Source organism: Pseudomonas segetis (assembly GCF_900188155.1).
Taxonomy (GTDB): domain Bacteria; phylum Pseudomonadota; class Gammaproteobacteria; order Pseudomonadales; family Pseudomonadaceae; genus Aquipseudomonas; species Aquipseudomonas segetis.
This window is the reverse complement of record NZ_FZOG01000002.1, coordinates 201845-312411: the sequence shown is the minus strand read 5'-3', so window position 1 is coordinate 312411 and position 110567 is coordinate 201845. Positions and strand designations below refer to the sequence as shown.

The following is a 110567-nucleotide window of genomic DNA, read 5'->3' as shown; positions in this document are numbered from 1 at the left end:
ATTTATCTGGACCATCAGCCTTGGGCTCCAAGGGGTGATCGGTTATTTGGTGATAGTCGCTTATGACGCGGTAACCGGTTCCGATACCAGTGCATGGCTTGGGGCGATTGTGACCCACGGCTTCACCCAGGGCCCGGGCCAGGCTCTGACTTATGGCGGAATCTGGGAAAGCCAGTATGGCGTTGAGAACGCTGCCCAGGTCGGCATGATCTACGCATCGCTGGGCTTTCTGGTGGCCTTTGTCATTGGTGTTCCGGTTGCGAAAAAATTTATTCGCGGTGGCCTCAATGCCAATAAAGCCTCGAATATCGATGGTGCGTTCAAGTCTGGGTTCTATCGCCCTGAGCAGGCGCCCAGTGGCGGCAAGATGGTTTCGCACCCGGCCAATCTCGACTCATTGGGCTATCACCTTGGTTTGCTGGGCATTGCCTACCTGGTCACTTATCTGTGGCTGAACTTTATACAGGCGCAAGTTGCAGGCCTGACGCTGGGCGGTATCAATCTTTCGGTGCTGTTCAGCTTCAATATGTTCTTCGTCCATGGCCTGGCGGTTTGCGTGCTGATGCGTTTTTGCATTGATCGCCTTGGCTTGTCTCATCGGGTGGATGATGAAAGCCTCAAGCGCATCACCGGTTCCTCGGTAGACTTCATGGTGGTCGGCACCTTGATGAGCATCCAGTTCACTGTGCTGTATGAGCTATTGACTCCCATCATGCTGGTGACCCTGGCGGTGACTATCGCCACCTTGATAGGTTGCCTGCTGCTCGGCCGGTTGAGCGGAACCCTGGGCAGGGAGCGGGCACTCACGGCGTTTGGCTGCTGTTGTGGTTCAACCGGCACCGGCCTGTTGCTCCTGAGGATGATGGATGCTGATTTCAGCACTTCCGTGCCCAAGGAGCTGGCCTTCTTCAACCTGGCCATTATCGTCACCAACTTTCATATCCTGTTCTTCTTTGCGCCGCTGGTGCCCTCGCTGGGCGGCTGGACCTACTTTCTGGTCTTTGGCGGTACTGCGCTCATCTTTCTCGCAGGTATTCCCTTGCTGATGATGCGCCCCTCAACCATCCCCCATCTTCAGGCCAAGGAGTCCTGCTCATGAGCATTACCGTCTATGCCGCCAAGCGTATTCTGACGATGAATCCATCGCAGCCCGAGGCCACTCATATCGCGGTGCGCGATGGTCGCGTATTGAGTGTCGGGCCATTGGCAATCATGGCTGAGCTGGGCGAGTACAGGCTTGACCAGCGCTTTGGCGAGAACATTATCTTGCCGGGCTTTGTCGAGGGGCACAGCCATGCCCTGGAAGGCGCGATGTGGCGTTACCTGTATCTGGGCTACTTCGACCGGGTTGATCCGGATGCCGTGAACTGGCCCGGTGCCAATAGCATTGCAGCCATGCAGCAGCGCTTGCGAGAGGGCGCCGCGCTGCTTCCTGCTGGCGAGCCACTGGTTGCATGGGGCTTTGATCCGGTTTATTTCGAGGGCGAGCGACTTGATCGACTGACCCTGGATGCGGCGGTGAGCGATCGTCCGGTAATCGTCATGCATGCGAGCTTGCATGTGATGACGGTCAACACCCAGATGCTTGAACTGTCCAACCTTGATCAATACGCGGGCATTGAAGGCATCATGCTCGACGCCGACGGCCAGCCCAACGGCGAGTTGCAGGAAATGGCAGCCATGCACGCGGTTTTTGAAACCCTCGGGCTCAACCTCTTTGAGGCGGTATCTGCACCCAGCACCTTGCAGCGCTACGGCAAGGTTGCGCGCAATGCCGGGGTTACCACCATCACCGATCTCTACAACCCACTGACCGATGAAGGCATAGCGGCCCTGCAGGAAGTGACGGCAGCAGAGGATTTTCCGGTTCGCCTGGTGCCGGCAATGAGTGCACTGGCCTGGACGCCCGAGCAAGGCGTTGAGCGATTACAGCGCTGCATGGAGTTGAACAGCGACAAGTTGCATTTTGGCCTGGTCAAGATGATGACCGACGGCTCGATCCAGGGCTATACGGCGCGAATGAAGTGGCCCTATTACCATGATGGTCATGCAAATGGCATTTGGAATGCGCCGCCCGAAGCACTGCGCAAGATGGTGCAGGTATACCATCAAGCGGGCTTGCAATTGCACATTCACACCAACGGCGATGAAGCGGTTGAGCTGATGCTGGATGCGGTCGAGGAGGCCCTGGATATCTGGCCCCGCTCGGATCACCGGCATACATTGCAACACTGCCAGGTCATCGACCACGCCCAGTTGCGCCGCACCGCCAAGCTTGGCCTGTGCCTGAACATGTTTGCCAATCACATTTATTACTGGGGGGACATACACCGTCGCCGCACTCTGGGCTTCGAACGCAGTCGCCGGCTCGAGCCGCTGGCATCGGCGCGGCGCTTGGGGATTCCAACAGCGGTGCACAGCGATGCGCCCGTGACGCCATTGGGGCCGTTGTTTACCGCGTGGTGCGCGGTGATGCGTGAAAGCGCGTCCGGTGATGTGCTCGGTGAGCACGAGCGCGTCACTGTTGCCGAGGCGCTTGAAATGATCACCCTTGGCGCGGCCTATACCCTGCGGCTTGATCATCAGGTCGGCAGTCTTGAGGTGGGCAAGTTCGCCGACATGGTGGTGCTGGACCAGGACCCGCTGGAAGTCGAGCCTGCGCAGCTGCGTCATATCGCAGTATTGGCAACCGTACTTGGAGGAAAGGTCAATGCCGACACCTGAGCCTGTTCCCTTTACCCTGATCACCGGTTTCCTGGGGGCGGGCAAGACAAGTTACCTGAATCAACTGATCCGCCAGGGCCTGCCCCGCGACAGCCTGATCGTGGTGAATGACTTTGGTGATATCAATATTGATGCCGAGCTTATTGAATACCGTGATGAGCAAATCCTGAGCCTGGGCAATGGCTGCATCTGCTGCACGCTTGGCGGAACCCTGGCTGAGCAACTGGCCCAGGCGATGCGCATGGAGCCGCGGCCTGCAGCCATTTATATCGAGGCCAGCGGAGTGGCCGAACCGGCACGTATTGCTGATATCGCCCGCACCTCGCGCCAGTTGCAACTGGCCTCGGTGATTTGCCTGGTTGATGGCAGCCAGATCGACAAGCATGCGACCGATCGCTACACCGCAGAGGTCTGGCGTTCGCAAATTGCCGGGGCCAGCCAGGTGGTAGTCAATCGCCTGCCAGCAGCACCCGCCCATGCGCTGGGGATACTTGAGTCGATCAACCCTGAAGCATTGCTCAATACTTCAGGCAACGCCGGTGCGCGGCAAGCACCAGCACTCAGGCCGGTATCGCGCCATGCCGATGCGGCCTGGAGGGCCGTCAGCCTGAGCTATGGCTCGGCAATAGATGCCGGGCGCTTGGAGCAGCTATTGCGCGCGTATGACGATGTCGTGCTACGCGCCAAGGGTATATTGGCGCGGACTGACCATCAGGCACCTCAGGTATTCCAGTTGAGTGGTGGTGTCTCTCGCTGGCTCCCTGTACGACGTCAACCGGTCGCTAACCAGTTGGTGTGCATTGGCATCAGGGGCGCGCGCTTTGATGCCCTGGCAAGCGAGTTGGCTCAGCTTGAATCCGCGTCGCCCGCCAATGCGTCAGTGGCGCGTGCAATCTAGTCCGTCTGCTTGATTCAATTGCCGGGGCGAGGGTACTGCCTGAGAAACTCGATAAACTTCTGTTGGACCGGCGTTATGCCGGTCTTTAACCAAGCTGCCAGTGTACATAGGCGGGTATCAACGTCCTTGAGCGGCACCACCACCACGCCTTTGCGGCTGTAGTTGGCTGAACTCTCAAGGTGAATGGTTACGCCGATATTGGCTGCGACAAAGCCAAAGATGCCTTCGCTGTTGAATGCTTCTTGAGCCACTTCAGGCAAAAAGTTAGCGCTCAGGCACAGCGCATCGAGATGACGGCGGAAGTAGGCCCAATGGCTCATGCTGCCCAGTACAAATGGCTCTTTGGCCAACTCGGCAAGTGTGAGTTCCGAGCGACTGGCAAGCGGGTGAAGATGGGACAGGGCCGCGACAAAGCGGTCACGCTGGATCTCAATGCTGTCCATGTTCGGCTCCAGCAATGGGCCGGTCACAAAAGCAAATTCGATTGAACCTTCGTTAAGCATTTCCAGTTGCTGCTGGGTCGATCCAAATATCAGTTCGGCCCTGATCTCGGGGTAGCAGCGATGAAAACCTTCGAGTATGGAAGGCAATTGGCCTGACACTGCAAAGTCGGTATAGCCGATGCGCAGTTGGCCAATTTGCCCTGCACCGGCCTTGCGCGCCTGTTGTACGGCGTTGTCCAGTTGTTCGAATATTGTTCGACTGCCCGCAAGAAACACCCGTCCGGCTTCGGTCAGCTCAACCCGTCGGTTGCTCCGTAACAACAGCTCCTCGCCTACGCTTTCCTCCAGTTGCTGGATAGTCCTGCTCAGTGCGGGTTGCGCCAAGCTCAGGCGCTCGGCCGCCCGGCGGAAATGAAGCTCTTCGGCAACTGCCTCGAAGGCGCGTAGATGACGTAGATCAATCCGCATGGCAATACTCTTGACGCATTAATACCTATTGTCTTGATCTTATATGGGTATTGCTGCTCGCTCTAGCGGGTTCTGCATCTTTGCATTAGCACAAGGAAGTGAGGGCCGATTGCACATCAAGGGCCTGGCTTGGCCCTTGATGACTGTGGCGTATCAGCGCTGTTGCAGCGGTGGCGTGCGCGGTGGGATCAAGCGTTTCGAGCCGGTGGCTTCATAGGCCGAGGCCAGGCTCAGCAGCGCAGAATCATCATAGGCGCGACCGGCAAAGGTCAGTCCGGCAGGCATGCCGATGTCGGCCAGCACGCCCATTGGCACAGTGACGGTTGGCACGCCCAGGTGGCGGATGGCGAGGTTGCCATTGGCAACCCAGACGCCGTTGCTCCAGGCGATGTCCGCGGACTTGATATTCACATCCGCATCCGCCGGGCCAATATCGGCCACTGTTGGGAAGATCACTGCATCAAGGCCCAGTCGATCCATCCATTGCTCAAGGTCGGTTCTGCGAATCTGCTCGAGTGCACGCAGGCCGTCTGGCAGGGTGGTGATCTGGTCCCAGGGGATGATGCCGTTCTTGGCCATGCGCACGTATTCATCCATGCCGGCGGCCAAGTCATCTTCCCGGTTTGGCAAGGTGCCGGGGTCGTGGGGAAAGATCTGTGCCCCGTCGACATCGGCCAGGCGGTTCAGCTTGGGATCGCCGTTGGCCTGCAGGAAGTCGTCAAAAGCCCAGGCCGAGAGCTCCCACAATTCATGATGCATGTAGTTCTTGGGTATCAGGTCGCGGGTGAATACCGTTGGCGCGCCAGGGCGGTCTCCTTCGCAGTTGGAAATCATCGGGAAATCGACCTCGATCACTTCGGCACCAGCGGCCTCGAGGGTTTTACGGGCCTGTTGCCAGAGCGCGATCATCGAGTCGCGGGTGATGATTTTCTGGCCGGTAGGCCCGCCGATTCCCGGTTTTTCCGAGGTGCCGGCGTCGGGGTCGGCGTTGATATACATGCGTGGTACGCCGAAACGCTTACCCGCCAATGCATCGGGCTTGGAGGCGAGGCTTGGGTAGGCGACAGGACGCACCGAGGAGGCGCTGGGGATAGGTACCCAAGGCTGCATCCGCCATAGATCTCCACGGGTATCGGGATCATCGGCGACGATGATATCCAGCACTTCGAACAAATCGGCCATGGTTCGGGCGTAGGGCACGACCACATCCATGGTTGGCGTTAATGGCCAGTTGCCGCGTACGGAAATGACCCCGCGCGAAGGCGTGTAGGCGCACAAGCCATTATTGGATGCAGGGCCACGACCGCTGGACCAGGTTTCCTCGGCAAGGCCGAAGGCTGCAAAGCTGGCTGCCGTTGCCGTGCCAGCGCCATTGGATGAGCCTGAGGCGAAGGGTGCTGTCAGGTAGGCGCCGTTATAGGGGCTTTCTGCGCGGCCATATACACCGCGTTGCATACCCCCGTTGGCCATGGGCGGCATATTGGTCTTGCCCAGGCAAATCGCCCCGGCGGCGCGCAGGCGCTCCACGGTGAAGGCGTCGCGATAGGCAATCAGGTCCTTGAACGCCGGGCTGCCAGAGGCGGCGGTCAGGCCCTTTACCAGGTAGCTGTCCTTGGCTGTGTAAGGAATGCCGTCGAGCGGGCCAAGGGTTTCGCCATGGGCACGGCGCTCATCCGAGGCCTGGGCTTCCTTCAGCGCATCTGGGTTGCGCACCACCACCGCATTAAGCGCGGTGGATGTGTTTGCGCCGTCGTAGGCTTCAATGCGCTCAAGGTAGGCTTGAACAAGCTCAACAGCAGTGGTTTGGCCGGATTCGAGCGCGGCTCGCAACTCGGCAATGGATGCTTCGGTTACTTCAATCATGCTGGCTCCACTGGCGACGGGTGGGTTGTGCATTGAGTATTGCACTCTGTCATCTGGGTATCTTAACGCTAGCCCTGGCATCGGGTCTTGTTTGGCAGATTGGCTTGCCAAGGCAGTTTACCGACCGGCAAGCAACTCGCCGAGTGGCGGATCAATTTAATAGCTTTGAGCCCTAGGTCTGGCAGTCAAGCAGGCGCTCTTTGCTAATGCCGTGTTGGCGGGCAGCAGCACCTAGGCCGGCAAAGCGCGGCTTCTGGTCGAGATGATTTTCCTGTGTTCGTTCTGATCTGTGAAGACAGGCTGTCGGCTCTGGCGAAACGCTCGCCTGGTAATTGGGATGCTTTGCTGGCCCTAACTTTAGGATGGGGTATTGGTACTTACAGAGGAATGCATAAAAGGCGCGACTGTAATATGGGCGATAGCTGTACTCGCAGCGGCTAGAAACAAGGAAGCAAGCGGGGGATTTGATCGATTTGTCGCTTTCAACATCAGCAGGGACTGGAGTCCGCCAAAGAGGCATGGCGACTTCGCAACCGCCTTTAAAGGAGCAATGCCATGGGCATGGAAATGGATATGTACGGTCGGCTTATTACTATTTTCCTCGGTTTTTTTGCGATCACTAACCCGATTCCCAATACGGCGGTCTTTGCTGGCTTGACCCGTAAAGTAGATAAAGCAGAGCGTTACCGGATTGCGGTCAAGTCAACGCTGATTGCTTTTGGTGTCGTGGTGTTTTTTTCATTGCTGGGTAAGACGCTGTTTCACCTGCTGGGTATCACGTTGCCAGCCTTGCGTATTACTGGCGGTATCTTGGTTTTTATCATCGGTTATCAAATGCTGCAGGGGTACAACTCCACCTCTCACTCAGAAGATGACGGAGATACGGATATTGCAGTCAGCCCTATTGCTGTTCCTATTCTGGTGGGGCCGGGCACTATTGCAACCGCGATGAATTATTCGGCTTCCGAAGGTTCCATGGGGGCGATCATGACTATCTCAATGTATGCACTGCTGGGGCTGATTACGTTTTTTTGCTTTATTTTTAGTGCGCGTGTGGTGGCGATCATCGGCGGCAACGGTCTAAAAATAATCACTCAACTCATGGGGTTGATACTGGCGGTGATAGGCATCCAGTTGCTGATTGCCGGTATTTATGAGGTGGTCACCATGACCGGTGACCTGTAGTTTGATACAACTTCGCTAAAGCACGCATTTAACATTGCAGCGCTAAACCTGGCTGGTTGTCAGCCGGGACTACATGCTCCGCACACACAACAGGGGTTTTATGCTGCGAATGGACTGGCTGGAAAATCAGATGCATCACTGTGACACCATGGCCGAGCGTTTGTATCGACAGTTCAGCTATGAGTACGTCGGGCAAAGTCTTGCCCAGTGGCAGCAGGAATTTGCAGCGGGGCAGGCCGATGGCACTTGGAAGTCCTTGATTGTCACCGAGGGCGACCAATTGCTCGGTGGCGCGGCGCTTGCTCGGGACGACTTATCAAGCCGTCCCGATCTTGGCCCCTGGCTTGCGTGCGTATTGGTTGCGCCCGAGGCTCGTGGTCAAGGCTTGGCCGAGCGGTTGATCGAAGGCATTTGCAACCATGCACGAGCCATGGGCAACACAAGCCTGTACCTGCATACCCACGACAAAAGCGATTACTACGCCAAACGCGGCTGGAGTGTGCTGGAGCCTTTCGAAGCCTGGGGCAAAGAACAGTGGTTGATGTCGCGAGAGCTGTAGCCACTGTTAAAGCCTCGCCTCGGCCCTCAGTGCCAGCGGCTTTTGACCCAGTGCGCTCGAGCCTGCTTGTCCAGGAATGACCAGGCGACAAACCGGCTTTGCTTCTGGCCCTGAGCCATTTCCACGGTGCGCACCTCTTGCGCGCCAACCTTGTTGAGTGCGCTATAGACCCCGCCAAGATTGCCCGCCTTGGATATCAGGGTGCTGAACCACAGCACTTGCTGGCCATGGTTGGCGCTTTCGTTGATCAGGCGCGCGACAAAGGCCGCTTCACCCCCTTTGCACCACAACTCTGCAGCCTGGCCGCCAAAATTCAGCACCGGTAATTTGCGCTTGGGATCGAGTTTGCCCAGGTTGCGCCATTTGCGGGTGCTGCCGCGTGTTGCTTCATCGGCCGAGGCATGGAAGGGTGGATTGCACAGGGTGATGTCGAAACGATCATCGTCGCGGATCAAACCGTCCAGAACATGGCTGCTGTCTGTTTGCAGGCGCAGCTCAATGGCTCCATCCAGGCCAGGGTTGGCGTTGATGATGGCCTGGGCAGAGTCGATCGCACTGCTGGCGATATCCGAACCAACAAACTGCCAGTTGTATTCATGGTGGCCAAGTAACGGATAAATGCAGTTGGCGCCTACGCCGATATCCAGCGCTTTGATGTGGCGACCCCGGGGAATCACTCCGGCGTTGTTTTTTGCCAGCAAATCAGCGAGGTAGTGCAGGTAATCGGCACGTCCGGGAATGGGCGGGCACAGGTAATCGGCTGGAATATCCCAGTGCTCAATGCCGTAGAACTGCTTGAGCAGGGCACGGTTGAACACTTTCACTGCCTCGGGATTGGCGAAGTCGATACTTTCCTTGCCGTACGGGTTAATGATTACGAAGGCGGCAAGTTCCGGGCTGGCCTGGATCAGTGCCGGGAAGTCGTAGCGGCCTTGATGACGGTTACGTGGATGCAGTTGCCCCTTGGCTTGATCGGCTTTGGCGGTCGTCGGTGTTCTAGTGACCGGTTTCTTCGCAGGGGAATGTGCAGGTGGGCGGGGCATGGTAATCCGTAAACAAGGTGGTCAGCGGGGCATTATTCACACTGCGCCGCTAATGGCCAGCAGTCTTGTGATTCAACTGATGTGCAGCACCTTGGCCAGGTAGTCGAAAAAAATGCAGTAGAGCGCAATCGGCAACGGTAAGCCAAGAAGGGTGCCGAGTACGTAGTGGCGCATACGTACACCGGAAAGTGCCAATGTGTAGTTTAGCGCTGGCAGTGTTTGCATCAACATGCGCAAGCCGATAATGCTGCTGAGCGGGTGCTTATCCAGGCCAGCCAGCAGGCGCTTGGCCAGGCGGTTGTCGATTTCGCGCAGGGCATCGCCACCAATAAAACGAACGCTCAGGTAAGTCAGCATGCAGGAGAAGCAGGCCGCTACGTAGGTCGCCACGCCGCCCCACAGCCGGCCAAGTGTCAAGACCGCAGCGGCTAGAAATATCCAGCCGGGAATCTGGATCAAGTTACCCAGGGCGAACAGCAGGGAGAAGAGCAACAGCCCGGCAAACTGGTGCATGACAATGACCGACTTGAGCCCTTCAAGGCTGAACTGCTGGCGAATGCCCAGGGCTTCGCACAAGGCAAACAGAGCAATTAGAACCAGTACAACCAGGAGTATGCGTTTGCGTGCGCTCATTTTCAGGCTCCGGTGACTAGGGATAATCGAGGGCCTGCTTGATAGCCTTGAGGTTAGCGCCAATCCAGTGTTTGTCGATGGCGCCCCAGTCGCGGATGAGATAATGCCCGGCATTGTTGCGGGTGCCTGGCTGTTGCTCGAACTCACAGAGAATATCCAGCTCGGCCAGGGCATTAACCGTGTCTTGTGCCGTGCGCCGGGGCATGCCTGTGGCGTCCATCAGTGCCGGGATACTCGTCGCGCTGCCAGTGTCGATCAGCCAGGCGACATACAGGCGCCGGTAAAAACTGCTTTTGGTTTTACTGATCGCCTGGGGCATGCATGGCTCCTTCAAGTTTGTCGGTGTCAGCTTAGCGCGGCGATGGCGATATAGGTCGCAGCACCGGCAATGTAGCCCAGAAATGCCAGCAGACTGATGGTTTTCAGGTACCAGATAAAATTGATGCGCTCCATGCCCATCGCCGCAACGCCGGCGGCAGAGCCGATGATCAAGCAACTGCCGCCGGTGCCTGCGCAGTAGGCCAGCAACTCCCAGAAATCGCCATTGATGACAAAACTCTGCAGCCAGTTAATGTCGCTGCCTGCACTGGCAATCGCTACAGGGCTCACCAGCGGATACATTTTCATCGCGCCGGCAACCAGTGGCACGTTGTCGACCACGGATGACAGCAGGCCGATGGCAATGTTGATAGCGTAGATGTTGCCCAGGCTTTCTTTCAATGCAACAGCGACCTGGGCCAGGTGACCGGCAGTGGCCAGGCTTGAGACTGCCAGCAAGATCCCGAGGAAGAACAATACGCTGGTGGTGTCGATGCGGCGCAGTACACCAATCACTGACAAGGGGTGTTTTTCTTCCGAGTTCTTGCCACGGTGAATGATTTCGGTCACCACCCACATGACGCCCAGGCCGAACATGATGCCCATGTAGGGTGGCAGGTGGGTCACGGATTTGAAGACCGGCACGAACAGCAGCGAGCCCAGGCCGATGCCCAGTACCAGGTTACGTTCGAAAGGGGTGGTTGGGTCGCGATGGCTTTCCAGCGATTCATATTCAGGCGGGCGCTCGACTTCGCCTTTGAGGCGCAAGCTCAGATAGATCAGCGGCACCATCAAGCACACCAGGCTTGGGATAAACAGGTTGACGATGATGCTGCTGGCGCTGATCTGGCCGCCAATCCAGAGCATGGTGGTGGTTACGTCGCCGATCGGCGACCAGGCGCCACCGGCGTTTGCGGCAATGACCACTATCCCGGCGAAGAACCAACGATCTTTCTGGTCATCGATCAACTTGCGCAGCAGTGAAACCATGACGATGGTGGTGGTCAGGTTATCCAGTGCCGCCGAAAGGAAGAAGGTCAGCAAGCCAACCAGCCACAGCAGGTTGACCCGCTTGTTGGTCTTGATCCGGTCGGTAACGGCTTTAAAGCCTTCGTGGGCGTCGATAAGTTCGACTATGACCATGGCGCCGAGCAGGAAGAACAATATCTCGGAAATCTCGCCGAGATGCTCACGCAGTTGATGAACGACATAGCCCGAGTTGTCGCCGTGCGTCACGTTGATATTGGTAATGGCAGGCAGAATGCTGTCTGCGCCCAGTACCAGCACTGTCCAGCAGATCACTGCGGTCAAAAGCGCCGATGCAGCTTTATCGATTTTCAGTGGATGCTCAAAAGCAATACACAGATAGCCAAATATAAAAACACACGCCATCAACACATACATGATCAGAATTCCAGAGTTCGGTCCGGTACGGTCGGGCCTCGACAGCTGACAAGCAAGTGGCTGGCGTTGAATACACAAGGCGGCTTGCAGCGTCACGGCCCATCAAGCAGCGTGGCATGTTGGGTGGGCACCACGACTTGAGCTTCATGGGGCAAACACGTACTGGACCTGGGCTTTTTACTGGCGTTAAAACGCCAAGGGCTCTTGATGCGGGGGAGAAGATGCCTGATTTACAACCAGTATGGGAAGGGTTTTATTGGTAAAAAGTGCGCTCGGCTGATGAAAAATTTGCCTGTGCTTGCGCTAAGGCGTCCCTGAAAAACTGCTGCGCTCAATATTGCTGGGTTTAAAACTGCTCAGAATGATCATTTACAGCAGGTAAACACAGCGTCTACTCATTTTTTACTCGCTGGTGCTCGCCGTTCAGATGATCCCTGAACGGCGCCGGTCCGCATTGCGCGTGACCAGCGCCGTGCAGCGGTTTATCAGTTGACTTGAGCTTGCGCTGGCGAAGCATCTGCATGCGGAGGGGCGATAAACGCCAGGCTGATGGCGAGCAGCGGCATCAACAAGTTGAAAAAACAATAGGGTAGATAGGTCAGTGTCGAGACACCAAGCGTTGCAGCCATGTAGGCGCCGCAGGTGTTCCATGGCACCAGTACCGAGGTCAACGTACCGCCATCTTCCAGCGCGCGGGACAGATACACCGGCTTGATGCCGCGCTTTTCATACTCGGCGCGATACATGCGGCCGGGCAGGACCAGCGCGATGTATTGGTCGGCAGTAATGATATTGGTGCCAATGGTGGTGACAACGGTGCTGGCGATCAGGCTGCTGGTGCTCTTGGCCAGATGGATAGTGCTTTCCAGCAGGCGCTGCAACAGGCCGAGTTTTTCCAGCACGCCACCAAAGCACATGGCGCAGATAATCAACCAGACCGTGGTCAACATGCTGCCCATGCCACCCTTGGAGAGCAGGCCGTCGAGCGCCTCATTGCCGCTGTGTGACTCATAACCGGCAAACAGTGCCGTCCAAACTGTCTTCAGGCTGGCCAGGTTGCCTGCGCCCGGGTCTGCCAGGCGGTTCATGACCTCGGGCTGGAAGATCAGCGCAAACACTGCGCCAAGCAATGCACCAAGAAAGATCGCCGGGAAGGCTGCCCATTGCCGTACGGCCAGAAACAGCAGGAAGGTGACCGGTAACAGTAAATGCCAGCCGAGGCTGAACTGGCTTTCAAGTGCGTCCAGCACCTGGGCGATGCGCCCGGTGTCATGGCTGGCCGAGGCCTGTTGGCCCAGCACCCAAAAGACCACCAGGGCGATGCTCAGTGCAGGCACAGTGGTGCGCAGCATCAGGCGAATATGGGCGAACAGATCGGAACCAGCTGCAGCGGGCGCCAGGTTGGTAGTGTCAGACAGCGGCGAGAGCTTGTCGCCAAAGTAGGCACCGGAAATGATTGCCCCGGCGGTTATGGCCGGGTCGAGTCCCAAACCCGAGGCCACGCCCATCAAGCCAATGCCGAGGGTGCCGGCGACCGTCCATGAGCTGCCGATCGACAGGGCGGTGAGGGCGCATATGATGCAACTGGTCAGATAAAAGTATTCAGCCGAGATCAGCTTCAGGCCCAGCCATATCATGGTTGGCACTGTGCCTGCGAGAATCCAGGTGCCGATCAGCGCGCCGACGGCGAGCAGGATCAGGTTGGCTTTCATGGCCAGATGGATGCCGGCGAGTATGCCTTCTTCGATATCTGCCCAGCGGAATCCGTTTTTCATGCCGACCAGGCCTGCGACAAAGGCCGCGCTCATCAGGGCGATCTGGTTGGGGCCGCTGGAGGAACTGTCTCCGAACAGGTAGACCGACAGGCCAAGCAGTATGACCAGTACAGTGATGGGGAGCAGCGCATCGAGCAGCGAAGGGGAGCGGGTGTTGGACATTTGAGTACCGGTTAAAAACAATGAGGCCCGCGCCTTATGGGTCGCGGGCCTCATTGGCTGTTGCAGTTGGGTTATAGCGAGGCGATGCGCGCGCGTTGCTCAGCCAGCTTGCCGAGTGCCTGTTCGGCTTCGGCCAGTTTGGCGCGTTCCTTTTCGATCACTTCAGCCGGGGCCTTGTCGACGAAACCTGCGTTGCCTAGCTTGCCGCCGACACGCTTGACCTCGCCTTCAAGGCGCTGGATTTCCTTGTCCAAACGACCCAGCTCGGCGGCCTTGTCGATCAGGCCCGCCATCGGCACCAACACCTCCATGTCGCCGACCAGTGCGGTGGCAGACAGTGGCGGCTCTTCACCAGCAGCGAGAATGCTTACCGACTCAAGTTTGGCCAGCTTGTTGAGCAGCGGCGCATTGTCGTTCAGGCGACGTTGATCCTCACCGCTGGCGTTCTTGAGGATGATGTTGATGCGCTTGGCCATTGAGATGTTCATCTCGCCACGAATCTGGCGCAGCCCGAGCATCAGGGCCTTGACCCATTCGATATCACCTTCAGCGGCTGCATCGATACGCGCTTCATTGGCCACGGGCCAGGCTTGCAGCATGATGGTGTCGCCGGTTGCCCCGGCTTGGGCCTTGATCCGCTGCCAGATTTCCTCGGTGATAAAGGGCATGAACGGATGGGCCAGGCGCAGCGCCACTTCAAGCACGCGAATCAGGGTGCGCCGGGTGCCGCGCTGACGCTCGATCGGCGCGTTCTCGTCCCACAGGACCGGCTTAACCAGTTCCAGGTACCAGGCGCAGTATTCGTCCCAGATGAATTCGTAAAGCGCCGATGCCGCGAGGTCGAAGCGGAAGGCGTCGAGGTGACGGGTTACATCGGCTTCGGTGCGTTGCAGCTGCGAGATGATCCAGCGGTCAACCGAGGACAACTCCACGGCTTCGCCATTGATGCCGGTGTCATGGCCGTCGGTGTTCTCTATTACGAAGTTGGCGGCGTTCCAGATTTTGTTGCAGAAGTTGCGATAGCCCTCGACCCGACCCATGTCGAACTTGATATCACGGCCAGTGGAAGCCAGTGACAAGTTGGTGAAACGCAGTGCGTCGGTGCCATAGGCGGCGATGCCTTCAGGGAATTCGGCACGGGTCTGCTTGGCGATTTTCTCGGCAAGCTTAGGTTGCATCATGCCGCTGGTGCGCTTGGCCACCAGGCTTTCGAGGTCGATGCCGTCAACGATATCCAGGGGGTCAAGGACGTTGCCCTTGGACTTGGACATCTTCTGGCCCTGGCCGTCGCGCACCAGGCCATGTACGTAAACGGTCTTGAACGGGATTTGCGGGGTGCCATCTTCGTTCTTCACCAAATGCATGGTCAGCATGATCATCCGGGCAACCCAGAAGAAAATGATGTCGAAGCCAGTGACCAGCACATCAGTGGGGTGGAAGGTCTTGAGGAACTCGGTCTGCTGCGGCCAGCCAAGCGTGGAGAAGGTCCACAGGCCGGAGCTGAACCAGGTATCGAGTACGTCTTCGTCCTGGCGCAGGGCTACATCGGCGCCCAGGTTATTCTCGCTGCGCACTTCGGCTTCGTTACGGCCAACGTAGACATTGCCCGCGTCGTCATACCAGGCCGGAATACGGTGGCCCCACCACAACTGGCGGCTGATGCACCAGTCCTGGATATCGCGCATCCAGCTGAAATACATGTTCTCGTATTGCTTGGGCACGAACTGGATGCGGCCGTCTTCAACCGCGGCAATTGCAGGTTCAGCCAGGGATTTGGTCGATACGTACCACTGGTCCGTCAGCCACGGCTCGATGATGGTGCCGGAACGGTCGCCTTTTGGCACCTTCAGGGCGTGGTCATCCACGCTGACCAGCAAGCCTGCGGCATCAAAGGCGGCAACGATTTGTTTACGCGCCTCGAAACGATCAAGGCCGGCGTATTCGGCAGGTAGGCTGGTGTCGACATCAGCATTGACGCTACCATCGATATTGAATGCCTGGGCGTTGGCCAGGACCACTGCGTTCTTGTCGAAGATGTTGAGCAGGGTCAGGTTGTGGCGCTTGCCGACTTCATAGTCGTTGAAATCGTGTGCCGGGGTGATTTTTACGCAGCCGGTGCCGAATTCGGGGTCGCAGTAATCGTCGGCAATAATCGGGATGCGGCGGCCAACCAGCGGCAGCTCAACGAAACTGCCGATCAGCGATTTGTAGCGCTCATCTTCTGGATGCACCGCTACGGCGGCGTCGCCAAGCATGGTTTCCGGGCGGGTGGTGGCGACGATCAGGAAGGCATTGCCTTCAGCTGTGGTCTTGCCGTCTGCCAGCGGGTAGCGCAGGTTCCACAGGTGGCCCTTCTCATCGTGGTTTTCCACTTCGAGGTCGGAAATTGCCGTGTGGAACTTGGTGTCCCAGTTGACCAGGCGCTTGCCGCGATAGATCAAGCCATCGGCATGCAGCCGTACGAAGGCTTCTTTAACCGCATCAGACAGGCCGTCGTCCATGGTGAAGCGCTCGCGCGACCAGTCGACCGATGAGCCGAGGCGACGGATTTGGCGGGTGATGGTGCCGCCGGATTGTTCTTTCCATTCCCAGACCTTATCCAGGAACTTGTCGCGCCCCAGGTCGTGACGGCTCACGCCGTCGGCGGCCAGTTGGCGTTCGACGACCATCTGCGTGGCGATGCCCGCGTGGTCGGTGCCCGGCTGCCACAGGGTGTTGCGGCCTTGCATGCGACGGAAACGAATCAGCGCATCCATGATCGAGTTGTTGAAACCATGGCCCATGTGCAGGCTGCCGGTGACATTTGGCGGCGGAATCATGATGGTGTACGGCTGACCGGAACCTTGTGGGGCGAAGTAATTGTTCGCTTCCCAGCTCTGGTACAGGCTGGTTTCAATGGCGTGCGGCTGGTAGGTCTTGTCCATGCGCGGCGGGACCCTTTTGACGGCTGATCGGAAAAGCCGACAAGTATAGCGGGGAAGGGGCCTGTGGCGTAAGTCCAAGCTGAGGCTTGCAGATACGCGGCTTTATCAACGGTGGATGGTCAAGGACGGCGCGGCGGCAATAGACGGCTCAAGCGCGCTTCAAGACGCGATTTCAACTCGGCTTCTATCTGTGGCACGAAGTCGTCGATCACATCCTGCAGGATCAGCTGTGCGGCATTGCGTAGTTCGGTGTCGAGGCGATTGATCTCGCTGTCACGGCCAATCGACTGGCGTACGGTCGCACGCAGTGCGTGCTCGGCTGCTTGGTCTTGCTCAGCCAAGTTTGTCGGCTGGGCAGGCGCCGCATTGGCTTGCGGTGCGTGTTCGACGATATCCGAGAGCAGTGGAATGGAGTCCGGGTCCAGTGAGTCCAGGTCGAGGGGGGGCGAAGCCTCGCTGTTTTCATCGCCCAGCAGCTCGCGGATCGATTCCAGGTCGTCGAGCAGATGTCCTGATTTGTGTGGCGGTTTAGGCGTGTCCATTAATCTAGCTACAGTTCAACTCGTTTTGGATCATAGCCACGCTGGCGGTAGCTACGGAAATTTTCCCGGCAAACGGTTAGTAAGTCAGGCTGTTGGTTGACGATTTCGATGATCCGGCTGAAGCGCTCAACATGCGGGGAAATCGTGGTGTTGAGGTTGATCAGAACGCCTTGTTGGGCGCTTGGTTCCTCATCGACGCCGATTACCACGGGGGCAAGCGGATCGTCACTGTGTTGGTTGTGGGGGATGAAACAGTCTTTCTTGAACAGCCACATCTGTTCATCCAGTTCGGCGCATTGGTCAGTATCTGCCGCGCGCACAAATACCGGCAAACCATGACGCCATGCCTTCATCGCCAACTGGCACGCAGCGCGCAAGCGGTCTGCGGGGCGGTCGGTTGCGAGTACGTAGAATTCGATTCGGCTCATGGGGGCATCAGTAGAGTGTTCGGTGGATTAAAGCCTGGGCCGCATGACGCGCCCCAGGCCTTGTGCGCCTAGTCTACGCCTTAGCGCGGTCCAAGAGGTACTGGGTCAGCAAGGGAACAGGACGGCCGGAGGCGCCTTTGTCCTTACCGCCACTCACCCAGGCAGTGCCAGCCACGTCCAGGTGAGCCCAGTTGTATTTCTTGGTGAAGCGCGACAGGAAGCAGGCCGCAGTGATGGTGCCCGCCTTGGGGCCGCCAATGTTGGCAATATCGGCAAATGGGCTATCCAGTTGTTCCTGATATTCATCAAACAGCGGCATTTGCCAGGCGCGGTCATCGGCTTGCTGGCCGGCGCTCAGAATCTGCTGGACCAGTTCGTCGCTGTTGCCGAGCAGGCCCGAGGTGTGTGCGCCCAGGGCAACAATGCAGGCGCCGGTCAGGGTGGCGATATCGATAACCGCTTGCGGCTTGAAGCGTTCCGCGTAGGTCAGGGTGTCGCACAGGACCAGGCGGCCTTCTGCGTCGGTATTGAGGATCTCGACCGTTTGCCCGCTCATGGTGGTGACAATGTCGCCTGGGCGCGCGGCGCCACCGCTGGGCATGTTCTCAGCGCAGGCGAGCAGGCAGACCAGGTTGATCGGCAGTTGCAATTCAAGCACTGCCTTGAGGGTGCCGAACACGCTGGCGGCACCGCCCATGTCGTATTTCATTTCATCCATGCCGGCTGCTGGCTTGATGCTGATACCGCCGGTGTCGAAGGTGATGCCTTTGCCGACCAGTACGAACGGCTTGTCGGTTTTTTTCCCGCCCTGGTAGTTCATTACGATCATGCGTGGCGGCTGGTCGCTGCCTTGACCCACAGCCAGGAATGCACCTGCACCCAGGGTCTTGAGCTTTTTCTCGTCCAGGATTTCGACCTTCAAGCCTTTATAGGCCTTGCCCAGCTCCTTGGCCTGCTCAGCCAGATAAGTCGGGTGGCAGATGTTTGGCGGCATATTGCCAAGGTCTTTGGTGAACGCCATGCCTGTGGTGATGGCTTTCGCATGCAGGCATGCGCGCTCGGTGTCGGCCTGGTCAGCCTTTTCAGTGATCAGGGTGATTTTCTTCAGGGCGCTGGCCGGGGCTTTCTGGCTCTTGAACTGGTCGAAGCTGTACTCGCCATCAGCCAGGGTTTCGGCTACCAAGCGTGCCTTGGCGTAAGTATTGCGTCCCTTGACGTTGAGCTCGCCGAGGGCAAAGGCTGCATCGCTACCACCAAGATTTTTCAAAACGGCCTGGGCAGAACCGATCAATTTGCGCAATTGACGGTCTGAGAGTTCGGCTTCTTTGCCGCAACCGACCAGCAAGACACGTTCTGCTTTAATATTTGCAAGGTTGCGTGCCAGCAGCGTCTGACCGACTTTACCGGTAATATCACCGCTCTTGAGCAACGCGCTGATCGCGCCAGAACTAGCGGTATCAATGGACTTGGCGATTTCGCCGAGCTTGCGGCCTTCGCCGACAGCGATAACCAATGTGGCAGTTTTGAGTGTTTCCGCACGAGCGCTTTTGACAATAAATTCCATGGAATGGTGTCCTCAAGACAACGGGTCGGTATTACTGGATAATGGTGGCAATTAATTTAGTGATTCGCCTGTTGGGCGAATTGGCAAACAGTGTGGCTAGTTTGAGCGTAGCTGCCTGAGCCTGACAACCCTGGAGTGTCTGGTTTGATCGTCTTCCGTTATTTATCCCGTGAAGTGTTGACTACATTGAGCGCTGTAAGTGCTGTGCTCCTGGTTATCATCATGAGCGGTCGCTTCATCAAATACCTGGCCCAAGCGGCCCAGGGTGCGCTTGATCCAAGTGTTTTGTTTTTAATCATGGGCTTTCGCTTGCCCGGATTTCTCCAGCTGATCCTTCCGCTGGGTTTGTTTTTGGGTTTCCTGCTGGCTTATGGCCGCCTGTACCTCGACAGTGAAATGACGGTGCTCTCGGCGACCGGCATGAGCCAGCAACGGCTGATGATGTATTCCTTGGCCCCGGCAACGCTGGTCGCGCTGCTGGTTGCATGGTTGAGCCTGGGTTTGGCGCCACAGGGCGTATCCCAGGTGGCGCGCATCCTCAACCAGCAGGATGCCTTGACCGAGTTCGATACCCTGGTGCCCGGGCGCTTCCAGTCCATGGGGGAGGGCTCTCGGGTCACCTACACCGAGACCTTGTCGAATGACCGCAGTGAGCTGGGCGGTATCTTTATTACAGAAAAACGCCTGTCCTCCGATGGCCAGAAAGACCGCGGCATTACTGTGCTGGTCGCCGAAACGGGTCGCCAGGAAATCCAGGAAGACGGTAGTCGCTACCTGATTCTGGAAAATGGCTACCGCTACGATGGCAACCCTGGGCAGGCCGATTATCGGGCGATCAAATACGATGAGTACGGTGTACTGCTGCCCAAGCCTGAGGTCAGTGTTGATGTGAGCGAGCGTGAGGCAGTGCCGACCCGCGAGTTGATCGGCAGTGATGACCAGCGCTACAAGTCAGAGCTGCAATGGCGTATTTCGCTGCCTATTCTGGTGTTCGTGGTGACCTTGATGGCTGTGCCGCTGTCGCGGGTGAATCCGCGCCAGGGCCGGTTTCTCAAGTTGCTTCCGGCCATTTTGCTGTACATGGGGTATCTGTCGATCCTGATTGCCGCGCGTGGCGCGATGGACAAGGGCCGGATTCCTTACGGTCTTGGTTTGTGGTGGGTGCACGGGGTGTTTATCGCGATCGGCCTGTTGTTGCTGTATTGGGAACCGATACGCCTGAAGTGGGCCTCTCGTCGTAGTTCGCAGGAGATTGCCCGTGGTTAAGTTGGATCGCTACATCGGCAAGCAGGTATTTCTCGCCATCCTCAGTGTGTTGGGGATTATTGTCGCGCTGGCCTTGCTGTTCGCATTCATCGATGAACTGGGTGATGTCGATGAAAAATACGGCCTGGCCGATGCGGCCTGGTATGTGTTTTTAACGGCGCCACGGCGCACCTACGAAATGTTGCCGATGGCGGCCCTGATTGGCTGCCTTATTGGCCTTGGCAGCCTGGCCAGCAACAGTGAGTTGACCATCATGCGCGCGGCGGGTGTTTCTATCCGGCGTATTGTCTGGGCGGTGATGAAGCCGATGTTGGTGCTGATGTTCGCTGGTATCCTGATCGGTGAGTATCTGGCGCCCTGGAGCGAGAACATGGCCCAGGCCGACCGCTCCATGGCGCAGGGGGCGGGTGATGCGCAAAGCTCCAAGCGAGGCCTGTGGCACCGTCAAGGTGAAGAATATGTGCATATCAACGCCGTGCAACCCAATGGCCTGCTGTACGGCATCACGCGTTATCAGTTTGATAAAGAGCGTCACCTTGTATCTTCGAGCTTTTCCCGCAAGGCGCAGTTCCAGGGCGACCATTGGTCGCTTGAAGGGGTTACTACCACCCACTTCAAGGAGCGCAGTACCGAGGTGACCAAGGCACCGACCGAGCGCTGGGATGTCGAGCTTAACCCGCAGTTGCTCAGCACCGTCGTGCTTGAGCCTGGCGCCCTGTCGATCACCGGACTTTGGCAATATGCCGGATACCTGGCTGATCAGGGGTTGAACAACAGCCAATATTGGCTGGCGTTCTGGACCAAGGTTTTACAACCTATAGTTACTGCGGCCCTGGTTCTGATGGCGATTTCATTTATCTTCGGCCCTTTGCGCTCGGTCACCCTGGGGCAGCGGGTGTTTACCGGTGTGCTGGTCGGCTTTGTGTTCCAGATCGCACAAGACCTGCTCGGACCTTCAAGCCTCGTGTTCGGCTTCTCGCCGCTTTTGGCGGTACTGGTGCCAGCGGGTATTTGCGCCATCGCTGGGGTATGGTTGTTGCGCCGAGCCGGTTAGCAGGTGCAAAAAAGCCGGCGCTTGTTGAACTGGGCGCCGGCTTTTTTCTGTCTGGTTACTTCTTGTGGATGTTTTTCGGCAACTGAACGGTTTGGCTTTCAGAGTAGATCTCGTGCCAGGTCCGGTGCTGTTTATCGATCAGTACCCAGAAGAAGCCAAGGCCAAGGCACAGCCAGGATGCGATCGAGACCATAAAGCGCAGCAGGGCTTGCCATAGGCTAATGGCCGTGCCGTCGGCGTTCTGTGCACGGACGCCCCAAACCTGCATGCCCAGGGTCTGACCATTGTAGGTCCAGAACTTGCTGAAGAAGCCAAACAGGCAGATAAACAGCAGGGTCGAGAGTATTGGATCGCCGTCCAATGCACCCGAATCAGACATCTGCTTGAGTTGTTCGGCTCCATAGAAGCCCATCAGGATCAGCTTGTAGATGAATGTCACGACGATAAGCAGCGCAACACAGAGTAAAAAGTCGTAGAACATTGCGGCAAAGCGGCGAGGCAGCCCTGCTGATGGAAAATCGCCCTGAGGGCTGAGTTGACGTTTTCGCATGGTAATCCGCAAGTATGTAGCGCCTTAGGAAGCCTCAGAAAAACTACTGCGGCAAGTATTGCGGCGTTAAAAACCGCTCAAAGTGCTCATTTAGAACAACTAAAGCGAAGCGCGACCCTGGTCGCTTTTTCGCACTTTTTGACTCGCTGGCACTCGCCCTTCGGGCCAGCCTTTGGCTGCTACTCCCGTTGCGCCTAGCTTTTCAGAGGTTCCTGCCATAAAAAAACCCCTGATGTTGCCATCAGGGGTTCTTCAAAGCGGCAAGATTATTCCTGGACTTGAACCTGGTCAGCTTGCATGCCTTTTTGACCTTGTACAGCTACGAAGCTGACTTTCTGGCCTTCTTTCAGGCTCTTGAAGCCGTTACCTTCGATAGCGCGGAAATGTACGAACAGATCCGGACCGCTTTCTGGAGTGATAAAACCAAAACCTTTCTCGTCGTTAAACCACTTGACGGTACCGTTCTGACGATTCGACATTTTTTATTCCTTGAAACTTAAAGTTGATGACAGCCTCCTCATAATAGAAGGACTGAGACTGGTTGCAAGGAGAAATAGCTTTCGGGAGGGATGTAGCGGATCGTAAAGGATCTACTGCATCAGGCCACGATTAACTGCGACCCATGCAAACACAGTCAAATAACTCTACGCTAACTACATGACAAATGCCAACCCCTTGCGCACCTTAGGTTTGTGCGGGGTTTGGCCTGCTCCAAGTACGGGTTCACATGCCATTGCAGGCGACCCTCATGGGACTGATTGTCGCAGCCTTCATGGGCGTCAAGCGCGGCTGGGCCAGGTCGCAATTGCGTCCAGCAGCCAGCGCGCAGATTCGCGGGCCTGGGCCTTGTGTTGCAGCTCCAGTTCACTGAAGTTTTTTTCATGCTGGCGACGGCTGGTTTTATCCAGCGCTTTCCAATCGGCATGGGTCGGTACGTGCGCGGTGGCTTCATACAACTGATGAAAGACCTGGCAGTGGGAGTCCTGACTAAGACCAATGTCGAAGTTATCGAGCAGCACCTTGATCCGAATGGCGCCCTCGATAAGTGGCAACTGTCCTTCAAGCAGGCTGCTGGCGAGGATCTTCAAATCTTCGCCAAGCCGTTGCTGCTGCTCTCGGGTTGCATTGCGTTGCTGGCGTTGTATCGACCAGACCTTGCGCCATAGCGACAGGGCATAGAAGCCAAGCGCCATGACTACAACTGCTGCGACGCAGATCAGAACCAATGAGAGCATATTCATTGACTGATCAGGCGCCGTGGCATTTTTTGAATTTCTTCTGGCTGCCGCACGGGCAAGGATCATTGCGCCCGATATCTTTGAGCTGGTTACGCACTGGCTCCTGGTGGTTGCAATGAGGGCCGTGCACGTGGCCATGGTGATGGTCGTGATCGTGGTCGTGATTGCAGTCAGGGCCATGGACGTGAGGTTGTTGGGTCATGCGAAACTACTCCGGGATGAAATCTCCGGGGATTATCTCGCCATTTCGCATCATGTGCACGCTGCGACCGAACAACATTCCGGTTTTAACTTCACCTTCGAGCCGATAGCGGATGGGTTCGTCGGGATGTTCGAGCATTTTTACGATCTGGCGGACATGTCGCCACAGGTTGGTGCGCACCGGAATTTCAAAAGAATGCTGGCCATTTGCTGGAACGGTAAACCAGACATCAGACTCGCCTTCAGCGAGTTTCATGTCATTGAGGAATACTACGTAATCAATGCCGCGAACGGGCAAGCTGACGTCATTCGGGTTCTTGATATGGAAGCGCAGCCGGAATTGCTGCTCAAGCAATTTTGCCTTGATGACTTCAACCTTGACCAGACGAACATCGGGGTCTTTAAAGTTGCCAGTCAGCCATGTCGAACAACCGTTCAGACTGCTGATGAGGCCAAAAATTAAAACTAGGCTGAACGTTCTTATAATGGATGCCTGATAAGCCATTTTGTACTCCGTAAGACGCCCAGTGTAACAAGCAACCGCTTGGGTGCAAGCTGCCTAAGCTTAAAAACCTGCGCCATTGTGAGTCAAAATCGGGTCAGAAATGTTACTGCTTAACTTCCGGCATCATTAACTGGTGCGCCACAGGTTTTTAGTATTGTGCCCCTACGGCCTATTCCGTTATTGGCTTTTCATCGGCGCTGTCAGCTTTGAACAATGTTTCGAGTTCTGCCCGCGCTTCACGCGCTGTCTGCATCACGGCCTCCTTGTTGCCGCGCACTCGGTACTGGGCTTCAAGTACTTGTTCGTCGTGGTGTTGGAAGCGGGTGATGAGCTTGTCTGCCAGTGTGTCCTCAATGCCCAGGCCAAGCAGCGTCAGGCGGCTCATTTCAAGGCTGGAGTAGAAGGTTTCACGAACCGGTGTGGCCCCAGCGTCGATCAGCCGGTATACATGGCTTCGGCTACGCGCCCTGGCAATTACCTTTATCTTGGGGTAAAGCCGGTGTACCAGTTCGACTGCCTTGAAGTTTGTGTCAGGGTCATCCATCGCGGCGATGAAGTACTCGGCATGCTCGGTTTGTGCCGCGCGCAAAATCTCGGGGCGCAATGGATCGCCGTAGAAAATCGGCATGTCCCCGCTCAGGCTGCGCGACAGCTCGATGGTTTCGACCGAGGTATCCAGGGCGATAAATGAAATGTGCTGGGCTCGCAGGATTCGCGCAACGATCTGGCCCATGCGGCCGCAACCGGCGATCACTACGCGCGGCTGATCGATGCCGATGCCCATGTCGCTGTATTCTTCAGGGACTTCTTTTACAACTGGTTTTTCCCTCAGCAGGCGCGCCACCAGAAGGATCATCAGCGGTGTCAGGGCCATCGACAAGGTGATGGTTAAAATCAGCAAGTCGTACAGCTCTGGCTCAAATAGCCCTTGTTGACGGGCCATTCTGAATACCACAAAGGCGAATTCGCCGCCGGCTGCCAAAACAATGGCCAGGCGCACGGCGCTTTGTTTGTTGAGTCCGCCAATCAGCTTGCCGACCAGCAGCAAGACCGGCATTTTCAGCGCAATCAACAGCAGGGTCAGGCCAATAACGGTAACGGGCTGGGTGAGCAGCAGGCTGATGTCCGCGGACATGCCCACGCTGATAAAGAACAAACCGAGCAACAAGCCCTTGAATGGCTCGATCTGGGATTCGAGTTCATGGCGGTATTCGGAGTCCGCAAGCAGCAGCCCCGCCAGAAAGGCACCCAATGCCATCGAAATGCCGACGAGTTCCATTAGCCAGGCGGTGCCGAACACAACCAATAGCGCGGTTGCAGTCGATACTTCCTGCAAGCCGGTTTTGGCCACTGTGCGAAAAACCGGCCGTAGCAGGTAGCGGCCTCCGACAACGACCAGGCCAATGCTGGCGACCACCTTGAGCAACTGCATCAGATCGATACCGCTGGCGGCATCGGCCCCGCTGAGTATCGGGACCATGGCGATCAAGGGGATCGCCGCGATATCCTGGAACAGCAAAATAGCAAAGGCCAGGCGCCCATGGGGGCTGGTGAGCTCCTTGCGTTCGGCCAGAATCTGCAGGCCAAATGCTGTTGATGACAGGGCCAGGCCCAGGCCGAGTACCACTGAAGTGTTGAGGGGTTGAGCGAAAAGCTGCCAGGCGACCAGGCCGATGATCATGCCGGTCAGCAGCACCTGCGCCATGCCCGCGCCGAATACGGCCTTGCGCATCACCCAGAGCCGGCGCGGAGAGAGTTCGAGACCAATAATGAACAACAGCAGCACGACGCCAAGTTCGGAAATATGGCTGACCTGTTCCGGGTTGGTAATCAGTCCCAATACGGGCGGGCCAATCAATACCCCCGCTGCCAGGTAACCCAGTACGGCCCCGAGTTGCGAGCGTTTAGCCAGTGGTACCACAAGCACGGCTGCTAGCAGGAAGACTACGATGACCTGCAATGCGCTGCCTTCATGAGGCATTTTCTATTCCTTGAATAAATTAAGATTAACGTCCGCAATAATCAGGGGCGAGCTGGCGCGGGGCAGATAGCAGGACCGCAGATATTCGGCACTGCATGCAGCGACGCCGACGAATTGCGCGACCCAGCGCACAGCTTCAAGCGCCTGTCGGCAAATTTGCAATCAGTCGCGGCACCATTGCTACTTATCCGCAGTTTAAGCAACTAGGATAAAGCTATGTGCCAGCAAAGAGCCGTGGCCAAGTATAAAGGTCTAAGCCATGGCTTGAGTATCCTGGCCTGCCTCAAGTGCAGTGGTTTTTGCAGCCGCGCAAGGCAGGCGACATACAATGGCAAGTCAATAGCAAGTCGCTTGCCATCCAATCGAGCAAGCACGGATTAGGAACGTGACATGAGCCGTTATGAAGTTGTTTTCTCAGGGCAATTGGTTCCGGGGGCAGACCTGGCGCTGGTTCAGGCCAATCTTGGGCGTTTGTTTCAGGCGAATCCGCAACGTATTGCCATGATGTTTTCAGGGCGTCGCCTGGTGATCAAGAATAATCTCGACCAGGCCAATGCCGAGAAATATCGGACCACGCTTGAGCGCGCGGGCGCTGTGGTTGATATCGTCGTCATGCCTGACGAAATCGAGGAGATTGAGTTGGCACCTGCACCGGCTGCAACCGAACCGGCTCCCGCAGCCCCAGCAACCGTGAGTGCCCAGTCATCTAAAAAACTCTTGCCGCGCGATGAATACATGGCTGCATTCAGTGAGGTTCAAGCGCCCGACTTTGGTATTGCTCCGCTAGGTGACGACTTGCAGGACGGCAAACCCGAGCCGCAAGCGCCGAACCTTGACCTGTCGCAGTTCTCCCTGGCGCCTGTTGGCAGTGATATGGGCCAGGCCAAGGATGCCCCGCCCGGGCCGGCGCCAGATGTATCACATCTCAAATTGCAAGATTGAACCGCCCAGGCTGTGGCGTGCTGCAGCCTGGGTCGATAAGTGTACCGCTGAGCCGACTAGAAGAAGACTGCGCAACATTTCTTGAATTTCTGTCCGCTGGAGCAGGGGCAGGGGTCATTGCGTCCAAGCTTGAGCTGGACCGTCGGGTCAATAAAGTACCAGCGGCCATTGTTCTGCACGAATGCCGAGCGCTCGCGGTGGCTGTGCTCACCGCTTGCGTCATGCCAGCGTGCAGTGAAGGTTACAAAGGCATGCTCGGGCTTGCCGCCAAGCACCTCGGCGCTTTCTACTTCCAGTCCGAGCCAGGTGCTTTGCAGGCTCCATGCCCTGATCGCCTCGCGGTCGAGCAAGGCTTGCTGGGCCGGCAGGGTTGTCTCCACCAGATAGTCAACCAGACCCAAGGCATAGGCGCTGTAGCGTGAACGCATCAGCGTCTCGGCGCTGGGGGCCGGAGTGCCGGTGTGATAGCGACCGCAGCATTCAGCCAGCAAGTCAGCGCTGCCGCACGGACAGCTGGAGTCAATTGATGCAGTGTTCATTGCGCCAGTTACCACCAGTATTTGCCGAAGTTTTCCGGATTGGCCCAGAACTTGGCGTTGAGCCAGTCGGGGACTTGCTTGTAGTCAAGTAAATCATAGGTAAACAGGCTGAGGGTCTGTTCACCTCGTGCAAAGCGTTCGCTGGTTTGCAAGGCCAGTGAAAACATGTCGGTTTCTTGCCATTGGCTGGCCGCCAGATCGACCAACACAACCATTCGATTGGTATTGAGGTTACGAATGCCACCGAGTAGTTGCAGGCCAGCATTTTTCGGTAAATGCTCGAGGCAATCTGCAATCAAGGCCAGGTCATAGCGCTGTGCGGCTAAAGTATTAGGCAGTAATCCGGCGTCGGCGTGGTCGATCTGGCAGTCTGGATGGGCCAGTTTGAAGGCGGCTAAAGCCGGCAATTCACTGGCGCCAACCAACAGTAGTCTTTTAGGCGCAAAGCGCTCTAGAAGCGCAGCTACAGCTTGCTGTGGCGTACGCGAAGAAATGCATTCACTCATCAATATTCCTCATGCAGGTGGATAAAGACTAACCCGCATGACTAAGATGGCCTATAACTGTTCGTTCTTCACATCGTTGTAAATCAACTCTGGCGGAATTTAGAAGTGCCGTCTTTAATCCATAAGTATCGGTTTGGAGCCGATTATTAACCGGAGACGTATATATGAGCATCACTAGCAAAGCGGTACCCTTGGTTTTGGCATCCACCTTTCTGACTGGCTGTGCTGGCATTCAGAAAAGTGACTGGCCTACTTGTGCAGTAGTTGGCGGCATCGGCGGTGCTGGTTTGGGCGCAATCGAAAGCTCGGCCTGGGCTGGCGGTGGTGCAGCGATTGGTGCTGGTCTGGCAGCAGCTTATTGCTGGGTTCACGGCGCATCGCCTGAGCCAGTGGTTGAAGAGGTTGTGGTTGTTGAGCCTGAACCTGTTGCCGAGGCTGTTCGTGTCGAGCTGGACGTCAAGTTTGACTTCGACAAGGACAACGTCAAGCAAGACAGCTACGCCGACATCCAAAACCTGGCTGACTTCATGAAGCAGTTCCCGCAAACCACCACAGTGGTTGAAGGTCACACTGACTCCGTGGGTACAGACGCCTACAACCAGTCGCTGTCTGAGCGTCGTGCCAATTCGGTACGTAACGTTCTGGTCGATCAATACGGCGTTGAAAGTGGCCGTGTCAGCTCGGTGGGTTATGGTGAAAGCCGTCCAGTTGCGGACAACGCCACCGCAGAAGGTCGTGCGATCAACCGTCGCGTAGAAGCTGCAGTGGAAGCACAGCCTTAACCTGCTGTCGCGATATTCAAGTTTCCCCCGGCAGGCCTCGCGGTTTGCCGGGGGCAGGCTTGACGAGTTTACCTTGGGTTACCGGTACGTTCCGGTAACACAAGCGCTTTAACAGTTTCACCGCTGCGGACATTCGTCCAAGCGTTCCTCTGCGGATCAAGGCCGGTTTGTTTGCCATTGGCGGTTTGCCAATTGCTGTGCCGTGCCCGGATTTATTTGCGCCGAGCATTTCATCGCAAGGTGAAAGCCGTTAATGTGCGGCAAAACAAAACTGCTGGGGGCGGGGATGAAAGTGATTTTGGCTGTGGGGGCGGCGCTCACGCTGCTGTTTTGGGCTGCTGTGGTTGGTAATTTGCTTGAACCCTATGCGCAACCTTTCTCGCTGTTGCTGAATGTCGCCGGCGCGCTGGTCGCCGCGGCACATATCGTCGAGCTGTGGCATTTCAGGTCTCAGTTGCAACAGTCATCAAGTCCCTGGTTGAGCCGGGCCAAGGTACTGGTTCTTGGGATATTTCACATCCTTGCGCTTAAGCGCGACGACAGCGTCAGCCAGGCCTGCGTGCAAACTACTCCGGACGCAACAGCAGTCGCCGAGCAAACCCAGGATGCGGCGAAGGTTGAGCCAGAAGGCGACAGCCACCTACAGCTACAAATGCAATTTGAGTCAATGGCGGAGACCAAACATGAACATGCGTAATGTGCTTATGGCTGCAGCGATGGGCGTTGCCTTGATCAGCCCCCTGGCGTTGGCGCAAACGCTGATCAAAGTCGAGCCGAACAGCATGATGCGCTTGCCCGCGGTTACCAGCGTATTGATGCTTGAGCGTCTGGAGGTTGCGGATCACGGCACGCTGCTGGTGCCAGCCGGGGTGAGTGAAATCCGCGTGGCCCATATCAATCTTGGTCCGGCCGCGCGAATTGCAATCGCGCCGAGCGAGGGTTCATTCCGTCTTGAAGCTGCCACGGGGGATATTGCCAGTGGTGCGCAAATTACCGCGCGGGGCGCTCCAGGGACCTTCGAGCGTCCCGCCGTTGCCGGGCGTACATTGGCTATTCGCCTGGAAGATGTAACCACCGAGTCGTTGATCATTGATGTGCGTGGCGGCAAGGGTACGCCAGGTTATGCGGGCCTGGCGGGTGCCAATGGCAAGGCCGGCGGTTGCACTTGGGGCCAGGCGAGCCAGGGGTTTGATGGCTACGATGGCGGCGACGGTCAAGCCGGTGCGCCAGGCGGCCACTTGCGTGTCGAGGTGCCGCAAGCATTTCCCACCGAGCGCCTGACTATCCGCGTTGAAGGTGGTGAAGGTGGCCAGGCCGGGAGTGCTGGCGCCGGTGGAACCGGTGGGGCGAGTAAAGATTGTTGGATCTACGCCACCAACAGCGCACGCAATGGACGCCCGGGGCAGGCTGGTCAGACCGGCGCCATGGGCGCACCAGGCTCGGCGGATATCATCACTTTTTGAACCCTCCGGCCTTGCTTGGCCATGATGGCCGCTCAAAGAGAGCCCTGCAGGGCTTGTCTGCGAGCGGCATTGGCAATGCCTGTCGTCTCAAAAGGTTGGGCGAAGCGCTGCCAGGGCCACGACGACCAGGCCGATGATCAGGTTGATACCGACCAGGCGGCGAATCTTGCCCAGAACCGCGCCGCCTGCAGGCCATTGCTGCGCTTCAATCGCACGGCGTAGCTCTGGCAGTTGCAGCGCCTGTATGCGCAAGAACAGTGCGAGCATGACGATATAGAGCCCCATCATCACATGCACATACTTGGGGGCGGTCTCAAAACCCGAGAAGCGCATGTGCAGCATGCCCATGCCGCTAACCGGCAGTATCAGCACCGCCAGCCACACCCAGCGAAAGAACCGTTGAAAGACTTCGGCCCAGAGTTGCAGGCGGGTGGGGGCTTCAAGCGTTTTGACTGCGGCCGGGCGCAGGATCATCCAGGCGAAGAACATGCCACCCACCCAAATCAGGGCAGCCAGCACGTGTAAGGCATAAGACAGGGCGTAAGGTGTCATCTGAGGCTCCCAAGGGTGTAGGTCGAGAATCGGCTGATTGGTATGCAGAGGTTTCTGCGCAAGATTGATTAGCGCGTTATGATAGCGGCCGTTTGCAAACACTGAAAATTTATCCAGCCTTTTGCGCCCTTATTCTCATGCTCAGTAACGAACTCAAGACTCAAATCCAGGGCGCCTACACGCGTTTCCTTGAAGCCAAAAGCCTCAAGCCACGTTATGGCCAGCGCTTGATGATCGCAGAGATCGCCAAAGTCCTCGGTGTCATACAAACCGATGGCGAAGGTAAACGTAGCAGCGATGCTGCGGTGGTCGCGGTGGAAGCGGGCACCGGTACCGGTAAAACCGTGGCGTATTGCCTGGCGGCGATCCCGACTGCCAAGGCCGCAGGTAAACGCTTGGTGATTGCCACTGCGACGGTCGCCCTGCAGGAGCAGATTGTCTACAAGGACCTGCCCGACCTGATGCGTAACAGTGGCTTGAACTTCAGCTTTGCCCTGGCCAAGGGCCGTGGCCGCTACCTGTGCCTGTCCAAGCTCGACCTGCTGCTGCAAGAGGGCCATGCGCAGACCGCCACCGCGCAGCTGTTCGAGGAAGAGGGCTTCAAGATTGATGTCGATGAGCAAAGCCAGAAACTCTTTACTTCAATGATCGAGAAGCTCGCCGGCAACAAGTGGGACGGCGACCGTGACAGTTGGCCGCAAGAGCTCGAAGATGCTGACTGGGCGCGCTTGACGACTGATCACAGCCAGTGCACCAGCCGTCACTGTCCCAACTTCCAGCAGTGTGCTTTCTACAAGGCACGTGAAGGCATGGGCAAGGTCGATGTCATTGTCACCAACCACGATATGGTGTTGGCCGATTTGGCCCTTGGCGGCGGCGCTGTACTGCCTGATCCGCGTGAAACCCTGTATGTGTTCGATGAAGGTCACCACTTGCCAGATAAAGCAATTGGCCACTTCGCACACTTCACCCGCTTGCGCTCAACTGCTGACTGGCTGGAACAGGTCGCCAAGAACCTGACCAAGTTGCTCGCCCAGAACCCTCTGCCAGGCGATCTCGGACGTTTGATCGAACAGGTGCCCGAGCTTGCCCGTGAGATCAAGACCCAGCAGCAGTTCATGTTCAATGCCTGCGAGCAGGTGGCTGACTTCAAGCCAGGCGAAGACATGGAAGGCCGTGAGCGTCCGCGGCACCGTTTTGTCGGTGGAGTGGTACCCGAGCACCTGACCGAGCTTGGTCTTGAGTTGAAAAAAGGGTTTTCGAAACTGACCGATTTGTTTACCGGCGTCACCGAACACCTTAAAGAAGCCATGGACGGTGAAGCGACCATTGGTATCGCCAGCCACCAGGCCGAGGAATGGTACCCACTGTTTGGCAGCCTGCTTGCCCGTGCGCAAGGTAACTGGGAGCTCTGGTTGGCCTTTACCACCGAGGACCCGGAAGACAATCCGCCAATGGCGCGCTGGCTGACCCTGGCTGAAAGCGGCGCCATGTTTGACATTGAAGTCAACGCCAGTCCAATCCTGGCGGCGGAGATGCTGCGACGGAACCTGTGGAATGTGGCCTATGGCGCGCTGGTGACATCTGCGACCCTGACCGCGCTGGGTACTTTCGATCGTTATCGCATGCGCGCCGGGCTGCCCAAGGTTGCGGTCACTGCGGTGGTGCCCAGCCCGTTCCATCATGCCGACGCCGGTGTGCTCAAGGTCCCGGACCTAAAAGCCGATCCCCGTGATGCAACAGTGCATACGGCGGCCATAATCCGGGAACTGCCGGGGTTGGTTGAAGGCTCAAAAGGAACGCTGGTACTGTTCTCATCGCGCAAGCAGATGCAGGCTGTGTTCGATGGGCTTGAACGCGACTGGCGTAAACGGGTATTTATCCAGGGCAATCTGTCCAAGCAGGAAACCCTGAATAAGCACAAGGCCCGTGTCGATAGTGGGGAAGAAAGTGTCTTGTTTGGCCTGGCCAGCTTCGCAGAGGGTGTCGATTTGCCCGGCGCCTATTGCGAGCATGTGGTGATCGCCAAAATACCCTTTGCTGTACCGGACGATCCTGTGGAAGCTGCATTGGCCGAATGGATCGAGGCGCGAGGCGGCAACCCCTTTATGGAAATTGCCGTGCCCGATGCCTCGCTCAGGCTGGTCCAGGCCTGTGGTCGTTTGCTTCGTACTGAAGCGGATCGGGGCATTATCACCTTGCTCGATCGTCGGGTAGTCACGCAGCGCTACGGCAAAGCCATTCTCAATGCGCTGCCGCCGTTTCGCCGCGAAATTAGTTAAGTTGAAAAAAACAGGGTGAATATTTGCCTGCCAGGTTGTCCATTGGTGGGTTGTTCTAGAGAGGCTGTAAATGAAGCACTGTCAATTGCTATTACTGGTTGCCTTATTCACCTGCTCAAAAGCCTTTGCTGCGCTTGAAGGGCAAGAAACATTGCTTAACTTTGTAAGCCCGACCGATGTCGTCAAGGTCGCAACCAAAGACTCGAATTTTCCAGAGGTGACCGCTGAAGAAACGCCAACTGGCGAGATTCTTCGGCGCTTCGTGTTCAATCAGGCACAACAACCGCGCCTTGAACTGACTCCGAACAAGGGTGTTTGGGATTGGTCGGATGATTCGCAGATAACCCTTTACCTGCAAAACGCCATGGACTGGGCGCTGACCCTGAATGTGCAGGTTGAAAGTGCCGATGGTAAGGTCTTGCACACCAGCGTTGCACTGCCAGCCGGGCCTGGGCAAACGCTGATCGTGCCGCTCAACGCGACTTCGCCCAATGCACATGGCATGCGTGCGGGACCGCCGATGCCGTGGAAGTTTGAGGGGCAGCGGGTGTTGCTGGCGACGAATGTCAGCGGGGAGCTGGACCAGAGCAAGGTCAGTCGCGTGACCCTGTCGTTGAACAACCCGGATTCCGCTCAAAGCGTATTGCTCGGGCGTTTTGGCGTCTACAAGGGCGCATCCATAGAAGCTGCCGCCTATGATTCGATTGTCGACCAGTTCGGCCAGTTCACGCGCGGCCAGTGGCCAGAAAAAGTTAATAGCGCAGAACAGTTGAGAGATGCCGCGCAAAAGGAACAAGAGCAGTTGGCCAAATGGCTGAGTGAACGACCGAAGTTCGATCAGTATGGCGGTTTGCTGGGTGGGCCAACTCTTGAGGCAACCGGCTTCTTCCGCACGCAAAAACTGGGTGAGCGCTGGATCATGGTCACCCCGGATGGCAATCCGTTTTTCTCCCTTGGGGTGAACGCGGTCAATACCGACCAGAGCCAGACCTACATCGAAGGCCGGGAGTCGATGTTCAAGGGCTTGCCTGCTGCATCCGACCCCCTGGCCGTGCATTACGGCCAGGGTGACAACCAAAGCAATAACGGCTCTGGTAAGGGCCGGGGGTTTGCCAAGGGCAAGTGGTTCGACTTCTACAAGGCCAACCTGCAGCGCACCTATGCCGATGATGCCTGTTTGCAGCCTGGGCATGACATCCAGGCGGACCAATCCCCGAAGGCTCCGGCGTCTGAACCTGTGGCAGGCGCCGAGCCGGTATCCGGAAAGCCCGCTGACCAGCCCGCAGCCACCGCGCCGGCAACGGCTGTGGATTGCAGCAATAGCTCGTTCGATGCCAAGCGCTGGACCGAGCTTGCACTGACCCGTCTGCAGGCCTGGGGCTTCAATACCATTGGCAACTGGAGCGCGGATTCACTGGGCAAGGCGCAGCGCATGCCCTATACATTGCCGCTTTCGATCAGTGGCGATTACCAAACCATCAGCACCGGGCTGGACTGGTGGGGTGGGATGCCCGATCCATTCGATCCGCGCTTTGCCATGGCCACCGAGCGAGCTGTAGCCATCGCTGCGCGCGACCATCGCAATGATCCGTGGCTGATTGGCTATTATGCCGATAACGAGCTGGCCTGGGCCCATCCCGACCCGGGGCCACGCGGGCGTTATGCTCTGAGTTTCGGCACCCTGCGCTCGACTACCGATGTACCTGCCAAGCGTGCATTCCTGAAAATGCTGCGCGACAAATATCGCAACCAGCAAGGACTGTCGAAAGCCTGGGGCATTGACTTGCCTGCCTGGGAGCTACTGGAAGACCCGGGCTTCGAGGCGCCGCTGCCGAACGAGAAGTACCCGGCGATCGAGCAGGACTACCGGGCCTTCCAGCGTTTGTTTGCCGATACCTACTTCAAGACCATTGATGATGCGCTGCAATGGCATGCGCCGAACCAGATGTTGCTGGGTGGTCGTTTTGCGATCAGCACTCCGGAGGCGGTTGCCTCGTGCGCCCAGTATTGCGATGTCCTGAGCTTCAACTTCTACACCCTTGAGCCGCAACATGGCTATGACTTCGCTGCATTGCGCGCCCTCGACAAGCCGATCCTGGTCACCGAGTTTCACTTTGGCTCGCGTGACCGTGGGCCGTTCTGGGGCGGCGTGACCGAGGTCCATGCCGAGAAAGACCGTGGCCCGGCGTACAGCCATTTTATCGAGCAGGCCCTGGCTGAGCCTTCGATTGTTGGGGCGCACTGGTTCCAGTATCTTGACCAGCCTGTCACAGGGCGCTTGCTCGATGGGGAAAATGGCCACTTGGGGCTTTTGGGCATAACCGACCGGCCATTCGCAGGTTTTGTCGAGGCGGTGCGCAAGACCAACCTCAAGGTCGGTAGCCGTTTGCTCGAAACGCTTAAAGATGTACCGGCTCCCCAAACACCGATAGCTGCGCCACAAGCACAGGCCCAAAGCCAGCCATAACCAAAGATACCGACCGGCAATTAAGGACAACACATGCAGATTCAGGGGTATTTCGACCTCAAGTTTGAAGGCGTCAAGGATGCCTTTGCCGAGCTGTTTGATAACCCCCAGGAGCGTGGCGCTGCGCTTTGCGTGCAAGTCGCTGGCGAGACCGTTATCGATATCTGGGCCGGCGTTGCAGACAAGGAAGGCGAGCAGGCCTGGCACAGCGACACGATTGTTAATTTGTTTTCCTGCACCAAGCCCTTTGCAGCGGTGACGATCATGCAGCTCGTCGGTGAGGGCAAGCTGGACCTGGATGCGCCAGTGACGCGCTACTGGCCAGAGTTTGCAGCCGCCGGGAAGAGCAATATCACGCTTCGCCACCTGCTGTGCCATCAAGCGGGGTTGCCTGCGCTGCACGCGATGCTGCCGGCTGAAGCGCTCTATGATTGGGATGCAATGACCACCGCCCTGGCTGCCGAGCAGCCTTGGTGGTCGCTTGGCGAAGGGCATGGCTATGCCCCGATCACCTATGGTTGGCTGGTGGGGGAGGTTATTCGCCGAGTCGAAGGGCGTGGTCCTGGAGAGTCCATCGCCGCACGGATCTGTGAGCCGCTGGGCCTGGATTTCCATGTGGGGCTGGCTGATACGGAGTTCCACCGCGTCGCCCATGTGTCGCGTGGCAAGGGCAATATGGGCGATGCTGCTGCGCAGCGCCTGCTAAAAGTCATGATGACCGATGCCAGCGCAATGTCGACGCGCTCCTTTACCAATCCACCTTCAATCATGACCAGTACCAACAAGCCCGAGTGGCGGCGCATGCAGCAGCCTGCAGCAAACGGTCACGGCAATGCCCGCAGCCTTGCCGGGTTTTACAACGCTTTGCTCGACGGCCGTTTGCTTGAAAGCGAACTGCTTGGCGAGTTAACCCGTGAGCACAGCAAGGGTGAGGATAAAACCTTGCTGACTCAAACCCGCTTTGGACTCGGTTGCATGCTCGATCAGCCAGATGTTGCCAATGCAACCTACGGCATGGGCCGTGGGGCATTCGGTCATCCGGGCGCTGGCGGTTCCATTGGCTTTGCCGACCCTGAACATGAGGTCGCATTCGGTTTTGTGGTCAATAATCTAGGGCCATTCGTCTTAATGGACCCCAGAGCGCAAAAACTTGCAGTGAAGTTGGCTGAATCTTTGTAGCAAGCTCAGCTAAACTGTGTCGCAATCAAAGCTTTAGGGGGACTCTGAAAAAAAACGAGCGAAGACAGGACAAGGCACAAATCAAGGGTGTGGGTGAATCAGCCCTTCATGCCTTTTGCCCCGGTGCATTGTCTGGCTCAGTAGTTTTTCAGAGTATTCCTGGGACTTATTTTGGCTGTTCTATTAGGTGTGGATAATAAATGCGCTCACATAAGTACTTAGTAATTGGCTTGGCGGTACTGATCTCAGGCTGTTCAAGCTTCAAGCTCCCGGAACAACTCAGTTTCCTGTCCCCAGGCCCCAGCAAGGCTACGCCGCAATTACCTAGCCCAGCCGTTACCAAGGCCTGGCTGGATGAGTACGAGCCGCGTGTTCGTGAAGCGGTCAAGGGCAGCAATTTCGAGGTTGAGCGTCGTGAAAACGTGTTGGTGGTAACCGCGCCAGTCAAATCGAACTTCAACCCTGATCGTCCGAGCATGCTGATGCCGATCACCTTGTCGCCTATCACCAAGGTCGCCAAGCTGCTGGAAAATGACAAGAGCATGGGTATTTTGATTCTGGGCCACACCGACACTTCCGGTACCCTGGAACTGAATCGTGAACTGAGCCAGAAGCGTGCACGGGCATTTGTCGCGATTTTCCAACTCAGTGGTCTCAAGCGCGACCGCCTGCTGGTCAAGGGCATGGGGCCGGATGCTCCACGCGCCGCTAATGACAGTGCCGCGGGACGTGAACTCAACCGTCGCGTTGAGATGATCCTCACTTCGCAGAAAACCCTCAACGCGCTGCTTGCCCAGTACGAGAAACCATTGCCGGTTGTCGCCAAGACCGAATCCAAGTAAGCGCCTCCCATTAAACCCGCTGCAGTGCGGCGGGTTTATCGCCGGTTGTTGCAGATCAAGCCAGCAACGCGGCGCTCGGGTAAGCTAAGCAATATCCTTCAGGAGGGCTTAGCCAATGACCCAGACTCTGGCCGATATGCGCCGTGAATACATCCGTGATGGCTTGACCGAGGCGCAGGCGCCGCAAGAGCCGTTTGCACTGTTCGAGCAATGGTTCGCGCAAGCGCTGAACACCGAACAGCTTCCGGTGGAACCCAACGCCATGACCCTGGCAACGGTGGATGCCGAAGGTCGTCCCCACTGTCGCGTATTGCTGCTCAAGGGGCTGGATGCCAGCGGTTTTACCTTTTTCAGTAATTACGACAGTGCCAAAGGCGAGCAATTGGCTGCACGACCCTTTGCCGCCATGACGTTCTTTTGGCCGACGCTTGAGCGCCAGGTGCGCATCGAAGGGCGCGTCGAGCGGGTCACGCCTGCGGAGTCCGACGCCTACTTTCAAGTAAGGCCAATGGGTAGTCGCTTGGGGGCTTGGGCCTCACCGCAAAGTCAGGTTATTGCTGATCGCGCCGAGCTTGAAGCTTTACTGGAACAGGCTCAGCAGCGATTTTCCGACCAAGCTCCCCAGTGCCCGCCGCATTGGGGCGGCTACCGCTTGTTGCCCGAACGCATCGAGTTCTGGCAGGGCCGTGCCAGCCGTCTGCATGATCGTCTGAACTACCGCCTGGTTGAAGGGCAATGGCAACGCGAACGCCTGGCACCCTGACGCGCAGTTGCAAATGCCTTGAATTTTAATGTCTTTGCCGGCTCATGGGGCGGCTTGAACAGGGCCATACAGTGATACTCGACACCGCGCTGGCACAGCACATCGTTGATCGCGCAATGGCGATCCTGCCGCACAATATCAATGTCATGGACGCTCAAGGCATGATCATCGGCAGCGGTGACCCGGAGCGCCTGCACACCCGTCACGAAGGCGCGCAGTTGGTGCTTGCCAATCGACGGGTGGTGGAAATCGATCAGCAGGCCGCTGCCTGCTTGCGCGGAGTCAGGCCTGGGGTCAACCTGCCGCTGATGTATGCCCAGCAATTGATTGGCGTGCTGGGCATTACCGGTTCTCCTGAGATCGTCAGGCCCTACGCAGAACTGGTGCGGATGGCGGCTGAAATGCTGGTCGAGCAGCGCCAGTTGCAGGCTGAGCGCAATTGGCAGCGTCATCAACTGGAATCCTGGCTACGCCTGCTGCTTGATCCTCAACAATCGCTGGCCAGTCTTGAAGCTGAAGCCCAGCGCCTGGACTTGCAGTTGCATTGGCCGCTGCAGGCCTGCTTGCTGGAGTTGGAGGAGGGCAGTGAGTCATCTCTGAGGCAAGCCCGTGTTCTGGATGCGCTAAATAGCAGGAGCGAGCATCTGTGCACCTTATCCAGTGCGCGCGAGCTGTTTTATTGTCGTCCAGCCAGTGCCGGGCGTGGTGACAGTGCCTGGCTGGGTGCTGCCGATGAGCGTGATTGGGGCGTGCGTCGCTTGTTGGTTAGCGATTCGGCCCGCTCCTTGGATGAGTTGCGCCAGGCCAGCCTGGCTTTACGGGATCTTCAGGTGTACGCGCAGGCTCGAAATCCCCAGGAGCGGCTGTTGCGCCTGGATCAATACCGGCTGGCAACGCTGCTGTATGCCCAGCGCCACAGCTGGCTGCTGCAGGGCTGGCTGGCGCCGCTGAAACAGCTGGTCAAGCAAGATACCAATGGGGCGTTACTGGAGACGTTGCACGCATGGTGCGAGCACGAGGGGCAGGCCCAAGTCTGCGCGGATGCGCTCGGTATTCACCGCAATACCCTGCGTTATCGGCTTGAGCGAATTGCACAATTGAGCGGTATTGAGCTGACGCGGCTCGATCAGCGTCTACAGTTGACACTGGGCCTTGAATTACTGGGGCCGGAATAAGGCGGGCAAACATCATTCCGGTGCTGTGCGCGTGCACAGTAAGGCTGTGTTTATGATGTGGGTTTGTGGTGCGCGGGCACAGGGCATTGAAGCCTGCAGCTAGGTGACAATACGCCGCCAATCGGCAGGTTGCCGGGCATTCCTATAAAAAAAACTGGAGAGTGACATGGTTTTAGTCCTGATACTCATCGCACTAATTGCATTTATCGTTCTGTCCACTACACGTCTGAAGCTTCATCCATTCCTGTCACTGCTCGCAGCCGCCTTGATTGCAGGCTTTGCCTATCAAGTGCCTGCAGGTGAGATCATCAAGACCATCACCACAGGTTTCGGTGGAATCCTGGGCTATATCGGGATCGTGATCGTGCTCGGCACCATCATCGGTGTGATTCTTGAGCGCAGCGGCGCGGCCATCACCATGGCTGAATCCGTTATCAAGCTGCTCGGTGAACGCTTTCCGACCCTGACCATGTCAATTATTGGTTACCTGGTTTCGATCCCGGTGTTCTGCGACTCAGGCTATGTCATTCTCAACTCGTTGAAGAATGCCCTGGCTGCGCGCATGAAGATCTCGGTCGTGGCAATGAGCGTCGCGCTGGCGACCGGCCTGTACGCAACCCATACCTTTGTGCCGCCAACACCAGGCCCGATTGCCGCTGCCGGTAACCTGGGCTTGGAGTCGTCGCTCGGGCTGGTTATTGCCGTGGGCCTGTTCGTGGCGATGGTGACTGCGCTGGCGGGCATGCTTTGGGCCAATCGTTTCATCAAGCAAGATGATGCCGAGTTGCTGGAAGAAGCGCCAAGCGAGCTACTGGCCGAAGATGTGGATTTTGAAGCGCTCAAGGCTCGTTACGGCAAACTGCCTTCGGCCATGCAGGCATTCGCGCCGATCTTTTTACCTATTGCGTTGATCTGCCTGGGTTCGGTTGCAGCCTTTCCAAGCAAGCCTTTGGGCGAAGGCGCACTGTTCAGCGTACTCAGTTTCCTCGGTCAGCCGGTGGCGGCATTGCTGGTTGGCTTGGCGCTGGCCTGTACCCTGCTCAAGGGCGAGAACAAACGCCAGCAGTTCCATGACCAGGTTGCCGAAGGTCTGGTCGCCGCTGCACCTATCCTGTTGATTACCGGTGCGGGTGGCGCATTTGGTGCCATGCTCAAGGCTACTGAGCTGGGTAATTATCTGGGGACCAGCCTTTCGGCACTGGGCGTAGGTCTGTTCATGCCGTTTCTGGTGGCGGCTGCGCTAAAGACTGCGCAAGGCTCTTCGACCGTTGCCCTGGTGACGACCTCAGCCATGGTTGCGCCTTTGTTGGGCAGCCTGGGTCTGGACAGTGAAATGGGACGAGTGCTGACCGTAATGGCGATTGGTGCAGGGGCTATGACTGTTTCCCACGCCAATGACAGCTTCTTCTGGGTGGTTAGCCAGTTTAGCCGCATGAAAGTTTCCACGGCCTATCGCGCCCAGACCATGGCAACCCTGGTGCAGGGTGTGGTGGGCATGCTTACCGTCTGGCTGCTGAGCCTGGTGCTGCTGTAATCGCTATCCAGTGCCTGGACTTTACTGGTACGGGCACTGGAACATCAGTTTATAAGCGCAATGATGTTGCGCTGTAATGCGAGATTTCTCTTTTAGCGAGCTGTTTATGAAAGTCGTGATTGCGCCGGACTCCTTTAAAGAAAGCCTTACCGCGGCAGAGGTTGCACAAGCCATTTCGCGGGGCTGGTTGGCTGTGTACCCACAGGCGGAAATAGCCCTCAAGCCCATGGCGGATGGCGGCGAAGGGACGGTCGATGCCGTGCTTGCCGCTGCTGGCGGCAACCGTCACGAATTGCAGGTTCAGGGGCCTATGGGGCATCCGGTAAAGGCCCACTGGGGCATGCTGGACGACCACACGGCCGTGATTGAAATGGCGGCGGCCAGTGGCTTGCATTGGGTGGCGCGCGAGGAGCGTGACGCCACCATCACCAGCAGTTTCGGTACTGGCCAATTGATTCGAGCCGCTCTGGATGCCGGAGCCGAGCGCATTATTCTCGGCCTTGGCGGCAGTGCCACCAATGATTGCGGTGCAGGCTTGATGCAGGCGTTGGGTGTACGTTTTCTCGATGAAGATGATCACGAGTTGGCGCCGGGTGGTGCAGCCTTGATCAATTTGAAGCAGATAGATTTGTCCAACCTTGACCCTCGCGTACTTGAGGTGCAGTTCGACATAGCTGCCGATGTCGATAACCCCTTGGTGGGCCCGCGAGGGGCATCGGCTGTCTTTGGTCCGCAAAAGGGCGCCAGTCCCGAGCAGGTGCAATCGCTCGATGCAGCCCTACAACGCATGTCGCGTGTAGTGGCTTCAACTCTGGGCGAGGATTTCAGTGAGATTCCAGGCGTGGGTGCTGCAGGCGGCTTGGGGTTTGCCGCCAAGGCTTTCCTGAAAGCTCGCTTTCGTCCGGGGGTGGAGTTGGTCGCAGAGCTTTCCGGGCTGGCGGCGGCGTTGCAGGGCGCTGACCTGGCGATCACCGGCGAAGGGCGACTGGACGCCCAGACCTTGCACGGCAAGACGCCAATAGGCGTCGCTCGCCTGGCCAAGGCGGCTGGGGTGCCGGTGATAGTCCTGGCCGGTAGCTTGGGTGAAGGCTACCAACGCACCTACGCTGGGGGGATTGATGCCGCCTTCAGCCTGACCTCCGGTCCAATGAGCCTGGAGCAGGCCTGCGCAGGTGCAGATGCCGAATTGCAGGCGAGGGCAACCGACATAGCCCGGCTCTGGCAGGTTGCCCAAACTGCACGCTAACTCGGGCAGATCCAGCGTCGTGACCTTGGTGCATAGCCGCTCATGTAGATCATGGGTGGCTTGGGTTTTACGTATCCTGATGTATTAGATTGCCCAAGAGCACTACCTTTTACCGGGCCAGCTAGGCTATTGTTGATTAAGGTCGTGACCGCGCCCGGCAAGTCGCGGTCTAATACAGTGATATTCACTGGAGGAATTTTTATGCGTAAACCCAATCTGCTGGTTGCTTCATTTGCTGCTTTGGCCCTGATGCTGGGTGGTTGCCAGTCAAGCTTGACCGGTGACACCTACAGCCGCGATGAAGCCCGGCAAGTGCAAACCGTTCGCCTGGGCACCATTGAGTCGCTGCGTCCCGTGAAAATCGAAGGCACCAAGACCCCAGTCGGCGCAGGCGCTGGCGCAGTTGTTGGTGGTGTAGCGGGCAGCACTATCGGTGGCGGTCGCGGTAGCGCGGTTGCGGCAGTGATAGGTGCAGTCGCTGGTGGTTTGTTGGGGGCCGCGACCGAAGAAGGCCTGACCCGCACCCAAGGCGTCGAAATCACCGTGCGTGAAGACGACGGCAGCATGCGTGCCTATGTCCAGGAAGTTGAAGAAAACCAGGTGTTCCGTGTTGGCCAGCGTGTTCGCATCATGACAGTCAACGGCACCAGCCGGGTTTCACCATAAGCATCCGAGCAAGCATGGGGTTTTGCCGGTTTCGTAGATTCCCAGACGGTGACAGCCTGGCTGGCACCGCTGCTCAACCTGTATTGGCCCGTTCGCTCGCCAACGCCCATACCTGATACTGCAGGCAACCGATAGCCAAACTGGTCTGGCTATCGGTTGCATCGCACCGTTCGATCCAGCTCAAATCAGCCTTGCTAGAGCAAATGCGCGCAGCTTTTGCTGATGGGACTTGCGTGCGTAGTCAGCGCTGCAGGTCGTGTTGTCCGGTCGGCTGTAATCATGGGTATAAAATGCTGGGCTACAAAGATGTGCGGCAGGCAATTAACCATGCTCTAGAGTTTTAGTAATAATTCTATTCATGACGCTGGCTCGATAGGTATGGATAATCGTTAAATAGTCGTGGTTCTACAGGGACTTATGATTTGCGCTTGGCATATTGTCAGCAGTTGCAAGTGTGTATTCGATGGGCGTGGCTATTGAATCACTCAATGGATGCTAACAAGTCGCGGTAACTTCAATCGCGTGCTTGCAGAAGGGGTTTGTATATGGTGCTTGCGTTAATTATCGCCTTGCCTTTTTTCGGGGTGATCTTACCGCTTATGGCTGAGCGTCTTGGGCGTTCGGCATGTGCCGTCGCGGCAGGCCTTGCGCCACTTGCGGCGCTTGTCTTGCTGTTGTCGCAGCAGGGCACAGTGTTTGCCGGCGATATGATTCGTGCGCGTGTGCAATGGTTGCCTGAAATAGGCCTCAATCTGAGCCTGCGGCTCGATGGCCTGGGCTTTCTGTTTGCCTTGCTGATCCTGGGCATCGGCCTGCTGGTCATACTCTACGCCCGCTACTACCTCGCAAAACAAGAGCCAATGGGGCGTTTCTTTGCCTTCCTCTTGCTGTTCATGGGCGCCATGCTCGGTGTGGTGTTGTCTGAAAACCTGTTGTTGATGGTGATGTTCTGGGAGCTCACCAGCCTGTCGTCATTTTTGTTGATCGGTTTCTGGAGCTCGCGTACCGATGCGCGCAAAGGCTCGCGCATGGCCTTGGCGATTACCGGTGGTGGTGGTCTGTCGTTGCTTGCTGGGGTACTGCTACTGGGACATATCGCGGGCAGCTATGAACTGTCGCAGGTACTGGCTGCCGGTTATGCCATACGTGCCCATGCGTTGTATCCGGTGGTCCTGATCCTGGTCCTGCTGGGGGTCTTTACCAAGTCGGCGCAGTTTCCCTTTCATTTCTGGTTGCCCCACGCGATGGCGGCGCCAACCCCTGTTTCGGCCTATCTGCATTCGGCCACCATGGTCAAGGCAGGGGTATTCCTGCTTGCGCGGTTGTATCCGGCGCTGGCCGGTACCGACCTGTGGTTCTACATCGTTAGCCTGACCGGCCTTGCGACCATGTTGATTGGTGCGTGCATGGCGTTGTTCCAGCATGACCTCAAAGGATTGCTGGCGTATTCGACCATCAGCCACCTGGGCTTGATCACCCTGCTGTTTGGCTTGAATACCGAGTTGGGCGCGGTCGCCGCGATCTTCCATATCATTAACCACGCCACTTTCAAGGCGTCATTGTTCATGGCCGCCGGGATTATCGACCACGAAACCGGTAGCCGCGATATGCGGCGTATCAACGGTATGTGGAAGTACATGCCGCACACCGCGATGCTGGCGATGGTTGCCGCGCTGGCAATGGCTGGTGTACCGCTGCTCAATGGCTTCCTCAGTAAAGAGATGTTCTTCAGCGAGACCCTCAACCAGCACATGCTTGGCAGTTTCGACTGGGCGATTCCGGCCATCGCGACCCTGGCGGGTGGATTCTCGGTCGCGTACTCGCTGCGCTTTATCCACGATGTGTTCTTTAACGGCGAGCCGATCAACCTGCCGAAGTACCCGCCCCATGAGCCGCCGCGCTACATGAAGGTGCCAGTGGAAATCCTGGTGTTCCTGTGCCTGCTCGTGGGTATCGTGCCTGCGTATACCGTTGCGCCTTTATTGGCTGCCGCGGCCTCTGCAAGCCTGGGGGGCGAATTGCCACAGTACAGCCTGGCCATCTGGCATGGCCTGAATCTGCCCTTGCTGATGAGCTTTGCCGCCACAGCGGGCGGCGTATTGGTCTATGCCTTCCGCCAACCCCTGTTCCGTTGGTACGCAGGTTTACCGGCGATGGATGCCAAGCTGGCGTTTGACCAGTGCATGGTGACCCTGGTTGATTTTTGCCGACTGATTACCCGTCGTCTGGAAACCGGCTCCTTGCAGCACTACCTGGCGCTGTTGCTGGCATCGGCCCTGGTGGTGGTCACGCTGGCACTTGGGCCCTTGCCGCAAATGCGCGGCTCGGTGGAGCTCTCGCCGATTGATGGCATCACTGCGCTGGGGCTTGGCATCATGGCGCTGGCAGGGCTGATCACGGTGATATTCCACCGCCAGCGCCTGGTTTCATTGTTGATGCTCAGCGTAGTTGGGTTGATGGTCGCGCTGGCATTTGCCCGTTACTCTGCCCCCGACCTTGCGCTGACCCAGCTCTCGGTTGAAGTGGTGACCATCGTGCTGTTGATGCTGGCGCTGTTCTTCTTGCCGGCGCAGACGCGCATGGAGTCGAGCAGCATGCGGACCTTGCGCGACTTTATCCTGGCCATTGGTTGCGGGGTGATGGTCGCCATGCTGGCGTTTGCCGTGTTGACCCGCCCATACGAAACCATTTCCGGATTCTTCCTGGCCAACAGCGTCAGTGGTGGCGGTGGTCATAACGTGGTCAATGTGATTCTGGTTGACTTCCGTGGCTTTGACACCATGGGCGAAATTACCGTGCTTGCAATTGCCGGTGTAGGTATCTACGCGATGCTTGATGGCCTGCGTTTGATCCAACCGCACGCGGATGCCGAAGGGCGTAGCTGGGCCCGTGATCGCCATCCGCTGATCCTGGCAACGCTGTCGCGTGTGCTATTGCCCATGGCCCTGTTGATCTCGGTGTTCATCTTCCTGCGCGGGCACAACTTGCCCGGTGGCGGCTTTATCGCCGGCCTGGTTACTTCTGTCGCGCTGATCCTGCAGTACGTCGCCAGCGGTGTGCAGTGGACGCAATCGCGCTTGCCGCTCAACTACCATCGCATGGCGGGTGCCGGCGTCTTGATCGCGGGGCTCACCGGGGTTGGCAGTTGGTTGTTTGAACGACCCTTCCTGACATCGGCATTTGGCCACTTTGAAATCCCCTTTATTGGCGAAATCGAACTGGCAACGGCAATGATATTTGATCTGGGCGTGTACCTGACCGTAGTGGGTGCGACGCTGCTGATCCTCGCTAACCTGGGCAAATTGACCCAGGAAAAGCCCGGACAAGAGGTTCTCTGACATGGAAGCTTTATTCGCCGCGGTACTGGGCATCCTGACCGCCAGCGGGGTCTACCTGCTGCTGCGTGCCCGTACCTTTCCCGTCGTCATGGGGCTGACCCTGATTTCCTATGCGGTCAACCTGTTCCTGTTTGCCATGGGGCGCTTGCAAACCGGCGTTGCTTCGGTGATCAGCGAGAACGGCAAGTATGGTGATCCACTGCCACAGGCCCTAGTACTGACCGCCATTGTGATTGGCTTCGCGATGACTGCTTTCGTTGTGGTACTGGCTCTGCGCAGCGTTGGCGAGACGGACACTGACCACGTTGATGGCCAGGAGACCAAGCCATGAATCACGCGTTGATCCTGCCTATAGTGTTGCCCATGTTTGTCGGCAGCCTGTTGCTGTTTGGCGCGCGCTTGAGCATGCCAGTCAAACGCATCATGTCGTTTTCCGTGGTGCTGGTCATGCTGCCTCTTAGCTTCTGGTTGATGGCGCAAGCCAGCCAGGGCGACCTGCAAGTCTATGCCCTGGGCAACTGGCAGCCACCGTTCGGCATTATCCTGATGCTTGATCGTCTCAGTGCGCTGATGCTGGTTGCGACCGCTGTCTTGAGTTTCTTCGCGTTGCTCTACGCAACCCGGGGCGACGACGAGCGGGGGCGCAACTTCCACGCGCTGTTTCAGTTCCAGTTGATGGGCATTTACGGCGCATTCTTGACTGCCGACCTGTTCAACCTCTTTGTCTTCTTCGAGATTTTGCTGATCGCATCCTATTCACTGTTGCTGCACGGTGGCGGCCCGGACCGGGTTCGTGCAGGCTTGCACTATGTGGTGATGAACCTGGTGGGTTCTGCATTTTTCCTGATAGCCGTCGGTGTGCTTTATGGCATCACCGGTACCTTGAACATGGCCGACATGGCGCAAAGGATCGCCGCTACCTCGGCGGACCAAGCGCCGCTGATTGGCGCTGCCGGCTTTCTGTTGCTGGTGGTGTTTGGCCTCAAGGCTGCATTCCTGCCGCTGTACTTCTGGTTGCCAAGGGCCTATGCCTCGGCCACTGCGCCAGTTGCCGCCTTGTTTGCGATCATGACCAAGGTGGGGCTGTATTCGATTCTGCGGGTCTTCACACTGATCTTTGGTGATGACGCGGGCACGCTGGCCAACATGGCCGATGATTGGCTCTGGCCTCTGGCACTGCTGACGATCGGCCTGGGAGCAATAGGCGCGCTGGCTGCAAAAAGCCTGCACGGATTGATTGCCTACTTGGTCGTGGTTTCAGTCGGTACCTTGCTCGCCGGCCTGGCGATCGGCACGCCAGAGTCGGTGTCGGCCGCGCTTTACTACCTGCTGCACAGTACATGGGTGTCTGGTGGCCTGTTTCTCCTGGCGGACCTGGTGTCCCGCCAGCGAGGAGTCAAGACTACCGAGCTGGTGCAGGGGCCAGAGCTGCAAAATCCCTACATACTCGGTTCATTATTTTTTATCGGCGCAATCTCTATTGCAGGCCTGCCGCCACTGTCAGGCTTTATTGGCAAGTTGCTGTTGCTGCGTTCGGTAGAGCCTGGGTTGCAGATGGCGTTCATGTGGCCGGTGGTATTGATTGGTGGCTTGATCACCGTTATTGCATTCAGCCGTGCAGGCAGCACGCTGTTTTGGCGCGTAGGCCTAAGCCAGCTCGACAGTGCCGAGCTTGATTATGGGCGGCTATGGGCCTGCGTTGGCTTGCTGGTCTTGAGTCCGGCATTGGTTGGCTTGGCTGCGCCTTTGCTCGAATACGTCCACGCCACCGTTAGTCAGTTGCATGACCTGCCGCTTTACTACCAGATCATCCAGGCCGGAGGTGGTGCATGAAGCCCCGTCATTTCTTACCGCATCCACTGTTAAGCCTGTGTCTGATGGTGGTCTGGGTACTGCTGGCCAATGACATGAGCCTGGGTAACTGGGTAATGGGCGCCATACTCGGCTGGCTGATCCCGCTGCTTACGCAAGTGTTCTGGATCACTCCGCCACGTATCTACAAACCCTTCAAGCTGTGCTGGTTTTTTCTGCGCATCATTGGCGACATCATCCTGGCTAACCTGGAGGTGGCGAAGTTGATTCTCGGGCCGCAAAGCAAGCTGCGCCCGGCATTCGTCGAGATCCCGATGCTGCTGGAGGATGACTTGGCGCTGACCATGCTCGCCAGCATCATCTCGCTGACGCCGGGCACCGTGTCCGCCGACCTCAGTGACGACCGCAAGATGCTGTTGGTCCATACCCTGGATGTGAAGGATGAAGCGCACTTGATCACTGAGATCAAAACCCGTTACGAAGCCCCTCTGTTGGAGGTATTCACATGCTCGACTACGTGATTCCGGTGTGCCTGGTCTTTATGGGAATGGCGCTGTCGCTCACCGTTGCCCGGCTGATCAAGGGCCCGGATATGCCCGACCGGATTCTGGCCCTGGATACCCTGTATATCAATGCGATTGCCTTGCTGGTGCTCTTTGGTATCTGGCTGAGTTCGGATCTGTATTTCGAGGCGGCGTTGCTCATTGCTGTAATGGGCTTTATTGGCACTGTGGCGGTGACCAAGTACCTGCTGCGTGGCGATATCATTGAATAGGAAAGCCCATGAACATCTGGATTGAAGGCCTGGTTTCGTTTTTTTTGCTGGCAGGTAGCCTGTTCGCCTTTGTGGGGGCGCTGGGCCTATACCGCTTGCCGGACTTTTTTATGCGCCTGCACGGCCCGACCAAATCCACCACCCTGGGTGTTGGTGGCATGGTCATCGCCTCGTTGATTTACTTTGGTGCGCGGGGTGAGGGCATCAGCTTTCACGAGCTGTTGATCACCTTGTTCCTGTTTATCACCGCACCTGTCAGCGCGCACATGCTGGCCAAGGCGGCCATGCAGCAAAAGCTGCGGATCAACGAGAACACCAGCGGCAAGCCCTGGGATCAGTAAACCCTTGCCGAGCAGCTAGGCGAGGCTACCTGCACACTTTCCGCCGCTGACTGTACCTGTCGTCCCAGGCGCGGGGGCTCTACACTGTGGCACTCTTCGGATGAGGTTATCTATGAGTGCTAAGCAGGGCAGAGGATTGGCAGTCGTCTGCCTTATAAGTGCAATGGCGATCTGGGGCAGTTCATTTATTGCCCTGAAACTGGCTTTTGCCGAGTTGCCACCCTTGTGGGTGATCTTTGGTCGCATGCTGCTGGGCAGCCTGGTGTTCCTATTGGCCTGGCGCTGGCGTGGTCGGTTTGACTATCGCCGCGGCGATTGGAAATACCTGGTCGGGCTGGCCGCGTGCGAGCCTTGCCTGTACTTCATCTTCGAAGCATTGGCCCTACAAAATACCAGTGCTTCGCAAGCCGGAATGATTACGGCCCTGTTGCCATTGTTGGTTGCGGTTGGTGCATTCGTATTTCTGCGTGAGCGCACCACGGGCACGACCCTTGCCGGATTTGCCCTTGCGGTGGTTGGTGCGGTCTGGTTGAGCCTGGCTGGTAGTGCCGACGAGCATGCAATTAATCCACTACTGGGCAACTTCTACGAATTTCTGGCGATGATCTGCGCCACAGGTTACACCTTGTTGCTCAAGCACCTGTCCTCACGCTATTCGGCATTTATGCTCACGGCCATGCAGGCCTTTATTGGCGCGTTGTTCTTCCTGCCAGTTGCCGCATCGCAGGCGCCATTTCCGCAAGCGATCAGCCTGCAAGGCATTGCCGTGTTGTGTTATCTGGGCATCGTGGTGACGGTGGGCGGCTACGGCCTGTACAACTTCGGTGTGAGCCGGTTGCCGGCTGGCCAGGCCTCCGGGTTTATCAACCTGATCCCGGTATTTACCCTCATCATGGCCATCATCGTCTTGGGTGAAAGCCTCAACCTGATGCAAGCCTGCGCAGCCGGGTTGGTGTTCGTCGGCGTGGGCTTGAGCCAGTACCGCAATACCCCGGCACTTCCTGCCGGGGTGCTCGACTAAGATAACAACATAAAAAACAACCTGGGAGGCCAATGTGAGTGACATCAGAGATTGGAGTCGGGAAGCGATCCGTATTATCGAAGCTGACTTCCAGCGCAGCGCCGATACGCATTTGATTCCACTCGATCTGCCTGGCCTGCCGGGAATCGACCTGTATTTCAAGGATGAGTCGAGTCATCCAACGGGCAGCCTGAAACATCGCCTGGCGCGCTCGCTGTTCCTGTATGCACTGTGTAATGGCTGGCTCAAGCCGGGAGCACCGGTCATCGAGGCGTCGAGCGGTTCCACGGCGGTTTCCGAGGCCTATTTTGCGCGATTGCTGGGTATTCCGTTTATAGCGGTCATGCCAGCTAGCACCTCGAAAGAGAAGATCGCACAGATTGCCTTCTACGGTGGCCAGAGCCATTTGGTGGATGATCCCGCGCAAATATCGGCGGAGTCCGAACGGCTGGCGCGTGAGACGGGTGGGCACTTTATGGATCAGTTCACCTATGCCGAGCGCGCAACGGATTGGCGTGCCAATAACAATATTGCCGAGTCGATTTTCCAGCAATTGCGTTTCGAGCATTACCCGGAGCCGAGCTGGCTGGTTTCCAGTGCCGGTACCGGCGGTACTATGGCGACGCTGGGGCGGTATGTACGTTATCGCCAGCATTGCACCAAGGTGTTCTGTGCCGACACCGAGTGCTCAGTATTCTACGATTACTACTGCAACGGTGACGCCAGCCAGACCTGGCATTGTGGCTCGCGCATCGAAGGGATTGGCAGGCCACGGGTCGAGCCTTCATTCTTGCCTTCGGTGATTGATGCCATGGCCAAGGTGCCGGATGCGCTATCCCTTGCGGCCATGCATTACCTGGCGGCTAAACTCGGGCGTCGCGTGGGCGGTTCCAGTGGCACCAATCTGGTCGGCGCCTTGCTGGTTGGGCAGGACATGCTCGCCCAGCAGCAACGCGGTTCTATCGTGGCCATTTTATGTGATGGTGGTGAGCGCTACAGCGCCACTTATTACGACGACGCCTGGCTAAAGGCTCAAGGTTACGAGCTTGAACCTTTGATAGAGATCATTCGCGCCTGCGCCGAAGAGGGTGCGGCGCTGCCATCTATGCCCGTGAGCGGCTTATGAACCCGCAAATCAGGCTGCGGCAGGCAACCACGACTGATATCGAGGCCCTTTGCGCATTGATTTTCGAGCATGGGCCCAACCCTTGGAATCACTTGCCGACCGATGAGGTAACAGCACACTTGCAAGCCATCGCCAGTGGCGAGGTGCATGCGGTGTTGGCCAAGGCTGACAACGAGTTGCTGGGGTTTGTCAGCTATCGCCTGGCGAGTGATTTTGCCCACTACCAGCCATCCGGGCGGCGCAGTAATCAGCAGGCCTATATCTGCGAGGCCGTCACAGCCCGTCATGCTGCGGGGCAGGGCCTGGGGTCGCGGTTATTGCTGGCGGCAGTCCAAGCGCTTGCAGAGCACGGAGTCAAAGATATCTATATCGAGCGGCACGAAGAGAATGCCGCCAGCGCGGGAATGATGCGCAAGGCCGGGTTTGTCGAGGTCGATTGTTTTGCCGATCACAGCAGGCGCCCGGAGGGTTCCGGGCGCACCACTGTCTGCTGCCTGCGCTTGTGAAGTGGCGGTTTTATTCGGCCGGTAAGCCAAGCAGGTCGCGGGCAACGGCCTCGCCAACACGCACGCCATCCACACCTGCAGAGAGAATCCCGCCCGCATAGCCTGCACCTTCTCCCGCTGGAAACAGTCCTTTGACATTAAGGCTCTGCAGCTGGGCGTTACGGGTAATGCGCAGTGGCGATGAGGTGCGGGTTTCAATTCCGGTCAGTACGGCGTCGTGCATGGAGAAGCCGCGAATCTGCTTCTCGAATGCTGGCAAGGCCTCGCGAATCGCCTCAATCGCAAAGTCAGGCAGTGATGGCGCCAAGTCACCCAGCTTGACGCCCGGTTTGTACGAGGGCTCGACGGTGCCCAGGGCGGTGGAGGCTTTACCGGCAATGAAGTCGCCAACCAGTTGGCCTGGTGCTTCGTAGGTGCTGCCGCCGAGGACATAGGCGTGCGACTCCAGGCGCTCCTGCAGCTCAATGCCCGCCAGCGGGCCGCCCGGATAATCTTGCTCGGGGGTAATACCCACGACAATGCCTGCATTGGCATTGCGCTCGTTGCGCGAGTATTGGCTCATGCCATTGGTGACGACCCGATTTGGCTCGGATGTAGCCGCGACAACGGTGCCGCCGGGGCACATGCAGAAGCTGTACACCGAACGACCATTGCTGGCGTGATGCACCAGCTTGTAGTCGGCCGCGCCGAGTTTTTCATGGCCTGCGTATTTGCCCAGCCGCGAGCGGTCAATCAAGGATTGCGGATGCTCGATGCGAAAACCAATGGAGAATGGCTTGGCCTCCATGAATACATCACGGCTGTGCAGCATGCGAAAGGTATCGCGCGAGCTGTGGCCAAGGGCCAGGATGACATGCTGGCTGAGCAACTGTTCACCGCTTTCGAGCACAACGCCTTGCATCTGGCCGTCTTCAATCAGCACATCGCTCACGCGTTGTTCAAAGCGTACTTCGCCACCCAGCGCCTTGATCTCCTCGCGCATGGTGGCCACCACGCCAGTCAGGCGGAAAGTACCGATATGCGGCTTGCTGACATACATGATCTCCTCGGGGGCGCCGGCTTTGACAAACTCTTCAAGTACCTTGCGGCCGATAAACTTTGGGTCCTTGATCTGGCTGTAGAGCTTGCCGTCGGAAAAGGTACCGGCGCCGCCCTCGCCAAACTGTACATTGGACTCGGGATTGAGCACATTTTTGCGCCATAGCCCCCAGGTGTCCTTGGTGCGCTGGCGTACTTCCTTGCCACGTTCGAGCACGATCGGGCGCAGACCTGCCTGGGCCAGGATCAGCGCGGCAAAGATCCCGCAGGGGCCAAAGCCGACGACTATCGGGCGCTGCTCCAGCGGTTGCTCAGTGCGGCCAACGGGCTTGTATCGGGTATCGGGTGCGACGTCGATGTGGCGGTCATCACTGAACTTGGCCAGCACAGCCGCTTCATCGCGCAGGCTGCAGTCAATGCTGTAGATGAAGTGGATCTCGCTGGATTTCTTGCGCGCATCGTAGCTGCGCTTGAACAGGGTGAAATCCAGCAGCTCGTCATCAGCAATCTGCAGACGCTCGACAATGGCGGGGCGCAACGCTTCATCAGGGTGATCAAGCGCGAGTTTAAGTTCAGTGATTCGTAACATCAGGCAACCCGTTATCAGGGCCGGAGGTAACCCGGCAGCTAGTTTGAACGGGTAATTATACGCGCCTAATCCGGTTGCGCGTTAGGCGCGGTCCGAATGGCGCGGATGTCTTGGCTGTGGTTATTGCTGGGCGCCGCCAAAGTAACCGCAGCCGCGCATGACCTGGCCGTTTACCCGTAGCTCTGCACTGAGGTGGCTGACCGCGCCGCTCATGCTGTCTACACAGTGCTGTGGCGTGACCCAGAGTTCGACGCGATCACCATTGGCTTCGCTGGAGATGCTCATGCGTCCTTCTGGCAGTTGCTCCTCGAGATAAGGTAATACCAAGGCTTTTTGACCGATCCGCTCCAGGATCATACCTTCTGGGCTGACGCCTATGTTCCAGTCGGGCTCATGGCCGCTGGCGCGGACCTTGGTCAGGCGATAGGCCAGGTCGTCGCACAGCTTGCCCTCCGACTGCAGGCGATACAGGGTATCCAGCTTGAATGAGCCGTCATTGCTGTCGCCGGAGCCAAGCAAGCCGCGCATGTCGACCTGCAGCGTCGATGCACCATCGGCACGCAGTCTCTTGGCATCGCTCAGTAGAGTGCTGGCGCCAGCATTGCTGATGACAAACTGGCGTTTCTCGCCACATGGGGTAAAAATCAACTGCTCGCCGTTGAAGTTCAGTTGGCCCTGCATGCGGGTCATTGCGGCCTGTTCATCGACGGGTTTTCCGGTGTACACCTGGCAACTGGCGAACAAAGGGAGCAGGGTGAACAATAGGGTTCGGCGTAAGCGCATCAGTAGTCTCCGGGCAAGTCGCAACACGTTACCGATGCCAGCGGTCGACCACAAGGGTGGCTTGATGATTCAGTGTAAGCGGGTGTACGACGAGGTAGAGGTCAGCGACGGCCAGCGGGTTCTGGTTGATCGGATATGGCCGCGCGGCATGCGCAAGGATGCCCTGGCACTTGACCAGTGGTTGCAGGCGCTTGCACCAAGTCTCGGGTTGCGCAGGGATTTTGCCCATGACCCGGAGCGTTTTAGCGCGTTTCGACAAGGCTATAGGCAAGAGCTCAATAATCATCCCGAGCACTGGATGGCGCTGCTCGACATTGCCGAGCGCGGCACTCTGACCTTGCTTTACGCCGCCAAAGACACCCGCTACAACAATGCCCAGGTGCTTGCTGAGTTCCTGGAGCAGGAGCTGGATCGACGTGAGCATCCCAGCTCAGCCGTCTGTTATGGCAACGCGCTATGAAGCTGGCTTGAACCAGAGTTCGATCTCATCGGTTTCAACCTCAAAGCTTGCCGAATGCTCGGTCTGTGCTGGTACGTGATACCAGTCACCGATCCCAAAGCGTTGGGTTTTGCCGTTCATATGCAGAATCAATTCGCCGCGAATGATCACTCCGTAGTTGTCGGTGTCGTGCACATGGGCCGGTATTGCAGTATTGGCCGGGTAGGACGCAAACAGGACATCCGCTCCAGTGGCGGCAAGCTTGTAGGCATCAAAGCGGCCATCAAACAGCGGCAGGGACCTGATCTTCTCTGGGTAGTTGCCAGGCATTCAAACCTCCATGTTCATGTTGTGAGCCGGTCAGTGAAGCGTGCCACAGAGCCGCTTGACTGGTTTTATTTGGACAGTGCCAGCTTGACGCCCAAGGCGACAAACAACGCGCCAATCGTACGGTTTAGCAGGCGTGCAATACGCTGGCTGGCTTGAATGTGACGACTGGCAAATGCTGTCGAGGCCGCCAGCAAGTGACACCAGAGCATGCCGTTGAAGTTGAAAATACAGCCCAGCACCACAAAGGCGAGGGCTTTGTGTTCAGCATCTGGCGCAATGAATTGCGGCACAAAGGCCAGAAAAAATAGCGCAACCTTGGGGTTGAGTACGTTGGTCAAAAAACCTTGTAGATACAGCCGGCCATAACTGCGCGGCATCAACACAGGCGTCGCGTGGGTTGCGCTTTCATGGCCTTTGCCCAGCAGCATGCTGATGCCGATATACAACAAGTAGGCGGCGCCCAGGTATTTGATCAGCATAAATGCGGTGGCCGAAGCGGCGAGCAGTGCCGACAAACCCAATGCAGCGGCGAATACATGGATAAATGTGCCGCTGCCAATGCCCAGTGCCGCGGCCGAACCCGCTTTCCAGCCCTGGCCCGCGCTGCGTGACATCACCAATAAGGAGTCTGGCCCTGGCGCCATGTTGAGCAGCAGGCCGGTGATGATAAACAGCTCTAGATTCTGTATGCCGAGCATGTGGGTGCGTCTCTGGGGCAGGATGCGTAAGTGCGCTTTATAGCGCATTTGATTGACTTATACCGTTAATTGCATCGGTGGCCAAAGATGATGTGGTTTTAAACGCGAAGCTCTCAGGTGCCAACGATTTTTTCACCTCGGCCTGACATCGCGCTGACAGTCTGCTGTTTAACGTACGAGCCACCAAGGTTCATACGCAGGATCAGCAATGAAAAGCACGGCTGGAAAAACACCCGGGAGCACGCGTATCTCTACTTGGACCGTCAGCATGAGCCGTCCGCTGTTGACGCTGGTGGTTGCCGTTTGGTTGATATTGTTCGCCAACCTGCCTTTTTGGCGAACCATCTGGAGCGGTATTAATGGCTGGAGCAATGGCAATCCTGGCTTTATCGCCAGCCTGCCGCTATTCGCGCTGATGTGGACCTTTATTCTGCTCAGTGTTCTGGCGTGGGGGCGATTAACCAAGCTGGTGCTGGCAATTGCTTTGCTGGTTTCGGCGGCAGTGAGCTACTTCATGAGCAGCTTTGGTATCGTCATCGATTCCGACATGCTGACCAATGTATTGCAGACAGACCCTGCAGAAGTGCGCGAGTTGATCACCGCTCGGATGCTCGGCTGGATCTTCGTGGTAGGCGTACTTCCAGCCTTGTTGCTGACCCGGGTGCGTATCACAAGGCGCAGTATGGGCCGGGAGCTTGCGATGAAGCTGGCCAGTGTTGTAATCGCTGCGGCCTGCATTGGTGGTATCGCCATGACTGAATATCAGTCCTATGCCTCATTGTTTCGCAACCACCGGGAAATTCGCTTGATGCTGACTCCGTCAAACCTGGTGTCAGCCGTGCACAGTTATGTGCGCAGTGAGTTTAAAACGCCTGTCAAACTTGAGGTTGTTGGGGCTGATGCCCATCGCATCCGCGAGGTGGGTGTGAATCGCAGGCCGCGACTAACCGTGGTGATGGTGGGCGAGACTGCGCGCGCAGCCAACTTCGGCCTTGATGGCTACAAGCGCAACACCAGCCCGGAACTCGCCCGGGAAGGGGTGCTCAACTTCACCGAGGTAAGCTCCTGCGGTACAGCCACGGCGGTTTCAGTGCCGTGCATGTTCCAGGATGTTGGGCGCGATGAGTACAAGCCTGAGTATGCTAAAAACCGCGAGGGATTGCTGGATGTGCTGCAGCGTGCCGGTGTCGGTGTGTTGTGGCGTGACAACAATTCAGGCTGCAAGGGCGCCTGTGATCGTGTGCCTACAGATGATGTTTCGCACCTCAACCTGGCAGACTTCTGTGCCAACGGTGAATGCCATGACGATGCGTTGTTGAGTGGCTTGCAGGATTACATCAATAGCATCAAGGATGACACCCTTGTAGTGCTGCACATGAAAGGTAGCCACGGCCCTTTCTACTCCAAGCGTTATCCAGCGACATACGGCAAGTTCACTCCCGTCTGTGACAGCAGCCAGCTGGATCAATGTTCACGCCAAAGCATCGTCAATGCCTATGACAACTCGCTGTTGTATACCGATCATGTGGTGGCTGAGACCCTGCGCTTGCTCAAGCACAACCAAGCCAGCTTTGATACCGCACTGATTTACCTGTCGGATCATGGCGAGTCGCTTGGTGAGGGTGGCGTGTACCTGCATGGTTTGCCTTATGCAATGGCACCAAAGGAACAGACCCATATCCCAATGGTGATCTGGTTGTCCGAAGGCATCAAGGATCATGATGGTATTCAAGGCCAGTGCATGGCTGCACTGGAGAACCAACCCTGGTCGCAGGACAACCTGTTCCACTCGGTACTTGACTTGATGGCGGTGCAAACCTCGGTGTATCGCCCTGAGCTGGATATGTTCCACACATGCAAGGCGGTCAACCAGGCTTCGGTCATGTCAGTTGATTCAGCGGCGAGAATCAACTGAGCCGCCGGTAAAAGGTCGCGGTGATGCGACCTTTTACCGACCTGGTTGTGGCCAGGATCAACCCTAGGTCAAGTCGCTGGTTTCTTCACTCTGATCCATGGTCACCTGGCGAATCGACAGGCGCAGCTCTGCAGGCAATACGCGCTTTGCCGCACCTTCCGCCAACTCGCTGAGCAATGGATGGTGGCTCAGCTTGCCTGCTTCATCCTGGCGCAGAACGCCTTGGTCGAGCAGGGTCTGGATGAAGTGACGGAACAGGCTCTTGTCGAAAAACTCCGGTGCGTTAAGCCCGTGAAGAATCGACAAGCGCTGGGCCATGACGGTGCACAGGTCCTCGAGTTGTTCGGCACTGATGGTGTTTTGCCCGGCATTGAGCAGTAGCGCAATGGCCATGTAAAAGCGCTGCAGGGTTTGTGCGATTGCTCGCGACAACAAGGTCAGCAGAACAAATTGGCGTGAGCTTGGGGCAGGGCGCAGGTAGACATCGTTCTCGACCTTGAGCAAGCCCTGTTCAACAAAGGCGTTGAGCCACTGGTCAATGACTTCGTCGAGTTCGTCGAGGCTCCAGCGGATAAACAGCTCGGACTGCAGGTACGGATACAGCGCGCGGGTAAAACGCAGAATCTGTTCACGGCTGATGCGTGCGCTGCTCTGGAAAAAACTGGCGAGCAGTGCAGGTAGGGCAAAGATATGCAGCACATTATTGCGGTAATAGGTCATCAGCACCGCATTGTGCTCGTTGAGGTAGAGAATCTTGCCCAGCGCATCTTTCTGCTCGGCCAACAGGTCCATGCCTTTTACGTATTCAATCAGCGCCTGGCCATCGCCTTCGGGCAAGGTTGTGTGTGGCGAGTAGGGTACGCTGCGCAGCAGTTCCAGGTATAAATCCAGGACCCGGGTCAGGGCGCGATCATCCAGCGCCAGCTTGCTGGTGGACAGCAAGGCCAAAGCCACCAGGTTCACCGGGTTGATGGCGGCGGCTTCGTTGAGGTGCTGCGCGACCCGGTCGCCGAGGCGATTGGTGGTTGCGCTCAGCCAGTCCGGGCGGAACTGCGGCGCATGGGTTTGTTCACGCCAATCAGGTTGTTCGCTGTCGAGGAACTCGGCCAGCTTGATGGGTTCACCGAAGTTGACCCAGACCTGCCCGAAGCGTTGCCTGAGTGCGCCAATGACTTTGAAAATATCGAAGATCGACTCTTTCTTCTTACTGGCGCCGCGCAGTTCACCCAGGTAAGTACGGCCTTCCAGGACCCGTTCGTAACCTATGTAAACCGGTACGAAAACCACTGGCATGCGGTTGTCACGCAAGAAGCTGCGCAGGGTAATTGCCAGCATTCCGGTCTTCGGCTGGAGCATGCGGCCAGTACGTGAGCGACCGCCTTCGACGAAGTACTCGACCGGAAATCCCTTGCTGAACAAGGTGTGCAGGTATTCATTGAACACGGCGGTATACAGCGGGTTGCCCTTGAAGGTACGGCGCATGAAAAACGCACCGCCACGGCGCAGCAGGCCGCCAATCACCGGCATATTGAGGTTGATGCCAGCTGCAATGTGCGGTGGGGTCAAGCCGTTGCGGAACAACAAATAAGACAGCAGCAGGTAGTCAATATGGCTGCGGTGGCAAGGTACATAGATTACCTCGTGGCCCTGGGCGACATCCTGCACGCCTTCGATGTGATTGACCTTGATGCCATCGTAGATCTTGTTCCAGAACCAGCTCAGTACCAGCTCCAGAAAGCGGATCACCGTGTAGGTGTAGTCCGAGGCAATTTCGTTGCCGTAGCGCAATGCCTGGGCTTCGGCTTTATCGACTGAAATCCCTTCGCGCTGAGCTTCCTCGGTGATTGCCTGGCGCACTTGCGGGCCGTGAACCAGGCCTTTGACCAGGTTGCGCCGGTGCGATACATCGGGGCCAATGGCTGCGGTTTTCTGGTTGCGGAAATGCACCCGCAAAATACGGTGCACCATGCGCAGCGTGCGCTCGTGACCTTTGTTTTGTTCGACCAGTTCGCGCAGGTGGATTGGCGGTGAAAACTGCACGCGGGTTTTACGTCCCAGAATCAGAATACTGACCAGGCGACGCAAGCGTCCGGTGACAGCCCAGCTGTCGGCGAACAGCAGCTTCCAGGGGCTGGTCTCGCGGTCAGGCGACTGGCCCCAGAACACGCTAACCGGGATCACCTGGGCATCATCAACAGCGTTTTCACTGAGGGCACTGACAACCCGGTCAAGAGTGGGCGAGATGCCGCGTTTGTCCGAGCGTCCAAACCAGCCTGCAGGCGGGTTCAGGTAGAAATAGGCGGCGGGCTCCATCAGGTCGCCAACGGCAACAGGCAGCACCGGGCGTGGCAGGCCGGCTTTGCGACATTCGGTGTCCAGCACGGCAAGGTCGCTGATGGACGGCTTTTGCAGGACGAACAACACTGGCTTGCTGCGATCGAGCTTCAGGGTAAAGGCGGATTGATTGATGGTTTCCGAGCGTACCCAGAGGTACAGCAGGCGGCGTACTGTGCCGAATACAAGGCGGCGAAAGGGGGAGCGGGTCATACGAAGTCTGCGGGCTGTAAAAACGAGCATCTGCTCGGGGACGCTAGTGTGCCGGATCGGCCGCCGCTGGGCAAAATTCTTCGCAGCACAGGCTGCAAAAATCCCGGTTTTGCCGCCGTTCGTCGTTTTTAGCCTGTTTTCCACCCGTCTCGCCATTGGAAAACGTGTGGAGCTCTCCCCGGAAAGTTGTATTTTTGTGCGGTCTGTCACGCTGCGCAACGGGGCGGATATGAACCCCTGATATGCCGCCAGGGCCCATGAGGTAACGCGGCAGAGCTTGTCGGGTATGGCCTTGAATTCATCGGAAAAAGTGCTTTTCAGTCACAAACCTTGTTCTATACTCGAGAAGCGGTTGCAGGGTGGGATTTGCAGCAAACGAGCCCTTGGCTGGCGGTCGACCTTGCCCTTTTGCAAGGTGCTGTTGGCCAGAGCCGCATGTTAATCAGTGCGCCGCGTAATTCCCTTCGGGACAATAAAAAACTGTAGTTGGAGAGTGTGGGTAATGGCTGATCGTGAAGTAGGAACCGTTAAGTGGTTCAATGACGCCAAGGGTTATGGCTTTATTCAGCGCGAAGACGGCGCCGATGTGTTTGTTCACTACCGGGCTATTCGGGGTGAGGGACACCGCTCTTTGGCAGAAGGCCAGAAGGTCGAGTACGCGGTAATTGAAGGTCAGAAAGGCTTGCAGGCAGAGGATGTAGCTGGCCTGTAGTTGTTGCCAGCCCGCCGCCCAAAGCGGCGGGCTGTTTGATAGTCGCGGCCACAGGCTACTTGTGCAAAAGCTAGCCGTTGGTGCGCCAGGTTATTTCCTCGACGCCGTCGGCACTGATACGCATCCAGCGATCTGCCTGCTCTTCGCTTTCTTCCTCTTCCCAGCCGCCCGGTGCACAACGTACCTCGACATTAAGCGCGGCAAATGCAGCTTGCGCGCAACTCAGGTCGTCCTGCCAGGGCGTGCTGTCGCTTTCGAGATAGAGACTGTTCCACTTGCCGACGGCCTTTGGCAGCCAGGTAACAGGTACATCGCCTGCGCGGCATTTGTAGGTCTGGCCTTTTTGCTGCCAGGGCGTGCAAGGACCGAGCGCTGCGCCCAACCACTCGGCGATCGCATTGTGGTCGACATCTTTGAGGTAAATCTCGATATCCGGTTGGCGCATGGCAATTGATCCTTGTCGAGCATGGTTAATGTACGGGCCAGCGAAACGCCGGGGCACTTAGGTTCGCACTATCCAATCGTAGCGAATGGCGACCGTCACTTCTAATGGTTGTGCAATGACTGCTGCCCGTCGCTCGGCACTGGCGCGCCAACCGTGTGGTGTCATGGCCAGCAGGTCGGCGCGGGCTTGTTCGGTTTCGACCTTGAGGCTGAAGCTCAGGGTTTCACTGTGGTCCAATCGCATGCCGTCGGGGATCAGTTCCAGATGCTTTTGGTCGTCGTAATCACGGACTTCATCATAAAGCTTGCGGCGCAGTTCCATCAGGTGGGCACGGGTCGGGCCCATTCTCAGCAAGCCACCATTGGATGCAAGCACGCGCTTGGCTTCTTGCCAGTCCAGCGGGCTGAAAACACTGGCCAGGAGCTGGCAACTGGCGTCGGCCAGCGGTAGCCGGGCCATGCTTGCAACAAGCCACTCAACTTGTGGCGCACGCTTGCAGGCGCGTTTGACGGCCTCGCGCGAGATGTCCAATGCATAGCCCCGGGCATCGGGTAGCATCTGGGCGATCTGCTCGGTGTAATAACCTTCGCCACAACCGATGTCCAGCCAGCGGGCAGGCGCATAAGCTGCTGCAAGCTGTGCCAGGCGATGGGCCAGTGGTGCGTAATGGCCGCCATCGAGAAACCGGCGCCGAGCTTCGACCATGGCCTGGTTGTCGCCCGGATCACGGCTGTTCTTGTGTTGCACCGCCAGCAGATTCAGGTAGCCCTGGCGAGCCCGGTCGAAGCGGTGGCCAGCAGGGCAAACCACGCCTTTATCGACCAGGCTGAGCGGGCCCTGGCAAATCGGGCAGATAAGCCCCGGCTGTTGGGGCTCGGAGCTTTGCTGGGGGGCGGCGCGCTCGGTCATGTCAGCAGGTTGACCATGGTCTGGTAGTAAATATCGGTCAGTACATCAAGGTCGCTGGCCAGTACGCGCTCGTTAACCTGGTGAATGGTCGCGTTGACCGGACCGAGTTCGACGACCTGGGCGCCCATGGTTGCAATAAAGCGACCATCGGAGGTGCCGCCGCTGGTGCTTGGCTTGGTTTCGCGACCGGTAACGCTGCGGATACTGTCGGAGATGGCATCGAGCAGCACGCCTGGCTCGGTGAGGAACGGCAAGCCGGACAATGCCCACTCCAGATGATAGTCGAGGCCGTGCTTGTCAAGAATTTCACAAACGCGCTGCTGCAGCTGTTCAACCGTGGATTCGGTTGAGAAGCGGAAATTGAAAATGCTGGTCAACTCGCCCGGCACCACGTTGGTCGCGCCCGTACCGGAATTGAGGTTGGAGATTTGAAAGCTGGTCGGAGGAAAGAAATCGTTGCCGTCGTCCCAGTGGGTGTCGGCCAGTTCGGCCAGGGCTGGAGTGGCCAGGTGGATCGGGTTCTTGGCCAGGTGCGGGTAGGCGACATGGCCTTGTACGCCGCGCACGGTCAGGGTGCAGCCGAGTGAGCCACGACGACCATTCTTGACTACGTCGCCGACCAGGCTGGTGCTTGATGGCTCGCCGACTATGCACCAGTCCATGCGTTCGCCGCGTTTGGACAGTCGTTCAACCACGGCCTTGGTTCCATGGTGGGCCGGGCCTTCTTCGTCGCTGGTGATCAGGAACGCAATGGCGCCTTTATGCTGCGGGTGGTCGGCGACAAAGCGCTCGACTGCAATAATCATTGAAGCCAGGCTGCCCTTCATATCCGCCGCACCGCGACCGCAGAGCATGCCCTGTTCATCGACCAAGGCATCGAATGGCTTGTGTTGCCAGGCTTGCAGCGGGCCGGTTGGCACTACGTCGGTGTGTCCGGCGAAGCACAGCACGGGGCCTGTGCTATGACCGCGCAATGCCCAGAAGTTATCGACTTCCTCGATACGCATAGACTCTACCTTGAAACCAATATCGCTCAGCCGGCGGGTCATTAATTCCTGGCAGCCTTCGTCAGCAGGGGTGACGGAGGGGCGACTAATCAGATCGCAGGCGAGTGCGAGAGTCGGGGAGAGGGCAGTCATTGCGGCTCCTGAGCGGCATAAAGCGGAAAGGCCGCCATCTTAAAGCAAAACGACGGCCATTGGCCGCCGTCAGGCTGTAAATCTTGCTGAAACAGCCCCGTGAGTCTAGCTCACTGTCTCAGCATCGATTTCGACTTGGGGTTCTGCCGGCTTTGGCAGCGACGACAGCATGGCCATGATCACCGCAGCCAAATAGGGCAGCGATTGCACCAGCAGCGTTGCGATCCAGAACTTCACATCGGCGCTCGGCAAGCCCTGGGCGATGGATATACCGACCACGGCGCCCCACAACAGCAGCATGATGAATACCTCTTCGCGTGCCTCGGCCAGCGCCACCAGGAAACCATGGCTGCTGCGCATCTTCGGTGTGCGGAAGAACGGGATCGTGGTGGTAAACAAGCCGTACAGCACGGCCTTGGCGATGGTGTGCGACAAGGCCAGGCCAGCAACCGCGGCACAGAATGCATCCTTGAGGTTAACCCCGACTGCACGCTGATACAGGAACACGATCTTGCCCAGCTTGAACACAAACAGAGCCAGGGGCGGGATCGCAAATATCAGCAGCGGCGGGTCGACACGCTGGGGCACGATAATCATCGCCGCCGACCACAACAGTGCGCCCACGGTGAAGAAGATGTTCAAGCCGTCTGCGACCCAGGGCAACCACCCGGCGATAAAGTGATAACGCTGGCCGCGCTTGAGGCTTGAGTCCTTGCCGAGGAACAAGCTGCGCGCGTGGCCCTTCATGATCTGGATGGCGCCATACGCCCAGCGGAAGCGTTGCTTCTTGTAGTCGATAAAGGTGTCGGGCATCAGTCCTTTGCCGAAGCTGTTATGGGCATAGGCCGCGCTGTAGCCTTTCTTGAAGACGCGCAGGCCCAGCTCGGCATCCTCGCAGATGGTCCAGTCGGCCCACTTCAATTCATCCATCACGGTACGGCGGATCATGGTCATGGTGCCGTGCTGGATGATTGCATTGCGATCGTTACGGGTCACCATGCCAATGTGGAAGAAGCCCTTGTACTCGGCATAGCACAGTTTCTTGAAGGTGCTGGTATTGCCGTCGCGGTAGTCCTGTGGCGATTGCACCACCGCGATTTGCGGGTCGGCGAAATGCGGCACCATGTGCTTGAGCCAGTTGGGGTCGACGCAGTAGTCGGAGTCAATCACCGCGATGACTTCAACATCCGGCGCGGTGAAGGGCAGGATGTAATTGAGCGCGCCACCCTTGAAACCGGCAATCGGTGCCTTGTGGAAGAAGCGGAAGCGTGGCCCCAACTGCTCGCAATAGGCCTGCACCGGTTCCCACACCGCCGGGTCCTTGGTGTTGTTGTCGATGATGATGACTTCGTAATCCGGGTAGTCGAGATTGGCCAGGGCATCGAGGGTCTGCTTCACCATCTCTGGTGGCTCGTTGTAGCAGGGCACATGGATCGACACCTTGGGCCTGTACTCCGAATCGCCCATTACCGGCTGGAAGGGTCTGCGCCGGGCACGAACCCAGGCGGCTTCAGCCAGTTCGTGGGCCTCGGTAAGCAATACGATAAACACACCGATGGCGCCAATGCCGAGCAAGATACCAACGGTCAGGCTGAACCAGGTGCTGTATTGCTGGCTGTAGTCGTAGCCGATCCACACCAGCGCCGAGCCGCCAGCGAAGGCGACGAATGTCAGGAAGGTGCGGCCGCGTTGGCGAAGCGAACTGCCGTCAATCAACAACAAGGCAAGTGAAAGCAGGGCCATGACCACCGAACCGATAGCCAGCAGGCGCCACTGCGGGATCGCCACGACCGGGCCTGTGAAGTTGAATTTCGGCTGGCGGTCGAGGTTGTAAACGCCCCAATAGGCACCTACCGAGCCTTCATCACTGATTTTCCAGGTCTGGTCAAAGGCTTCAATCACGAAGTAGTTGTAGCCTTTGGCATTGAGCGTGTTGACCAGGGTACGCAGGTAGATCGCCTGGTCCGCTTGGGAGGCATCGGCACCGCCACGCATGCGGCCATTACTTGGCCAGCCAACTTCGGAGAGCAGCAGCGGCTTTTTCGGAAACAGTTTTTTCAGGTCGCGCGCGCGATCGAGTACGAACTGGGTCGAGTCCTCCATCGGCACGAACTCCCAGTAGGGCAGGACGTGCGCAGCGATAAGGTCAACGTGCTCGGCCAGTTCCGGGTGGTCTTCCCAGATGTGCCATTGCTCGGATGTCGACACCGGAACCTTGACGCCGGCGCGAACCCTGTCCAGGTATTCGATCAGCTTCTTGGTGGTGGTTTCGCGGCGGAACAAAGCCTCGTTACCTACCAGCACTCGCACTACGCTGCGCGAGGTATTGGCCAGTTCGATGGCCTTGGCGATTTCACGCTCATTGCGTTCTTCATCATTGCTGATCCAGACGCCGAGGGTCACGCGCAGGCCAAACTCTTCGGCCAGGCGTGGAATATGCGACAGTGCCCCGTCAACCGAATAGGTGCGGATGTTGTCGGTTTGCTTGGAGAGCAATTCCAGATCCTGGGTGATCTCTTCATCGCTAGGGTAAATATTGTTCTGCGGGGTTTGCCCCTGGCGGAACGGCGAAAACGAATAGCCTGCAACCTGATCTGGCCAGTCAGGCGCGGCAACCGGCAAGTTATAGAGCGCCCAGAAACCCGAGAACAAGGCGGCTATCGCCAGCACAACGACCAGGTTGATTCCAAATATTCTTGATGACATGTCTGTTTCGGGTTCCGCTGCGTGGAACGAGGGGGAGCCGGTGAGCACCGGATGGCGCGCATGCTACTCCGCCGTCGATAAGCTGTATAGCGCCTGATACATCCTTTTGCCAGGCGCAGGAAAGTCATTCGACTTAGAGCAGTCAATGGTTATAGAAGTTCGCCATTTAATGCATTTACAGTCAGGCTTGGGGCCACCGGGCTGTTTTAAAAGACTCGCAAGGCTGGCGCCCGAGCACCTTGGGTTGTGGGCTTGGTCAGCAAAGGCTTGGGCGTTGCCCGCCAGCTTCTTATAATGGGCGATTGCAGATTTTGTGGTATTGGGGTTTGGCATGCAGATTGATGAACAACGCTTTTCAGGCATCGCCCGGTTATACGGACATGAGGGTGCGCAGCGCCTGTGTGCGGCGCACGTCGCAGTGGTCGGCATCGGCGGTGTTGGCTCATGGGCTGCCGAGGCGCTGGTTCGAACCGGGGTCGGCGAAATCTCGCTGTTTGACCTGGATGATGTATGCATCACCAACACCAACCGGCAGATTCATGCATTGAATACGGCTGTTGGCAAGCCCAAGGTCGAGGTCATGGCTGAACGACTGCGGGCGATCAACCCCGCGTGTGCGGTTCATGCTGTTGCCGACTTTGTAACCCGCGACACCATGGCCGAGTACATCACCGAAGAAATGGATGCGGTGATTGACTGTATCGACAGTGTCAACGCCAAGGCAGCGCTGATTTCCTGGTGCAAGCGGCGCAAGATCCAGATTGTTACCACCGGCGGCGCTGGCGGGCAGATCGATCCGACGCAAATCCGCGTGGGCGACCTGAACAAGACCTTTAACGATCCATTGGCCTCGAAGGTGCGGTCGACCCTGCGCCGCGATTATGGCTTTTCACGCACCATGGGCCGTAACTACAGCGTGCCTTGTGTGTTCTCGACCGAGCAGTTGCGCTATCCGCTGCCCGATGGCACCACCTGCCAGAGCAAGAGCTTTGTCGGCGAGGGCGTGGCCTTGGATTGCGCCGGTGGTTTTGGTTCGGCAATGATGGTCACCTCGACCTTCGCCATGGTCGCGGTGAGCAAGATTGTCGATAAGTTGATCGAAGGTGCTCGTCGTCCGTCCGAGCGGGTCAGGCTGCGCTAGCCAGTTCACGCATACGCTTGAGCACGGCATTCAGGCCATTGCTGCGAGACGGCGACAGTTGCCGCGCCAGGCCCAGTTGATTGAACCAGTCGTTCAAGTCCAGCTGCGCCAGGGCTTGGCTGTCGAGCCCGTTGACCCGAACCAGTAGCAACGCGAGCAGGCCACGAATCAACCGTGCCTCCCCAGCGGCGCGAAATTGCCACTGCTGATCGACCTGCTCGGCCACCAGCCACACCTGGCTTTCGCAGCCATGGACGCGGTTTTCCTCCACGCGCTGAGAGTCGCTCAACGGCTCCAGTTTTTCGCCCCACTGCATTAGCAGGCGGGCACGTTGCTCCCAACTGCCCGCCTGCTGGAATGCATCGAGTGCTTGTGCGGCGCCTGGTGACAGTGGGTGGGGCGAGGTCATCTGAGAATATCCAGGGCGTTATCCAGTGCACCGAAGAAGCGCTCAAGGTCGCTGCCATTGTTGTACAAACCGAGGGAAACACGGATCGCGCCACCAAGGCCGAGTTGCTTCATCAATGGCATCGCGCAGTGTTGCCCGGCGCGTACGGCAATTCCCTGTTCGGTCAGCAATTGGGCAAGGTCGGCATTATGCACGCCATCGACCACAAAGCTGGCCAGGGCGATATTCGGTTGGCCCAGCAGGGTGATGCCGTCACGCGCTGCAAGTCCGGCCATCAGTTGTTGGTGCAATGCCTGCTCGAACGCTGTCACGGCTTGATGATCAAGCTGATTGAGGTAGTCAAGCGTGGCGCCGAGGGCGATCACACTGCTGATTGGTGGCGTACCGGCCTCGAAGCCCAGCGGGGCAGGGTTGAAGGCGGCATCGAGATAGTCGGCGTCTCGGACCATCTCGCCGCCAAACTGCCAATGCCGCAGTTGCGCCAATGCCTCGGGCTTGCCGTAGAGCACGCCAACCCCATCCGGGCCGTAGATCTTGTGGCTGGAAAACACATAAAAGTCGCAGTCGAGTTGCTGCATGTCATGCCGGCCATGCACCGCGCCTTGCGCACCATCAACCACAGTCAATGCGTCATGGGCCCTGGCCAGAGCCAGCAGTTGTGCGACGGGTTGCCAGCAACCAATCACATTCGACAGTTGGCTGACGGCCAGCAGGCGGGTGCGCGGGCCAACCAGCTTGCTTGCAGCTTCAAGGTCGATGCGCCTGGCTGTATCCAGGGGCAACACAACCAGCTTCAGATTCTGGCGCAAGGCCAATTGTTGCCAGGGGAGCAGGTTGGCATGGTGCTCAAGCGCGCTGATCACCAGTTCATCACCGGGTTGAAACAGGTGCTCCAAGCCGTAGGCCAGCAGATTGAAAGCTGATGTTGCGCCCTGGGTGAAGATTACGTGTGCGCTGGATTGCGCGTTCAACCATTTGCCCAGTTGTTCGCGACAGGCTTCAAAGGCGCGGGTGGCGCGCTCGCCGGGTAGGTGCTGGGCGCGGTGTACGTTAGCGCTGCCGCTGCTGTAGTAGGCGAGCAAGGCATCGAGCATCGCTTGTGGCTTTTGCGCGGTGGCAGCGCTGTCCAGATAGGTTTGACCCTCGGCCTCTAGGGCCAGAATGCCGGGAAAGTCTGCGCGCCAGGGCGAGAGCAGTGACATAGGGAATCTCTGAAAGGGGAGGCGAGCACCAATGCTGTGCTGCGCGTTGTACATCCTACAAACTAATCGAAGCCTGCCAAGAGCAGGCCCCGATTAGGCAGACACGGGCTTAGTTGTGCGCGTGCAGTGCTTCGTTCAGCTCGATGGCCGATTTGTGCGTCTTGCACTCGACTGCGCCAGTGATCGAGTTGCGGCGGAACAGCAAGTCGGGTTGACCAGCCAGTTCACGGGCCTTGACCACCTTGACCTGATTGCCTTGCTCGTCGAGCAGGTTGACCTTGGTGCCAGCGGTGACGTACAGGCCCGATTCAACGGTGTTGCGGTCGCCCAGGGGAATACCGATACCGGCATTGGCGCCGATCAGGCAGCCTTCACCCACGGAAATAACGATGTTGCCGCCGCCGGACAATGTGCCCATGGTCGAGCAGCCGCCGCCCAGGTCAGAGCCTTTGCCGACGAATACGCCCGCCGAAACGCGGCCTTCGATCATGCCTGGGCCCGCAGTGCCGGCGTTGAAGTTGACGAAACCTTCGTGCATGACGGTGGTGCCTTCGCCAATGAAGGCGCCAAGACGAATGCGCGAGCTGTCAGCGATACGCACGCCCGCAGGTACCACGTAGTCGGTCATTTTCGGGAACTTGTCGACCGAGAACACTTCGAGCAGTTCGCCGCGCAGGCGGGCTTCGAGCTGACGCTCGGCCAATTCACTGAGGTCAATCGCACCCTGGCTGGTCCACGCCACGTTGGGCAGCAGTGGGAAAATGCCGCTCAGGTTCAGGCCGTGTGGTTGTACCAGTCTGTGTGAAAGCAGGTGCAGCTTCAAATAGGCTTCCGGGGTGCTGGTTGGCGCAGCGTCTTCAGCGAGGAAGGTTGCAACCAGTGGCTTGTGGCTTTCGGCCAGGCGAGTCAGCAGGGCTGCTTGAGCAGCGTCAACGCCCTTGAGCATTTCGGCGAGGTCGCTGGCTTGCTGGGTGCTGAACTGAATAGCTTGGTTGCCGCCGTCATAGCCGAGTTTTTCTGCGGCCTTGGCAACCAGTTCGGCTGCCGGGTTGAGCAATGGTTGGGCGTAGAACACTTCCAGCCAGTTGCTTTGACGGTTCTGTGTACCTACGCCGAAGGCCAGGCTGTAGAGGTTGTTGCTCATCTTGAGTTCCTTGCAGCAAATTCAATAGTAAAGGATGTGTTAGGCCAGCTCGGCTGCATAACGCTCAGGTTTGAAACCCACCAGGGTTCTGTCGCCCAGATCAAGAACCGGGCGTTTGATCATCGACGGTTGGGCCAGCATCAGTTCGATGGCCTTGCTCTGGTCAAGGTCGCTTTTCTGCGCCTCGTCGAGCTTGCGGAAGGTGGTGCCTGCACGGTTGAGTATGGTTTCCCAGCCATGTTCGTTGCACCACTTTTCCAGGTTGCCGCGATCAATGCCCACGGCTTTGTAATCATGAAACTGGTAGCTTACAGCGTGCTCGTCGAGCCAGGTGCGCGCTTTTTTCATGGTGTCACAGGCTTTTATGCCGAATAGGGTATAAGTCATTGATTTTATTGGGGGCAAATGACTTCCCCAATACCTCCCCAATATTTTGACAAAACTAATTGTGCAATTATGCCACGTCAATCCACTCGGCGCCCCGGCTGTCTCGGTACATGTCTGTCATTTTTGCGGACTTATGCCCGAGAAGTGCTTGCGGGTTTCGACCTTCTGCAGCATGTAGGCGAGCTGCCAGTGAGCGCATTTCGTGGAATGTGGGCGGCGTGTCGCCAAGGTCGATGCCCAGGGCTTCTGCTCCCCTGTCGCGTGCGGCGGCAAATTCTTTGCTTATTGTGTCGAGAACAATCTTCTGGCCAGCTTTGGCCCGGCTGATTGTTCTGTGGTGGTGGACCAGGTGCGGGGACAGTACGCGATCACGGCAGGACTTGATCACGCTATCCAGACTCATATCGATCACCTCAAGCCGCAGATCTGTGTTTATCCGTAATCTAGCGCCAGTCTTGGACTGAACTACATGCAGGTGGTCGTCGTAAACATCCTTGAATAGCATGGATGCAATGTCTTCACGACGCTGGCCAGTAATCAAGGCAAGCTCCATCGCACGCTTGAGCCATGGCTGTTTGGCTTCGGCGTGCGCTGCCTTCCATAGATCGAGCGTTAGCCGCCCTCGCTTGATCGTTACGGCAGCGGCCTTGGTCTTGTCGACTGGATTGTCAGTGCACCAACCTTCTGCCATGGCCTCTAGAAACACATCCCGCAGAAGTGACCGCATGGCCCTGGCCATCGGCGCCTTCCCCTCCTTGGTCAACCCTTTCAGGTACTTGGCCACGTCCATCGTGCTGATCTCACGAATGCCAATTCCGCCAAACACCTTATCAAGCCGATTTATCCGCATGCCTACATTGCGCTGGCTGGACGCTGACAATCCCCGCGCCGCATATAATTCGCGGTATTCCACCAGCCAGGCGCTAAACAGCTTGCTCTCTTCTGGTGCCTTTACTCTGTCAACAAGGGCAGGTTGATGGCGGACGGTTGCATGTATCGCTGCAACCGCCTCCTTGATTGCCTCTTCCTTGTTGGTACCAAGGCCAAAGGACTTGCCTGACACCGGGTCGCGGTAGGTGTAATAGGTTTTACCATTGCGCTTGTCGGTCTTGCGGTACAGGTTCAGCCCTGCAAGGTCTTTGTTCCCGTCTTTACGCGGCCTTGGCGCCATGGCGTGCACTCTCTATTCGGCTTATTAGGCTTGAGCCTGCCGGTGCTGGTGCGCGGCGTTCCGGCTCGATGTATTCAGCTTCAGGGTCAACATAATAGCTGCGACCGCACTTAACGGGGGCGGGGCTTATTCGCCCCTCTCGCGCCCACTTGCGAAGTGTATTGAGTGTTGGGGCTGGCTCCATGCTTGATTCAGCCCATTTTTCAAGCGTTACTTTCTTGCTCATAGATCACCCCCAGTCAATTCAGCCGGCACCATCACCTTGTCGCCTAGCTTGGCTGTGACGATGGCGCGGCAGGCGGCGATTAAGATTGTTGGCCCACCGGCGAGGCGCATGGTTTTAATGCTGTCGCAAGCATCGCTATTCCCGTAGGCTAACGACCTCCAGTTGCTGCCAGTGCTGTCCTGCACACAGCCAAAGCTCTTGCAGTGCTTGTCCAGGAGTGGCCCGCCTTGGCTCCATTCGGTAGACGGGCGATACCGAAATATTCCGTGTTCCAATATCAGGAAAACGCGCGGCCCTGTGCCGTACTCGCCCCGATCCGCCACCAGGTTTAATCCTTCGGTTGAGCCGGTGAGCCAATCAAGCGCCGCACCAGTAGCCTCAGCCACGTTTACTTCGGTCATCTGGGTCATGCTTTATCACTCCGGTATTCAGTGCAGCGCACGGCCTTAACCCCGTCACCGTAAACCTTGATGACTTTCATCTTGTCGAAGGGAAGGGCGCTGCAATCTTTGTGTTTGCGGGCACAGCTTGCGCACATGCTGCCTTTGGGCTGGGTCATGCCTTCACCTTCGTCGGGATACCGGCTGCGTGGATGGCTTCGCGGCATTCTGAAAGGCATGCGTTATAAGAGTGATCCAATCTAGCTTTGGAAGGCAGCTCAACAACAACGCTGTCTAGGGCTTTCTGCCAGTGATACCAAGCGCTGCTCTTAAGATCCGCATATGGCTGATACTTGATAAATTTGCAGCCGTAGCAATTTAGACCTGGGATAAAATAAACGCCTTCGGTCTCGCCGTATTCGCGCTCAAACGCCTTACGCCGAACTTCGATTAATTCTTCCACGGTTATTCCTCTCTACCCGTTAGCGGGGAGTTGGTGGGCGTCAATCTGCTTGAACTCGATGACCCATACCCATGGGTTGGCGCCCCAGTCGCCGCCGGTTGAGTTCCATAGATGAACAAATGAGTCAACCGCATCGGGAGAAGGGCACTCGCAGCCACATGGCTCATGATTGCCACAGCTGGTGCATCCACCGTCGGTGATACCTTCGGCCCTGGCTTGCTCTTCGGTGATGTCCTGCAGTCGCTCGACTCGAACCTCAGTGACCTCCAGCAGGATGCGGCAGGCCCAGCGCGGCATGTGGATGCTTGGCCGGTGACGCCAGATTTTGTTTGGTTCGGCTGCCGAGTAAGAGCCGTTGCGCAGAGCATTCGGGTAGAGACGGTTGGGCTCGTTTGGGGGCGTGCCGTCAGCCGAGTAGATGACTCGATTGCTGCCGAACCAAGCACCCGTGTCGTCCTCGGGGTAGGTAGCCTGCCAATCGCCTGCTTGCCACCAGCTCTCGCGCACCCATAGCCGTTCGCCGGGCTTTCCGTATGGGCACCCCATGGGGATCGGCACCAAGCCTCCCGAGACGGAGGATTCCCAAAAGTCATGCGGAAGTTTTAGCGGCCTACGCGTCACCGTCTTGCGACCATCCAGAATGGCGCGAACCATTTCACCGTTGAACAGTATCGGGCGCTCTTTTACCGGAAAGACAGACATAACAAATCCTTACCGCCATCAGGCAGTGTTAAATAGATGGTTTGAGGTATGCGGGTAGGGTGGGGCGGTTACTTAATCAGGCGCATTGCCCTGAGCGCTTTGCGGCGCGAGGTGTAAAGCTTGAAGCCCCTTGCCTGTGCGTGGCGTGCGTGCGTTACCGGGCACTTTTCGACAATCACGCCCGGTGGCGGCATTGGTTGTTTCTGGCTGTACAGAAAGATCGACCTAAGCTCAGGCTCTGCGTCTTTCATCCAGAACTTACGGTCAATGTAATAAACCGTCTGGCCTTGGCGTAGCTTCTTCATCCATCACCCCCTATTAATCCGCCGAGCTTTGCGCTGGGCTTTTCAAAACCGACCTATCAGGCGCTGAAGCATTAGGCCGAACGGCTTGCTTGGTGATACGCCCATAGATCCAGTAAGTACAAATCTTATTGGTGCGGTGACAAGCATAATCGGCCACACCCAAAATAGATTGATACGCTGTATTACTGTCGTTTCGATATATGGGTCATTGATATAGGTTACTGAATACTCTGTTTGATAATCGTTGTTGTACTCGCCAAACAAAACATTCAGAACAGAATCAGCGGTTGCGTCGCGTCCACCGCTCTCTGCTTTCACTTTGGCCCGTATTGCTTGCGCGCCCCGTCTGCGTAAGAAACTCATGATTCACCCTCCTGCGCTGCTGCGAGCATGTGTTTGCGTATACCGGCAAGCGCTGCCGCCAGCTTTTCATCGGTGTCGTATTTGTGCGGCATGATCGCCACTGACTGGTGACAGGCAAGGCACAGGCACCCACGGGTTTCTGATTTCAGATAACGCCGTGAAGCGTGGCCGCTATCGCAGCCGTACACTGGATGCGGCTCGTACCAGGCGTCTGGAATATCAAGAAAGAACTCTTCACCAGCGGCTCGCGCTGCTTCTAGCTCTCGGTCTTGCAGGATTTTTATGGCGCTCATACATCACCTTTGCTTGAGAGGATGGCGCGGAGTTTTTTGCACTTGCTCTCCGTGTATCCATCGATTTTCATTCCACAGAGCGCATGAACCGCTGAATAACAGAGAGCAAGCAACTCCCGCTCTACAAGCACCTGTGTGGCGGGGATGGCTGGCGGGGCGGTGTAGAGCAGTGTTCCGTCAACCAGTGTTTTGTCACGATCTCCTAGGAACTTGATTCCGATGTTTCTGCCGGATTGACTCGGATCTCTTGCGTACCACTGGTCTACGTGCCAAACGCTTACAGTCGCCACCGCCTCGCCAGCGCGTCCAGCGGATGAATTGAGGCGGGCGACTTCATCAAGGCAGGCGTCTGTTATTTCGTAAAGCCTGTCCTCTTGCTCAACCACTGGCACAAAATCATCCTCCGACATTGTGCCTACACCCCATGCACTCCAGACCCTTGTGCAGTCGTATGCATCCCAGCCGATGGCTTGAGCCACGATATCTCTCAGCGCGTCCCGCTCAGGCAGCACAACGCCCGACTGCCGGGATTTCAGTTGCGCGAGCTCGGCCATTGCCGTAATACAAACTCGCTGCTGACTGTCGCGATCTTCGCGCAAGCTTGAAATAACGGCTGCAATTTCGACCGGCAAGTGAGCCATGAAATCAAGACTGCACTCGACAGATACCGCCGCACCGCATGACTTGGCGCAATCGCTTATGATTGAACGCAGCCGCTCGATTTCCTGCGCCTGCTTGTCGTATTCACCTTGAAGCCTCTTGACTTCATCCAATAATGCGTCTACGCCGGAACCGCTAAACGGGGTAAGTGAGCTACTTGCATATACCCATACGTCAGGATCGCTGTGCGTGCCCTCGCTTAGGTACTGCCATCCACCGTCCGTCTTGCGTAATTCGAGACCGTTTAGATTAAATTCTGTTTTTGCGCTCATAACATTCTCCAAACCTCAGCATTAACCCAGTCAGCCCACTCAACACGCTTAGGCCTGCGCTCTGTATCGCGCACGTCAACGAACTGATTGGGTACTAACCGGATAACCTGAAAGTGTTTATTTGAATTGACCTGGAGCGCAGTGCGGGGAAGGCCTGCGCAGAGGTCGTTGATGCGGCGGACGGCGGGGCTTTCGGTCATGCTGCCCATGGTCTTGCCCTCTCAGGATGCTTATCGCGAAACCCCGCCAACCAGGCACAGCGCTTACCAAGCTCACCAGCACTGGCGTGATACGGGCATTCGGCCTCGGATAGTGCTCGCTCGCCTTCTCGCTGCTGGCTGAGGTAGCGGTGCTGGTATATCGCAGTGTTACTGTTTGGATTGGCCATAACTCACTCCTTCACCGGCGTACAGCGAAGACACCGGCATTCAGTGATAGGGAGGCGGGGAGAGGTGCGGTCATGCTCTTGCAAAGTCGCCATGAAGTTCTTTCCGTTTGATATCGAGCACATGAATGGCTTCTTCGATCGTGCTGAACCTCCCAAACTTGTAGGTGGTTCTGTTTTTAATCACGACGGCCTCATAATTGTTTTTTGCCTTGTGATACCTGATTCCTTTTATGCCGGTTTCGGTTCTCCCTGGGAACCGCCGGTTGCGCATGTTCTCTGCGTGAGAACAGGCCCTGAGATTTGTCCACCGATTGTCACTGTGATCGCAGTTGATATGGTCAACTTCTTCCCCTGGCATGGCGCCTGTCATCCATGCAACAGCCAGTCTGTGCGCAAGAAATCTGTAGCCCAAAAGGCCTATTTCAACTCTTCCGTCACGCCTTGAGCAGCCAGCGATCTGCCCTGTTTTTCCTTGATTGCGATCCATTATCCTGATGAAGTTTCCAGTCTCAGGCTCATATCTCATAAGCCTCTTTAGCTCGGCTATGATCTCTTCGTTTGATGGTCGTCCGGATACTGAGAAAGCTTTTGGCATAACTCATCCTCGCCATTGGCGTGATCGGTGAATTGGGAAGGGGTTAAGCGGCTTTTGCAGCTTTATCAGCTTTGGCTTCCGCTGCTTTAGCTGCCTCAGCTTCGTGGGCGGCCCAATCTGGGAGTAAGCCGGGCAGAGGCTCAGATGCCATGGGCATAACGACGCCAAAGAAGCGATCTAACAGTTCATTGTCGTTGAAGCGAACAATGACACCTCCATCGCCAGCAGAAGGCTCAATTCGCATGCCTGCACCGCCAAAGCGCTTTATGCCAGTAAGCAGCACGCCGACCTTGTTGAATACCTCTAGGTACTCGCCATTAATGCAAGGGAACGGCTCGACTTCAGTCCGTCGTTTGGTTGGAATAACCCTTTTCCAGTTTGGAAATAAGCCATCAATCAACTCTGTTTTTTCGGTTAGGTGCGAGTTGAATCCGAACATTTCAGGCTCTTCGCCCGTCTCTTCTAGACTGGAGACCAGAGAGAATTTTTCAGCTATCCAGAGCTTGGATGGTGACCTTCCATCTGCACCTGTTCTGACAGAGCAAGCAGATAGCAGGCGTTTAGATACAGTGCCTATCAGTACCGATTCGCGACCATCTGCGATCCATCCATCGGGATCGTGAATCACCCCCATAAAGTGACCGTTGGTTGCAACGATTAGCACACCGCCTTTCGGGTGACGCTCAATCTGAACGGCATTCAAGTAATAGCGCACATCACCTTTAGCGGCGCACTGATGGATAGCAGCAAAGTACTTCGGGTTTACTCGGGCGAGATATTCCATGGTGTTCTCCAATGCAGGCGCCGTCCTCCGCAATTCGGTGGTGGCGAGTATTTTTAATTTGGGGAAGGGGTTAAAAAGGTTTGCGTGACAGATAGCCGTGACGCTAAAGCTCAGTTAGCTCTTGCAGTGATTCGTCATCAAGACGCGATGCGCCGTGTATCAAGCGAGTGATAACGTCCTGGGGTTCGTCGATATCAAGGCGGGCCATGACTTCAATTAGCTTGGCGTCAGTCGCCTTGAACAGATCGAGCTTTAACGTTCGTGACTTGCAGCGTGACAAGCGTTCTTCTTCGGTCAGCTTGTCGCGCTCGCGCTGTTGCCGCTTTCGTTCCAGTGCTGTTACTGCCATTACTTCTTCCTCTTGCTGCCGCGCCCATGTGCCAGCCATCCAGCGCTTATAACCGTGTTCCCGTGCTCAGTGATTAGAGCCTGGACCCGCTCATTAACCAGCGGCACCAGTTCAAACATCAGGGCGCTAGGCACGGTCATTGAATGGCAGTTCTTTTCGCCGTCAGGCTTAACCAGCCAGATAGACACATCCCATCTGACCGGCTTACTGGGGCGCGTACCCTTTGGGGTGGTGTGAGTGCCTGTTGAGTTGATCAGGCACTGAACTGAACAGGTCACGCCGCCAGCATTCCGTTAATTAGCGAACTGCGCCGGCCCTCAACCCACTTGATCTGCGCTCGAAGGTTGGCGATGGTTTTGCAGGCGCGCTCATGGTCGCCCGCATCCCATTGCTCTTGAACTCTCGGGTCGAGCAAGTTCTTGATGCTTGAATTAAGGTCACGCTCATGGCGAGTCAGCACATCATGGCTATGCTCGCACTCGTAGAAGTTTGTATGCATGATTACCTCGGGCAAAGAAAAGGCCTCATGTGAGGCCTGGTCAGTTAGCAGATGATCAATCGAACGGGATATCATTCCAGTCATCAGGCGGCCCGTCGCTGCTCGGCGTATTCCCAGTTTGATGCTGATTGCCTTTAGGGCGCCGATCAACCAGCGGCTTGTTCATCAACATTTGCACGGCCTTTTCAAGCTTTGCTGGTGCTCGGCACTTATCACCATCAAGCACTTCAGAAGCGGTTTTCTCTGACTCTGCACTGAATGGCATGTAGATGGTCGGGCGAGGATTTCCACTCTCGCTGTTCTTTTCAATTTCCATCTGGATGAGCAGTCCGATCTTTGGCCCCATCAATTCAGGGAAACCGTAAACGTCAACCTTATCGCGCTGCTTAGTGTCACTGTTCCATTTTTCAACAGTGATCTTGCGGGGCGCCTCGACCTTGCGTAGCTTCATGCAGGCCATGATTGCGTTGAGCAGCGAATGCCCGCCGTCATTCTTTTTGCCGTGCTGGTAGCTGAGGTTGATATAAAACTGAGCCTCAGCATTCTCGCTATTCTTGAATGAGAAGCCGATACCAGTTGAGCCTGTATCATCTTTCTCCATCCACTCGGCGCGGGTGAAAGCGCCCAGGTATTTGCCAGCTTCATCAATAAAAGCCGATTTATTGTCAGCGGCTCGCGCCGATCCAGAGTCTAAGTCGAACATGTTTTTCTCCTAGGGTTATGCGGCGACTGGCTGAGCCAGGTCATAGTATTCACAGATAGCCGCATCAACAGCGGCCAAGTCGTTATCAATCAGCTCATCGTCGAACATACCCATAGGCGCCTTCGTCGTGTCTGATCCGTTGTTGCGGGTACTGAAAAGGTGCTGACGATCCTGAACCAATGCGCGCAGCACGATAGTGACCATGCCTTCCAGCGTGATCTTGTCGTCCAGCATCTTGCCGATTGTCTTCATCTTGATCTGGCCTGCGTCCGTTTCCTCGGTATGACTGAGGATGTAAACGCGAACGTCATCAGGCAGCTTTAGTAGGGCGTCGAACACGTCCCATGTGTGCCGCCCAATGTCGCTGAACTTGTCGAAGCCCTTTTCCTCGCTGCGACGCATGAACTCGTTGGCCAGCATGTATTGGAAGTCATCAATAACTATGACCTTGCGCTGTGTCTTACGACTGGCGCCAATGATCTTCGACCAGTCATCAGTAACGAATGCCTTCCATGCTTTCGCATCTTTGAATGGCAGGGGTTTTTTAATGATCTGGATTAGGGCGGTAGAGCCGGGGTCAAGATTGCGGATTGCCGTGCTCTTGCCGCTGCCAGACTTCCCTAAAATAAGGGTTACGGTTGCCATGTGGCCTCCCTACTGGGGCTTGTTGTCCCATTCGCGCTGGATGCGCTGCTGTTCCTGCTCATACTGCTTGCGCTGCTCGCCCTGGAACCGCTCAGGCCAGAATTCACCTTGAGTCATCCAGTCGTACTGGGCGGCAACCGCAGGCGTTACCTGCGCTGTGCTTGTATTCATATTCAATTCCCAACCAGGTAACTGTTAATAAGGTGCGGCACAGCTATTGCCGCGAAGAAGATTGCAGGACCAAGTACAGAGTTGATCCAGATTGATAGGCGTCGGTGGCGCTGGTGAGTGGTCATGGCAACCTCACAATATGCATCCCGCGACGACGCTCAAACCGAGTTCCCCGCGGCAGATCGACGACCATAAAAAAGCCCCGATCATTCAGGGCTTCGATTAGTGACTTGCTGCTGGGGCAAATGATGGTCATGGTTTAGCCTCCATTGCGGCGTCGATGGCTGAGTCAAGCGCTTCGCCGCAAATCATGTATTCCGAAAACCACTTTCTTGCACGATCATGGCTAGCCATGAAACCAGGGTTTGTATATTTGTTGCGCAAGAACAAGTAACGCTCAGCATCCCGCTTTAGCTCTGCACGTTCGGCGAGCAGGGCGAGGATTCGAACCTTGGCCTCGGCAATAAACTTGGCTTGGCTGCGACTACAGCGCTCAACCAGCGTCACGCCATCGTATGATTCGCCGTCAATCTCGAAAGGCTCGCCGTAGACACAGAAAGTTCCATCAGCATCGCCGCCTAAAGACTCACCGCTTGGCCCGTTGAAAAATGGGTTGGTGTTGCTGTCGTAATCAAGGTTGTCGAAAGCCTTCGCCTCAGCCTCAAGCTCAGCCACCAGGTCATCAGTAATCGTAGGAACTGTCATACATACCCCTTTACGCTGAATTTCAGGCCGCGCCGGTTAATCTCGGCAAGCAGCGACTTGAGTTCTTTGGATGGCTGACGGCCTTCAATACTGGCTTCAACCGTTAGTAGGCGTGCCCGGGCGAGCAGGCTATTTATCTGCGAACTGTTCATCGTGCGCTCAACTCGGCAAGGCGCCGCCGGTAGGCGTTATCGCGAAGGTCGCGCAGCAAATGGCATTGCATCAGCGTGATTGCACCAAATGCCGTTGAGCCCTCAACCATGCCGACCGCTATGTCATTGCGGGCGAATAGCAACTCAATGTTCGGCGCCTCTCGCACGCTCAATAGCTGGTCTAACAAGCGAATGCATCCGCGCTGCCATGGCGTGCCGTCGAACTCTGCCTCGGCGTGGCGAACAAGGCGCATCGACTCGCGAATGGCCTTGCCCTTCCTGATTCTCTCAGCACGGCCGGCTTCGCGTGATGACTGGAAGGGGTCTTTCAAGAACCGTTCAACCTTGGCACGTTCAGCCTGAGCGCCACGATTACCCCAGGTATTGCGGGCCGTGAAGTCGGGAGCAATTTCAGTGGTCATGATTCACCTCCAGCGCATAAGCCGAACACCCAGGCACCTGCAGACCTTCCGCAAGATTCAGATGGTGAGTGCTCGCTTATGCGCTTGATTGATTTAGATAGTGAAAGCCCCGCGATGGGGTGCGGGGCTTTCTTAAGATCCGAGTAAGGCATTCTCGGGAACCTTTAGTTATTCATTCATGGCAATTCCCTCGCTATAGCGCGGCAGTAAGAGGCAGCCGCTTGCACTGGAAGGTGTATTGAGAATGGAGTGGCAGAATTGAACTGCCAGATACGCGATGACTTCTCGCTAGGCTGATCAGGCAAAGCACCTTTGCGCGTTATCCGGAGCAACCCGGAGTTATCGCAAAGCAACCCGTATCCTCGTCCTGAACTCCATTCTCAATACACCCTTAAGCGCCATCCTTGGCCCATGAAGGGGTTACTTGTCGCGCTCAGCCAGCATTGCGTCGGCTACCCGGTATGAGAATTCTGCAAAATGGTGATAGTCCCAAGTAGCTAAGTCTTCTGGCGTATGGGTTCCAGAGAGCACGGTTAGCGCTTTGGCCGCGAAGTAGTCGCGCAGAGTCATGCCTGAATGCGGAAGCTTTATCCTTACATCATTGCCGCATAAGACTTTTTGCCCGCCTGCAATCGGGAAAGCTGGCCCGCCATTTTCTTTGCTCATCTATCTGCCCTCTGTTGGCTGGTATTGGTTGATTGATCTGGCGAGGATTCGAACCTCAAAGACTTACGCTTATTTCGGCAGCGCTACCTAGTAAGCCGCACCGGCTGTCCGGGCACCCTGATCCACCGAGTGAAACTACAGATCAATCACCAATAACAGCCGAGGCCGAAGCCCCGGTGTGTGTTAAACAGATTTAGCTAAACCGCTTGGCGAGTTACGCAAAGGTTCGCGCCAGTTCTTATTGAAATCGGCCATAGCCTGCTCTGGCGTATCACCAAAACCAGCAACGCCGCTTTGCAGATCATCGCCGTAGAGCGCACACCACTGATTGCCGTCGACGCTGATAGATGGCCGGTAAACCGCGCTCGGCGCTGTCATCTCTTCCTGAATAGAACAAATGGCCATGCGGGCTTCGGCGCTAGCCATTTCAAAATAGTGAGCAATGTTCATGTCGCGGAACGAGCGCTCAATAGCCTCGCCAGCATCTACATTGCCAATCTTGCTTCGCACAGCATCAAAAATTGCTTGATATGAATCGCTCATTCGTTTCTCCCGTTGATCAACAGAGCGCCCTCATGGAAGGCGCTCGAGTAATCGTTCGGTCTTGCCAGAAATCCGCCTCAAGCTGAATACTCATACCAGTCGTTCAGATCGCCGGAACCGAATCGCCAGATGAAACGATCAACATCCGCGCCCAGGCGAAATATGCACACCCCGTCATCTACCTTCTCGCACCAGCCGATGAACTCTCCGGCTGGCTTGGTCATGTGCTTGTCGCTGGCGAAGATCCGGCAGCCCTTAGCAGGCTTGAAGAACCGCATCATGCGTGCATCTGCACAGTGACGAATCCGTTGCTCGCCACCACATGCGTCCAGCGGTTGAACCAGACACCATCGCCGAACTTCTTCATGGCGGCGCGGCGCACCTCGATAACGATGCTGTCTACCGTGTCGCCACTGCCTGGCAAAACCAGCCAGTCAAGGCGCTTGCCGTTGCTCAGGCTGCTGTCGATATTGAATTGAGCCATTTCATTTCTCCGGTTGTTTTCCCAATGCAGCCTGTCGCCAAGCTGCATCAGTGAAAATCATTTGAATCCTTCTCATTAGCCGCGAACTCCCGCTAACACTCCGCTTACCGGCCCTTCCGCGCCGGACTGAGGGAGGCCCTCAGGGGTCAAGGCTCGCTGTGCTTGACCACGTAACAGGTTCTGGCTTCTTGAGGCCTGCCGGCGAACCGGACGTGCAACTAAAGAGCTTTCTGGCCGTGGCCAAGGCATCGCTGCCTGTCTTGCTGCCGGTGTTGTCCGGCTGTGATTGAATTTAAGCATTCTGAAATTAATAGGTCAAGCATGCTGAAAGAATTTATTTAAGTAACCTGAAATTAATTTGAGGCGCTCAATAAAAAGCCCCGCTCAGTGGCGGGGCTATCCGAATTACTTAAATGCTGGGGTTAGAGGATTTTGGTTTTCTCGGGAGGCATGAGCTTGTAGGCGTATTGGTCGCCGGTATAAATGGCTTTGCCAGCGGCTGCCACGTTAAGCAAACAGCAGAAGGCGAGGGCAATACGAATGGAGCCCGTGCTTTTGGCGCACAGCACAAAAAGGCATGCGGCCAAGAACAGGAACAGGAAAACCATTAAAGCTCTCCGCCTCTCCAGATAACACGCCCAAGTATTTCGACATGCTGCAGGCCGTCTGGTGAAATAGGCTCGTCAGGGTAGCGGCGTTTGTCTTCGTTGTCCGAGCGTATGAGCCAGCCAGTCATCTGTTTGACCAGGCGCTTAATGATCACTTCACCATCAGCTCGGCGTAAGACGTAGATACGGCCGTCCACGGGATCTTGGTGCTCATGATTGATCAGCACCACCTCTCCGTCATTAATGGTCGGCTCCATACTGCTGCCCATGGCATAGATAACACTGCAAGCGCCAATCGGGGCGTGCAGCCTGTTCAGCCATTCGCGCTTAAACGCCAGCCCGCCCTTAACCTCGACATGATCATTGGCGTAGCCATTGCCCATAGCTGCCTTTGCTGTCAGCTGGGGAACAAGCTCATACCCATCAAGCGGGCTTTCATCATCCAGGACTTCAGGGCCTTCTTCTATAGCCAGCCATTTAGGGCTGAATCCGGTGAGCTTTGCGAGCGCAAATAGGTTTTCCGGCTTCATGCTTTTGCTGTCGCCATTGATCCACTGGGTAACCGCAGAGTTCGCGACGCCGCAAGCCTTAGCAACTTCCTGCTTTTTAAGTCCGCTTTCGCGTATCGCCTTGGCGATTCTTTCGTGTCTTTCCATACCGTGAATTTTAAGCCTGCTGAAATTAAGCATGTAGCGCTGTATTTCAGTGCTTTCGGTTTTTATTTCAGTATGCTTTAATTCATATACGTTCACGGGAGTTACCAGATGAATACACAGGAAGCAGCCAAGCACTTTGGCTCAAAAGTGAAGCTGGCAAAGGCCTTGGGCATTCGACCAAGTGCCATTACAGGGTGGGGTGATACACCTCCATTGGTTCGCCAGTACCAGATTCAAGTGCTTAGCAAGAACAAGCTCAAGGCTACCCAGCCCGAGACTGCATCGGTCGCTTAGCTGTCAGCATTTTTGCTGTTCGGTCAAAGGCTGCCTGTTCGCAGCCTGGCTGATTAGGCCGCAGCAACAGGGAAGCCGTAGCAAGTTTGCCGTTAAACCGAAGCTGGGCCGATAGCGGCATAACTTCAACCAAAGCAGCAACGTGACACCGCAGCGCAAGAAGCTCGCCACGCAGTTCGGAAAGGTCAGTCATCGGCAACGCCCTTGGTTGATTGAGTGACAACAGAATGCCAGCGCCAAGTCACTGGCTCCACGGAAAGAAAAAAGAGGATTTTACGGATGGAACACATTGAAAACGCCGTACATGAAACCGTTCTAGACGCTGGGGCTAAGAAGCTGGCGCCAATGATTGGCTTGTCACACACCGCCTTGCTGCAGCGCACCAATCCGAAGAATGACGACCACAAGCTGACGCTTGCCCAGTTCTTCCTGATCAACCTGCACAGCAAGGACCAGCGCTCATTGCGTGCGCTGGCGGCAGAGCTTGGCTACGAGCTTGCGCCAATTCAGAAGGCCTCCAAGGCAACACCCATGGCGGCGCTGATGGAAACCCTACGCGACTCAGCATCAACCACCCAGGTTGCTATGGACGCATTGGCTGACTCGGTACTTACGGCCCAAGAAAAGCGCGACATTGAAACGGCTGTAGCCAAAGAAATGCGGAGCCTTCAAGAGTTTCTGAACGCGATCAAAAGCTCCGCCGGCTTACAGCAGGTCGGCTGAATTACAGGCACAAAAAAGCCACCGGGCATGGTGGCTATTCGTTACAGCAGTTCGTGAGGTGATTATGGACAGCACAAACCAAAACATCAATACCTCTGTCAGCCAGGCCGCCGCTATTCGCAGCTGGCTTGAAGCAGGCAAGTCTATTACGGCAGGCGAGGCCTTAAAGCAGTTCTCATGCTTTCGCTTGGCTGCACGTATCAACGATCTGCGCATGAGTGGTATGCAGATCAACTCCCGGCCTGTAGCCGTCATCAACGCACAGGGCAAGCAGGTTCGTGTTGCTCAGTACGAAATTGCTCAAAAGGTGTCGGCATGAGCTTCCAAGCTATGGCCTGGGCAGTAGATATAAAGCTTCCAATGCGCGAGAAGTTTGTTTTGCTGATGCTGGCCAATCGCACCAACCATGACACAGGCCGCTGCGACCCTTCGCACAAGCGCATTGCGGAAGATTGTGGCATGAGCGTATCAAGCGTTAAGCGCGCAATTCAGTCACTGGAAGACAACGGCTTTCTGGTTACAGAGAACCGCTCAGCCAACAGTGTCAAACTGCCTAATCAATACCGTCTCTGCCTTGAGGTAGGGGTAGGTTCACACAGACCTAACCCAGTTCAGAGTGAACCTACCATAGGTCAGGCTGAACCCACGGTAGGTTCACAGGGAACTGAGGGGGTAGGTTCACACAGACCTATAAAACAGGAATCTTTTAACCAGGAATTAAACCCGGAATTAAACCTGAAAGAATTACCGGTTGCGGCAAGCGCTACCGGGCTGGTTGTGATTGAGGGCGGAAAACTCGACAAGCCTAAGGTTGATATCCCAAGCGACATGCCAGGCCCAAAAGACCAGGCCTGCAAAACGTTCCGCACCTGGGCTAATTACGCTTTTGCTTACCGCAAGCGCTACAACGCATGGCCTGTTTGGAACGCCAAGGTCGGCGGGCAGGTTTCTCAGCTAATTGACCGCCTTGGCGCTGATGTTGCGCCGCAGGTTGCCGTGTTTTACCTGTCTGTGAACGATGCCCGCTTAATCAACGAATGCCATAGCCTGAGCGGCCTGCTGTGCAAGGCTGAATCACTGCATACCCAGTGGGTTACCGGACGACAGATCAACGGCACCACGGCCCGCCAGATGGAAAACACCCAGGCCAATATCAACGCAGCGCAAGAAGCCGCCGCTCGAATCAGTGAAAAGGGGGTGAAGAATGCTTTCCTCCAATGATCTGAACGACCTGGTTGGAGCTATTTGCGCAACGGCCGAGACGCTCGGGCAGACCGTCAGCGCAAGTGCTGCGCAGATGATTGCTGAAGACTTGGCGCACTATTCGGTTGAGGAAATTGCTGGGGCCCTCCGCTCATGCAGGCGCGAGCTGACCGGCAAATTGACCCTTGCTTCAATCATGCAGCGCATCCAGGCCGCAGACGGCCGACCTGACCCTAATGAAGCATGGGGCATTGCACTGGCTTCATCTGACGAATCGGACAGCGTTGTTACCACTGATGAAATTCAGTTGGCGCTCGGAGCTGCCCGACCAATCCTGCTGGCCAAAGACAAGATTGGCGCCCGTATGGCGTTTATCTCGGCATACAGCCGCTTTGTTGATGCGGCCCGCCGAGAAGCCAAGCCCGTCAACTGGTCGTTATCAATGGGTTTTGACCCGCAGCGCCGACTTATGGCTGTTCAGGAGGGCGTTCGTATGGGGCGTTTGTCGCATGAAGCTGCCAAAGAATACGGCCTGCAGCTAATTCATGAACCAATCACCAATGACGGACTGGCCATCGCTGGGCTGCTTTCGGGTTCACCGGCTGCCAAGCCAAGCGAGAAGATGCGCGCCCGCTGGCAAGAAGTCCGGAAAGCCATCACCGATAAAACTGCAGAGCGCAAGAAGCAGGCTGACATTCGCGCAGCCCGGGAGCGCAAGAAGCTGAGGGTTGCTCGCGCAAAAGCTGAAAGGGCGGCAATCAAGGCTGGGCAGTTAACAAGGGAGCCTGGCCATGCATAAGCGCTGCTGGAAGATATCAATCCCGGGCTGCGCTCCTTTCACCATGATCCTGATGGATGACGAGCTGATTGCTTCGGCAGTGGCAAAGAGCATTTGGCCAAGCGCGAGTGTGAGCTGATGGACAACTACGAAATCACCTTTATACGAGACTTCCGGCAGTACGGCCGCACCGTTAAAGCGTCGTCATTTGCTGAGGCTGAATCGCAATGCAGCGAAGGCGAGTTTGTTTCAGGGCTTGTGGTGCATGTCAGCCAGGCTGATGAACAGCTTGTCTCTGATATGCGCAAGCGAGTTGGTGAGGCAGTGCCGGAGGCGGCTCATGGCTAATCCATCATTCCCGATCCGTACAGAGCAAGACAAGGCCCGCGCAATCCAGATTATCCAGCGCATAGGCCTTACGGAGGGCAAGACATGGTGCATCAAGGATGAAGTACGCAGTGATGCCCAGAATCGCCGCATGTGGGCCATGTTGCGCGACATATCCCGCCAAAAAGAATGGTACGGCCAAATGCTGAGCGACGAGGACTGGAAACACGTATTCAGTGCATCGGTAGAGCAGCAGCGAGCGGTACCCGGCTTGGAGGGTGGTTTCGTTGTTCTCGGCGTATCTACCCGCAAGCAATCCAAAAAGTGGTTCAACGACATGTTCCATGTGATGGAGGCATTTGGCGCTGAGTACGGAATCAAGTTCACTACTGTTGATTACTGGGGAGTAGCCGCATGAGCAAGCTAACCAAGCTGGCCCGCGACCGTGAGTGCCAGATTCGCATACCTGGTATCTGCAACTTTGACCCAGCTACTACCGTGCTTGCGCATTACCGCTTGGCTGGAACCTGTGGTGTTGGAATAAAGCCGCACGATCTTCTTGGCGCCTGGGCGTGCTCATCCTGTCATGACGAGGTAGACCGTCGCACCCGGCGCATTGACCCGGATAGCGCAACGCTTGCTCATCTTGAGGGTGTTATTCGCACCCAGGCCATTCTGCTGAAGGAAGGGAAGGTGGCAGCGTGAAAGTAAAAGCCCCAACAGAGGATCAAGATCAGGCTGCTTTGGTCAAGTGGTTTGACCTGCAGTACCCGGCAATGCGGGGCAGGCTGGCCGCAACCCCAAACGGAGGCCACCGGCACAAGATTACAGCGGCAAAGCTGAAGGCGGGCGGTGTGCGGGCTGGCTATCCAGACTTGAACTTGCTTACGCCGCGCCATGGCTTTGCAGGTCTGTTCATAGAAATGAAGCGCTCCAAGGGCGGCGCGTTATCAGCAGAGCAGGCCGACTGGCTGCAATGGCTAAGTGATCAGGGATTCATGGCAGTTGTGTGCAAGGGGTTCGATGCAGCACAGAAGACAATTCAAGGGTATCTCGGGGAGGCACCATGCAGCAGATAGACACAGCATATCTATTGCAGGAGTGGGGGGTGTGGCTGCGCGTCCAGGTAGGTGTGCCGCGCTATGTGTCGCCAAGCTACGCGCTAATGCGAGACAACGTGCAAATGAGTGGCGGGCTAGATCCATGCATCACCGACGACACCGCAATGCTCATCGACCGCCTGGTATCGCGACTGGAGAAGCGCTATCCGGAAGCCGGTCAGGCTCTGTGGAATTATTACCGGCACGGCATCAGCTATCGGCACCTTGGCAAGCTGATGGGTATTACGCACGTAAAGGCTCAGGAGTTGGTCATGGTGGGCAGTGCATGGGTCGATTCAGCGCTGTGCGGCCACGATATTGCAGCATGAGTTACGCATGTTGACAGTGGATTACACATGGCGTAACTTAGTGCCCATAGTGCGGTTTTACCGCGTTGAAACCCGGCCATCGAGCCGGGTTTTTTATTGCCCAAAATCCTTGCCTGCATCCCCATGCAGACCCTTGCCCGCCACTGAGCGGGTTTTTTTATTCCACTCGCAACAGTCCTGCAAAGCAGGAGGCATGTATGCAGCTGTTAACCAGGAGTACCAAGCCAATGAGCCAAGCAGCCACTGATACGCTGGCGGAAGCCACGAAAGCGGCCCCGGCGGTCGCAGTGGCTATTACTGGCGCGACCGGCGCAATCGACTGGTCCAATATCAGCTACATGCTGGTTGCCCTGTACACGCTATTGCAAATCGGTTTGCTGATCCCGCGCTACCTCCGTGAATGGCGCCGCATCAAGAATGACAGCACAAAGGCGGATGAGGCGTGAAGCCAGCTTCCCATGCCAAACAATGGTATCGACTCTGGTCGGTACGTTTAGCTGTGCTGAGTGCCGCCCTGTCTGCTTGTGAAGCTCTGGTGCCACTATGGCAGCCGCATATGCCTGGTGGTGTGTTCGCAGTGCTTGCCACGATTGTTGGTATTGCTGCCGCTGTTGCTCGGACCGTTAAGCAAGAAACACTGGCTAAGGACTGAGTATGAGCGGGGAAGTGAAGAAGCAGCCAGACTGGGAGCGCATCGAAAAGCTCTACCGCGCGGGCGTTCTTTCTGTACGAGAGATAGCCGGCGAGTGCGGCGTGTCTCACACGGCCATCAACAAGCGAGCAAAGACCCATGGCTGGGAGCGTGACCTAAAGGCAAAGATCAAGGCCAAGGCTGATTCGCTGGTTTCCAAAGCTGAGGTTTCCACACAGGTTTCCAAGGAAGAGCTGGCAACCGAGCGCGGAATCATCGAGGCAAATGCGCAGGTTATTGCTGACATACGCATTGCTCACCGCACGGACATTGGGCGCTCTCGGAAGATGGCCAACAAGCTGCTGGATGAGCTTGAAGGCATGACCGATAACCGCGAGCTCTTTGATCAGCTTGGCGAGTTGCTTCAGTCCCCTGATGAAAATGGCCAGGACAAGCTAAACGATCTGTACATGAAGGTTATCAGCCTCCCGTCGCGCACCAAGACGATGAAGGAATTGGCTGAGACGCTGAAGACACTGATCACCCTTGAGCGCCAGGCATATGACGTTGGCGCTGAGCTGCCACGTCAGCCGCATGAAGAATTAACGGACGAAGAAATTGAGCGCCGCATCGCTCAGCTTGCCGGGTAACCGGGAAGAACGCATAGAGCTGCTGGCGCTGCTTGAGGAAAAACGCCGCAGGGATGCGACAAGGCAGCATCTGATTCAGTTTGAGTCGCTGTATGCGTGGCAAACCAAGTTTGTTGCAGCAACGGCCGATCACACGTCTTGCATGCTTATGGCAGCAAACCGGGTGGGCAAGACTCGGACGGGCCTGACCATAGATGCCATCCATTTGCTGGGCGATTACCCAGACGATTGGGAAGGCCACAGGTTCGAAGCCCCGCCACTGTGCTGGCTGCTTGGCTTCTCGATGGAGAAGACACGCGACCTGCTCCAGGCGCCATTGTTTGGTAGGGCAGAAGGCAACAAGTTTATTGGCGGCCTTATACCAGCTGATCGTGTTGTCGACTGGAAATCTGCTACCGGCACCAGTGGCGCAATGCGCGAGGTGAGAGTCAGGCACGCCAGTGGTGGTATTGCGATTGTGCAGTTCTGGTCATACAGCCAGGGCCAGCACGCAATCATGGGCGATAGCGTTGATTGGTATCACATCGACGAAGAACCCCGCGACAAAGCTATTTACCCGCAGGTACTGACCCGCACGGCAACAGGTGACGGCGGCAAGGGCGGCAGGGGAATACTGACCTTTACGCCTGAGAATGGCCGCACCGAACTTGTAGTGCAGTTCATGGATGAGCCCGCTGAAGGGCAGTACATGCAGCGCGCCACTTGGGATGACGCGCCTCACTTAACCGAAGAAACGCGCCGCAAGCTGCTGGGTATGTACCCGCAGTGGCAGCGCGATATGCGCTCAAAAGGTATGCCATTGCTTGGTACTGGCTTGATATTCGATTTCGGCGACGACCTGATCAAGTGTGCGCCGTTTGAATGTCCTGCTCATTTCTGGGTAGTCAACGGCATGGACTTTGGTTGGGATCACCCGCAAGCGCATGTGCAGCTTTGGATCGACATTGAGTCTGATGTGGTTTACCTGGCCCACGCATGGAAGAAGTCAAAGGTCACACCAATAACCGCCTGGGGATCGGTCAAGGCATGGGCGCAATATGTGCCAACTGCCTGGGCTGCTGACGGCCTGCAGTCTGAGAAGTCGTCAGGCATTCACCAGAAAGCAGCTTATGACGATGCTGGCTGGCAAATGATGGGCACTCACGCTACGTGGCCAGAGGGCGGCGTTGGCGTCGAGGCTGGCTTGGTCGAGCTCTATGAACGCATGACCACCGGGCGCTTCAAGGTGTTCTCGCACCTATCTGATTTCTTTGAAGAAAAGATGAGTTACCACCGGGACGAGACAGGAAAGATCGTGAAGCTTAACGATGACCTGATCTCGGCGACTCGTTACGCCTACATGATGCGCCGCAATGCTCTGCAGCGGTTCCAGTGCAAGCCTGCTGAGGCTGGCGTTTACAAATCTGATTACGACCCATTTGGAGGGAGCTAGCCATGTGCGGCAGCAAGCTAAAGAAACTTGCCTCAGTGGCAACGCTGGGGATTACCGATGCGTTCACTGGAGCGCTGGAGCCACCAAAGGCACCAGACGCCCCTGCCTCTGTTGACCCAACCCCAACAGAGGCAGATCCAGGCGTCATTGCTGCGCGTGAGGACGAGAAGCGCCGCCGCGCTGCTGCCGCTGGGCAGTCGAGCACTATCCTCACTGGCGCAAACGGCCTGACCACGCAAGCAAATACAGGGCAAAAAACCCTGCTGGGCGCTTAATCATGGCCGACACTCTGCGCAAAAGGCTCGACGACCGCATGTCTAGCCTGCGCAATGAGCGCGACAGTAGCTGGAAAGAAACGTGGCGCGAGCTTTCTGACTACATCGAACCGCGCACTGGGCGCTGGTGCCTATCTGACACCAATGACGGCAAGCGCCGCGATCAAAAAATTATCAACGGTACAGCGACGTATGCAGCTCGCGTGCTTGAGGCTGGCATGCGTGACGGGATCACAAGCCCGGCGCGCCCATGGTTCAAGCTGGCTACGCCTGATCCAAGCCTCGCCAACTACGCACCGGTCAAGCTTTGGCTGAATCAGGCTGAAGTGGCAATGCGTGAGGTATTCGCTAAGTCGAACCTCTATAACACGCTTACCACGCTGTATGGTGAGGCCGGCATCTTCGGTACTGGTGCGATGGCAGTGATGCCTGATGCGCGTGATGTGGTGCGGTTCTATCCGTTCACCATCGGCAGTTTCATGCTGGCCAACAGTGACCGGTTGCAAGTTGACACGCTGTATCGCGAGTTCCGAATGACTGCGCGCCAGATGGAGCAGCAATTTGGCAGGGCGAAAATGTCCAGCGCCGCACAAAGCCTGCTCGACACCAAGCCTGATGCCTGGGTGGATATCTGCCACGCAAACGAGCCGAACGACACTCGCATCGCTGGCATGCGCGACAACAAGAACATGGCTTACCGCTCAGTCTATTGGGAGAAGGGCGGCGACAGCGATAAGACGCTGAGCGAATCAGGCTTTGAGCAGTTCCCGATCATGGCGCCGCGCTGGAAAGTGAATGGCGAAGATGTGTATGGCCGTGGCCCGGGCGCTCTGTGTATTGGTGACAACAAAGCCCTGCAGCTCATGGAGAAGCGCAAGGCCCAGCTATTGGCGCAAGGTGCGACACCGGCAATGGGCGCGCCTTCCTCGCTGAAAGGCCAGAAGGCATCGATCATTCCAGGCGATATCACCTACGTGACCGAAAGCGCTGCGGGTCAGAAGTTCTCGCCGATCTACACGCCTGATCCGACTTGGTATTCAGCGTTGCGCGGCGAGATTCAGGCGCACGAAGGCCGAATCGACACCGCGTTCTTCGTTGACCTGTTCCTGATGATTTCTCAGATGGATTCGGTTCGCACTGCCACTGAGATTGCTGCGCGCAAAGAAGAGAAGATGCTGATGCTCGGGCCAGTTCTCGAGCGCCTCAACGACGAATTGCTTGATCCGCTTATCGATCGCACCTTTGCAATCATGCTTGAGCAGTCCGTGCCGCGTTGGGCTGGCCTGTTGCCAGGCAAGCCGTTGCTGGCGCCGCCACCTGAAGAGCTTGCAGGCATGGACCTTCGTGTTGAGTACATCAGCATCTTGGCTCAAGCACAGAAAGCCATGGGAGTTGGCAGTATTGAGCGGACCCTTGGGTTTGCTGGGAACCTTGCCGGTATCGATCAGGGCGTGCTGGACAACATCAACTTCGACAGCACGATCAATGAATACGCCTCAATGATTGGTGTTCCGCCTGCAATCCTTAACAGCCAGGAGCAGGTTAAACAGATTCGCGAGCAGCGCGCCAAGGCTCAGCAGCAGCAAGCCGCTATGGAGCAAATGGGCTCAGCAGTACAGGGCGCCAAGCTCCTTTCTGAGACTGATGTGAGTAGCGAGAACGCCCTCACGTCCCTGGTCGGGGCCTAACAATGAACGCTGCAAACCAAGCTGCTACCGAGAAGGCCGAGCAGCTGGACAAGCTCGCCCGCAAACAAGAGACGGCCGACTTTCTGGCGCTGATGAACACCCAGCAGGGCAGGCGCTTCATGTGGTCCTTGCTGAGTAAGTGCAACTTGTTCGCCACCAGCTTCAACCCTCACGGCGGGCTGATGAACATCGCCGAGGGCAAGAAGCAGATCGGCTACCAGTACCTAGAAGCAATCAACCAACTCTGCCCAGACCTGTACGCCCTGATGACTCAAGAGGCGAACGAGGCTGTGCGTAACCGCCAGCTACAGCTGGATAACGTAGAGGAAGAATCCAATGACTGACGAAACAACCAATGCTGGAGCTCAGGACACCACCGCCGCGCCAGCCGAAGTTGCACAGTCGGATGCGCCGCCATCAACACCTGAATCAACCACAACCCTGACGCAGCCAGCGCCAGGTGAAGAGGTTGCCGAAGGTGATAAGGGCGGCGAGCAAGCTGACAAACCGACCGGTCCGCCGGATGAATACGCTGATTTCACTGTGGGCGAAGGCGCTGAGATTGACGCTGATGTGCTGAATGACTTCAAGGGCATTGCCAAAGAACTTGGCCTTACCCAGGAAGGCGCACAAAAGCTTATCGACCTGCAAAGCGCCATGGCAGCGAAGCAAGAGCAAGCGTTATCGGAAAGTCGCGAAGGCTTGCGCAAGCAGTGGTCCGAGGCAGTACGTAACGACCCTGAGTTCGGCGGCGAGAAGTACGACGAGAACGTAGCCATCGCAGCCAAAACCATGCAGGCGTTCGGAGACGACACGCTGCGCACCCTACTGAATGACTCCGGCCTGGGTAACCACCCTGCGCTGGTGAAGTTCTGTCATCGCATTGGAAAGGCAATTTCTGAGGATCGCCTTGTTATGCCTGGAACCCAGGCGGCGCCCGCAGAAATGACGATTGTTGACGCATTCAAATAAACGTTAGGAGATTCCCAACATGGGTATTTTGACAAGCACCATGCCAACTCTGCTGGATAAATTCAGCCGAGAAGATAGCCAGAAGAAGATCATGAAGATCGTCGAGCTGATGGCTAAACAGAACGACATCCTCATGGATGCCGAGTACCAGGAGTGCAATGACGGCTCCAAGCACAAAACCACCATGCGCTCGGGCATTCCTGAGCCTACATGGCGCATGTTCAACAAGGGCGTCCAGCCAAGCAAGTCGACCACTGTGCCTGTGCTTGACACCACTGGCATGATGGAAGACTACGGCAAGGTCGATAAGGCGCTGGCCGACCTGAGTGGCAATGCTGACGCATTCCGCGTGTCTGAGAACATCGCCAAGCTGCAGGGCTTCAACAACAAAGCCTCGCGCTATATGTTCTACGGCAACACCCAGAGCGAGCCAGAAGCATTCTTGGGCTTGTCACCGCGCTATAACGATCTTTCTGCTGAGTCTGGCGCAAACATCGTTGATGGCGAAGGCACAGGCTCAACCAACGCATCGATCTGGTTTGTGACCTGGGGCGAAATGACCACGCACCTGCTGTATCCAAAAGACAGCGTGGCCGGCTTCCAGCATCGTAACCTCGGTGAAGACACCGTAAAGGACGATGACGGCGGCGAGTTCCAGGCCTACCGCGACCACTTCAAGTGGGACATCGGTATGTCTGTCCGCGACTGGCGTGCAAATGCGCGCATTGCGAATATCGATGTGACCACCCTGACCAAGGACGCAGCTACCGGCACCGACCTCATCGAGAAGATGATTCGAGCCTACTACCTGCTGGAAAACCCAATGCAGGGTGAAGGTCGCACGGTCATTTACTGCAACCGCACCCTGCAAACATTCCTGCACCTGCAGGCCATGAAAGAAAAGAACGTCAACCTGACCCTGGGTGAGTACGCCGGTCGCAAGATTCCTGAGCTGCTGGGCATCCCGATCAAGCGTTGCGACGCTCTGCTCAACACTGAAGCCCGCGTGGTTTAAGGAGAACGATCATGCTTTTAGATGCCAAACTGCTGATGTCCAATCAACAGGCCATCACTGCAACCGCCGCCTCGACCGATGTAATTGATCGCGGCGACGTTAAGGACGTGGGCAAGGACGGCAGCATTCCGCTGCTGGTCCAAGTCACCGAAGCGTTCAACACCCTGACCAGCCTGACTATCGACGTACAGACAGACGACAACTCGGCATTCAGTTCGCCGCGCTCCCTGTTCTCTACTGTCGTGCCCCTGGCTGAACTCAAGGCTGGCTATCAAACGCCGGTCATTACTCTGCCTCAAAAGACCGAGCGCTATTTGCGCGTGAACTACACCGTGACCGGCACCGCGCCGACCACTGGTAAGGTCACTGCTGGCGTGGTTGCGGGGGTTCAGACCAATGGCTAAGACATACAAAGTGCTTGAGCGCTCGTATATCAACGGGCGCTTGTATGAGCCAGGCGAAACGCTGGAACTGGAAATTGACCGCCCCGGCAGCAACCTTGAACTGGTGAAGGCGACCAAGGCGGACAAGGCTAAGGTCGGCGACGAATCAACTGACAAGCCAGCTGACAACCTGCCTGACGCCTAACTGCGTCAAACCCCAAGAGGGCTCTTCGGAGCCCTTTTTTATTGCCCAAAGGAAAGCACATGGCCAGTGTCGTTCAGATCTGCAACATCGCCTTAAGCCGTATCGGGCAGACGCAGTTTATTGATTCGCTCACAGAGCAAAGCAAGGCTGCCGAGTTGTGTGATTTGCACTATGACGCGTGCCGTGAAGAGGTTTTGCAGGCTGCGCCGTGGCCATTTGCTGAGGCCAGGGTGTACTTGGCCGATATTGGCTCACCGCCGGTGAACTGGCTGTACCGCTATCGCTATCCTACTGACTGCCTACAGGCTCAGTACATTTCATTGCCAGGCATGCGCATGCCCTCTACAGAGCTGCGGCCTAAATTCAAGGTGATCAACGCTTCAGGTGGGCGGGCAATAGTTGCCGACATGCCGCAAGCCGAACTGGTTTACACGGTAAGCGTTGAAGACACCACCTACTTTCCCCCTCTATTCGTGTCCGCGCTTGCATGGCGGGTTGCTGCCGAGCTGGCCATGGGGTTGCAGGCGCGGCCAGAGAACTACGCCGCTGCCATGCAGAATTACTCACGCGTGATAGACCAGGCGCAAGCTCAGGCATTCAACGAAAGCGACGAAGATGAGCTGCCCGAGTCTGAATTTGTATCGGTGCGCAACTGATGGGTATTAGTCTTAATCAGCCATCATTTGCCTCTGGCGAGCTGGCCCCGTCGCTGTGGGCCCGCACTGATCTTGCCCGCTATCAAACCGGGCTGCGCCTGTGCAGTAATTTCTTTGTCATGCCTTATGGCGGCGTGAAGAATCGACCGGGCACAGTGTTCTTGAACTCAACCAAGGACAACGGGGTAGCGCGCCTAATTCCTTTTGAGTTCAACGACGAGCAAACCTATGTACTGGAGTTTGGCAGCCTGTACATGCGCGTCTATAAAGACGGAGGCATAGTAGAGGTAAGTCCTGGCACACCTTATGAGATAGCCACGCCATACACTGCTGCGCAGTTGTTCGAGCTTAATTTCACGCAAAGTGCTGATGTGATGACCATCGTCCATCCTTCGCATCAGCCTCGCAACTTGTCGCGCCTTGACCATGATGATTGGACTCTGGCGACAATTAGCTTCGTTCCGAGTATTTCAGCGCCGACAGGGCTTGGTGCTGCTGCACGCTCAGGCGGAGCTGGCGACACGTCTAACTATGGGTATGTCGTTACCTCGGTGATTGATGGCGAGGTAATAGAGGAAAGCCTGCCATCCACTGCTGCAACCGTGGCAAGCTGGGACAACAAACCAGGTGCCGTGCTTACGTGGACGGCTGCCGTTGGCGCTGATTATTACAACATCTACAAGGACAATACCGGGTCAGGAATATACGGATTTATCGGGCGCGCAGACACCCTCACATTCACGGACGTGAATATTGGTGCCGTCAAAACTGACACGCCGCCTAATGGCAACAATCCGTTTGTAGGTGCTGGCAACTACCCGGGCGCTGTTGGTTACTACCAGCAGCGTCTCTGCTTCGCTGGCAGCAACAACAACCCTCAAACCGTATGGATGAGCAAGACCGGTAACTTCAACAACTACGGTTATGCGACCCCGGTTAAAGACGATGACTCAATCACGTTCACAATTGCATCACGCCAGGTCCAGCGCTATCGGCATCTGCTGCCGTTGCGTCAGTTGCTTGGGCTGACAACAGGTGGTGAGTGGGTGATTGATGGCTCAGATTCTGGGCTGACACCCAAGACAGTGCGCGCTGAAATCCAGAGCTATAACGGCAGCTCGAAAATCCCTCCCATCGTTATCAACAATAGCGCGATCTACATTCAGTCCCGGGCAAACTCTGTGGCATCGCTGGCTTATAGCTTTGAAAGCGACGGGTTTTCAGGTGGCGACTTGACTAAGTATTCGCCGCATTTTTTCCGCGGTTACACGCTGGTTGATTGGACCTATCAGCAGATACCGGACCGGCTGGTGTGGTCTGCTCGAAGTGACGGCGCGCTTCTTGGTATGACATTTCTGCCAGAGGAAGAACTCATAGCCTGGCATCAGCATCACACTGACGGGTTTGTGGAGTCGGTTTGCAGTATTGCTGAGGGTGATGAGGATGCGCTCTACATGCTGGTTCGTCGCACAATCAGCGGAACAGCAAAGCGCTATGTTGAGCGCATGGCATCGCGCCGGTTTGACCGGATGGAGGATGCGTATTTTGTAGATTGCGGCCTGACCTATGACGGCCGCAATACATCTGCAACGGCCTACCTTCGACTCACTGGCGCGCCAAGTTGGAAGTATCCAGAGCTAGTTACCGTTACCGCAACAGGCGCAGCACCATTCACCCTTGGCAGTGTTGGACGCACCTATAGACTGCGATCAGGTGCTGACATTGTGCGCGTCCAGGTCACGGCTTACACGTCGACAACGGCTGTCACCGCCAAGCTACTAGAGGTTTGCCCGGAAAGCCTGCGTGACATTATGGTGAGTGATTGGGCGCTCATGGCCGAAACGCTGTCTGGGCTTGGGCATCTTGAAGGGAAAACCGTTTCAGTGCTGACTGATGGTGATGTGCATCCGCAGAGGCAGGTTATCGGTGGATCAATCAGTCTTGAATATGCGTCAGCAGTGGTTCATGTAGGCCTTCCATATGCTGCCGAACTGGAAACGTTAGAGGTCGACTTTCCGGGCCAGGAAACGCTGCTCGATAAGCGCAAGGTAATCCCGGGTGTGACAGTTTTCCTTGAGCAATCAAGGAATTTTTGGGCTGGACCCAAGCAGGGCGACAAGCTCTATGAGCAAAAAGCTGACTACAGAGTGACCTATGACGCACCGGTGAGCACAGTAACCGGCGTGAGTGAGCTGAAGATTCAAACCGTATGGGGCGAGGCTGGGCGCGTATACATCCAGCAGCCAGATCCATTGCCTTTGACAATCTTGGCATTGATTCCAGACGTGGTGGTCAGTGGCAAAGGCTAAGGTTTTGCCTCTACTTGAGGCCGATATCCTGGGTGTTTCGCGCATTGTTCGGCAGGCAGACCGTGACGAAATTGAAGGTGCTCTACAGACGCCTATTGAGCAGGCTTTGCGCGAAGGTGCTCTTGGCTACAAAGCCAGCAAGATTGTCATGGATGGCAAGGTGTTGGCTGTTTTTGGGGATGCGCCCCATTCAGAAGGTGTTGGCGTGCCGTGGCTTATCAGCACTGTTCACGTCACCCGCCACCCGAAAGCTTTCCTGCAGGTTTGCAAGCCTGAGATTGAGGAAATGCTAACTCGCAGTGAGCTGCTGATTAATTTTGTGGATGTAAGGAACACTACGGCCATTCGCTGGCTGACATGGCTTGGTTTCGAGTTCGGCGAGCCTGAGCCATACGGGCCGCTTGACGTGCTGTTTAAACGATTCTGGATGCGGAGAACGCCATGTGCGTGAGCAATCTATTTAACGCGTACGCCGCCAATGAGCAGGGCAATTACCTTAATAGCGTGGCAAAGGTTAATGCCGGCCTATCTGATCGAGCAGCCGCTGACGCCATTGCAAGAGGCGCAATTAGTGCGGACGAGCAGCGCCGGCAAACACAGCAGGTTATCGGGGCCCAGCGGACAGGGTTTGCTGCAAACGGTATCGACGTTAATACCGGAAGTGCGGGGCAGATTCAAAACGACAGCGCAGCTCTGGGTGAACTGGATGCGCTCACGCTCATGAATAACGCGTCACGCGAAGCATACGGCTACCAGGTTCAAGCAATGGATCAGCGGCGACAGGGCAAGCTTGCTAAATATCAAGGAAAGATGGAGGCGGTCGGCTCTATCCTGGGCGGCGTCGAGAAGGCCTATACGTTCGGACAGGGTGGCGCATAATGGCACGCGTACCGGCAATAGAAGGGCGCCAGGTTCAGCTGGCAGGCACTGGCGCGCAAGGTTTCAGTATGCGCGCACCGGATGTATCAGGGCTTACTCGCGGCTTGGAGCAAGCTGAAAACGGCGTTATGCGTGAGGTGCAAAAGCAGCGCGAAGAGGCAGAGACGGCGCAAGTCAAGGAGGCTGCCCGGGCATATGATGAATACGAGCAAGATTTAAAGTTCAACCCCGAGACAGGGCTTTATACCCGTAAGGGCAAGAATGCTGCCGACATAACCAATATTGGAACAGCTGAGCTTGATACGAAGTATGACGAAATCGCGAGCGGTATTCAGAATGAGCGAGTAAAAAAGCGCTTTGATGATTACCGATTAGCCAAGCGTGCTCAGTTTGGGCAGGAGTTCAATCGCTACGAGTTCCAGCAAAACCAGGTGTATAAGGATGAGGTTGATGCCGGGTCTCTGGAAACAACTTTGCAGGGCGCCGCGCTTTACTACAATCAGCCTGAAAAAATTGCACAGTACCAGCAGCAGGCGGCTGCGCTCGTAAAGTCGAGAGCTCAGCGTAAAGGTACAGCTGAAGAACTCACCCAGGCCGAACTGCTTAAAACGAACAGTTCAATGATGACTGGCGTGATTCAGCGCCTTGCAAATGATGATCCCTACAAGGCAAAAAGCTACTTCGAGCAGCAGCAAGGCGGGATGACGGCTGAAGACCAAGTGCGCGTCGACAACCTGATCAGCCGTGAAATCAAGTCTCGAGAAATTGAGGCTAAGCAGCTTCAGGCCATTGGCCGAGCTGAGCTGTCATCACGGGTTTCTGATGCGTCGGCTGCGTACCTGTCGGGCTTTGATTACGAAAACCCGCCATCGCAAGCAGAGTTTATTGCGGGCTATGGCGCCGAGGATGGTGCTAAGCGTTATGAGCAATTTGTTAAAGCGCAAGGCCTTGGGCGCGCCATCCAGAGTATTGCAAGCGCCAGCCCGGAAGAGCGCCAGCAGATCATCAATGACTTCAACCCGGCAAAAGACGGCGTGGCCAGCGCTGGGTTTCAGCAAGACGCCAAACTATACGGCACGCTGATCAATGCAGCGTCTCGCCTGGGCTCTGAAATGCAGAGTGACCCGGCGCAGTATGTGGCCGCACGCAGTCAAATAGTGAAACGCGCTGCGCAGGGTTTGTCGAGCGGGGACCCGGCTGATGCTGATGCATATGCAAACGCAACCATTGCTGAACAGCAACGCCTTGGCGTGGCGTCTCCCAAACTATTAACCGACAACCAGGCAGCAAGCATTGCCGCCAGCTTCTCAAACACTACCGATGGTGGCGACAACGCCGCCAAGATGATCGAGCAACTGCAAGGGCAGTGGGGCAAGCACTGGCCGCAAGTGTTTAGCCAGCTGCAAGGCAAGCTCCCGGGCGCGGCATTGGTCATCGGAACAGGTGTCGATCAGCAGACCGCATCGACACTTGCACGTATCGCCCCAATCAAAACCGCTGACCTCAAGAAAGGACTGGATAGCACTGACACCACTGAGGCTAAACGAACTCTCAATGACCGATTTGCAGAGTTTCGCAACACTTTGGCGGGCCAGGCTGGCGGTGAGCGCACGTTTACCACTCTTTATGATGAGGCTGAGCGCCTGACCTATGCCTATATGAGGCAAGGCAAGAGCTATGCCGATGCGGCCGAATTGGCAACTAAGTCGCTTATTGACGACAAGTACACCATCAAGGGCAGCTGGCGGGCGCCCAAGCAGCTTGACGCCGACATTATTGAGGATGGCGCCGAGAAGTTCATTGACGCCATTGATCCCAGCACGATTGCCTTTGCTGTGCCTAGCGGCGTGAGCGAAGACTTTGCCAAAGAGCGCGTCAAGGCTGCGCTGAGCAAGGACGCATACTGGGTGACAGCACCAGACGAGTCAGGCCTTGCCCTGTATTACGGTGGCGGCGCTGTTCTCGACAAGGAAGGCAACCCCATCATTCAAGGGTGGGATGATCTTGCCGGTGAATCGGCTAAGGTTCCGTCGCTCTTTGATCGCTTCAATGAAGGCCGCGAGAAGATGATTAACGCTGAAAAGCAACGCCTTAGCGGCCAAGGTGCAGAGCAATGACAATCTATACGGACGGCCTGATTGTCGATCGCCAGAGAAACTTGCTCGACGATGTAGTGAGTGGGCAGGGAGATACAGCAGAAGCGGCCTTTGATCAGGCGCTGTTTGAAAACCCGACAATGGCCTTGCGCCGTTCAAGCGAGCTAGACCAGGCGGAAAAAGGGCGAGTAATCCAGAACGAGCAACAGGGCTGGGGTTATGTTGCCCCGGAAGTTCGAGAGGCGCCAACTACTCCACTACTGAGCGCCGAACAAGCGCGGGAGCGGGTAAAGGAATCAGGCCTTGAACTCACGATTGGTGACGAAGGCATTCGCGAGGGCGCGCTCGACATCCTGATGACCCGGAAAAAAGCAGAGACGCAGCGCAAGTTTGTGCTCGACAACGCGCCTGTTTCGACGGTTCCGGTGCAGCTTCTTGCTGGGTTTGCTGCATCGGCGATTGACCCCATCAACATCGCGTCGGCATTTGTCCCTATTGTCGGTGAGGCGCGGTATGCGTCCATGCTGGCCCGAGCCACTACGCGCGCGGCAAGGTTTGGTGTTCGCGCCAGGGTCGGTGCGCTTGAGGGTGCTGTAGGTGCCGCACTGGTAGAGCCGCTGGTTTTGCATGCTTCCGCACAAGACCAGTCTGACTACGATATGACCGACAGCCTGTTGAACATCGCTTTCGGCACTGTGCTGGGCGGCGGGCTGCATGCTGCCGGCGGTTATGTTTCAGATACGCGGCGGACGGCAGGCGGGATGTTTTCGGGGTCTTTAAGCGCATCAACCGCTGGCGCGGTAGACAATGCGCCAGGCGCGACTGTCGAGCAAAGAGCATTGCGCGACATGGCAATACTGCGCGGCGATGATGATCCGATGACGGCTCTCAATGAGTCCCTACGGCGGGCCATTGAAGCCGACCGCCCAAAAATTGCAGAGGCTGCCCGGATTCAGGCGACCGAAGAGCTGACGCCGACCATTCGGGCTGAGCTGGAAGAGATAGCCAACGGCAAGCTACCCAATATCGCCGATATCAGAACCGAGATAAGCGCGATCACTAAGCGGGCCAACGGCCTTGACGCTACGTTCAAGGAGAGAGCCAAGCAGTTCCAATCTCAGCAAATGACACGCAAGGAAGCGGAAAGGGCTGCGCGTGAGTCAGTCGCCCTTGAGCGCCAAGAGCTTACGGAACGCCAGGCTGAAATGGAGCAGTCGCTGGAGGGTAATCGCCAAGCAGAGCAGGCGCGAGCAGAGCTTGGCAGGCTTGAGCGCGGGGAACTGCCGGAGCAATTCAAGGAGCGGGTCGGTGGGCGTGCAAGTGAGATAGAGAGCGGCTTTGGCCTAAATAACACGGCTCGATCAGTTGCAGAGAATGCGCCGTGGCAGGTCAGAGAAAGCGCTTTGCGCTCGGCGGTATCTCAGGCCGTGACCGGGCGGCCAATCGATGTGCAGGCCATTTTCGATCTAGCAGACCCGATCAAGCGGGATGCCGCATTGGCCAGACTCAAGGAACCGGTTAAAACAGTAGCCGACCCAGAAGGCGAAGTGGCCAGCTATGCCGCCGACCAAACATCAGACGCCCTTGATCCAACGGATCTTGAGGGTGCGGAGAAGATGCTCGCCGACGAGGAAGCGCTTACCTATGAAATGGCAGAGCAGGCTGGCGTGGACGTTGAGCCATACCTGAAGGAAGCCAACACAGTCTCACAAGACGCTGACGCCTATGCAGCGGCCTACCGTGCAGCAGCACTCTGCCAGTTGAGGACATAATGAGCGCAAACGATTGCATTGATAAGATCCAGGCGGCCGCTAAAGCAGCTGGGCGCGAACTCAACCTTGAGGAAATGATCGAGATTCAGGAAGAGCTACAAGGCCGAATCAAACAGCTTCAGGCGACGGACGACACCCAAAGCACTGAGGAAGCAGCATTGAGAGCGGCGGACGAACTTAGCCGCAAGGTCAAACTTGCCGCTGTGATTGAGAAGCGCAACGCCATGCTCAATGCACGTCGCCGCGCGGAACTGGTTGGCTATATCCGCAACCAGTGGGCGGATCGGCCTGATATTGGACTTGAGTCATTCCTTGTGGGGACCAACGTCGCTCGATCAGGTTCGCGCCGGTCCGTTGCTGCCGAGCAAAAGCAGCTTGCTCAGGGCTACATTGCCGGCTTTCTGAATGACATTGAGCGTGACGGCCTTATGCCGTTTCTCACTCGCGGCGACCTGGAGGAGGACATTGCGGACGCGCTGTGGCGTATCGGTATGGATAAGCCGCTTGACGGCATTGGCACAGAAGCTCAAGCCATTGCCAAAATCATGCAGAAGTACCAGGAGACAGCGCGCATTGATGCAAACCGCGCCGGAGCTTTCATTAACAAGCTACCTGGTTATGTGGTGCGACAGTCACATGACCCGTATAAGTTGCGCCGCGCAGGTTACCAACAGTGGCGCGATGAGATATTGCCACTGCTGGACGAGCGAACCTTTGCGGGCAACGCCGATCGAGACGGATTTTTGCTGGCCACTTACAACGGCCTTGTTTCTGGTGTTCACTTAAAGACCGGCACGCCAGACCCGAGCGGCTTTAAAGGGCCTCGCAACCTGGCCAAAAAGGTAAGCGCCGAGCGAGTCTTGCACTTCAAGGATGGTTTGGCGTGGAATGAATACAACAAAGTCTATGGCACGGGATCTTTGCGCGAGTCATTCCTTGGCGGCATTGATGCCATGGGAGAGCGTACAGGGCTGATGCGACGACTGGGGACCAACCCGGAAGCGAACTTTAATGCTGCGCTGGATGAACTGCAGCTTGACTATAAAAACGATCCAGACGGGTTGCGCAAGTTCAACGACGACCGGCGCGGCCTGCTAAAGACTCGTTTTGCTGAGGTGGACGGCACGGCCCGTATCGCAGTTAACCAAGTAGGCGCCCGGGTTGCCTCGAATATCCGTGCCTGGCAATCAATGGCCAAGCTGGGTGGGGCGGTTATCTCGGCTGTTTCTGACCTGCCAGTCGCAGCGAGCGAGCTTCGGTATCAGGGCAAGGGCATGCTGGGATCAATGGGTGATCTTATCGGCGGCCTTATGGCTGGCCGAAAATCCGAAGATCAGCGCGAAATTCTATCCAGCCTTGGCGTGTTCTTCGATAACGTGCGCGGCGATGTGGTCAGCAAGTTCAGTGCCGACGATACGCTGGGTGGGAAAATGAGCCGCGCACAGCAGATGTTTTTTAAGCTGAACGGCCTGACCTGGTGGACTGACACCATGCGGTCTACGGCGGCCTTGATGATGAGCCACAACCTGGCATATCAAAAGGGCGCTGGATGGGACCAGCTCAACCCAGACCTACGCCGAACACTGGAGCTGTTTGAGTTTGATAGCGGGCGATGGGACCTTATCCGTGGCACCGCCTCAAAAGAGGCAGATGGCCGCGAGTACATGACCACCCAAGGCATTGACTCAATACCTGAGGCTGACCTATCAGCGTACTTGACCAGCAAGGGCCGCACAGTAAACAACGCTGCAATCGGCGAGCTGCGCGAGGACTTGCGCGGTCAACTGCGCAGCTATGTGACTGACCGGGCGAGTTATGCGGTGATCGAGCCAGACGCACGCACCCGGGCGATCATGCGCCGCGGCACCCAGCCGGGCACTATTTCCGGTGAACTGCTCCGTTTTGTCGGTCAGTTCAAGGCTTTCCCGATCGCTGTTTTGCAAAAGTCGATTGGCCGCGAGCTATACGGTCGTGGCTACACGCCGAGCGCGTATGGTGCTGGTGCTGGCAAAGAGATCATTCAGTCGCTTAAAAATGGAGGCGGTGAAAAAACGGGCGTAGCGCAGCTCATGTTGTGGACCACCTTGTTTGGCTATGGCGCCATGGCAACAAAAGACATGCTTAAGGGGCGTGAGCCAAGACCAGCGGACGATCCTAAAACGTGGGTGGCAGCAATGCTGCAAGGCGGGGCGCTTGGTCTATACGGTGACTTCCTGTTCGGTCAAGCCAACAGATTTGGTGGCGGGCTTACTCAGTCGTTATCAGGGCCGACTCTTGGTTTGATTGATGGCGGATATGATCTGTACGCACGAATGCGCGACGGTGACGACGCTGCAGCGGCATCATTCCGGTACGCCATACAGAACACCCCGTTCGCAAATCTCTTTTACACCCGAGCGGCGGCAGATTACCTATTTCTATACAGCGTTCAAGAGGCGTTGAATCCCGGATCATTGCGCCGTATGGAGCGCCGTATAGAGAAACAGAATGCGCAAAAATTCTTGCTCAAGCCTTCTCAGAATTATCAAGACCCGCTTGGCATAGCCAACTAACAGCAAATTATTAAATCAGCCCGCCTTAGAGCGGGCTTTTTATTGCCCGCAAAAGGAGCAACGGCATGACCGTGCAGACCACAACTAACGTCGCAACTGGCATCGGTAATGGCGTAACAACTGTTTTTCCTGTTGGGTACAAATTCAATCAGGACGCCGACCTGGTTGTATTTCTGATTGAAACCGCAACATCGATCGCAACCCTTCAAATCCTTAACTCAGATTACAGTGTGCAGGGTGCTGGCGATGACGATGGCGGCAGCATCACCTTCCTGGCGGCTGCTCCGGCTTCTGGTTACAGCGTGAAAGTAACCCGCCTTGTTGATCTTCTTCAGCTTACTGACTTGCGCAACCAAGGCAAATTCTTTGCTGAAGTGCATGAGGATGTATTTGACTTGCTGGTGATGATGATTCAGCAAGTCGCTCAAGCCACAGATAGCTCGCTTCACCTAAACGAAGCTGGAAACCAGTGGGATGCAAAAGGGCATCGTATTGTGAACGTTGGCGATCCTGTCAATGATCAAGATGCTGCAACCAAATTATGGACTCAGCAGTACATAGCACAGCTTCTGGAGGCAGGCCAAGGACCGGTTAACAACGCGGAAAACGTTATCTACATCGGTCCCGATATGGTGGCGCATGTTGTTCAGGATCTATCGGGTCCTGACGGGGCGGAGTTTATTGGGCGTGGCGCTGAAACCGTTGAAGATGCCTTAGTTGATCTTGAGGATCGCGCCGACGATATCGAGCTAAAACTGGCAATCCCTAACGGGAATTTGATTGGTATAGCCCGAGAAAACAGGGTCAACACCCTTGCGCGGTTCGATACCTTTCCTCAGCGTGTTGTAGGCAAGGCGCTCTATCGGGCTATTTATGACCACTTTGGGCAAATGGATTTATTGCCAACTGGTGAGATTTACCTGATTTTTCGTACTGCGACTGACCACACTGGTGGCACTGACGGGCGTTTGGCTTTTAGCAAGATTGGGCAAGATGGAACATGGAATGAACCGACCATCATTGCAACTGCTGCGGGTGGTGATGACTTTCGTGATGCTGCGGGCGGGACTATGCCTAGCGGCAGGATTATCTGCGCAGGTACGGTTTACGAGACTGGCGACTTGCATGTGTTTGCATCGGATGACTACGGCGCTACGTGGTCACTCAAGCAGACGATTCTCAAGGGTGCGACTGATTACCGATTTGCCCATGGCAAAGGGTTCCAAATCGGCAATAAGTTCGTCATTCCTTACTACACTGCGACCGGCGCTGTTTACCAGTTGCGTTGGCTTGAGTCCACAAACGGCGGGGATACTTGGACAGAGGGCGCCACTGTCTACAGTGGTGCAATTGCCTATAACGAAACTGCCTATCTCGATCTGGGTGGTGCGGCGGTTCTCGCGGTTGCGCGTATTGGCTCAGGTGCGGGCGGCAAGCTTCGTCAGTTCGTCTCGCTTAATGGTGGTACGACATGGACCGACCAGGGCGACGTGACTGCCCAAAATGGTGATTCAACTGATGTTGTCGTTTCGCCATCGCTTTCTTATGTCTACTCAGAAGGTGGCACCCCGCACGTTGTTCTGTTCTATACGAATCGAACCCAGCACTTCTGCTACTACCGCACCATTCCCGTATCGAAGGCTGCGGCGGGCGCGGCGGGGTGGTCTGACCGGACATCTGTTTACAGTGCTCCGTCCGACTCAGGCTATCAAAGCCAGGTTGTGCTCGGTGGGCGCCGCATATTGGGGACCGTGTTCCGTGAGCTGTCAGCATCAGCATCAGGTGCTTTCCAGTTTGAGGCCAACATGGGAAGCCTTCCAGACTATGAAAGCGACTGGACCGCTGTTGTAGCTTCAACGCTCTATACGTTTGCACACGGGCTGCAGCATCCACCGCGCCGGGTTGAGGTCGAGTACGCATCAAGCTCTAACCCAACAACGTGGACAAAGGTTTATGCATCTTTCTTCAATGATGGGGCGAACAAGGGTAGCGGTGCCCAGGTTGAGATTGGAGCTACAAACATCAGAGTCGGAACCGGTGCCGCCGTGTGGGGTACTGCATACTTTGGCGGGTTTGACGCCACGACAGGAGCGCGCGTAACGAGCGGCTTCTACCGTGTGCGTGCTTGGATCTAATAGAGTTGGCTTGCTGGAAGGGCGTTTCTTTTCGGAGAGATTGCCTTAGCTAGCTTCATCGCTGGCATTTCAATAAATTTATGCACAAGCAAGCTGGCAATTAGCGTGCAAGGAAGCGCGCCAAACAGCAGCAGATAAAGCTTATCTAGCTTTTCGGTGATACCAAAGTGCGGCGCAATTAGGTTCATTGCAGCCATACCGATAACACCGTGCAACATGTAAATCGAATATGACAACTCCCCAAGCTTTTCCATCACTGCATGCGCGATTGACTCAGTGTTAATGGAAATACAAGCAACCGAATAAACGATGGCCACCAGCAGGCCTGTAAAGGCCAGGCGGTTAAAGCCTGTAACGATCGATATCTGATTGCCTGACGCTGGATAAATAACGAATGCTGCAGCAGCTAAGCCCAGCGTTAGCAGTGCTGTCTTTTGCTTAATAATCACGCCATCAATATACAGCTTGCCTAGCGCTACCCCGGCTAGGAACAAGAAGCCTTGGTTTGCTGGGTGTACATAGTCAGCCCATCCGCTGCCAATATCTTTGGCAGTACCGAGAACAGAGAACGCATAAAACGCATAGACACCAAGCGTGCCGATAAACGCCCAGGCAAAAAGAGCAGGGCGCTTTACCAGCAAGGCCAGTATCGGGAAGAAGTAATAAAAGACCATCTCGTTACCAATCGACCAGCCGCCTGTTGCGATGTATTTGGTTGGCGCATAGAAGCCAAAAGCAAGCGTTAGGTTGGCGATTAGGTTCGCGGTATCAGGCACGTAAGCGGGCTTCATGATCTTAACCACCAATATGGTGGATAACGTTGCTACTGCAAAAAGCGGGGCTATACGGAAAAAGCGCTTTATCAAGTATGTAAATGTCTCGCCCATCGACCATTCACTTTTTCGATATGCGATAAACATCGACATGCCGCTGATGATGTAGAACGTCGATACCGCATAGATCCCCAGCTTGCCGAGAACGGTGTCGCTTGCTTGGCCGCCAACCGACCATGATGCAAAGTGATATAGCAGCACTGCGGAGGCCATCGCGCCACGTAGGTAATCAATTGAATGGACTCGCATTTTCTTTCCTAAAGTAAGCTGTTAAATGATCCACCAGCAGACGCGGGATGGTACATCAGCGATCTGCGCGAGGCGAGTTTGAAGGTAAAGCCTTCATTTAGGGTATGCGCGAACTGCACGCGATCTAACAATCCGGAGTAAATCATGACCCTCTCTGAAATTCGGGAGCAGGCAATCACGCCTGCCTTCCAGCTTTTGCCTGCGCGCATGAAAAGCGTTGAGGCTGAATTGATGCTGCTGGCTATAGGGTTGCAGGAAAGCCGCTTTAAGCATCGACGGCAGATCGGAGGCCCTGCGCGTGGCTTCTGGCAGTTCGAGCGAGGAGGCGGAGTAGCTGGGGTAATTCAGCATCCGGTAAGTCGTGAGCATGCATTGAAGGTGTGCGGTGCGCGCAACGTCAGGCCGATTCCCGATCAGGTTTACCAGCGACTGGAGACTGATGATGTTCTGGCCGCTGCGTTTGCTCGACTGCTGCTTTGGACTGATCCGGCGCGCCTGCCAAAGGTCGGTGATAGTGCCGGGGCTTGGGATTTGTATCTGCGCATCTGGCGACCAGGTAAACCTCACCCTGACACCTGGGGCGACTTGTACGCCAAGGCGGCACAATGCTTAACCTCATGAGCGTGCGGAATCTTGCCATTGTCGCCACTCTATTAGCGGTTTTCCTCTCGGGCGCGTGGATTAATGGCGCTCGCTGGGAGGCAAATCACACTGCCTACGTGGCCGATGTTGAGCGCCGAAACTCCATAGCCCTGGACCAGGCTCGATCAGAGGAACAACGCCGTCAGACGGCAATAGAGGGGATTCGTAAAGATGCTCAAGACAAGATCGATGCTGCAGCTATTGATGCCACTGTCGCTGGGGCTACTGCTGACGGCCTGCGCGCAGAACTCGACCGTATCAAGCGTGCCCGCTCCAGTTGTGCCAGTGCTACCAACGGAAGCCAGGCAGGGGCCGACTCAACCGCTGTGCTTACCGACTTGCTTGAAGAAGTGGAACGAGCAGGCCGAGCAATGGCTCAAGAAGCTCAAAGGCGTGGGAATGCAGGAAGGGCCTGCGAAAAGTCTTACGACGCCCTCTAACCTAAATCAATAACTCGCCTTATCCGCTCCAAACCATTTAACCCAATGGACAGGCACGCCGGCCGCTTCTGCTGCTTTTCTCAGGCTGCCGGTGTCGGAGTCACCCGGGAAGGCGACCATGCCGTCAGGCTTTAGCTCGAGCATGGACCTGTTCCGGGCTTCGTCTGCTTTATCGCCCAGGGTCGTGCGCTGAGCTTCGATCACAGTGCAGGGAACGCCCCGGCTCTTTGCCCAAGCCGCGATTAACTGATCAGCGCCCCGGTCGTTGCTGCGAATAATCTCGGCTATGACCCGGGTGCGGTGGATGTAATCAAGGAGCTCGTAGACGTAAGCGCCATCTTTGTACTTGTGGCCACCGCAGGCAATTATGCGTACGGACATTGCTGTGTCTCTGGTGTTGGTTTGGATTGAGTATAAGGCCCAGGACGGGCAGGAGGGCGCGAAATATCTTCCCCAAAATACAACCATAAGTCTTTGATTTTGTTGGGTCGGGAAGTCTTGCAAAACGCCTCATTGCGAGGCGTTATTTATATTGCAAGTCATTGATTTAAAAGGATAAGCAGCAGTTTAGTTTGGCGTTCCAGGCTTTTATGCCGAATAGGGTATAAGTCATTGATTTTATTGGGGGCAAATGACTTCCCCAATACCTCCCCAATATTTTGACAAAACTAATTGT

The 110567-nt window shown here is 56.6% G+C and carries 124 protein-coding genes and 1 pseudogene (1 of these 125 cut by a window edge); 64 read left to right on the top strand and 61 right to left on the bottom strand.

Features of this window, described 5'->3' with window-relative positions; translation table 11 throughout:
* The 3 genes in view from CHB79_RS07305 to CHB79_RS07295 are tightly spaced (each overlapping or abutting the next) and all read left to right on the top strand, a layout consistent with a single transcriptional unit that may run on beyond the window.
* Nucleotides 1-1099, top strand: partial view of a sodium/glutamate symporter gene (locus CHB79_RS07305; RefSeq protein ID WP_245851388.1) — the 3' portion only. Its footprint begins 305 nt before the window's first position; the window shows 1099 of its 1404 coding nt (coding positions 306-1404); the start codon falls outside the window, past its left edge; it ends in the stop codon at nt 1097-1099.
* Nucleotides 1096-2724 carry an amidohydrolase gene (locus CHB79_RS07300; protein WP_089359416.1) on the top strand — a complete coding sequence of 543 codons (1629 nt, stop codon included), beginning with the start codon at nt 1096-1098 and terminating at the stop codon, nt 2722-2724. Before CHB79_RS07305 ends, CHB79_RS07300 begins: the two co-directional genes overlap by 4 nt.
* A complete protein-coding gene (locus tag CHB79_RS07295; RefSeq protein WP_089359415.1) occupies nt 2711-3622 on the top strand; it encodes a CobW family GTP-binding protein in 912 nt (303 codons plus the stop codon). Before CHB79_RS07300 ends, CHB79_RS07295 begins: the two co-directional genes overlap by 14 nt.
* Nucleotides 3623-3636: 14 nt before the next feature.
* Here CHB79_RS07295 and CHB79_RS07290 read toward each other — a convergent pair whose 3' ends face one another.
* The gene (locus tag CHB79_RS07290) at nt 3637-4533 is read right to left on the bottom strand and encodes a LysR family transcriptional regulator (RefSeq protein ID WP_089359414.1); all 897 of its coding nucleotides are present in this window, start codon (nt 4531-4533) and stop codon (nt 3637-3639) included.
* Nucleotides 4534-4686: 153 nt separating this feature from the next.
* On the bottom strand, nt 4687-6396 hold the full coding sequence (locus CHB79_RS07285; protein WP_089359413.1) for an amidase: 1710 nt from the start codon (nt 6394-6396) through the stop codon (nt 4687-4689).
* 555 nt (nt 6397-6951) lie between these two features.
* Here CHB79_RS07285 and CHB79_RS07280 point away from each other — a divergent pair.
* A complete protein-coding gene (locus tag CHB79_RS07280; protein WP_010486647.1) occupies nt 6952-7581 on the top strand; it encodes a MarC family protein in 630 nt (209 codons plus the stop codon).
* Between the two features lie 100 nt (nt 7582-7681).
* Complete coding sequence (locus tag CHB79_RS07275; RefSeq protein WP_089359412.1) at nt 7682-8140, top strand: GNAT family N-acetyltransferase; 459 nt, start codon at nt 7682-7684, stop codon at nt 8138-8140.
* Nucleotides 8141-8166: 26 nt separating this feature from the next.
* On the opposite strand, the gene rlmF is transcribed toward CHB79_RS07275, so the two are convergent.
* From rlmF to CHB79_RS07230, 9 genes are all read right to left on the bottom strand, one after another.
* Complete coding sequence (rlmF, locus tag CHB79_RS07270; protein WP_425439585.1) at nt 8167-9183, bottom strand: 23S rRNA (adenine(1618)-N(6))-methyltransferase RlmF; 1017 nt, start codon at nt 9181-9183, stop codon at nt 8167-8169.
* Between the two features lie 72 nt (nt 9184-9255).
* Nucleotides 9256-9816: a VTT domain-containing protein gene (locus tag CHB79_RS07265; protein ID WP_010486654.1), complete on the bottom strand. Its 561-nt coding sequence runs from the start codon at nt 9814-9816 to the stop codon at nt 9256-9258.
* A 16-nt stretch (nt 9817-9832) separates the two neighbouring features.
* The gene (locus CHB79_RS07260) at nt 9833-10135 is read right to left on the bottom strand and encodes a winged helix-turn-helix domain-containing protein (protein ID WP_089359410.1); all 303 of its coding nucleotides are present in this window, start codon (nt 10133-10135) and stop codon (nt 9833-9835) included.
* 26 nt (nt 10136-10161) lie between these two features.
* On the bottom strand, nt 10162-11538 hold the full coding sequence (gene nhaD / locus CHB79_RS07255) for a sodium:proton antiporter NhaD (RefSeq protein ID WP_010486658.1): 1377 nt from the start codon (nt 11536-11538) through the stop codon (nt 10162-10164).
* Between the two features lie 485 nt (nt 11539-12023).
* Nucleotides 12024-13475: a Na+/H+ antiporter NhaC gene (nhaC, locus tag CHB79_RS07250; protein ID WP_089359409.1), complete on the bottom strand. Its 1452-nt coding sequence runs from the start codon at nt 13473-13475 to the stop codon at nt 12024-12026.
* Between the two features lie 71 nt (nt 13476-13546).
* Complete coding sequence (locus CHB79_RS07245; RefSeq protein WP_089359408.1) at nt 13547-16399, bottom strand: valine--tRNA ligase; 2853 nt, start codon at nt 16397-16399, stop codon at nt 13547-13549.
* 119 nt (nt 16400-16518) lie between these two features.
* Nucleotides 16519-16941, bottom strand: coding sequence for a DNA polymerase III subunit chi (locus tag CHB79_RS07240; protein WP_089359407.1), 423 nt, complete (start codon nt 16939-16941; stop codon nt 16519-16521).
* An 8-nt stretch (nt 16942-16949) separates the two neighbouring features.
* Nucleotides 16950-17369, bottom strand: a complete 420-nt coding sequence (locus CHB79_RS07235; RefSeq protein ID WP_010486666.1) for a DNA polymerase III subunit chi — start codon at nt 17367-17369, stop codon at nt 16950-16952.
* Nucleotides 17370-17442: 73 nt separating this feature from the next.
* The gene (locus CHB79_RS07230) at nt 17443-18933 is read right to left on the bottom strand and encodes a leucyl aminopeptidase (protein WP_089359406.1); all 1491 of its coding nucleotides are present in this window, start codon (nt 18931-18933) and stop codon (nt 17443-17445) included.
* Nucleotides 18934-19077: 144 nt separating this feature from the next.
* Here CHB79_RS07230 and lptF point away from each other — a divergent pair, with 144 nt between their 5' ends.
* Nucleotides 19078-20199 (top strand): LPS export ABC transporter permease LptF, encoded by a 1122-nt coding sequence (gene lptF, locus CHB79_RS07225; protein WP_010486669.1) that lies wholly within the window; start codon nt 19078-19080, stop codon nt 20197-20199.
* Nucleotides 20192-21253: an LPS export ABC transporter permease LptG gene (gene lptG, locus CHB79_RS07220; RefSeq protein WP_010486670.1), complete on the top strand. Its 1062-nt coding sequence runs from the start codon at nt 20192-20194 to the stop codon at nt 21251-21253. The genes lptF and lptG overlap by 8 nt, the downstream gene beginning before the upstream one ends.
* Nucleotides 21254-21308: 55 nt before the next feature.
* Here the strand turns inward: lptG and CHB79_RS07215 are convergent, their stop codons facing one another.
* The 6 genes from CHB79_RS07215 to CHB79_RS07190 all read right to left on the bottom strand — a co-directional run bounded on the left by CHB79_RS07215 (nt 21309) and on the right by CHB79_RS07190 (nt 25728).
* On the bottom strand, nt 21309-21803 hold the full coding sequence (locus CHB79_RS07215; protein ID WP_089359405.1) for an RDD family protein: 495 nt from the start codon (nt 21801-21803) through the stop codon (nt 21309-21311).
* A 266-nt stretch (nt 21804-22069) separates the two neighbouring features.
* Nucleotides 22070-22282, bottom strand: a complete 213-nt coding sequence (locus tag CHB79_RS07210; RefSeq protein WP_010486675.1) for a cold-shock protein — start codon at nt 22280-22282, stop codon at nt 22070-22072.
* A gap of 300 nt (nt 22283-22582) precedes the next feature.
* Nucleotides 22583-23044, bottom strand: a complete 462-nt coding sequence (locus tag CHB79_RS07205; protein ID WP_029529485.1) for a DUF2489 domain-containing protein — start codon at nt 23042-23044, stop codon at nt 22583-22585.
* A 7-nt stretch (nt 23045-23051) separates the two neighbouring features.
* A complete protein-coding gene (locus tag CHB79_RS07200; RefSeq protein ID WP_010486680.1) occupies nt 23052-23243 on the bottom strand; it encodes an SEC-C metal-binding domain-containing protein in 192 nt (63 codons plus the stop codon).
* Nucleotides 23244-23249: 6 nt separating this feature from the next.
* A complete protein-coding gene (locus tag CHB79_RS07195; RefSeq protein WP_176443154.1) occupies nt 23250-23747 on the bottom strand; it encodes an LEA/WHy family protein in 498 nt (165 codons plus the stop codon).
* Nucleotides 23748-23916: 169 nt separating this feature from the next.
* Nucleotides 23917-25728 carry a monovalent cation:proton antiporter-2 (CPA2) family protein gene (locus CHB79_RS07190; RefSeq protein WP_089359404.1) on the bottom strand — a complete coding sequence of 604 codons (1812 nt, stop codon included), beginning with the start codon at nt 25726-25728 and terminating at the stop codon, nt 23917-23919.
* Between the two features lie 390 nt (nt 25729-26118).
* Between CHB79_RS07190 and CHB79_RS07185 the strand changes: the two genes are divergently transcribed.
* Entirely contained in the window at nt 26119-26670 is a 552-nt protein-coding gene (locus CHB79_RS07185; protein WP_089359403.1) for a hypothetical protein, read from the top strand.
* A gap of 56 nt (nt 26671-26726) precedes the next feature.
* On the opposite strand, the gene CHB79_RS07180 is transcribed toward CHB79_RS07185, so the two are convergent.
* Together CHB79_RS07180 and CHB79_RS07175 are read right to left on the bottom strand one after the other, a co-directional pair.
* Entirely contained in the window at nt 26727-27209 is a 483-nt protein-coding gene (locus tag CHB79_RS07180; protein WP_089359402.1) for a YchJ family protein, read from the bottom strand.
* Between the two features lie 8 nt (nt 27210-27217).
* Nucleotides 27218-27715: a DUF6231 family protein gene (locus CHB79_RS07175; protein WP_010486689.1), complete on the bottom strand. Its 498-nt coding sequence runs from the start codon at nt 27713-27715 to the stop codon at nt 27218-27220.
* A gap of 425 nt (nt 27716-28140) precedes the next feature.
* Between CHB79_RS07175 and CHB79_RS22175 the strand changes: the two are divergent.
* The 3 genes and pseudogenes from CHB79_RS22175 to CHB79_RS07160 form a co-directional block, all read left to right on the top strand.
* Nucleotides 28141-28497 (top strand): annotated as a pseudogene (locus tag CHB79_RS22175) (OmpA family protein); the annotation flags it as partial.
* 286 nt (nt 28498-28783) lie between these two features.
* On the top strand, nt 28784-29194 hold the full coding sequence (locus CHB79_RS07165; RefSeq protein WP_083840266.1) for a DUF1145 domain-containing protein: 411 nt from the start codon (nt 28784-28786) through the stop codon (nt 29192-29194).
* The gene (locus CHB79_RS07160) at nt 29187-29960 is read left to right on the top strand and encodes a collagen-like protein (RefSeq protein WP_176443171.1); all 774 of its coding nucleotides are present in this window, start codon (nt 29187-29189) and stop codon (nt 29958-29960) included. Before CHB79_RS07165 ends, CHB79_RS07160 begins: the two co-directional genes overlap by 8 nt.
* A gap of 87 nt (nt 29961-30047) precedes the next feature.
* Here CHB79_RS07160 and CHB79_RS07155 read toward each other — a convergent pair whose 3' ends face one another.
* A complete protein-coding gene (locus CHB79_RS07155; RefSeq protein ID WP_089359934.1) occupies nt 30048-30512 on the bottom strand; it encodes a CopD family protein in 465 nt (154 codons plus the stop codon).
* Between the two features lie 137 nt (nt 30513-30649).
* Here CHB79_RS07155 and dinG point away from each other — a divergent pair, with 137 nt between their 5' ends.
* The 18 genes from dinG (at nt 30650) to CHB79_RS07065 (ending at nt 51585) form a co-directional block, all read left to right on the top strand.
* Nucleotides 30650-32794 (top strand): ATP-dependent DNA helicase DinG, encoded by a 2145-nt coding sequence (gene dinG / locus CHB79_RS07150; RefSeq protein ID WP_089359400.1) that lies wholly within the window; start codon nt 30650-30652, stop codon nt 32792-32794.
* Between the two features lie 70 nt (nt 32795-32864).
* Nucleotides 32865-35261, top strand: coding sequence for a beta-galactosidase (locus CHB79_RS07145; RefSeq protein WP_245851386.1), 2397 nt, complete (start codon nt 32865-32867; stop codon nt 35259-35261).
* 33 nt (nt 35262-35294) lie between these two features.
* Nucleotides 35295-36440: a serine hydrolase domain-containing protein gene (locus CHB79_RS07140; protein WP_089359399.1), complete on the top strand. Its 1146-nt coding sequence runs from the start codon at nt 35295-35297 to the stop codon at nt 36438-36440.
* Nucleotides 36441-36640: 200 nt separating this feature from the next.
* Nucleotides 36641-37282: an OmpA family protein gene (locus tag CHB79_RS07135; protein WP_010486703.1), complete on the top strand. Its 642-nt coding sequence runs from the start codon at nt 36641-36643 to the stop codon at nt 37280-37282.
* Between the two features lie 115 nt (nt 37283-37397).
* Nucleotides 37398-38045: a pyridoxamine 5'-phosphate oxidase gene (gene pdxH, locus CHB79_RS07130; protein WP_010486705.1), complete on the top strand. Its 648-nt coding sequence runs from the start codon at nt 37398-37400 to the stop codon at nt 38043-38045.
* Between the two features lie 44 nt (nt 38046-38089).
* On the top strand, nt 38090-39220 hold the full coding sequence (locus CHB79_RS07125; protein WP_089359398.1) for a sugar diacid recognition domain-containing protein: 1131 nt from the start codon (nt 38090-38092) through the stop codon (nt 39218-39220).
* Nucleotides 39221-39386: 166 nt separating this feature from the next.
* The gene (locus CHB79_RS07120; protein WP_010486708.1) at nt 39387-40754 is read left to right on the top strand and encodes a GntP family permease; all 1368 of its coding nucleotides are present in this window, start codon (nt 39387-39389) and stop codon (nt 40752-40754) included.
* 106 nt (nt 40755-40860) lie between these two features.
* Nucleotides 40861-42000: a glycerate kinase gene (locus CHB79_RS07115; protein ID WP_089359933.1), complete on the top strand. Its 1140-nt coding sequence runs from the start codon at nt 40861-40863 to the stop codon at nt 41998-42000.
* Nucleotides 42001-42201: 201 nt separating this feature from the next.
* Nucleotides 42202-42666 carry an outer membrane lipoprotein gene (locus tag CHB79_RS07110; RefSeq protein WP_010486712.1) on the top strand — a complete coding sequence of 155 codons (465 nt, stop codon included), beginning with the start codon at nt 42202-42204 and terminating at the stop codon, nt 42664-42666.
* A gap of 545 nt (nt 42667-43211) precedes the next feature.
* Entirely contained in the window at nt 43212-46004 is a 2793-nt protein-coding gene (locus CHB79_RS07105) for a monovalent cation/H+ antiporter subunit A (protein WP_089359397.1), read from the top strand.
* A gap of 1 nt (nt 46005) precedes the next feature.
* Nucleotides 46006-46335 (top strand): Na+/H+ antiporter subunit C, encoded by a 330-nt coding sequence (locus CHB79_RS07100; protein ID WP_010486716.1) that lies wholly within the window; start codon nt 46006-46008, stop codon nt 46333-46335.
* Nucleotides 46332-47837 (top strand): monovalent cation/H+ antiporter subunit D, encoded by a 1506-nt coding sequence (locus CHB79_RS07095; RefSeq protein WP_089359396.1) that lies wholly within the window; start codon nt 46332-46334, stop codon nt 47835-47837. The genes CHB79_RS07100 and CHB79_RS07095 overlap by 4 nt, the downstream gene beginning before the upstream one ends.
* Nucleotides 47834-48337 (top strand): Na+/H+ antiporter subunit E, encoded by a 504-nt coding sequence (locus CHB79_RS07090; RefSeq protein WP_089359395.1) that lies wholly within the window; start codon nt 47834-47836, stop codon nt 48335-48337. Before CHB79_RS07095 ends, CHB79_RS07090 begins: the two co-directional genes overlap by 4 nt.
* Nucleotides 48322-48591, top strand: coding sequence for a K+/H+ antiporter subunit F (locus tag CHB79_RS07085; RefSeq protein ID WP_010486721.1), 270 nt, complete (start codon nt 48322-48324; stop codon nt 48589-48591). Before CHB79_RS07090 ends, CHB79_RS07085 begins: the two co-directional genes overlap by 16 nt.
* Nucleotides 48592-48599: 8 nt before the next feature.
* The gene (locus CHB79_RS07080; protein ID WP_089359394.1) at nt 48600-48932 is read left to right on the top strand and encodes a Na+/H+ antiporter subunit G; all 333 of its coding nucleotides are present in this window, start codon (nt 48600-48602) and stop codon (nt 48930-48932) included.
* A gap of 112 nt (nt 48933-49044) precedes the next feature.
* Nucleotides 49045-49953: a DMT family transporter gene (locus tag CHB79_RS07075; RefSeq protein ID WP_089359393.1), complete on the top strand. Its 909-nt coding sequence runs from the start codon at nt 49045-49047 to the stop codon at nt 49951-49953.
* Nucleotides 49954-49987: 34 nt separating this feature from the next.
* Nucleotides 49988-51079: a PLP-dependent cysteine synthase family protein gene (locus CHB79_RS07070; protein ID WP_089359392.1), complete on the top strand. Its 1092-nt coding sequence runs from the start codon at nt 49988-49990 to the stop codon at nt 51077-51079.
* The gene (locus CHB79_RS07065) at nt 51076-51585 is read left to right on the top strand and encodes a GNAT family N-acetyltransferase (RefSeq protein WP_089359391.1); all 510 of its coding nucleotides are present in this window, start codon (nt 51076-51078) and stop codon (nt 51583-51585) included. The genes CHB79_RS07070 and CHB79_RS07065 overlap by 4 nt, the downstream gene beginning before the upstream one ends.
* A gap of 10 nt (nt 51586-51595) precedes the next feature.
* Here the strand turns inward: CHB79_RS07065 and CHB79_RS07060 are convergent, their stop codons facing one another.
* Nucleotides 51596-53212, bottom strand: coding sequence for an NAD(P)/FAD-dependent oxidoreductase (locus CHB79_RS07060; RefSeq protein ID WP_089359390.1), 1617 nt, complete (start codon nt 53210-53212; stop codon nt 51596-51598).
* Between the two features lie 120 nt (nt 53213-53332).
* A complete protein-coding gene (locus tag CHB79_RS07055; RefSeq protein WP_010486730.1) occupies nt 53333-53995 on the bottom strand; it encodes a COG3650 family protein in 663 nt (220 codons plus the stop codon).
* Nucleotides 53996-54059: 64 nt separating this feature from the next.
* On the opposite strand from CHB79_RS07055, the gene CHB79_RS07050 reads away from it, so the two are divergent.
* Nucleotides 54060-54455: a DUF488 domain-containing protein gene (locus CHB79_RS07050; RefSeq protein WP_176443153.1), complete on the top strand. Its 396-nt coding sequence runs from the start codon at nt 54060-54062 to the stop codon at nt 54453-54455.
* Here CHB79_RS07050 and CHB79_RS07045 read toward each other — a convergent pair.
* Nucleotides 54450-54764, bottom strand: coding sequence for a cupin domain-containing protein (locus CHB79_RS07045; RefSeq protein ID WP_010486733.1), 315 nt, complete (start codon nt 54762-54764; stop codon nt 54450-54452). The two genes, CHB79_RS07050 and CHB79_RS07045, sit on opposite strands and share 6 nt — an antisense overlap.
* A 65-nt stretch (nt 54765-54829) precedes the next feature.
* The gene (locus tag CHB79_RS07040) at nt 54830-55510 is read right to left on the bottom strand and encodes a LysE family translocator (protein ID WP_245851384.1); all 681 of its coding nucleotides are present in this window, start codon (nt 55508-55510) and stop codon (nt 54830-54832) included.
* Between the two features lie 220 nt (nt 55511-55730).
* On the opposite strand from CHB79_RS07040, the gene CHB79_RS07035 reads away from it, so the two are divergent.
* Nucleotides 55731-57377: a phosphoethanolamine transferase gene (locus CHB79_RS07035; RefSeq protein WP_089359387.1), complete on the top strand. Its 1647-nt coding sequence runs from the start codon at nt 55731-55733 to the stop codon at nt 57375-57377.
* 63 nt (nt 57378-57440) lie between these two features.
* Here CHB79_RS07035 and plsB read toward each other — a convergent pair whose 3' ends face one another.
* Entirely contained in the window at nt 57441-59924 is a 2484-nt protein-coding gene (gene plsB / locus CHB79_RS07030) for a glycerol-3-phosphate 1-O-acyltransferase PlsB (RefSeq protein WP_089359386.1), read from the bottom strand.
* A gap of 502 nt (nt 59925-60426) precedes the next feature.
* Here plsB and CHB79_RS07025 point away from each other — a divergent pair.
* On the top strand, nt 60427-60636 hold the full coding sequence (locus tag CHB79_RS07025) for a cold-shock protein (RefSeq protein ID WP_010486741.1): 210 nt from the start codon (nt 60427-60429) through the stop codon (nt 60634-60636).
* Between the two features lie 70 nt (nt 60637-60706).
* On the opposite strand, the gene CHB79_RS07020 is transcribed toward CHB79_RS07025, so the two are convergent.
* The 4 genes from CHB79_RS07020 to CHB79_RS07005 all read right to left on the bottom strand — a co-directional run bounded on the left by CHB79_RS07020 (nt 60707) and on the right by CHB79_RS07005 (nt 65835).
* Nucleotides 60707-61081 carry a hypothetical protein gene (locus CHB79_RS07020; RefSeq protein WP_010486742.1) on the bottom strand — a complete coding sequence of 125 codons (375 nt, stop codon included), beginning with the start codon at nt 61079-61081 and terminating at the stop codon, nt 60707-60709.
* 57 nt (nt 61082-61138) lie between these two features.
* Nucleotides 61139-61990, bottom strand: coding sequence for a putative RNA methyltransferase (locus CHB79_RS07015; protein ID WP_089359385.1), 852 nt, complete (start codon nt 61988-61990; stop codon nt 61139-61141).
* Nucleotides 61987-63129, bottom strand: a complete 1143-nt coding sequence (gene dapE / locus CHB79_RS07010) for a succinyl-diaminopimelate desuccinylase (RefSeq protein WP_089359384.1) — start codon at nt 63127-63129, stop codon at nt 61987-61989. The genes CHB79_RS07015 and dapE overlap by 4 nt, the downstream gene beginning before the upstream one ends.
* Before the next feature lie 105 nt (nt 63130-63234).
* Nucleotides 63235-65835 carry a glycosyltransferase gene (locus CHB79_RS07005; RefSeq protein WP_089359383.1) on the bottom strand — a complete coding sequence of 867 codons (2601 nt, stop codon included), beginning with the start codon at nt 65833-65835 and terminating at the stop codon, nt 63235-63237.
* Between the two features lie 331 nt (nt 65836-66166).
* Here CHB79_RS07005 and tcdA point away from each other — a divergent pair, with 331 nt between their 5' ends.
* Nucleotides 66167-66976 (top strand): tRNA cyclic N6-threonylcarbamoyladenosine(37) synthase TcdA, encoded by an 810-nt coding sequence (gene tcdA / locus CHB79_RS07000; RefSeq protein WP_089359932.1) that lies wholly within the window; start codon nt 66167-66169, stop codon nt 66974-66976.
* Here tcdA and CHB79_RS06995 read toward each other — a convergent pair.
* From CHB79_RS06995 to CHB79_RS06855, 30 genes are all read right to left on the bottom strand, one after another.
* Complete coding sequence (locus CHB79_RS06995) at nt 66963-67385, bottom strand: SufE family protein (protein WP_089359382.1); 423 nt, start codon at nt 67383-67385, stop codon at nt 66963-66965. The two genes, tcdA and CHB79_RS06995, sit on opposite strands and share 14 nt — an antisense overlap.
* Entirely contained in the window at nt 67382-68587 is a 1206-nt protein-coding gene (locus tag CHB79_RS06990) for an aminotransferase class V-fold PLP-dependent enzyme (RefSeq protein WP_089359381.1), read from the bottom strand. Before CHB79_RS06990 ends, CHB79_RS06995 begins: the two co-directional genes overlap by 4 nt.
* Nucleotides 68588-68696: 109 nt before the next feature.
* The gene (dapD, locus tag CHB79_RS06985; RefSeq protein WP_010486754.1) at nt 68697-69731 is read right to left on the bottom strand and encodes a 2,3,4,5-tetrahydropyridine-2,6-dicarboxylate N-succinyltransferase; all 1035 of its coding nucleotides are present in this window, start codon (nt 69729-69731) and stop codon (nt 68697-68699) included.
* Between the two features lie 39 nt (nt 69732-69770).
* Complete coding sequence (locus CHB79_RS06980; RefSeq protein ID WP_089359380.1) at nt 69771-70118, bottom strand: ArsC family reductase; 348 nt, start codon at nt 70116-70118, stop codon at nt 69771-69773.
* A gap of 67 nt (nt 70119-70185) precedes the next feature.
* Nucleotides 70186-71289, bottom strand: coding sequence for a phage integrase Arm DNA-binding domain-containing protein (locus CHB79_RS06975; protein ID WP_089359379.1), 1104 nt, complete (start codon nt 71287-71289; stop codon nt 70186-70188).
* Nucleotides 71270-71473: an excisionase gene (locus CHB79_RS06970; protein WP_342744819.1), complete on the bottom strand. Its 204-nt coding sequence runs from the start codon at nt 71471-71473 to the stop codon at nt 71270-71272. Before CHB79_RS06970 ends, CHB79_RS06975 begins: the two co-directional genes overlap by 20 nt.
* Before the next feature lie 38 nt (nt 71474-71511).
* A complete protein-coding gene (locus CHB79_RS06965; RefSeq protein ID WP_089359377.1) occupies nt 71512-71925 on the bottom strand; it encodes a phage protein NinX family protein in 414 nt (137 codons plus the stop codon).
* A complete protein-coding gene (locus CHB79_RS22020; RefSeq protein ID WP_176443152.1) occupies nt 71922-72074 on the bottom strand; it encodes a hypothetical protein in 153 nt (50 codons plus the stop codon). Before CHB79_RS22020 ends, CHB79_RS06965 begins: the two co-directional genes overlap by 4 nt.
* The gene (locus CHB79_RS06960) at nt 72071-72358 is read right to left on the bottom strand and encodes a phiTE_015 family protein (protein WP_089359376.1); all 288 of its coding nucleotides are present in this window, start codon (nt 72356-72358) and stop codon (nt 72071-72073) included. The genes CHB79_RS22020 and CHB79_RS06960 overlap by 4 nt, the downstream gene beginning before the upstream one ends.
* 12 nt (nt 72359-72370) lie before the next feature.
* On the bottom strand, nt 72371-73060 hold the full coding sequence (locus CHB79_RS06955; RefSeq protein WP_089359375.1) for an ASCH domain-containing protein: 690 nt from the start codon (nt 73058-73060) through the stop codon (nt 72371-72373).
* Between the two features lie 68 nt (nt 73061-73128).
* A complete protein-coding gene (locus CHB79_RS06950) occupies nt 73129-73365 on the bottom strand; it encodes a hypothetical protein (protein ID WP_089359374.1) in 237 nt (78 codons plus the stop codon).
* A gap of 42 nt (nt 73366-73407) precedes the next feature.
* A complete protein-coding gene (locus tag CHB79_RS06945; protein ID WP_089359373.1) occupies nt 73408-73728 on the bottom strand; it encodes a hypothetical protein in 321 nt (106 codons plus the stop codon).
* Nucleotides 73725-74021, bottom strand: coding sequence for a hypothetical protein (locus CHB79_RS06940; RefSeq protein ID WP_089359372.1), 297 nt, complete (start codon nt 74019-74021; stop codon nt 73725-73727). Before CHB79_RS06940 ends, CHB79_RS06945 begins: the two co-directional genes overlap by 4 nt.
* On the bottom strand, nt 74018-74953 hold the full coding sequence (locus tag CHB79_RS06935; RefSeq protein WP_089359371.1) for a hypothetical protein: 936 nt from the start codon (nt 74951-74953) through the stop codon (nt 74018-74020). Before CHB79_RS06935 ends, CHB79_RS06940 begins: the two co-directional genes overlap by 4 nt.
* Before the next feature lie 196 nt (nt 74954-75149).
* A complete protein-coding gene (locus CHB79_RS06925) occupies nt 75150-75341 on the bottom strand; it encodes a hypothetical protein (protein WP_089359369.1) in 192 nt (63 codons plus the stop codon).
* A 70-nt stretch (nt 75342-75411) separates the two neighbouring features.
* Complete coding sequence (locus CHB79_RS06920; protein WP_089359368.1) at nt 75412-75936, bottom strand: HNH endonuclease; 525 nt, start codon at nt 75934-75936, stop codon at nt 75412-75414.
* Nucleotides 75937-75979: 43 nt separating this feature from the next.
* Entirely contained in the window at nt 75980-76720 is a 741-nt protein-coding gene (locus tag CHB79_RS06915) for a hypothetical protein (RefSeq protein WP_089359367.1), read from the bottom strand.
* A 103-nt stretch (nt 76721-76823) separates the two neighbouring features.
* Complete coding sequence (locus tag CHB79_RS06910) at nt 76824-77069, bottom strand: hypothetical protein (protein WP_089359366.1); 246 nt, start codon at nt 77067-77069, stop codon at nt 76824-76826.
* A gap of 274 nt (nt 77070-77343) precedes the next feature.
* A complete protein-coding gene (locus CHB79_RS06905) occupies nt 77344-77568 on the bottom strand; it encodes a hypothetical protein (RefSeq protein WP_141133417.1) in 225 nt (74 codons plus the stop codon).
* Between the two features lie 55 nt (nt 77569-77623).
* Entirely contained in the window at nt 77624-78271 is a 648-nt protein-coding gene (locus tag CHB79_RS06900; RefSeq protein WP_089359364.1) for a hypothetical protein, read from the bottom strand.
* 15 nt (nt 78272-78286) lie between these two features.
* Complete coding sequence (locus CHB79_RS06895; protein ID WP_089359363.1) at nt 78287-78916, bottom strand: AAA family ATPase; 630 nt, start codon at nt 78914-78916, stop codon at nt 78287-78289.
* Nucleotides 78917-78925: 9 nt separating this feature from the next.
* Complete coding sequence (locus tag CHB79_RS22015; protein ID WP_176443151.1) at nt 78926-79087, bottom strand: hypothetical protein; 162 nt, start codon at nt 79085-79087, stop codon at nt 78926-78928.
* 252 nt (nt 79088-79339) lie between these two features.
* Entirely contained in the window at nt 79340-79792 is a 453-nt protein-coding gene (locus CHB79_RS06890) for a hypothetical protein (RefSeq protein WP_089359362.1), read from the bottom strand.
* The gene (locus tag CHB79_RS22010; protein ID WP_176443150.1) at nt 79789-79944 is read right to left on the bottom strand and encodes a hypothetical protein; all 156 of its coding nucleotides are present in this window, start codon (nt 79942-79944) and stop codon (nt 79789-79791) included. Before CHB79_RS22010 ends, CHB79_RS06890 begins: the two co-directional genes overlap by 4 nt.
* Complete coding sequence (locus CHB79_RS06885; protein WP_089359361.1) at nt 79941-80366, bottom strand: hypothetical protein; 426 nt, start codon at nt 80364-80366, stop codon at nt 79941-79943. The genes CHB79_RS22010 and CHB79_RS06885 overlap by 4 nt, the downstream gene beginning before the upstream one ends.
* A gap of 420 nt (nt 80367-80786) precedes the next feature.
* A complete protein-coding gene (locus CHB79_RS06880; protein ID WP_089359360.1) occupies nt 80787-81032 on the bottom strand; it encodes a hypothetical protein in 246 nt (81 codons plus the stop codon).
* A 183-nt stretch (nt 81033-81215) separates the two neighbouring features.
* Entirely contained in the window at nt 81216-81575 is a 360-nt protein-coding gene (locus CHB79_RS06875) for a hypothetical protein (protein ID WP_089359359.1), read from the bottom strand.
* A gap of 77 nt (nt 81576-81652) precedes the next feature.
* Complete coding sequence (locus CHB79_RS06870) at nt 81653-81856, bottom strand: hypothetical protein (protein WP_089359358.1); 204 nt, start codon at nt 81854-81856, stop codon at nt 81653-81655.
* Entirely contained in the window at nt 81853-82059 is a 207-nt protein-coding gene (locus CHB79_RS06865; protein WP_089359931.1) for a hypothetical protein, read from the bottom strand. Before CHB79_RS06865 ends, CHB79_RS06870 begins: the two co-directional genes overlap by 4 nt.
* A gap of 607 nt (nt 82060-82666) precedes the next feature.
* Entirely contained in the window at nt 82667-83419 is a 753-nt protein-coding gene (locus CHB79_RS06855) for a LexA family transcriptional regulator (RefSeq protein WP_089359356.1), read from the bottom strand.
* Between the two features lie 12 nt (nt 83420-83431).
* Here CHB79_RS06855 and CHB79_RS06850 point away from each other — a divergent pair, with 12 nt between their 5' ends.
* The 29 genes from CHB79_RS06850 (at nt 83432) to CHB79_RS06710 (ending at nt 107727) form a co-directional block, all read left to right on the top strand.
* Entirely contained in the window at nt 83432-83617 is a 186-nt protein-coding gene (locus CHB79_RS06850; protein WP_089359355.1) for a Cro/CI family transcriptional regulator, read from the top strand.
* Nucleotides 83618-83896: 279 nt separating this feature from the next.
* Nucleotides 83897-84340, top strand: coding sequence for a phage regulatory CII family protein (locus CHB79_RS06845; protein WP_089359354.1), 444 nt, complete (start codon nt 83897-83899; stop codon nt 84338-84340).
* A gap of 64 nt (nt 84341-84404) precedes the next feature.
* Nucleotides 84405-84659 (top strand): helix-turn-helix domain-containing protein, encoded by a 255-nt coding sequence (locus CHB79_RS06840; RefSeq protein ID WP_089359353.1) that lies wholly within the window; start codon nt 84405-84407, stop codon nt 84657-84659.
* Complete coding sequence (locus CHB79_RS06835; RefSeq protein WP_089359352.1) at nt 84656-85561, top strand: helix-turn-helix domain-containing protein; 906 nt, start codon at nt 84656-84658, stop codon at nt 85559-85561. Before CHB79_RS06840 ends, CHB79_RS06835 begins: the two co-directional genes overlap by 4 nt.
* A complete protein-coding gene (locus tag CHB79_RS06830) occupies nt 85545-86342 on the top strand; it encodes a hypothetical protein (protein WP_089359351.1) in 798 nt (265 codons plus the stop codon). The genes CHB79_RS06835 and CHB79_RS06830 overlap by 17 nt, the downstream gene beginning before the upstream one ends.
* A 117-nt stretch (nt 86343-86459) precedes the next feature.
* Nucleotides 86460-86669, top strand: coding sequence for a hypothetical protein (locus tag CHB79_RS06825; protein ID WP_089359350.1), 210 nt, complete (start codon nt 86460-86462; stop codon nt 86667-86669).
* Entirely contained in the window at nt 86662-87066 is a 405-nt protein-coding gene (locus CHB79_RS06820; protein WP_089359349.1) for a recombination protein NinB, read from the top strand. Before CHB79_RS06825 ends, CHB79_RS06820 begins: the two co-directional genes overlap by 8 nt.
* Entirely contained in the window at nt 87063-87353 is a 291-nt protein-coding gene (locus CHB79_RS06815; protein ID WP_089359348.1) for a DUF1364 domain-containing protein, read from the top strand. Before CHB79_RS06820 ends, CHB79_RS06815 begins: the two co-directional genes overlap by 4 nt.
* Entirely contained in the window at nt 87350-87727 is a 378-nt protein-coding gene (locus tag CHB79_RS06810) for a VRR-NUC domain-containing protein (protein WP_089359347.1), read from the top strand. The genes CHB79_RS06815 and CHB79_RS06810 overlap by 4 nt, the downstream gene beginning before the upstream one ends.
* The gene (locus CHB79_RS06805) at nt 87715-88077 is read left to right on the top strand and encodes an antiterminator Q family protein (protein WP_089359346.1); all 363 of its coding nucleotides are present in this window, start codon (nt 87715-87717) and stop codon (nt 88075-88077) included. Before CHB79_RS06810 ends, CHB79_RS06805 begins: the two co-directional genes overlap by 13 nt.
* A gap of 197 nt (nt 88078-88274) precedes the next feature.
* The gene (locus tag CHB79_RS06800) at nt 88275-88523 is read left to right on the top strand and encodes a hypothetical protein (RefSeq protein ID WP_425439583.1); all 249 of its coding nucleotides are present in this window, start codon (nt 88275-88277) and stop codon (nt 88521-88523) included.
* Nucleotides 88520-88729: a DUF7940 domain-containing protein gene (locus tag CHB79_RS22485; protein WP_089359345.1), complete on the top strand. Its 210-nt coding sequence runs from the start codon at nt 88520-88522 to the stop codon at nt 88727-88729. Before CHB79_RS06800 ends, CHB79_RS22485 begins: the two co-directional genes overlap by 4 nt.
* 2 nt (nt 88730-88731) lie before the next feature.
* Complete coding sequence (locus CHB79_RS06790) at nt 88732-89358, top strand: hypothetical protein (protein ID WP_089359344.1); 627 nt, start codon at nt 88732-88734, stop codon at nt 89356-89358.
* Nucleotides 89327-90790, top strand: a complete 1464-nt coding sequence (locus CHB79_RS06785) for a phage terminase large subunit family protein (RefSeq protein WP_245851382.1) — start codon at nt 89327-89329, stop codon at nt 90788-90790. Before CHB79_RS06790 ends, CHB79_RS06785 begins: the two co-directional genes overlap by 32 nt.
* Before the next feature lie 2 nt (nt 90791-90792).
* Entirely contained in the window at nt 90793-91065 is a 273-nt protein-coding gene (locus tag CHB79_RS06780; RefSeq protein WP_089359343.1) for a hypothetical protein, read from the top strand.
* Between the two features lie 2 nt (nt 91066-91067).
* Nucleotides 91068-92753, top strand: coding sequence for a portal protein (locus CHB79_RS06775; RefSeq protein ID WP_089359342.1), 1686 nt, complete (start codon nt 91068-91070; stop codon nt 92751-92753).
* Between the two features lie 2 nt (nt 92754-92755).
* Nucleotides 92756-93097 carry a Bbp19 family protein gene (locus CHB79_RS06770; protein WP_089359341.1) on the top strand — a complete coding sequence of 114 codons (342 nt, stop codon included), beginning with the start codon at nt 92756-92758 and terminating at the stop codon, nt 93095-93097.
* Complete coding sequence (locus CHB79_RS06765) at nt 93090-93725, top strand: hypothetical protein (protein WP_089359340.1); 636 nt, start codon at nt 93090-93092, stop codon at nt 93723-93725. The genes CHB79_RS06770 and CHB79_RS06765 overlap by 8 nt, the downstream gene beginning before the upstream one ends.
* Nucleotides 93726-93744: 19 nt before the next feature.
* A complete protein-coding gene (locus CHB79_RS06760) occupies nt 93745-94740 on the top strand; it encodes a major capsid protein (protein ID WP_089359339.1) in 996 nt (331 codons plus the stop codon).
* Nucleotides 94741-94751: 11 nt separating this feature from the next.
* Nucleotides 94752-95144: a Bbp16 family capsid cement protein gene (locus CHB79_RS06755; RefSeq protein ID WP_089359338.1), complete on the top strand. Its 393-nt coding sequence runs from the start codon at nt 94752-94754 to the stop codon at nt 95142-95144.
* Nucleotides 95137-95328 (top strand): hypothetical protein, encoded by a 192-nt coding sequence (locus CHB79_RS06750; RefSeq protein WP_089359337.1) that lies wholly within the window; start codon nt 95137-95139, stop codon nt 95326-95328. The genes CHB79_RS06755 and CHB79_RS06750 overlap by 8 nt, the downstream gene beginning before the upstream one ends.
* A gap of 59 nt (nt 95329-95387) precedes the next feature.
* A complete protein-coding gene (locus CHB79_RS06745) occupies nt 95388-95984 on the top strand; it encodes a phage connector family protein (RefSeq protein ID WP_089359336.1) in 597 nt (198 codons plus the stop codon).
* A 155-nt stretch (nt 95985-96139) separates the two neighbouring features.
* Complete coding sequence (locus CHB79_RS06740) at nt 96140-98293, top strand: phage tail protein (RefSeq protein WP_245851435.1); 2154 nt, start codon at nt 96140-96142, stop codon at nt 98291-98293.
* Complete coding sequence (locus tag CHB79_RS06735) at nt 98280-98744, top strand: hypothetical protein (protein WP_089359334.1); 465 nt, start codon at nt 98280-98282, stop codon at nt 98742-98744. The genes CHB79_RS06740 and CHB79_RS06735 overlap by 14 nt, the downstream gene beginning before the upstream one ends.
* The gene (locus CHB79_RS06730; RefSeq protein ID WP_089359333.1) at nt 98735-99172 is read left to right on the top strand and encodes a hypothetical protein; all 438 of its coding nucleotides are present in this window, start codon (nt 98735-98737) and stop codon (nt 99170-99172) included. The genes CHB79_RS06735 and CHB79_RS06730 overlap by 10 nt, the downstream gene beginning before the upstream one ends.
* Nucleotides 99172-101289: a hypothetical protein gene (locus CHB79_RS06725; RefSeq protein ID WP_089359332.1), complete on the top strand. Its 2118-nt coding sequence runs from the start codon at nt 99172-99174 to the stop codon at nt 101287-101289. Before CHB79_RS06730 ends, CHB79_RS06725 begins: the two co-directional genes overlap by 1 nt.
* Nucleotides 101286-103040 (top strand): hypothetical protein, encoded by a 1755-nt coding sequence (locus CHB79_RS06720; RefSeq protein WP_089359331.1) that lies wholly within the window; start codon nt 101286-101288, stop codon nt 103038-103040. The genes CHB79_RS06725 and CHB79_RS06720 overlap by 4 nt, the downstream gene beginning before the upstream one ends.
* A 74-nt stretch (nt 103041-103114) precedes the next feature.
* Complete coding sequence (locus CHB79_RS06715) at nt 103115-105592, top strand: hypothetical protein (RefSeq protein ID WP_245851380.1); 2478 nt, start codon at nt 103115-103117, stop codon at nt 105590-105592.
* Nucleotides 105593-105657: 65 nt separating this feature from the next.
* Nucleotides 105658-107727: a sialidase family protein gene (locus CHB79_RS06710; protein WP_089359329.1), complete on the top strand. Its 2070-nt coding sequence runs from the start codon at nt 105658-105660 to the stop codon at nt 107725-107727.
* On the opposite strand, the gene CHB79_RS06705 is transcribed toward CHB79_RS06710, so the two are convergent.
* The gene (locus CHB79_RS06705) at nt 107724-108809 is read right to left on the bottom strand and encodes an acyltransferase family protein (protein ID WP_089359328.1); all 1086 of its coding nucleotides are present in this window, start codon (nt 108807-108809) and stop codon (nt 107724-107726) included. The genes CHB79_RS06710 and CHB79_RS06705 overlap by 4 nt on opposite strands.
* 144 nt (nt 108810-108953) lie before the next feature.
* Here CHB79_RS06705 and CHB79_RS06700 point away from each other — a divergent pair, with 144 nt between their 5' ends.
* Both CHB79_RS06700 and CHB79_RS06695 read left to right on the top strand, forming a co-directional pair.
* The gene (locus CHB79_RS06700) at nt 108954-109430 is read left to right on the top strand and encodes a hypothetical protein (protein WP_089359327.1); all 477 of its coding nucleotides are present in this window, start codon (nt 108954-108956) and stop codon (nt 109428-109430) included.
* On the top strand, nt 109427-109891 hold the full coding sequence (locus CHB79_RS06695) for a DUF2514 family protein (protein WP_176443149.1): 465 nt from the start codon (nt 109427-109429) through the stop codon (nt 109889-109891). The genes CHB79_RS06700 and CHB79_RS06695 overlap by 4 nt, the downstream gene beginning before the upstream one ends.
* A gap of 6 nt (nt 109892-109897) precedes the next feature.
* On the opposite strand, the gene CHB79_RS06690 is transcribed toward CHB79_RS06695, so the two are convergent.
* The gene (locus tag CHB79_RS06690; protein WP_176443148.1) at nt 109898-110272 is read right to left on the bottom strand and encodes an SLOG family protein; all 375 of its coding nucleotides are present in this window, start codon (nt 110270-110272) and stop codon (nt 109898-109900) included.
* Nucleotides 110273-110567: the final 295 nt, after the last annotated feature.

Bases quoted from the DNA above. Each gene is read 5' to 3' on its own strand.
- CHB79_RS07300 (WP_089359416.1), top strand. From the start codon at position 1,096: ATGAGCATTACCGTCTATGCCGCCAAGCGTATTCTGACGATGAATCCA.
- CHB79_RS07295 (WP_089359415.1), top strand. From the start codon at position 2,711: ATGCCGACACCTGAGCCTGTTCCCTTTACCCTGATCACCGGTTTCCTG.
- CHB79_RS07290 (WP_089359414.1), bottom strand. From the start codon at position 4,533: ATGCGGATTGATCTACGTCATCTACGCGCCTTCGAGGCAGTTGCCGAA.
- CHB79_RS07285 (WP_089359413.1), bottom strand. From the start codon at position 6,396: ATGATTGAAGTAACCGAAGCATCCATTGCCGAGTTGCGAGCCGCGCTC.
- CHB79_RS07280 (WP_010486647.1), top strand. From the start codon at position 6,952: ATGGGCATGGAAATGGATATGTACGGTCGGCTTATTACTATTTTCCTC.
- CHB79_RS07275 (WP_089359412.1), top strand. From the start codon at position 7,682: ATGCTGCGAATGGACTGGCTGGAAAATCAGATGCATCACTGTGACACC.
- rlmF (WP_425439585.1), bottom strand. From the start codon at position 9,183: ATGCCCCGCCCACCTGCACATTCCCCTGCGAAGAAACCGGTCACTAGA.
- CHB79_RS07265 (WP_010486654.1), bottom strand. From the start codon at position 9,816: ATGAGCGCACGCAAACGCATACTCCTGGTTGTACTGGTTCTAATTGCT.
- CHB79_RS07260 (WP_089359410.1), bottom strand. From the start codon at position 10,135: ATGCCCCAGGCGATCAGTAAAACCAAAAGCAGTTTTTACCGGCGCCTG.
- nhaD (WP_010486658.1), bottom strand. From the start codon at position 11,538: ATGTATGTGTTGATGGCGTGTGTTTTTATATTTGGCTATCTGTGTATT.
- nhaC (WP_089359409.1), bottom strand. From the start codon at position 13,475: ATGTCCAACACCCGCTCCCCTTCGCTGCTCGATGCGCTGCTCCCCATC.
- CHB79_RS07245 (WP_089359408.1), bottom strand. From the start codon at position 16,399: ATGGACAAGACCTACCAGCCGCACGCCATTGAAACCAGCCTGTACCAG.
- CHB79_RS07240 (WP_089359407.1), bottom strand. From the start codon at position 16,941: ATGGACACGCCTAAACCGCCACACAAATCAGGACATCTGCTCGACGAC.
- CHB79_RS07235 (WP_010486666.1), bottom strand. From the start codon at position 17,369: ATGAGCCGAATCGAATTCTACGTACTCGCAACCGACCGCCCCGCAGAC.
- CHB79_RS07230 (WP_089359406.1), bottom strand. From the start codon at position 18,933: ATGGAATTTATTGTCAAAAGCGCTCGTGCGGAAACACTCAAAACTGCC.
- CHB79_RS07215 (WP_089359405.1), bottom strand. From the start codon at position 21,803: ATGCGAAAACGTCAACTCAGCCCTCAGGGCGATTTTCCATCAGCAGGG.
- CHB79_RS07210 (WP_010486675.1), bottom strand. From the start codon at position 22,282: ATGTCGAATCGTCAGAACGGTACCGTCAAGTGGTTTAACGACGAGAAA.
- CHB79_RS07205 (WP_029529485.1), bottom strand. From the start codon at position 23,044: ATGAATATGCTCTCATTGGTTCTGATCTGCGTCGCAGCAGTTGTAGTC.
- CHB79_RS07200 (WP_010486680.1), bottom strand. From the start codon at position 23,243: ATGACCCAACAACCTCACGTCCATGGCCCTGACTGCAATCACGACCAC.
- CHB79_RS07195 (WP_176443154.1), bottom strand. From the start codon at position 23,747: ATGGCTTATCAGGCATCCATTATAAGAACGTTCAGCCTAGTTTTAATT.
- CHB79_RS07190 (WP_089359404.1), bottom strand. From the start codon at position 25,728: ATGCCTCATGAAGGCAGCGCATTGCAGGTCATCGTAGTCTTCCTGCTA.
- CHB79_RS07185 (WP_089359403.1), top strand. From the start codon at position 26,119: ATGAGCCGTTATGAAGTTGTTTTCTCAGGGCAATTGGTTCCGGGGGCA.
- CHB79_RS07180 (WP_089359402.1), bottom strand. From the start codon at position 27,209: ATGAACACTGCATCAATTGACTCCAGCTGTCCGTGCGGCAGCGCTGAC.
- CHB79_RS07175 (WP_010486689.1), bottom strand. From the start codon at position 27,715: ATGAGTGAATGCATTTCTTCGCGTACGCCACAGCAAGCTGTAGCTGCG.
- CHB79_RS07165 (WP_083840266.1), top strand. From the start codon at position 28,784: ATGAAAGTGATTTTGGCTGTGGGGGCGGCGCTCACGCTGCTGTTTTGG.
- CHB79_RS07160 (WP_176443171.1), top strand. From the start codon at position 29,187: ATGCGTAATGTGCTTATGGCTGCAGCGATGGGCGTTGCCTTGATCAGC.
- CHB79_RS07155 (WP_089359934.1), bottom strand. From the start codon at position 30,512: ATGACACCTTACGCCCTGTCTTATGCCTTACACGTGCTGGCTGCCCTG.
- dinG (WP_089359400.1), top strand. From the start codon at position 30,650: ATGCTCAGTAACGAACTCAAGACTCAAATCCAGGGCGCCTACACGCGT.
- CHB79_RS07145 (WP_245851386.1), top strand. From the start codon at position 32,865: ATGAAGCACTGTCAATTGCTATTACTGGTTGCCTTATTCACCTGCTCA.
- CHB79_RS07140 (WP_089359399.1), top strand. From the start codon at position 35,295: ATGCAGATTCAGGGGTATTTCGACCTCAAGTTTGAAGGCGTCAAGGAT.
- CHB79_RS07135 (WP_010486703.1), top strand. From the start codon at position 36,641: ATGCGCTCACATAAGTACTTAGTAATTGGCTTGGCGGTACTGATCTCA.
- pdxH (WP_010486705.1), top strand. From the start codon at position 37,398: ATGACCCAGACTCTGGCCGATATGCGCCGTGAATACATCCGTGATGGC.
- CHB79_RS07125 (WP_089359398.1), top strand. From the start codon at position 38,090: ATGGGGCGGCTTGAACAGGGCCATACAGTGATACTCGACACCGCGCTG.
- CHB79_RS07120 (WP_010486708.1), top strand. From the start codon at position 39,387: ATGGTTTTAGTCCTGATACTCATCGCACTAATTGCATTTATCGTTCTG.
- CHB79_RS07115 (WP_089359933.1), top strand. From the start codon at position 40,861: ATGAAAGTCGTGATTGCGCCGGACTCCTTTAAAGAAAGCCTTACCGCG.
- CHB79_RS07110 (WP_010486712.1), top strand. From the start codon at position 42,202: ATGCGTAAACCCAATCTGCTGGTTGCTTCATTTGCTGCTTTGGCCCTG.
- CHB79_RS07105 (WP_089359397.1), top strand. From the start codon at position 43,212: ATGGTGCTTGCGTTAATTATCGCCTTGCCTTTTTTCGGGGTGATCTTA.
- CHB79_RS07100 (WP_010486716.1), top strand. From the start codon at position 46,006: ATGGAAGCTTTATTCGCCGCGGTACTGGGCATCCTGACCGCCAGCGGG.
- CHB79_RS07095 (WP_089359396.1), top strand. From the start codon at position 46,332: ATGAATCACGCGTTGATCCTGCCTATAGTGTTGCCCATGTTTGTCGGC.
- CHB79_RS07090 (WP_089359395.1), top strand. From the start codon at position 47,834: ATGAAGCCCCGTCATTTCTTACCGCATCCACTGTTAAGCCTGTGTCTG.
- CHB79_RS07085 (WP_010486721.1), top strand. From the start codon at position 48,322: ATGCTCGACTACGTGATTCCGGTGTGCCTGGTCTTTATGGGAATGGCG.
- CHB79_RS07080 (WP_089359394.1), top strand. From the start codon at position 48,600: ATGAACATCTGGATTGAAGGCCTGGTTTCGTTTTTTTTGCTGGCAGGT.
- CHB79_RS07075 (WP_089359393.1), top strand. From the start codon at position 49,045: ATGAGTGCTAAGCAGGGCAGAGGATTGGCAGTCGTCTGCCTTATAAGT.
- CHB79_RS07065 (WP_089359391.1), top strand. From the start codon at position 51,076: ATGAACCCGCAAATCAGGCTGCGGCAGGCAACCACGACTGATATCGAG.
- CHB79_RS07060 (WP_089359390.1), bottom strand. From the start codon at position 53,212: ATGTTACGAATCACTGAACTTAAACTCGCGCTTGATCACCCTGATGAA.
- CHB79_RS07055 (WP_010486730.1), bottom strand. From the start codon at position 53,995: ATGCGCTTACGCCGAACCCTATTGTTCACCCTGCTCCCTTTGTTCGCC.
- CHB79_RS07050 (WP_176443153.1), top strand. From the start codon at position 54,060: ATGATTCAGTGTAAGCGGGTGTACGACGAGGTAGAGGTCAGCGACGGC.
- CHB79_RS07045 (WP_010486733.1), bottom strand. From the start codon at position 54,764: ATGCCTGGCAACTACCCAGAGAAGATCAGGTCCCTGCCGCTGTTTGAT.
- CHB79_RS07040 (WP_245851384.1), bottom strand. From the start codon at position 55,510: ATGCGCTATAAAGCGCACTTACGCATCCTGCCCCAGAGACGCACCCAC.
- CHB79_RS07035 (WP_089359387.1), top strand. From the start codon at position 55,731: ATGAGCCGTCCGCTGTTGACGCTGGTGGTTGCCGTTTGGTTGATATTG.
- plsB (WP_089359386.1), bottom strand. From the start codon at position 59,924: ATGACCCGCTCCCCCTTTCGCCGCCTTGTATTCGGCACAGTACGCCGC.
- CHB79_RS07025 (WP_010486741.1), top strand. From the start codon at position 60,427: ATGGCTGATCGTGAAGTAGGAACCGTTAAGTGGTTCAATGACGCCAAG.
- CHB79_RS07020 (WP_010486742.1), bottom strand. From the start codon at position 61,081: ATGCGCCAACCGGATATCGAGATTTACCTCAAAGATGTCGACCACAAT.
- CHB79_RS07015 (WP_089359385.1), bottom strand. From the start codon at position 61,990: ATGACCGAGCGCGCCGCCCCCCAGCAAAGCTCCGAGCCCCAACAGCCG.
- dapE (WP_089359384.1), bottom strand. From the start codon at position 63,129: ATGACTGCCCTCTCCCCGACTCTCGCACTCGCCTGCGATCTGATTAGT.
- CHB79_RS07005 (WP_089359383.1), bottom strand. From the start codon at position 65,835: ATGTCATCAAGAATATTTGGAATCAACCTGGTCGTTGTGCTGGCGATA.
- tcdA (WP_089359932.1), top strand. From the start codon at position 66,167: ATGCAGATTGATGAACAACGCTTTTCAGGCATCGCCCGGTTATACGGA.
- CHB79_RS06995 (WP_089359382.1), bottom strand. From the start codon at position 67,385: ATGACCTCGCCCCACCCACTGTCACCAGGCGCCGCACAAGCACTCGAT.
- CHB79_RS06990 (WP_089359381.1), bottom strand. From the start codon at position 68,587: ATGTCACTGCTCTCGCCCTGGCGCGCAGACTTTCCCGGCATTCTGGCC.
- dapD (WP_010486754.1), bottom strand. From the start codon at position 69,731: ATGAGCAACAACCTCTACAGCCTGGCCTTCGGCGTAGGTACACAGAAC.
- CHB79_RS06980 (WP_089359380.1), bottom strand. From the start codon at position 70,118: ATGACTTATACCCTATTCGGCATAAAAGCCTGTGACACCATGAAAAAA.
- CHB79_RS06975 (WP_089359379.1), bottom strand. From the start codon at position 71,289: ATGGCGCCAAGGCCGCGTAAAGACGGGAACAAAGACCTTGCAGGGCTG.
- CHB79_RS06970 (WP_342744819.1), bottom strand. From the start codon at position 71,473: ATGGAGCCAGCCCCAACACTCAATACACTTCGCAAGTGGGCGCGAGAG.
- CHB79_RS06965 (WP_089359377.1), bottom strand. From the start codon at position 71,925: ATGACCCAGATGACCGAAGTAAACGTGGCTGAGGCTACTGGTGCGGCG.
- CHB79_RS22020 (WP_176443152.1), bottom strand. From the start codon at position 72,074: ATGACCCAGCCCAAAGGCAGCATGTGCGCAAGCTGTGCCCGCAAACAC.
- CHB79_RS06955 (WP_089359375.1), bottom strand. From the start codon at position 73,060: ATGTCTGTCTTTCCGGTAAAAGAGCGCCCGATACTGTTCAACGGTGAA.
- CHB79_RS06950 (WP_089359374.1), bottom strand. From the start codon at position 73,365: ATGAAGAAGCTACGCCAAGGCCAGACGGTTTATTACATTGACCGTAAG.
- CHB79_RS06945 (WP_089359373.1), bottom strand. From the start codon at position 73,728: ATGAGTTTCTTACGCAGACGGGGCGCGCAAGCAATACGGGCCAAAGTG.
- CHB79_RS06940 (WP_089359372.1), bottom strand. From the start codon at position 74,021: ATGAGCGCCATAAAAATCCTGCAAGACCGAGAGCTAGAAGCAGCGCGA.
- CHB79_RS06935 (WP_089359371.1), bottom strand. From the start codon at position 74,953: ATGAGCGCAAAAACAGAATTTAATCTAAACGGTCTCGAATTACGCAAG.
- CHB79_RS06925 (WP_089359369.1), bottom strand. From the start codon at position 75,341: ATGGCCAATCCAAACAGTAACACTGCGATATACCAGCACCGCTACCTC.
- CHB79_RS06920 (WP_089359368.1), bottom strand. From the start codon at position 75,936: ATGCCAAAAGCTTTCTCAGTATCCGGACGACCATCAAACGAAGAGATC.
- CHB79_RS06915 (WP_089359367.1), bottom strand. From the start codon at position 76,720: ATGGAATATCTCGCCCGAGTAAACCCGAAGTACTTTGCTGCTATCCAT.
- CHB79_RS06910 (WP_089359366.1), bottom strand. From the start codon at position 77,069: ATGGCAGTAACAGCACTGGAACGAAAGCGGCAACAGCGCGAGCGCGAC.
- CHB79_RS06905 (WP_141133417.1), bottom strand. From the start codon at position 77,568: ATGCATACAAACTTCTACGAGTGCGAGCATAGCCATGATGTGCTGACT.
- CHB79_RS06900 (WP_089359364.1), bottom strand. From the start codon at position 78,271: ATGTTCGACTTAGACTCTGGATCGGCGCGAGCCGCTGACAATAAATCG.
- CHB79_RS06895 (WP_089359363.1), bottom strand. From the start codon at position 78,916: ATGGCAACCGTAACCCTTATTTTAGGGAAGTCTGGCAGCGGCAAGAGC.
- CHB79_RS22015 (WP_176443151.1), bottom strand. From the start codon at position 79,087: ATGAATACAAGCACAGCGCAGGTAACGCCTGCGGTTGCCGCCCAGTAC.
- CHB79_RS06890 (WP_089359362.1), bottom strand. From the start codon at position 79,792: ATGACAGTTCCTACGATTACTGATGACCTGGTGGCTGAGCTTGAGGCT.
- CHB79_RS22010 (WP_176443150.1), bottom strand. From the start codon at position 79,944: ATGAACAGTTCGCAGATAAATAGCCTGCTCGCCCGGGCACGCCTACTA.
- CHB79_RS06885 (WP_089359361.1), bottom strand. From the start codon at position 80,366: ATGACCACTGAAATTGCTCCCGACTTCACGGCCCGCAATACCTGGGGT.
- CHB79_RS06880 (WP_089359360.1), bottom strand. From the start codon at position 81,032: ATGAGCAAAGAAAATGGCGGGCCAGCTTTCCCGATTGCAGGCGGGCAA.
- CHB79_RS06875 (WP_089359359.1), bottom strand. From the start codon at position 81,575: ATGAGCGATTCATATCAAGCAATTTTTGATGCTGTGCGAAGCAAGATT.
- CHB79_RS06870 (WP_089359358.1), bottom strand. From the start codon at position 81,856: ATGATGCGGTTCTTCAAGCCTGCTAAGGGCTGCCGGATCTTCGCCAGC.
- CHB79_RS06865 (WP_089359931.1), bottom strand. From the start codon at position 82,059: ATGGCTCAATTCAATATCGACAGCAGCCTGAGCAACGGCAAGCGCCTT.
- CHB79_RS06850 (WP_089359355.1), top strand. From the start codon at position 83,432: ATGAATACACAGGAAGCAGCCAAGCACTTTGGCTCAAAAGTGAAGCTG.
- CHB79_RS06845 (WP_089359354.1), top strand. From the start codon at position 83,897: ATGGAACACATTGAAAACGCCGTACATGAAACCGTTCTAGACGCTGGG.
- CHB79_RS06840 (WP_089359353.1), top strand. From the start codon at position 84,405: ATGGACAGCACAAACCAAAACATCAATACCTCTGTCAGCCAGGCCGCC.
- CHB79_RS06835 (WP_089359352.1), top strand. From the start codon at position 84,656: ATGAGCTTCCAAGCTATGGCCTGGGCAGTAGATATAAAGCTTCCAATG.
- CHB79_RS06830 (WP_089359351.1), top strand. From the start codon at position 85,545: ATGCTTTCCTCCAATGATCTGAACGACCTGGTTGGAGCTATTTGCGCA.
- CHB79_RS06825 (WP_089359350.1), top strand. From the start codon at position 86,460: ATGGACAACTACGAAATCACCTTTATACGAGACTTCCGGCAGTACGGC.
- CHB79_RS06820 (WP_089359349.1), top strand. From the start codon at position 86,662: ATGGCTAATCCATCATTCCCGATCCGTACAGAGCAAGACAAGGCCCGC.
- CHB79_RS06815 (WP_089359348.1), top strand. From the start codon at position 87,063: ATGAGCAAGCTAACCAAGCTGGCCCGCGACCGTGAGTGCCAGATTCGC.
- CHB79_RS06805 (WP_089359346.1), top strand. From the start codon at position 87,715: ATGCAGCAGATAGACACAGCATATCTATTGCAGGAGTGGGGGGTGTGG.
- CHB79_RS06800 (WP_425439583.1), top strand. From the start codon at position 88,275: ATGCAGCTGTTAACCAGGAGTACCAAGCCAATGAGCCAAGCAGCCACT.
- CHB79_RS06790 (WP_089359344.1), top strand. From the start codon at position 88,732: ATGAGCGGGGAAGTGAAGAAGCAGCCAGACTGGGAGCGCATCGAAAAG.
- CHB79_RS06780 (WP_089359343.1), top strand. From the start codon at position 90,793: ATGTGCGGCAGCAAGCTAAAGAAACTTGCCTCAGTGGCAACGCTGGGG.
- CHB79_RS06775 (WP_089359342.1), top strand. From the start codon at position 91,068: ATGGCCGACACTCTGCGCAAAAGGCTCGACGACCGCATGTCTAGCCTG.
- CHB79_RS06770 (WP_089359341.1), top strand. From the start codon at position 92,756: ATGAACGCTGCAAACCAAGCTGCTACCGAGAAGGCCGAGCAGCTGGAC.
- CHB79_RS06765 (WP_089359340.1), top strand. From the start codon at position 93,090: ATGACTGACGAAACAACCAATGCTGGAGCTCAGGACACCACCGCCGCG.
- CHB79_RS06760 (WP_089359339.1), top strand. From the start codon at position 93,745: ATGGGTATTTTGACAAGCACCATGCCAACTCTGCTGGATAAATTCAGC.
- CHB79_RS06755 (WP_089359338.1), top strand. From the start codon at position 94,752: ATGCTTTTAGATGCCAAACTGCTGATGTCCAATCAACAGGCCATCACT.
- CHB79_RS06750 (WP_089359337.1), top strand. From the start codon at position 95,137: ATGGCTAAGACATACAAAGTGCTTGAGCGCTCGTATATCAACGGGCGC.
- CHB79_RS06745 (WP_089359336.1), top strand. From the start codon at position 95,388: ATGGCCAGTGTCGTTCAGATCTGCAACATCGCCTTAAGCCGTATCGGG.
- CHB79_RS06730 (WP_089359333.1), top strand. From the start codon at position 98,735: ATGTGCGTGAGCAATCTATTTAACGCGTACGCCGCCAATGAGCAGGGC.
- CHB79_RS06725 (WP_089359332.1), top strand. From the start codon at position 99,172: ATGGCACGCGTACCGGCAATAGAAGGGCGCCAGGTTCAGCTGGCAGGC.
- CHB79_RS06720 (WP_089359331.1), top strand. From the start codon at position 101,286: ATGACAATCTATACGGACGGCCTGATTGTCGATCGCCAGAGAAACTTG.
- CHB79_RS06715 (WP_245851380.1), top strand. From the start codon at position 103,115: ATGATCGAGATTCAGGAAGAGCTACAAGGCCGAATCAAACAGCTTCAG.
- CHB79_RS06710 (WP_089359329.1), top strand. From the start codon at position 105,658: ATGACCGTGCAGACCACAACTAACGTCGCAACTGGCATCGGTAATGGC.
- CHB79_RS06705 (WP_089359328.1), bottom strand. From the start codon at position 108,809: ATGCGAGTCCATTCAATTGATTACCTACGTGGCGCGATGGCCTCCGCA.
- CHB79_RS06700 (WP_089359327.1), top strand. From the start codon at position 108,954: ATGACCCTCTCTGAAATTCGGGAGCAGGCAATCACGCCTGCCTTCCAG.
- CHB79_RS06695 (WP_176443149.1), top strand. From the start codon at position 109,427: ATGAGCGTGCGGAATCTTGCCATTGTCGCCACTCTATTAGCGGTTTTC.
- CHB79_RS06690 (WP_176443148.1), bottom strand. From the start codon at position 110,272: ATGTCCGTACGCATAATTGCCTGCGGTGGCCACAAGTACAAAGATGGC.